Annotated in this window: 99 protein-coding genes, 3 tRNA genes and 1 pseudogene (2 of these 103 running past the window's edge); 37 read left to right on the top strand and 66 right to left on the bottom strand. The window is 68.4% G+C overall.

Annotated elements, in window-relative coordinates; translation table 11 throughout:
* Nucleotides 1-1,233 carry the 3' portion of a magnesium transporter gene (mgtE, locus tag V4U86_RS08550; protein ID WP_395310825.1) on the top strand. The gene continues 129 nt to the left of window position 1, outside the view, so 1,233 of the gene's 1,362 nt are visible here — the last part of the coding sequence; its start codon lies off the left edge, out of view; the stop codon is at nt 1,231-1,233.
* A gap of 24 nt (nt 1,234-1,257) precedes the next feature.
* On the opposite strand, the gene V4U86_RS08545 is transcribed toward mgtE, so the two are convergent.
* A complete protein-coding gene (locus tag V4U86_RS08545; RefSeq protein WP_395310824.1) occupies nt 1,258-1,878 on the bottom strand; it encodes a DsbA family protein in 621 nt (206 codons plus the stop codon).
* Between the two features lie 97 nt (nt 1,879-1,975).
* On the opposite strand from V4U86_RS08545, the gene pepN reads away from it, so the two are divergent.
* Together pepN and V4U86_RS08535 are read left to right on the top strand one after the other, a co-directional pair.
* Nucleotides 1,976-4,534 (top strand): aminopeptidase N, encoded by a 2,559-nt coding sequence (gene pepN, locus V4U86_RS08540; protein WP_395310823.1) that lies wholly within the window; start codon nt 1,976-1,978, stop codon nt 4,532-4,534.
* An 85-nt stretch (nt 4,535-4,619) separates the two neighbouring features.
* Nucleotides 4,620-4,970, top strand: coding sequence for an HNH endonuclease (locus V4U86_RS08535; RefSeq protein WP_395310822.1), 351 nt, complete (start codon nt 4,620-4,622; stop codon nt 4,968-4,970).
* A 54-nt stretch (nt 4,971-5,024) separates the two neighbouring features.
* Here the strand turns inward: V4U86_RS08535 and V4U86_RS08530 are convergent, their stop codons facing one another.
* The 3 genes from V4U86_RS08530 to V4U86_RS08520 form a co-directional block, all read right to left on the bottom strand.
* Nucleotides 5,025-5,501, bottom strand: coding sequence for a DUF5130 domain-containing protein (locus V4U86_RS08530; protein ID WP_395310821.1), 477 nt, complete (start codon nt 5,499-5,501; stop codon nt 5,025-5,027).
* The gene (locus tag V4U86_RS08525; RefSeq protein ID WP_395310820.1) at nt 5,488-5,718 is read right to left on the bottom strand and encodes an aa3-type cytochrome oxidase subunit CtaJ; all 231 of its coding nucleotides are present in this window, start codon (nt 5,716-5,718) and stop codon (nt 5,488-5,490) included. Before V4U86_RS08525 ends, V4U86_RS08530 begins: the two co-directional genes overlap by 14 nt.
* 92 nt (nt 5,719-5,810) lie before the next feature.
* Entirely contained in the window at nt 5,811-6,455 is a 645-nt protein-coding gene (locus V4U86_RS08520; protein WP_395310819.1) for an HNH endonuclease, read from the bottom strand.
* 141 nt (nt 6,456-6,596) lie between these two features.
* Between V4U86_RS08520 and V4U86_RS08515 the strand changes: the two genes are divergently transcribed.
* Both V4U86_RS08515 and V4U86_RS08510 read left to right on the top strand, forming a co-directional pair.
* Nucleotides 6,597-6,992, top strand: coding sequence for a globin (locus V4U86_RS08515; RefSeq protein WP_395310818.1), 396 nt, complete (start codon nt 6,597-6,599; stop codon nt 6,990-6,992).
* Nucleotides 6,992-8,506, top strand: coding sequence for a glycoside hydrolase family 13 protein (locus tag V4U86_RS08510; protein WP_395310817.1), 1,515 nt, complete (start codon nt 6,992-6,994; stop codon nt 8,504-8,506). Before V4U86_RS08515 ends, V4U86_RS08510 begins: the two co-directional genes overlap by 1 nt.
* Before the next feature lie 64 nt (nt 8,507-8,570).
* Here the strand turns inward: V4U86_RS08510 and V4U86_RS08505 are convergent, their stop codons facing one another.
* The 5 genes from V4U86_RS08505 to ssb all read right to left on the bottom strand — a co-directional run bounded on the left by V4U86_RS08505 (nt 8,571) and on the right by ssb (nt 16,765).
* Nucleotides 8,571-9,233 (bottom strand): hypothetical protein, encoded by a 663-nt coding sequence (locus V4U86_RS08505; protein ID WP_395310816.1) that lies wholly within the window; start codon nt 9,231-9,233, stop codon nt 8,571-8,573.
* A 28-nt stretch (nt 9,234-9,261) separates the two neighbouring features.
* Nucleotides 9,262-9,675 (bottom strand): acyl-CoA thioesterase, encoded by a 414-nt coding sequence (locus V4U86_RS08500; RefSeq protein ID WP_395310815.1) that lies wholly within the window; start codon nt 9,673-9,675, stop codon nt 9,262-9,264.
* Nucleotides 9,668-14,515 carry an NAD-glutamate dehydrogenase gene (locus V4U86_RS08495; protein ID WP_395310814.1) on the bottom strand — a complete coding sequence of 1,616 codons (4,848 nt, stop codon included), beginning with the start codon at nt 14,513-14,515 and terminating at the stop codon, nt 9,668-9,670. Before V4U86_RS08495 ends, V4U86_RS08500 begins: the two co-directional genes overlap by 8 nt.
* Nucleotides 14,516-14,566: 51 nt before the next feature.
* Nucleotides 14,567-16,240: an energy-dependent translational throttle protein EttA gene (gene ettA / locus V4U86_RS08490; protein ID WP_395310813.1), complete on the bottom strand. Its 1,674-nt coding sequence runs from the start codon at nt 16,238-16,240 to the stop codon at nt 14,567-14,569.
* Nucleotides 16,241-16,318: 78 nt separating this feature from the next.
* Entirely contained in the window at nt 16,319-16,765 is a 447-nt protein-coding gene (ssb, locus tag V4U86_RS08485; RefSeq protein WP_395310812.1) for a single-stranded DNA-binding protein, read from the bottom strand.
* A gap of 242 nt (nt 16,766-17,007) precedes the next feature.
* Here ssb and pknB point away from each other — a divergent pair, with 242 nt between their 5' ends.
* Entirely contained in the window at nt 17,008-18,852 is a 1,845-nt protein-coding gene (pknB, locus tag V4U86_RS08480) for a Stk1 family PASTA domain-containing Ser/Thr kinase (protein WP_395310811.1), read from the top strand.
* On the opposite strand, the gene V4U86_RS08475 is transcribed toward pknB, so the two are convergent.
* The 5 genes from V4U86_RS08475 to V4U86_RS08455 form a co-directional block, all read right to left on the bottom strand.
* Nucleotides 18,840-20,852: a cytochrome c oxidase assembly protein gene (locus V4U86_RS08475; RefSeq protein ID WP_395310810.1), complete on the bottom strand. Its 2,013-nt coding sequence runs from the start codon at nt 20,850-20,852 to the stop codon at nt 18,840-18,842. The two genes, pknB and V4U86_RS08475, sit on opposite strands and share 13 nt — an antisense overlap.
* A gap of 10 nt (nt 20,853-20,862) precedes the next feature.
* A complete protein-coding gene (locus V4U86_RS08470; RefSeq protein WP_395310809.1) occupies nt 20,863-23,220 on the bottom strand; it encodes a glycerol-3-phosphate 1-O-acyltransferase in 2,358 nt (785 codons plus the stop codon).
* Entirely contained in the window at nt 23,217-24,755 is a 1,539-nt protein-coding gene (locus tag V4U86_RS08465; RefSeq protein WP_395310808.1) for an HAD-IB family hydrolase, read from the bottom strand. Before V4U86_RS08465 ends, V4U86_RS08470 begins: the two co-directional genes overlap by 4 nt.
* On the bottom strand, nt 24,752-26,233 hold the full coding sequence (locus tag V4U86_RS08460; RefSeq protein ID WP_395310807.1) for a wax ester/triacylglycerol synthase family O-acyltransferase: 1,482 nt from the start codon (nt 26,231-26,233) through the stop codon (nt 24,752-24,754). Before V4U86_RS08460 ends, V4U86_RS08465 begins: the two co-directional genes overlap by 4 nt.
* 109 nt (nt 26,234-26,342) lie before the next feature.
* Complete coding sequence (locus V4U86_RS08455; protein WP_395310806.1) at nt 26,343-26,798, bottom strand: group I intron-associated PD-(D/E)XK endonuclease; 456 nt, start codon at nt 26,796-26,798, stop codon at nt 26,343-26,345.
* 99 nt (nt 26,799-26,897) lie between these two features.
* On the opposite strand from V4U86_RS08455, the gene V4U86_RS08450 reads away from it, so the two are divergent.
* A tRNA-Arg gene (locus V4U86_RS08450) sits at nt 26,898-26,973 on the top strand.
* Between the two features lie 74 nt (nt 26,974-27,047).
* Here the strand turns inward: V4U86_RS08450 and V4U86_RS08445 are convergent.
* From V4U86_RS08445 to V4U86_RS08435, 3 genes are read right to left on the bottom strand one after another with little or no spacing between them, the layout of a single operon-like run.
* On the bottom strand, nt 27,048-28,508 hold the full coding sequence (locus V4U86_RS08445) for an SDR family NAD(P)-dependent oxidoreductase (protein WP_395310805.1): 1,461 nt from the start codon (nt 28,506-28,508) through the stop codon (nt 27,048-27,050).
* A 46-nt stretch (nt 28,509-28,554) separates the two neighbouring features.
* On the bottom strand, nt 28,555-29,298 hold the full coding sequence (locus tag V4U86_RS08440) for an alpha/beta fold hydrolase (protein ID WP_395310804.1): 744 nt from the start codon (nt 29,296-29,298) through the stop codon (nt 28,555-28,557).
* Between the two features lie 23 nt (nt 29,299-29,321).
* Nucleotides 29,322-29,687: an STAS domain-containing protein gene (locus tag V4U86_RS08435; RefSeq protein ID WP_395310803.1), complete on the bottom strand. Its 366-nt coding sequence runs from the start codon at nt 29,685-29,687 to the stop codon at nt 29,322-29,324.
* 137 nt (nt 29,688-29,824) lie between these two features.
* On the opposite strand from V4U86_RS08435, the gene V4U86_RS08430 reads away from it, so the two are divergent.
* The 7 genes from V4U86_RS08430 to V4U86_RS08400 all read left to right on the top strand — a co-directional run bounded on the left by V4U86_RS08430 (nt 29,825) and on the right by V4U86_RS08400 (nt 39,094).
* On the top strand, nt 29,825-32,155 hold the full coding sequence (locus tag V4U86_RS08430) for a SpoIIE family protein phosphatase (RefSeq protein WP_395310802.1): 2,331 nt from the start codon (nt 29,825-29,827) through the stop codon (nt 32,153-32,155).
* 74 nt (nt 32,156-32,229) lie between these two features.
* Complete coding sequence (locus tag V4U86_RS08425; protein ID WP_395310801.1) at nt 32,230-33,438, top strand: hypothetical protein; 1,209 nt, start codon at nt 32,230-32,232, stop codon at nt 33,436-33,438.
* Between the two features lie 86 nt (nt 33,439-33,524).
* The gene (locus tag V4U86_RS08420; protein ID WP_395310800.1) at nt 33,525-35,048 is read left to right on the top strand and encodes an ABC transporter substrate-binding protein; all 1,524 of its coding nucleotides are present in this window, start codon (nt 33,525-33,527) and stop codon (nt 35,046-35,048) included.
* Nucleotides 35,045-35,995 carry an ABC transporter permease gene (locus V4U86_RS08415; RefSeq protein WP_395310799.1) on the top strand — a complete coding sequence of 317 codons (951 nt, stop codon included), beginning with the start codon at nt 35,045-35,047 and terminating at the stop codon, nt 35,993-35,995. The genes V4U86_RS08420 and V4U86_RS08415 overlap by 4 nt, the downstream gene beginning before the upstream one ends.
* Nucleotides 35,992-36,879 carry an ABC transporter permease gene (locus V4U86_RS08410; RefSeq protein ID WP_395310798.1) on the top strand — a complete coding sequence of 296 codons (888 nt, stop codon included), beginning with the start codon at nt 35,992-35,994 and terminating at the stop codon, nt 36,877-36,879. Before V4U86_RS08415 ends, V4U86_RS08410 begins: the two co-directional genes overlap by 4 nt.
* Nucleotides 36,876-38,483 carry a dipeptide ABC transporter ATP-binding protein gene (locus tag V4U86_RS08405; RefSeq protein ID WP_395310797.1) on the top strand — a complete coding sequence of 536 codons (1,608 nt, stop codon included), beginning with the start codon at nt 36,876-36,878 and terminating at the stop codon, nt 38,481-38,483. Before V4U86_RS08410 ends, V4U86_RS08405 begins: the two co-directional genes overlap by 4 nt.
* Nucleotides 38,480-39,094, top strand: a complete 615-nt coding sequence (locus V4U86_RS08400) for a class I SAM-dependent methyltransferase (RefSeq protein ID WP_395310796.1) — start codon at nt 38,480-38,482, stop codon at nt 39,092-39,094. The genes V4U86_RS08405 and V4U86_RS08400 overlap by 4 nt, the downstream gene beginning before the upstream one ends.
* On the opposite strand, the gene V4U86_RS08395 is transcribed toward V4U86_RS08400, so the two are convergent.
* From V4U86_RS08395 to V4U86_RS08375, 5 genes are all read right to left on the bottom strand, one after another.
* Nucleotides 39,071-39,637 carry a hypothetical protein gene (locus tag V4U86_RS08395; protein ID WP_395310795.1) on the bottom strand — a complete coding sequence of 189 codons (567 nt, stop codon included), beginning with the start codon at nt 39,635-39,637 and terminating at the stop codon, nt 39,071-39,073. The genes V4U86_RS08400 and V4U86_RS08395 overlap by 24 nt on opposite strands.
* Nucleotides 39,577-40,191, bottom strand: coding sequence for a hypothetical protein (locus V4U86_RS08390; protein WP_395310794.1), 615 nt, complete (start codon nt 40,189-40,191; stop codon nt 39,577-39,579). Before V4U86_RS08390 ends, V4U86_RS08395 begins: the two co-directional genes overlap by 61 nt.
* 6 nt (nt 40,192-40,197) lie before the next feature.
* Nucleotides 40,198-40,650 carry a hypothetical protein gene (locus tag V4U86_RS08385; protein ID WP_395310793.1) on the bottom strand — a complete coding sequence of 151 codons (453 nt, stop codon included), beginning with the start codon at nt 40,648-40,650 and terminating at the stop codon, nt 40,198-40,200.
* Between the two features lie 429 nt (nt 40,651-41,079).
* Nucleotides 41,080-41,505 (bottom strand): hypothetical protein, encoded by a 426-nt coding sequence (locus tag V4U86_RS08380; protein WP_395310792.1) that lies wholly within the window; start codon nt 41,503-41,505, stop codon nt 41,080-41,082.
* 120 nt (nt 41,506-41,625) lie between these two features.
* The gene (locus V4U86_RS08375; protein ID WP_395310791.1) at nt 41,626-42,123 is read right to left on the bottom strand and encodes a hypothetical protein; all 498 of its coding nucleotides are present in this window, start codon (nt 42,121-42,123) and stop codon (nt 41,626-41,628) included.
* 515 nt (nt 42,124-42,638) lie between these two features.
* On the opposite strand from V4U86_RS08375, the gene V4U86_RS08370 reads away from it, so the two are divergent.
* On the top strand, nt 42,639-43,391 hold the full coding sequence (locus V4U86_RS08370) for an enoyl-CoA hydratase (protein ID WP_395310790.1): 753 nt from the start codon (nt 42,639-42,641) through the stop codon (nt 43,389-43,391).
* On the opposite strand, the gene V4U86_RS08365 is transcribed toward V4U86_RS08370, so the two are convergent.
* From V4U86_RS08365 to V4U86_RS08330, 8 genes are all read right to left on the bottom strand, one after another.
* On the bottom strand, nt 43,388-44,581 hold the full coding sequence (locus V4U86_RS08365) for a dihydrolipoamide acetyltransferase family protein (protein ID WP_395310789.1): 1,194 nt from the start codon (nt 44,579-44,581) through the stop codon (nt 43,388-43,390). The genes V4U86_RS08370 and V4U86_RS08365 overlap by 4 nt on opposite strands.
* Nucleotides 44,578-45,612: an alpha-ketoacid dehydrogenase subunit beta gene (locus V4U86_RS08360; RefSeq protein WP_395310788.1), complete on the bottom strand. Its 1,035-nt coding sequence runs from the start codon at nt 45,610-45,612 to the stop codon at nt 44,578-44,580. Before V4U86_RS08360 ends, V4U86_RS08365 begins: the two co-directional genes overlap by 4 nt.
* Nucleotides 45,613-45,616: 4 nt before the next feature.
* The gene (gene pdhA / locus V4U86_RS08355; protein WP_395310787.1) at nt 45,617-46,687 is read right to left on the bottom strand and encodes a pyruvate dehydrogenase (acetyl-transferring) E1 component subunit alpha; all 1,071 of its coding nucleotides are present in this window, start codon (nt 46,685-46,687) and stop codon (nt 45,617-45,619) included.
* A 96-nt stretch (nt 46,688-46,783) separates the two neighbouring features.
* Nucleotides 46,784-47,596 carry an HpcH/HpaI aldolase/citrate lyase family protein gene (locus tag V4U86_RS08350; protein WP_395310786.1) on the bottom strand — a complete coding sequence of 271 codons (813 nt, stop codon included), beginning with the start codon at nt 47,594-47,596 and terminating at the stop codon, nt 46,784-46,786.
* Nucleotides 47,593-48,132, bottom strand: a complete 540-nt coding sequence (locus V4U86_RS08345; protein WP_395310785.1) for a MaoC family dehydratase — start codon at nt 48,130-48,132, stop codon at nt 47,593-47,595. Before V4U86_RS08345 ends, V4U86_RS08350 begins: the two co-directional genes overlap by 4 nt.
* A complete protein-coding gene (locus tag V4U86_RS08340) occupies nt 48,129-49,289 on the bottom strand; it encodes an acyl-CoA dehydrogenase family protein (protein ID WP_395310784.1) in 1,161 nt (386 codons plus the stop codon). The genes V4U86_RS08345 and V4U86_RS08340 overlap by 4 nt, the downstream gene beginning before the upstream one ends.
* Nucleotides 49,286-51,268, bottom strand: coding sequence for a biotin carboxylase N-terminal domain-containing protein (locus V4U86_RS08335; RefSeq protein ID WP_395310783.1), 1,983 nt, complete (start codon nt 51,266-51,268; stop codon nt 49,286-49,288). The genes V4U86_RS08340 and V4U86_RS08335 overlap by 4 nt, the downstream gene beginning before the upstream one ends.
* Before the next feature lie 103 nt (nt 51,269-51,371).
* The gene (locus V4U86_RS08330) at nt 51,372-52,910 is read right to left on the bottom strand and encodes a carboxyl transferase domain-containing protein (protein WP_395310782.1); all 1,539 of its coding nucleotides are present in this window, start codon (nt 52,908-52,910) and stop codon (nt 51,372-51,374) included.
* A 93-nt stretch (nt 52,911-53,003) separates the two neighbouring features.
* Between V4U86_RS08330 and V4U86_RS08325 the strand changes: the two genes are divergently transcribed.
* On the top strand, nt 53,004-53,591 hold the full coding sequence (locus V4U86_RS08325; protein WP_395310781.1) for an SACE_7040 family transcriptional regulator: 588 nt from the start codon (nt 53,004-53,006) through the stop codon (nt 53,589-53,591).
* A 79-nt stretch (nt 53,592-53,670) separates the two neighbouring features.
* Nucleotides 53,671-54,405, top strand: coding sequence for an MmpS family transport accessory protein (locus V4U86_RS08320; RefSeq protein ID WP_395310780.1), 735 nt, complete (start codon nt 53,671-53,673; stop codon nt 54,403-54,405).
* Here the strand turns inward: V4U86_RS08320 and V4U86_RS08315 are convergent.
* The gene (locus tag V4U86_RS08315; RefSeq protein WP_395310779.1) at nt 54,402-55,709 is read right to left on the bottom strand and encodes an MFS transporter; all 1,308 of its coding nucleotides are present in this window, start codon (nt 55,707-55,709) and stop codon (nt 54,402-54,404) included. The genes V4U86_RS08320 and V4U86_RS08315 overlap by 4 nt on opposite strands.
* A gap of 34 nt (nt 55,710-55,743) precedes the next feature.
* On the opposite strand from V4U86_RS08315, the gene cmrA reads away from it, so the two are divergent.
* Nucleotides 55,744-56,550 carry a mycolate reductase gene (cmrA, locus tag V4U86_RS08310; RefSeq protein ID WP_395310778.1) on the top strand — a complete coding sequence of 269 codons (807 nt, stop codon included), beginning with the start codon at nt 55,744-55,746 and terminating at the stop codon, nt 56,548-56,550.
* A gap of 77 nt (nt 56,551-56,627) precedes the next feature.
* On the opposite strand, the gene V4U86_RS08305 is transcribed toward cmrA, so the two are convergent.
* The gene (locus tag V4U86_RS08305) at nt 56,628-58,232 is read right to left on the bottom strand and encodes a helicase HerA-like domain-containing protein (protein WP_395310777.1); all 1,605 of its coding nucleotides are present in this window, start codon (nt 58,230-58,232) and stop codon (nt 56,628-56,630) included.
* A gap of 80 nt (nt 58,233-58,312) precedes the next feature.
* On the opposite strand from V4U86_RS08305, the gene orn reads away from it, so the two are divergent.
* Together orn and V4U86_RS08295 are read left to right on the top strand one after the other, a co-directional pair.
* Complete coding sequence (gene orn / locus V4U86_RS08300) at nt 58,313-58,942, top strand: oligoribonuclease (protein ID WP_395310776.1); 630 nt, start codon at nt 58,313-58,315, stop codon at nt 58,940-58,942.
* A 46-nt stretch (nt 58,943-58,988) separates the two neighbouring features.
* Nucleotides 58,989-59,061, top strand: a tRNA-His gene (locus V4U86_RS08295).
* A gap of 60 nt (nt 59,062-59,121) precedes the next feature.
* On the opposite strand, the gene V4U86_RS08290 is transcribed toward V4U86_RS08295, so the two are convergent.
* Entirely contained in the window at nt 59,122-59,295 is a 174-nt protein-coding gene (locus tag V4U86_RS08290) for a CsbD family protein (RefSeq protein ID WP_395310775.1), read from the bottom strand.
* Nucleotides 59,296-59,469: 174 nt separating this feature from the next.
* A complete protein-coding gene (locus tag V4U86_RS08285) occupies nt 59,470-60,240 on the bottom strand; it encodes an SDR family oxidoreductase (RefSeq protein WP_395310774.1) in 771 nt (256 codons plus the stop codon).
* A 131-nt stretch (nt 60,241-60,371) separates the two neighbouring features.
* Between V4U86_RS08285 and V4U86_RS08280 the strand changes: the two genes are divergently transcribed.
* The gene (locus V4U86_RS08280; protein ID WP_395310773.1) at nt 60,372-61,055 is read left to right on the top strand and encodes a DUF899 domain-containing protein; all 684 of its coding nucleotides are present in this window, start codon (nt 60,372-60,374) and stop codon (nt 61,053-61,055) included.
* Nucleotides 61,055-61,528, top strand: a complete 474-nt coding sequence (locus V4U86_RS08275) for an SRPBCC family protein (protein ID WP_395310772.1) — start codon at nt 61,055-61,057, stop codon at nt 61,526-61,528. Before V4U86_RS08280 ends, V4U86_RS08275 begins: the two co-directional genes overlap by 1 nt.
* A 6-nt stretch (nt 61,529-61,534) precedes the next feature.
* Here V4U86_RS08275 and V4U86_RS08270 read toward each other — a convergent pair whose 3' ends face one another.
* Nucleotides 61,535-62,698, bottom strand: a complete 1,164-nt coding sequence (locus tag V4U86_RS08270) for a L,D-transpeptidase (RefSeq protein WP_395311965.1) — start codon at nt 62,696-62,698, stop codon at nt 61,535-61,537.
* A 214-nt stretch (nt 62,699-62,912) separates the two neighbouring features.
* On the opposite strand from V4U86_RS08270, the gene V4U86_RS08265 reads away from it, so the two are divergent.
* Nucleotides 62,913-62,988 (top strand) — tRNA-Lys (locus V4U86_RS08265).
* Nucleotides 62,989-63,075: 87 nt separating this feature from the next.
* Here V4U86_RS08265 and V4U86_RS08260 read toward each other — a convergent pair.
* On the bottom strand, nt 63,076-63,825 hold the full coding sequence (locus V4U86_RS08260; RefSeq protein ID WP_395310771.1) for an IclR family transcriptional regulator: 750 nt from the start codon (nt 63,823-63,825) through the stop codon (nt 63,076-63,078).
* Between the two features lie 97 nt (nt 63,826-63,922).
* Between V4U86_RS08260 and V4U86_RS08255 the strand changes: the two genes are divergently transcribed.
* The 4 genes from V4U86_RS08255 to V4U86_RS08240 all read left to right on the top strand — a co-directional run bounded on the left by V4U86_RS08255 (nt 63,923) and on the right by V4U86_RS08240 (nt 67,706).
* On the top strand, nt 63,923-65,284 hold the full coding sequence (locus V4U86_RS08255) for an SLC13 family permease (protein WP_395310770.1): 1,362 nt from the start codon (nt 63,923-63,925) through the stop codon (nt 65,282-65,284).
* Nucleotides 65,281-66,696, top strand: coding sequence for an acyl-CoA synthetase (locus V4U86_RS08250; RefSeq protein WP_395310769.1), 1,416 nt, complete (start codon nt 65,281-65,283; stop codon nt 66,694-66,696). Before V4U86_RS08255 ends, V4U86_RS08250 begins: the two co-directional genes overlap by 4 nt.
* The gene (locus V4U86_RS08245; protein WP_395310768.1) at nt 66,693-67,076 is read left to right on the top strand and encodes a PaaI family thioesterase; all 384 of its coding nucleotides are present in this window, start codon (nt 66,693-66,695) and stop codon (nt 67,074-67,076) included. The genes V4U86_RS08250 and V4U86_RS08245 overlap by 4 nt, the downstream gene beginning before the upstream one ends.
* A 204-nt stretch (nt 67,077-67,280) precedes the next feature.
* Nucleotides 67,281-67,706: a hypothetical protein gene (locus V4U86_RS08240; RefSeq protein ID WP_395310767.1), complete on the top strand. Its 426-nt coding sequence runs from the start codon at nt 67,281-67,283 to the stop codon at nt 67,704-67,706.
* 466 nt (nt 67,707-68,172) lie between these two features.
* On the opposite strand, the gene V4U86_RS08235 is transcribed toward V4U86_RS08240, so the two are convergent.
* Entirely contained in the window at nt 68,173-68,400 is a 228-nt protein-coding gene (locus tag V4U86_RS08235) for a DUF3618 domain-containing protein (RefSeq protein ID WP_395310766.1), read from the bottom strand.
* A gap of 115 nt (nt 68,401-68,515) precedes the next feature.
* Between V4U86_RS08235 and bcp the strand changes: the two genes are divergently transcribed.
* Nucleotides 68,516-68,989, top strand: coding sequence for a thioredoxin-dependent thiol peroxidase (gene bcp / locus V4U86_RS08230; protein WP_395310765.1), 474 nt, complete (start codon nt 68,516-68,518; stop codon nt 68,987-68,989).
* On the opposite strand, the gene V4U86_RS08225 is transcribed toward bcp, so the two are convergent.
* The 5 genes and pseudogenes from V4U86_RS08225 to V4U86_RS08205 all read right to left on the bottom strand — a co-directional run bounded on the left by V4U86_RS08225 (nt 68,986) and on the right by V4U86_RS08205 (nt 81,809).
* Nucleotides 68,986-70,323, bottom strand: a complete 1,338-nt coding sequence (locus V4U86_RS08225) for a dipeptidase (protein WP_395310764.1) — start codon at nt 70,321-70,323, stop codon at nt 68,986-68,988. The two genes, bcp and V4U86_RS08225, sit on opposite strands and share 4 nt — an antisense overlap.
* Nucleotides 70,324-70,420: 97 nt before the next feature.
* Entirely contained in the window at nt 70,421-70,810 is a 390-nt protein-coding gene (locus tag V4U86_RS08220; protein ID WP_087025196.1) for a holo-ACP synthase AcpS, read from the bottom strand.
* 29 nt (nt 70,811-70,839) lie between these two features.
* On the bottom strand, nt 70,840-80,070 hold the full coding sequence (locus tag V4U86_RS08215) for a fatty acid synthase subunit beta domain-containing protein (RefSeq protein WP_395310763.1): 9,231 nt from the start codon (nt 80,068-80,070) through the stop codon (nt 70,840-70,842).
* 546 nt (nt 80,071-80,616) lie between these two features.
* Nucleotides 80,617-81,044 (bottom strand): annotated as a pseudogene (locus V4U86_RS08210) (glycoside hydrolase domain-containing protein); the annotation flags it as partial.
* 3 nt (nt 81,045-81,047) lie between these two features.
* Entirely contained in the window at nt 81,048-81,809 is a 762-nt protein-coding gene (locus V4U86_RS08205; RefSeq protein ID WP_395310762.1) for a MerR family transcriptional regulator, read from the bottom strand.
* Between the two features lie 230 nt (nt 81,810-82,039).
* On the opposite strand from V4U86_RS08205, the gene V4U86_RS08200 reads away from it, so the two are divergent.
* On the top strand, nt 82,040-83,311 hold the full coding sequence (locus V4U86_RS08200) for an MFS transporter (RefSeq protein ID WP_395311964.1): 1,272 nt from the start codon (nt 82,040-82,042) through the stop codon (nt 83,309-83,311).
* Here V4U86_RS08200 and V4U86_RS08195 read toward each other — a convergent pair.
* Nucleotides 83,308-84,492, bottom strand: a complete 1,185-nt coding sequence (locus V4U86_RS08195; protein ID WP_395311963.1) for a low temperature requirement protein A — start codon at nt 84,490-84,492, stop codon at nt 83,308-83,310. The two genes, V4U86_RS08200 and V4U86_RS08195, sit on opposite strands and share 4 nt — an antisense overlap.
* 130 nt (nt 84,493-84,622) lie before the next feature.
* On the opposite strand from V4U86_RS08195, the gene V4U86_RS08190 reads away from it, so the two are divergent.
* Nucleotides 84,623-85,342 carry an IspD/TarI family cytidylyltransferase gene (locus tag V4U86_RS08190; protein ID WP_395311962.1) on the top strand — a complete coding sequence of 240 codons (720 nt, stop codon included), beginning with the start codon at nt 84,623-84,625 and terminating at the stop codon, nt 85,340-85,342.
* Here the strand turns inward: V4U86_RS08190 and V4U86_RS08185 are convergent.
* From V4U86_RS08185 to V4U86_RS08155, 7 genes are read right to left on the bottom strand one after another with little or no spacing between them, the layout of a single operon-like run.
* On the bottom strand, nt 85,323-85,943 hold the full coding sequence (locus V4U86_RS08185; protein WP_395310761.1) for a 2-C-methyl-D-erythritol 4-phosphate cytidylyltransferase: 621 nt from the start codon (nt 85,941-85,943) through the stop codon (nt 85,323-85,325). The two genes, V4U86_RS08190 and V4U86_RS08185, sit on opposite strands and share 20 nt — an antisense overlap.
* 5 nt (nt 85,944-85,948) lie before the next feature.
* Nucleotides 85,949-86,956 (bottom strand): patatin-like phospholipase family protein, encoded by a 1,008-nt coding sequence (locus V4U86_RS08180; RefSeq protein WP_395310760.1) that lies wholly within the window; start codon nt 86,954-86,956, stop codon nt 85,949-85,951.
* Between the two features lie 12 nt (nt 86,957-86,968).
* Entirely contained in the window at nt 86,969-87,574 is a 606-nt protein-coding gene (locus V4U86_RS08175; RefSeq protein ID WP_395310759.1) for a twin-arginine translocation pathway signal, read from the bottom strand.
* Entirely contained in the window at nt 87,571-88,335 is a 765-nt protein-coding gene (locus V4U86_RS08170; protein WP_395310758.1) for a hypothetical protein, read from the bottom strand. The genes V4U86_RS08175 and V4U86_RS08170 overlap by 4 nt, the downstream gene beginning before the upstream one ends.
* 43 nt (nt 88,336-88,378) lie before the next feature.
* Complete coding sequence (locus V4U86_RS08165; protein ID WP_395311961.1) at nt 88,379-89,833, bottom strand: FadD3 family acyl-CoA ligase; 1,455 nt, start codon at nt 89,831-89,833, stop codon at nt 88,379-88,381.
* A gap of 32 nt (nt 89,834-89,865) precedes the next feature.
* A complete protein-coding gene (locus tag V4U86_RS08160; RefSeq protein WP_395310757.1) occupies nt 89,866-91,056 on the bottom strand; it encodes an amidohydrolase family protein in 1,191 nt (396 codons plus the stop codon).
* A gap of 35 nt (nt 91,057-91,091) precedes the next feature.
* A complete protein-coding gene (locus tag V4U86_RS08155) occupies nt 91,092-92,672 on the bottom strand; it encodes an AMP-binding protein (RefSeq protein WP_395311960.1) in 1,581 nt (526 codons plus the stop codon).
* A 92-nt stretch (nt 92,673-92,764) separates the two neighbouring features.
* On the opposite strand from V4U86_RS08155, the gene V4U86_RS08150 reads away from it, so the two are divergent.
* Nucleotides 92,765-93,481 carry an enoyl-CoA hydratase/isomerase family protein gene (locus tag V4U86_RS08150; RefSeq protein WP_395310756.1) on the top strand — a complete coding sequence of 239 codons (717 nt, stop codon included), beginning with the start codon at nt 92,765-92,767 and terminating at the stop codon, nt 93,479-93,481.
* 82 nt (nt 93,482-93,563) lie between these two features.
* Here V4U86_RS08150 and V4U86_RS08145 read toward each other — a convergent pair whose 3' ends face one another.
* Complete coding sequence (locus V4U86_RS08145; RefSeq protein ID WP_395310755.1) at nt 93,564-94,064, bottom strand: VOC family protein; 501 nt, start codon at nt 94,062-94,064, stop codon at nt 93,564-93,566.
* A gap of 69 nt (nt 94,065-94,133) precedes the next feature.
* Nucleotides 94,134-94,808, bottom strand: a complete 675-nt coding sequence (locus V4U86_RS08140) for a TetR/AcrR family transcriptional regulator (RefSeq protein ID WP_395310754.1) — start codon at nt 94,806-94,808, stop codon at nt 94,134-94,136.
* A 201-nt stretch (nt 94,809-95,009) separates the two neighbouring features.
* Between V4U86_RS08140 and V4U86_RS08135 the strand changes: the two genes are divergently transcribed.
* The 4 genes from V4U86_RS08135 to V4U86_RS08120 all read left to right on the top strand — a co-directional run bounded on the left by V4U86_RS08135 (nt 95,010) and on the right by V4U86_RS08120 (nt 98,423).
* Complete coding sequence (locus V4U86_RS08135) at nt 95,010-96,287, top strand: cytochrome P450 (RefSeq protein WP_395310753.1); 1,278 nt, start codon at nt 95,010-95,012, stop codon at nt 96,285-96,287.
* Between the two features lie 227 nt (nt 96,288-96,514).
* Nucleotides 96,515-96,892, top strand: coding sequence for a hypothetical protein (locus tag V4U86_RS08130; RefSeq protein WP_395311959.1), 378 nt, complete (start codon nt 96,515-96,517; stop codon nt 96,890-96,892).
* Between the two features lie 101 nt (nt 96,893-96,993).
* Nucleotides 96,994-97,857 carry a hypothetical protein gene (locus V4U86_RS08125; protein WP_395310752.1) on the top strand — a complete coding sequence of 288 codons (864 nt, stop codon included), beginning with the start codon at nt 96,994-96,996 and terminating at the stop codon, nt 97,855-97,857.
* A complete protein-coding gene (locus tag V4U86_RS08120; protein ID WP_395310751.1) occupies nt 97,854-98,423 on the top strand; it encodes a twin-arginine translocation pathway signal in 570 nt (189 codons plus the stop codon). The genes V4U86_RS08125 and V4U86_RS08120 overlap by 4 nt, the downstream gene beginning before the upstream one ends.
* Before the next feature lie 13 nt (nt 98,424-98,436).
* On the opposite strand, the gene V4U86_RS08115 is transcribed toward V4U86_RS08120, so the two are convergent.
* Nucleotides 98,437-98,883, bottom strand: a complete 447-nt coding sequence (locus tag V4U86_RS08115) for a hypothetical protein (protein WP_395310750.1) — start codon at nt 98,881-98,883, stop codon at nt 98,437-98,439.
* 32 nt (nt 98,884-98,915) lie between these two features.
* Nucleotides 98,916-99,356, bottom strand: coding sequence for a hypothetical protein (locus V4U86_RS08110; protein WP_395310749.1), 441 nt, complete (start codon nt 99,354-99,356; stop codon nt 98,916-98,918).
* A gap of 110 nt (nt 99,357-99,466) precedes the next feature.
* Here V4U86_RS08110 and V4U86_RS08105 point away from each other — a divergent pair, with 110 nt between their 5' ends.
* Nucleotides 99,467-99,979 (top strand): hypothetical protein, encoded by a 513-nt coding sequence (locus V4U86_RS08105; protein ID WP_395310748.1) that lies wholly within the window; start codon nt 99,467-99,469, stop codon nt 99,977-99,979.
* 101 nt (nt 99,980-100,080) lie between these two features.
* Here the strand turns inward: V4U86_RS08105 and V4U86_RS08100 are convergent, their stop codons facing one another.
* From V4U86_RS08100 to V4U86_RS08045, 12 genes are all read right to left on the bottom strand, one after another.
* The gene (locus tag V4U86_RS08100; protein ID WP_395310747.1) at nt 100,081-101,730 is read right to left on the bottom strand and encodes an MCE family protein; all 1,650 of its coding nucleotides are present in this window, start codon (nt 101,728-101,730) and stop codon (nt 100,081-100,083) included.
* Nucleotides 101,731-103,002, bottom strand: a complete 1,272-nt coding sequence (locus V4U86_RS08095) for an MCE family protein (RefSeq protein WP_395310746.1) — start codon at nt 103,000-103,002, stop codon at nt 101,731-101,733.
* Nucleotides 102,999-104,483 carry an MCE family protein gene (locus V4U86_RS08090; protein WP_395310745.1) on the bottom strand — a complete coding sequence of 495 codons (1,485 nt, stop codon included), beginning with the start codon at nt 104,481-104,483 and terminating at the stop codon, nt 102,999-103,001. The genes V4U86_RS08095 and V4U86_RS08090 overlap by 4 nt, the downstream gene beginning before the upstream one ends.
* Nucleotides 104,480-105,622, bottom strand: a complete 1,143-nt coding sequence (locus V4U86_RS08085; protein ID WP_395310744.1) for an MCE family protein — start codon at nt 105,620-105,622, stop codon at nt 104,480-104,482. The genes V4U86_RS08090 and V4U86_RS08085 overlap by 4 nt, the downstream gene beginning before the upstream one ends.
* A gap of 67 nt (nt 105,623-105,689) precedes the next feature.
* Nucleotides 105,690-106,718: an MCE family protein gene (locus V4U86_RS08080; RefSeq protein WP_395310743.1), complete on the bottom strand. Its 1,029-nt coding sequence runs from the start codon at nt 106,716-106,718 to the stop codon at nt 105,690-105,692.
* Nucleotides 106,715-107,911, bottom strand: a complete 1,197-nt coding sequence (locus V4U86_RS08075) for an MCE family protein (protein WP_395310742.1) — start codon at nt 107,909-107,911, stop codon at nt 106,715-106,717. Before V4U86_RS08075 ends, V4U86_RS08080 begins: the two co-directional genes overlap by 4 nt.
* A 12-nt stretch (nt 107,912-107,923) precedes the next feature.
* Nucleotides 107,924-108,781: an ABC transporter permease gene (locus V4U86_RS08070; RefSeq protein ID WP_395310741.1), complete on the bottom strand. Its 858-nt coding sequence runs from the start codon at nt 108,779-108,781 to the stop codon at nt 107,924-107,926.
* A gap of 5 nt (nt 108,782-108,786) precedes the next feature.
* Nucleotides 108,787-109,596: an MlaE family ABC transporter permease gene (locus tag V4U86_RS08065; RefSeq protein WP_395310740.1), complete on the bottom strand. Its 810-nt coding sequence runs from the start codon at nt 109,594-109,596 to the stop codon at nt 108,787-108,789.
* Nucleotides 109,586-110,755: a thiolase C-terminal domain-containing protein gene (locus V4U86_RS08060; RefSeq protein ID WP_395310739.1), complete on the bottom strand. Its 1,170-nt coding sequence runs from the start codon at nt 110,753-110,755 to the stop codon at nt 109,586-109,588. Before V4U86_RS08060 ends, V4U86_RS08065 begins: the two co-directional genes overlap by 11 nt.
* Nucleotides 110,756-110,849: 94 nt before the next feature.
* Nucleotides 110,850-112,025 (bottom strand): OB-fold domain-containing protein, encoded by a 1,176-nt coding sequence (locus V4U86_RS08055; protein ID WP_395310738.1) that lies wholly within the window; start codon nt 112,023-112,025, stop codon nt 110,850-110,852.
* Between the two features lie 28 nt (nt 112,026-112,053).
* Complete coding sequence (locus tag V4U86_RS08050; RefSeq protein ID WP_395310737.1) at nt 112,054-113,262, bottom strand: CaiB/BaiF CoA transferase family protein; 1,209 nt, start codon at nt 113,260-113,262, stop codon at nt 112,054-112,056.
* Nucleotides 113,263-113,323: 61 nt separating this feature from the next.
* Entirely contained in the window at nt 113,324-114,844 is a 1,521-nt protein-coding gene (locus tag V4U86_RS08045; RefSeq protein WP_395310736.1) for an aldehyde dehydrogenase family protein, read from the bottom strand.
* A 259-nt stretch (nt 114,845-115,103) separates the two neighbouring features.
* Here V4U86_RS08045 and V4U86_RS08040 point away from each other — a divergent pair, with 259 nt between their 5' ends.
* Nucleotides 115,104-115,343 carry the 5' portion of an SDR family NAD(P)-dependent oxidoreductase gene (locus tag V4U86_RS08040; RefSeq protein ID WP_395310735.1) on the top strand. 462 nt of this gene lie beyond the right edge of the window, so the window shows 240 of its 702 coding nt (coding positions 1-240); the start codon lies at nt 115,104-115,106; its stop codon lies off the right edge, out of view.

Raw genomic sequence — 115,343 nt, 5'->3', positions numbered from 1 at the left:
CGCGCGCTCGGCCCGCTGCTCGACCACCACGGTGCCACGGACCTGTTCGAGGCGGTCGACGACGAGCTGGCGGCGCGGGTATTGGCGGCGATGACCGCCGAGGATGCGGCCGCGCTGGTGGTGGTCCTCGACCTCGACCATGCCGCCGACATCCTGCGCGAGATCAAGGCCGGGCCCCGTGAGCGGCTGCTCGCTGCCCTGCCGCAGGACCGGGCCGAGGCGATGCGCGGGCTGTTGAGCTGGCCCGAGGATTCGGTGGCGGCGCACATGGTGCCCGAAGCGCTGACGGTGCGCCCGGACATGACCGTCGGTGACGCGGTCCGTGCGTTGCGCAACGACGCTGCCACTCTGCGCAGCGACTCCCGCAGCGGCGCTTACGTTTACGTGACCGACACCGAGCGCCGCCTGCTGGGTGTGGTGGCGTTCCGCGACCTGGTGCTGGCCGACCCGCAGGAGGCGGTCGCGGCGCTCACCAACAGCGATGTGCTGTCGGTGTCACCGCTGACCGACGCCGAAGAGGCCGCACAGGCGTTGATGGACTACAACCTCGTCGCGGTGCCGGTGGTGGACGCCGACAACCGGCTGCTGGGGATCCTGACCGAGAACACCGCCGGGGACATCACCGAGGAAGAGGTCACCGAGGATGCCGAGCGTCAGGGTGGCTCCGAACCCCTGGAGGTGCCCTATCTGCGGGCATCGCCGTGGCTGTTGTGGCGCAAGCGGGTCGGCTGGTTGCTGCTGCTGTTCATCGCCGAGGCCTACACCGGCACCGTGCTGCGTCACTTCGAGGAGGAGATGGAGGCCGTCGTCGCGCTGGCGTTCTTCATCCCGCTGCTGATCGGTACCGGCGGCAACACCGGCACCCAGATCACCACCACGCTGGTGCGCGCGATGGCCACCGGTCAGGTCCGGCTGCGGGACGTGCCCGCCGTGCTGGCCAAGGAGATGTCCACCGGCATGATGATCGCGGCCACCATGGCGCTGGCCGCGTTGATCCGAGCCTGGACGCTCGGGGTCGGCCCGGAGATCACCCTGACCGTCACCCTGACGGTGGCGGCCATCGTGCTGTGGTCGTCGTTCGTGGCGTCGATCCTGCCGCCGGTGCTCAAGAAGTGCCGGATCGACCCGGCCGTCGTGTCGGCGCCCATGATCGCGACCATCGTCGACGGCACCGGGCTGATCATCTACTTCATGATCGCCCACGCGACGCTGTCCCAGCTACAGGGGCTCTGACCGGCCGGCCCCCTTGATCCAGGGTCAGTCGAACTCGGGGCGCTCGGTGCGGCTGCGCTTGAGCTCCCAGAAGTGCGGGTAGGACGCGAACGTCACCGAGGCGTCCCACAGCTTGCCGGCCTCCTCACCGCGCGGGATGCGGGAGAGCACCGGGCCGAAGAACGCGACGCCGTTGACGTGGATGGTCGGGGTGCCGACGTCATCGCCGACGGCATCCATGCCGGCGTGATGGCTCTTGCGCAGCGCGTCGTCGTACTTGTCGGTGGCGGCGGCCTCGGCCAGCTCCGCGGGCAGACCGACCTGCTCCAGTGACTTCTTGATCACATCGTCGAAGTCCGTGTTGCCCTCGTTGTGGATCAGCGTGCCCATCGCGGTGTACAGCGGGGACAGGATCTCCTTGCCGTGGGCCTGCTCGGCGGCGATCGCCACCCGCACCGGGCCCCAGGCCGCCTTCATCTTTTCGGCGTACTCCTCGGGCAGGTCGCGGCCCTCGTTGAGCACGGCCAGGCTCATCACGTTGAAATCCACCTCGATATCGCGGACCTTCTCGACCTCGAGGATCCAGCGCGAGGTGATCCAGCACCACGGGCACAGCGGGTCGAACCAGAATCCCGCGACGTCTTTCTTGGTGTCCTCCGCAGCCATGACGAACAGTCCTCTCGATCAGGTGGAATGGGCCTCCACGACGGCACAACTCTCGTCACCGGGCATATGTTCCCCGCATGGGACTAGGTTGGTCGGCGTGGCTCTTCCCAATCTGACTCGCGACCAGGCCGCCGAGCGCGCCGTGCTGGTGACCGTCGACAACTACCGCATCGATCTGGACCTGACAACCGGCGACAAGACATTCCGGTCGGTGACGACCGTGACGTTCTCCGCGCTCGCCGGGGCGGACACCTACATCGACATCGCCGCCGACACCATCCGCAGCGCGACCCTCAACGGTCACGCGATCGATGTCTCCGGCTACGACGAATCCACCGGAATCGCCCTGTCCGGACTGGCCGCGCACAACGAACTCGTGGTCGACGCGGACTGCCTGTACTCCAACACCGGTGAGGGTCTGCACCGCTTCGTCGACCCGGTCGACAACGAGGTGTACCTGTACTCGCAGTTCGAGACCGCGGACGCCAAACGCATGTTCGCCTGTTTCGATCAGCCTGATCTGAAGGCGACCTTCGACGTCACCGTCAAGGCTCCGGAGCACTGGCAGGTGATCTCCAATGGGGCAACCGAGTCGGTGAACGACGGCACCCACACCTTCGTGACCACACCGAAGATGAGCACCTACCTGGTCGCGCTGATCGCCGGACCGTACGCCCGCTGGGACGACGTCTACACCGACGAGCACGGCGACATCCCGCTGGGCATCTTCTGCCGGGCCTCGCTGGCCGAATTCATGGACGCCGAGCGGCTGTTCACCGAGACCAAGCAGGGATTCGGCTTCTACCACCGCAACTTCGGCGAACCGTATGCGTTCGGCAAGTACGACCAGCTGTTCGTGCCGGAGTTCAACGCCGGCGCCATGGAGAACGCGGGCGCGGTGACATTCCTGGAGGATTACGTCTTCCGGTCCAAGGTCACCCGCTACAGCTACGAGCGGCGCGCCGAGACCGTACTGCACGAGATGGCGCACATGTGGTTCGGCGACCTGGTCACCATGCAGTGGTGGGATGACCTGTGGCTCAACGAATCCTTCGCGACCTTCGCGTCGGTGCTGTGCCAGGCCGAGGCCACCGAGTACAAGCAGGCCTGGACGACGTTCGCGAACGTGGAGAAGTCCTGGGCCTACCGCCAGGACCAGTTGCCGTCCACCCACCCGGTGGCCGCCGACATCCCGGACCTGCATGCGGTCGAGGTGAACTTCGACGGCATCACCTACGCCAAGGGCGCCAGCGTGCTCAAGCAGCTGGTGGCCTACGTGGGCCTGGAAGCGTTCCTGGCCGGTCTGCGCGACTACTTCCGCGACCACGCATTCGGCAACGCCACCTTCGGGGATCTGCTTGGTGCCCTGGAGAAGTCGTCCGGGCGTGACCTGTCCGGTTGGGGCCAGCAGTGGCTCAAGACCACCGGCCTGAACACCCTGCGCGCCGATTTCGACGTCGACGCCGACGGCAACTTCACCCGGTTCGCGGTGCAGCAGTCCGGCGCCGCGCCGGGTGCCGGCGAAACCCGGGTGCACCGACTCGCGGTGGGCATCTACGACGAGAACGAGTCCGGCAAGCTGGTGCGGGTGCGCCGCGAGGAACTCGACGTGGCCGGGCCCCGCACGGATGTTCCTGAGCTGGTGGGGGTTTCGCGCGGGCAGTTCGTGCTGGTCAACGATGACGACCTGACCTACTGCTCATCGCGGCTGGATGCCCAGTCCCTGCAGACGGTGCTGACCCGGATCGCCGACATCGCCGACCCGCTGCCCCGCACGCTGGCCTGGTCGGCGGCCTGGGAGATGACCCGGGAAGCCGAGATGCGGGCCCGCGACTTCGTCACCCTGGTCATCGGCGGCATCCACGGTGAGACCGAAGTCGGTGTGGCGCAGCGCCTGCTGCTGCAGGCCCAGACCGCGTTGAACTCCTACGCCGACCCCGCCTGGGCCGCCGAGATCGGCTGGCCGGCGTTCGGTGACGCGCTGCTGGACCGGGCCCGCGAGTCGGCGCCCGGGTCGGATCATCAGCTGGCGTTCGTCAACGCGCTGTGCACCTCGGTGCTCTCGCCCAACCACGTCGCGGTGCTCTCGACGCTGCTGGACAACGAACCCGCCGAGGTCAACCTGGCCGGGCTGGTGATCGACACCGATCTGCGCTGGCGGATCGTGACCGCGCTGGCCGCGGCCGGGGTGATCGACGCCGAAGGCAGCGAGCATCCGTTCATCGATGCCGAGGCCGAGCGGGACCCGACGGCCGCCGGTAAGCGCAACGCGGCCGCCGCGGCCGCGGCCCGGCCGCAGGTGACGGTCAAGAACGCGGCCTGGCAGCAGGTGATCGAGGACGACACCCTGGCCAACATCACCACCCGGGCCATCGTGGGTGGATTCAACCAGCCGGGCCAGGCCGCGGTGCTGGCCCGGTTCCGGGACCTGTACTTCGCCTCCATCCCGGGAGTGTGGGAGCGCCGGTCCAGTGAGGTTGCCCAGACCGTGGTGATCGGCCTGTACCCGTCGTGGGACATCAGCCAGGGCGGGCTGGATGCCGCGGACGCGTTCCTGTCCGGCCCGGACGTGCCGCCGGCCCTGCACCGTCTGGTGCTGGAGGGACGCGCCGGGGTGGAGCGCTCGCTGCGGGCCCGCGCCTTCGACGTCAGCTAGGTCCCCGGCGAGCGTGCGTGTCGGCGCCCCGACACGCCGTTTCGGGTGCGCCTTCGCGCACGCTCGCGGGCCATACGCTGTGCCGATGGCCGCCCCCAACAGTCGACGCGCCCGCGCGGCACGCAGGCGCACCCGGCGGGTCAAGGCCGTCGTCAACGACCTCACCGACGATCAGTGGGCCGCACTCAAACTCGCCTGGAACGGCTGTGCCTATTGCGGCGTCACCGACAAGCCCATGCAGCGCGACTGCGTCATGGCGATCTCCCGCGGCGGTCGGTACACCATCGACAACGTGGTGCCCGCCTGCGCGGCCTGCAACGCCAGCAAGTGCAACGACGAGGTCACCGGGTGGCTGCGTCGCAAGCGCCTCGACGAGCGGGCGTTCCTGGAGCGCTACATCGAGATCCGCAAGGCCATGACCGAGCTGAGTTCATAACGCAAGCGGCCCCGGTACCGAGGTGCGATACCGGGGCCGAAAGCTGTCAAACGGTCAGCGCGGGGAAACCGCCGCGGAGGTCACGTTCACGGCGCTCACCAGAGCGTCGATCAGGTTGCCGTCGCGCAGCGATCCGAGCGCGGCGGAGATGCCGAGCGGTGCTGCGGTCTCGATGCCGCGGCCCTTCACATCCTCGCCGTAGACGACCTCGATGGCCTTCTGGTTCGGCGACACCGCCAACAGCACGGCGTTGTTCGGGGTGGGCACCTTGGCCAGGATCTCGCGCGCGGTCGCCGCGGTGTCGGCACCGAGATCGCCGATGTACACCGCGAAGCGGGTCTTCGAGTAGCGCGAGCCGTACTTGAGCGCATCGTCGAGGGCGACCAGATCCTTGACCGAGAACGGGTAGTGCACCGACAGCTCGCCCGGCTCGGTGACTCCCGAGATCCGGCCGCTGCTGGTCAGCGCGTAACCGTACGGCAGCTCCAGGTCGGTAACGGTGGTCGCGACGGCATGGCTACCACTTGCCACTTGCCCCACCTCCCACCGTCACGTGATCGCCATGGCCGCCGTGGCCATGGTCCGCCGGTTCGTCCGCCGCCCACAGGATCGGGTCGTGCGTCCACTCGTCGGAAAGCTTGTATGGCTCAGGGTGCGGTCCCTTGTGGCGGTAGGCCAATGCGGCCAACACCAGAAACACGAGCAGCGGGACCCCACCCATCAGGGAATGGGAAAGTGCTGTGCTCACGAGGCAAACCGTATCGCAGCGCCGATCAGGCGGCTACCTCGCGGGCTCGGTTGCCGCCTGATCCCATACATGGTTCGCTCCGCAAGCGTCGATCACGCCGCGCCCTCACCCAGATATCTGACCCAGGACGGGTCCAGGTCCTTCACCGAGGACAGCAGTCGCCAGTGCTGTCCCTTGGGTGGCATGGGCGCCGATCGCAGCGACCACCCCAGCTCGGCGAGCAGACGATCGGCTTTGCGGTGGTTGCACGCCGAGCAGGCCGCCACACAGTTCTCCCAGGAGTGCTCCCCGCCCCGGCTGCGCGGCACCACATGGTCGACGGTGTCCGCCTTCTGCCCGCAGTACGCGCAGCGGAAGCGGTCACGGTGCATCAGTGCCGCGCGCGTCATCGGGATCCGGGCCCGATAGGGCACTCGGACGAAGGTGCGCAGCCGGATGACCGACGGCACCACGATGGAGCGGGTCGCGGAGTGGATGACCGGCCCGGACGGGTCGTCGTGCACCACGTCGGCCTTGCCGCACATCAGCATGATCACCGCGCGCCGCATCGGCAGCGCGGTCAGCGGTTCGTAGGTGGAGTTCAGCAGCAGCACCCGGCGCCGCCCCCACACGGACGCGTCGTGACCAGGCGTGGGCAGGACCTCGACGCTGTGCAGAGGGCGATTGGGCACATGGGATCCCGCGGGGCCGGGTATGTGTCCGGTCCGTCTGGTATGGCCTTTTTTGCTGTGCGCCATGGAGCCTCCGAGGAGACAGTCCACCACGGATCCCGGAGATGCGCACGATAATTCTTCGTGTGTTCGCAGGTCAGTCCGATGAACGCGAGGTGACCACACCGCCGTGACCGGCGCCGGCGACATATCGGCCACAATGGTGGCGTGACCCAGCCGCAACGCTCGTTCTACGACGAAGTCGGAGGACACGCCACGTTCGCCGCGATCGTGGCGCGGTTCTACGAATTGGTGCGCGAGGACGAGATCCTGCTGCCGCTGTATCCCGAGGACGACATCGACGGCGCCGAGCAGCGGCTGCGTCAGTTCCTGGAGCAGTACTGGGGCGGTCCCCGCACCTATTCCGACCAGCGCGGGCACCCGCGGCTGCGGATGCGGCACTCGCCGTTCCGGATCGGCTTCCTGGAGCGCGACGCCTGGCTGCGCTGCATGCACACCGCGGTGGCCTCGATCGACTCGCAGACCCTCGACGATGCGCACCGGGCGGCGCTGCTGGACTACCTGGAGATGGCCGCCGATTCGATGGTGAACTCGTCCTTCTGATGTCTCCGTGGTGGACGAGGGCCGTGTTCTACCAGGTGTACCCACGCTCGTTCGCCGACAGCAACGGTGACGGGGTCGGTGACCTGGACGGCATCACCGCCCGGCTGGACTACCTCGCCGACCTCGGGGTGCAGGCGCTGTGGCTCAACCCGGTGATGGTGTCCCCGATGGCCGACCACGGCTACGACGTCGCCGACCCCCGCGATGTGGATCCGCTCTTCGGCGACCTCGACGCGCTGGACCGGTTGATCGCCGCCGCGCACGCCCGGGGCATCAAGGTGACCATGGACCTGGTGCCCAACCACACCAGCTCGGCGCACCCGTGGTTCACCGAGGCGTTGGCCGATCCATCCCGGCGGGACCGCTACATCTTCCGCGACGGCGTCGGGGACCGCCCGCCCAACAACTGGCTGTCGGTGTTCGGCGGCCCCGCCTGGACCCGGGTGCCAGACGGGCAGTGGTACCTGCACCTGTTCGACAGCGCCCAGCCCGACCTCAACTGGGACAACCCCGAGGTCTTCGACGACATCGAGAAGACGCTGCGGTTCTGGCTGGACCGCGGCGTGGACGGATTCCGTATCGACGTAGCGCACGGCATGGCCAAGTCCCCCGACCTGCCCGACATGGTGCTCACCGACACCGGCCTGCTGCGCAGCCGTGCCGACGACCCGCGGTTCGACAACGACCACGTGCACGAGATCCACCGGTTCATCCGCCGGGTGCTCGACGACTATCCGGAGGCGGTCACCGTCGGCGAGATCTGGGTGCACGGCAACGAGCAGTTCGCCAAGTACCTGCGCTCCGACGAGCTTCATCTGGGGTTCAGCTTCCGCCTCCTGCAGGCCGAGTTCGACGCCGCGGCGATCCGGGCCGCCATCGACGACGGTCTGGCCGCCGCCGCTCTCGCCGGGGCCGCGCCGACCTGGACGCTGTCCAATCACGATGTGCCGCGGGAGGTCACCCGGTACGGCGGGGGCGCCCGCGGGGTGAGGCGGGCCCGCGCCATGGCGCTGGTGATGCTGGCGCTGCCGGGCTCGGTGTTCATCTACAACGGCTCCGAACTCGGGCTGCCCGACGCCGACCTGCCCGACGAGGTTCTCCAGGACCCGGTGTGGGAGCGCTCCGGGCGCACCGAGCGCGGCCGCGACGGCGCCCGGGTGCCGATGCCGTGGGGTGGGACCGAGCCACCGTTCGGGTTCTCGTCGACGCCGGAGACCTGGTTACCGATCCCTGCCGACTGGGCGCCGTTGACGGTGCAGCGTCAGCTCGGCGACCCGCAATCGGTGCTGGCGCTCTACCGGCGGGCCATCGGATTACGGTCCACCCGAACCGAATTCACCGGCTCTGCGATCGAGTGGATCGGCCCGACGACCTTCCGGCTGCCCGGCGGGTTGATCTGCGCGTTGAACGCCGGGACGAAACCGGTGCCATTGCCGGCCGGCGAACTGCTGTTGGCCAGCGGGCCGCTGGTCGATGGCTTGCTGGCCCCAGATGCAGCGGCCTGGCTGGTGTGAGTGTGACGTTTTTGCGGTCCGCGCGCCGATTTGAGCGCAGAAACGTCACTCTCGGGATGCCGGCTCAGCGCAGCACAAGCGCCGGGTCACCGAGCCGCCGGTACACCGTGCCGAACCGGGCATCGACGCGCAGCCACGCCGGATGCACCCGCACCCGCACGATCTCCTCCGAGGACAGCGCATCCGCGTTCTGCGGCAGGAAGCCCATGGCGGTCAGGGCGAATACGCAGCGCATCGGGATGCCGACGCTGGTCTCCCCCAAGCTGACCGCGAGCACCTCCTGATCCAGCAGGGACGCCGGCGGCCCGTGTGCACTGCTGTGCTCCTTGGCCAGGGCGGTGCCCCGCTCGACGAGCTCCAGGATCGCCCAGGCCGGCACATCGTCGAGATGGGTGAACCCGGTGTCCGGCGGCAGCACCCCGCGCCACGCCGAGTCCATCGCGAATCCCGGCTCGACGTAGCCGGATTCGTCCATCCCCGGCAGAGCGCGGGCGATGGCGTCGGCTCCGGCGGACAGATCCGCCGGGCGCAGCCGGCCGGCCACCACCCGGCTGGCCAGTACATCGAACCCGGTGGCGACCCAGGCGATCACCTGCCCGGCGCCGGGGCGCTCGCGGAACCGGATCACCGCGGCGTCGTCGAGGCGCAGCGCCCGGTCGACGAAGGTGGCCAGATCGTCACGATGGGCGGCATTGTCGAGCCAGAGGCCGCGTTCGGGTGCGCTCACCGGTGCTCTCTGCTCTTCGCGCAAGCGCTCATCGCCGGAACCGCTCCAGGTAAGCCCGGTGATGCGGCAACAGCCGCACCAGCTTCTGCTCGGAGATGTTGAAAGCCGCCAGCTGTGTCTCACCGATGACGGCGGGCCTGGAGTCCGGGTCGGCGTGCACCGAGCGCACCTCGTAACCCAGGTTGAAGTCCACCGCCCGCAGCCGGTTGACCCAGATGGTCACCTGCAGCGGCGAATCCATCAGCCGCAGTTGGCCTTTGTACTTCACGTTCACCTCGGCGATGAGAAGGCCGATGGTGTCGATGTCGTTGACGAACGGTTCGTGCAGGAAGGGCACCCGTGCCTCTTCCAGGATCGTGACCATGGTGGCGTGATTGACGTGCTGGTACATGTCGATATCCGACCAGCGCACCGGCACCGGTGTGGTGAAACGCTCAGCCACTTGTTCCCGTTCCTGTTGTTCGAGTCATACTGCGGATCTGCCGTGCCGCGACCGACAGTGTGGCCAGGTCGCGCTGGCCCTCGGTGTGGATCTCGTGGAGCGTGCGCTGGGCCCGATCGATGCGGGAACTGTTGGTCAGCTCCCACTCCTCGATCTTCTGCTCCCCGGTCTCCTCGGGCTCACCGACAGCCAGCACATCAAAACACAGCGCCCGCAACGACCCGTAGATGTCATCCCGGATCGCCAACCGGGCCAACGAATGCCAGCGGTCATCGCGCTCCAGCTGCGAGATCGCGGTGAGCAGTCCGTCGATGCCCAGGTGGTCCATCAGCGCGAAGTAGGCATCGGCCACCTCCACCGCGTCCCGGTCGACGATATCGGCGATGTCGATCACGTCGAGCAGGCTGTAGCGGTACAGCCCGGTGGCAATGGTGTAGGCCAGTTCCTCGGACACTCCCTGGGCCGCGAACTCACCGGACTCCTTGGCCACGATCGCCTTGTCGTCACCGCGCAACCACTGCGACATCTGCGGCGACAGCCGGTTGACCAGCGCACCGAACCGGTTGATCTCGGCGCCCACCGCCAGCGGCTGGGGCCGGTAGTTGATCAGCCAGCGCCCCGCGCGGTCGATGAGCCGGCGCAGGTCCAGCGTCATCCGGTCGGTCACCGCCACCGGAATCCCGGAGTTGCCTGCGTCTTTGATGGCCTGCCAGATCTCGCTCACCCCGAAGATCGCATCGGTGGCGACGTAGGCGCGCACCGCGTCGACCGGACCGACACCGGTGTCCTCGGTCATCCGGTAGGCGTAGGTGATGCCGCTGGTGTCGACCAGGTCGTTCACCAGCATGGTGGCCACGATCTCCCGACGCAGCTGGTGCGCGCGGATGTCGGGGCCGAACCGGTCGCGCAGTTCCTCCGGGAAGTACTGCGGCAGCCGGGCGGCGAACACCTCCTGATCCGGTAGGTCGGTACGCAGCAGCTCGTCCTTGAGCGCCAGCTTGACGTGCGCCATCAACGTCGCCAATTCCGGTGAACTGAGCCCGATCCCGGCCTCATGGCGGCGGCGGATCTCCTTCTCCGACGGCAGCGCCTCCAGCTCGCGGTTGAGCCCCCGCTCGGCGACGAACTCCCTGATCTGGCGGGCGTGCACCTGCAGCAGGCTGGCCGCGTTGGCCCGGCTGGTGCCCATCAGATCGTTCTGGTCGATGTTGTCGGCCAGCACCAGACGGCCGACCTCGTCGGTCATCGACATCAGCAGCTCGGTGCGTTCGTCGACATCGACCTTGCCCGCGGTCACCAGCGAGTCGATCAGGATCTTGATGTTGACCTCATGGTCCGAGCAGTCCACACCCGCCGAGTTGTCCAACGCGTCGGTGTTGATGCGGCCGCCGGCAAGGTCGAACTCGATCCGCCCGCGCTGCGTCACGCCCAGGTTGCCGCCCTCACCGATCACCTTGGCCCGCACCTGGTTTCCGTTGACGCGGATGGCATCGTTGGCGCGATCGCCGACGTCCGCGTCCGACTCGGTCTCGGCCTTGATGTAGGTGCCGATGCCGCCGTTCCAGAACAGGTCGACCGGGGCCAGCAGCACCGCCCTCATCAACTCGGGCGGTGTCATCTCCTCGACGCCCTCGGGCAGGCCCAGCGCGTGCCGCACCTGTCCGCTGATCGGGATCGACTTCTGCTGCCGGCTGTACACCCCGCCGCCCTCGCTGATCAGAGAGCGGTCGTAATCGGCCCAACTCGATCGTGGCAGCGCGAACATCCGTTCGCGTTCGGCCCAGGAGGTGGCCGCGTCCGGGTTGGGATCCAGGAAGATGTCGCGGTGGTCGAAGGCGGCGATCAGCCGAATGTGCTTGGACAGCAGCATGCCGTTGCCGAACACGTCACCGCTCATGTCGCCGACCCCGGCGACGGTGAAGTCCTCGGACTGGGTGTCCACCCCCATCTCCCGGAAGTGGCGCTTCACCGATTCCCAGGCGCCCCTGGCGGTGATCCCCATGGCCTTGTGGTCATAGCCGATCGACCCGCCCGAGGCGAACGCGTCACCGAGCCAGAAACCGTAGGATTTCGCGACGTCATTGGCGATGTCGGAGAAGGTGGCGGTGCCCTTGTCCGCGGCGACCACCAGGTAGGCGTCGTCCCCGTCACGGCGCACCACGCCCGCCGGCGTCACCACCGCCCCACTGGACTTGTCGACGTTGTCGGTTAGATCCAGCAGGCCGGAGATGAACAACCGGTAGCAGGCCACCCCTTCGGCCCGGGTGGCGTCCCGGTCAGCCGCGGCGTCGCCGGTGGGCAGCGGCGGGGACTTGACCACGAAGCCGCCCTTGGCGCCGACCGGCACGATGACGGCGTTCTTCACTGCCTGGGCCTTGACCAGACCCAGGATCTCGGTGCGGAAGTCCTCCCGGCGGTCGGACCAGCGCAACCCGCCCCGGGCGACGAACCCGAACCGCAGGTGCACACCCTCTACCCGGGGCGAGTACACAAAGATCTCGAATCGCGGCTTGGGCAAGGGAAGTTCGTCGATCAGCCCCGGGTTGAGCTTGAACGCGAGCACGTTCTGGGCGCGCGCGGAATCCGGATCCTCGACGAAGTAGTTGGTGCGCAGGGTGGCCTGGATCAAACTGGCGAACGCGCGCAGCACCCGATCGGTGTCCAGGCTGACCAGGGCGTCGATATCGGCGGCAACGGCAGCCGCGGCGGCTCCCGCGTCCCGGGTGGTGGCGTTGCCGTCGGAATCCAGCGCCGGGTCGAAGAGGGCCTCGAACAGTTCCACCAGCGACCGCGCGGTGCCGGCGTTGTCGTTGAGCACCGTCTCGACATGCGCCTGGCTGTACGGGAAACCGGCTTGGCGCAGGTATTTCGCGTACCCACGCAGGATCGTGACCTGCTGCCAGGTCAGCCCGGCCCGCAGCACCAGTTCGTTGAACCGGTCGATCTCGGCCCGGCCGTGCCAGATGGCGGTCACCGTATCGGCGAACCGGGTGGCCACGTCCTCCATGTCTGCGGCGGGCGTGCTCGGGATGGACTGGTGCGGCGAGACCTTGAACTGGTAGATCCACACCGGCAGCCCGTCGGGACGGGTGACGGTGAAGGGACGCTCCTCGAGCACCACCACACCCATGGACTGCAGCATCGGCAGCAGTTCCGACAGCGACGCCGACCGGCCGCCGAGGTACCAGGTGAGCAGATCCACCCGGTCCGACCCGCCGTCCCGGAAGACGAGTTTGACCGAATTGTCTTGCAGCTGTTCGATGATCGCGATGTCACCGATCGCGTCCTGCGGGGTGAACGCCTGCTTGTAGATCTCCGGGAATGCCGAGGAGTAGTAGTCGGCGTCGGCCGCGCTGAGCGTCTCGGCCTTCGCCGAGCCGATCAGCCGGTCGGCCCAGGTGCGGGCCGCCTCGGTCAGCAGATGCTGGATCCTGACCTCGTTGTCGGCCGAGGTGTCGATATCGGGACGCTGTGTGGTGTCCGGCATCTTGACGGTGAAATGCACCACTGCCCAAGGTGATTCGCTCACCCGGGCGGCGTACTCGATACTCACCCCGCCGAGTTCGCGCACCAGGATCTTCTGCATCTCCAGCCGGACCGCGGTGGTGTAGCGGTCACGCGGCAGGTACACCAGCGCGGACACGAAATGCCCCAACTGGTCGGCCCGCAGGAACAGCAGTGTGCGCCGTAGCGATCCGAGATCGACCACCGCCCTCGCCATTTCCAGCAGGTCCGGGGTGTGCAGGGCGAACAACTCGGAACGCGGGATGGTCTGGATGACATCGAGCATCAGCTGCGCCGGGTGGCTCGGGTCCGAATGCGACTGGGCCAGCGCCTCGTCCACCCGCCGCGAGATCAACGGGATCTCCAGGACATTCGCGTTCATCGCGGCCGCCGTGAACAACCCCACGAACCGGTGCTCGACGGCCTGGTTGGAGGCCGGCCCGGCCGGCTTTTCACGCACCACCACGATGTACGGGTACGCCCCGTAGCGCAGGAAGCTGGGCATGGTGGCCTGCGCCAGCACCAGCAGATCGTCGGCCTCGGTCAACTGCGGCAGCACATCGGTGCGCAGCTTGAGCACCCCCAGACGGCTGGACATGTCCACCGTCGCCTGCCCGTTGTGCACCGCACACCGCTGGTAGCCCATCAGCACGAAATGCCCGTCGCCGAGCCAGTGCAGCAGGGCCGCGACATCGCGCCGGTCCGGGCCCGGGAAGTGCCCCGCGTGATCGGAATCCAGCGCATTGGCCAGCCCGATCAGGGTGGCGTTGAGCGCCGCCGAATCTGCCGCGACCTGCCGGGCGTCAGCGAGCACCGACGGCAGCAGATCGGCCACCTCGGCCACCGCCGCCGAATCGGCGGTCGAGGACAGCCGGACGTGGATCCACATCTCGTCGATGCCGTCGGGGGCATCCGGATCACTGGCCGGTACCAGCGCCAGCAGTTCGCCGTCAGATCCCCGGCGCGCCCGCAGCACCGGGTTCATCACCCACGTGTACGCGACGCCGAAGCGGTGCAGCAGCACCGTCACCGAATCCATCAGCATTGCGCTGTAGTCGGTGACGACCTGGATCGCGGGCCCGAACCCACCGGGATCACCGGCCGGGTGCACCGCCACCAGGGTCTCCCCCGGCGCACGGCGGCGGCCCATCTTGGTGTGCGCCGCCAGCAGATCCGGTGTCACCTTGGTCGCCGCGCCACGTTCGATCGGCGCGGTGACCGCGGTGTCGGCGGCGGGCGCATCACCGTGCGGACCGTGGTGCGTCTCGACGTAGGCGCGGGCGAGTTCCGCGACCGCGTCCTGACTCAGCTGCAACTGCTCGGTGGTTCCGGACACAGGTGCAACTCTAGTGATCCGCGAGCGCCCTTCGTGGGCACTCCCACGTGATCAGTCGCGGGTCAGCTTGCGGTGGGTCACCCGGTGCGGGCGGGCCGCTTCGGCACCGAGGCGCGCGATCTTGTTCTCTTCGTAGGCACCGAAGTTGCCCTCGAACCAGAACCACTTGGCCTCGTGCTCACCGTCGCCCTCCCACGCCAGGATGTGCGTGCAGGTGCGGTCCAGGAACCAGCGGTCGTGAGAGATCACCACGGCACAACCGGGGAACTGTTCCAGCGCGTTCTCCAGTGAGGACAGCGTCTCGACGTCGAGGTCGTTGGTCGGCTCGTCGAGCAGGATCAGATTGCCGCCCTCTTTCAGGGTGAGCGCGAGGTTCAGTCGGTTGCGCTCACCGCCGGAGAGCACCCCGGCCGGCTTCTGCTGGTCCGGGCCCTTGAAGCCGAACGCGGACACGTAGGCGCGCGACGGGATCTCGTTCTGCCCGACCTCGATGTAGTCCAGGCCGTCGGAGACCACCTGCCACACCGTCTTCTTCGGGTCGATGCCGGACCGGCTCTGGTCGACGTAGCTCAGCTTGACCGTCTCGCCGACCTTGACGGTGCCGCTGTCGGGCTGCTCGAGACCGACGATGGTCTTGAACAGCGTCGTCTTACCGACACCGTTGGGTCCGATCACACCGACGATGCCGTTGCGCGGCAGCGTGAAGGACAGGTCCTTGATCAGGGTGCGGCCCTCGAAGCCCTTGTCGAGGTGTTCGACCTCGACCACGACGCTGCCCAGGCGTGGCGGCGTCGGGATCTGGATCTCTTCGAAGTCGAGCTTGCGGGTCTTCTCCGCCTCGGCCGCCATCTCCTCGTAGCGGTCCAGCCGGGCCTTGTTCTTGGCCTGGCGGGCCTTGGCGCCGGACCGGACCCAGGCCAGCTCTTCCTTCAGCCGCTTCTGCAGCTTCTGGTCCTTCTTGCCCTGCACCTCGAGGCGCTCGGCCTTCTTCTCCAGGTAGGTGGAGTAGTTGCCCTCGTACGGGTAGGCGCGGCCGCGGTCGAGCTCGAGGATCCACTCGGCGACGTTGTCCAGGAAGTACCGGTCGTGGGTGACGGCCAGGATGGCGCCCTTGTAGTCGGCCAGATGCTGTTCGAGCCACAGCACGCTCTCGGCGTCCAGGTGGTTGGTGGGCTCGTCGAGCAGCAGCAGGTCCGGCTTGGACAGCAGCAGCTTGCACAGGGCCACGCGGCGCTTCTCACCACCGGACAGGTGGGTGACGGGCTCATCGGGCGGCGGGCAGCGCAGCGCGTCCATCGCCTGCTCCAGCTGGGAGTCGATGTCCCAGGCGTCGGCGGCGTCCAGCTCTTCCTGCAGCTGGCCCATCTCCTCCATGAGCTCGTCGGTGTAGTCGGTGGCCATCAGTTCGGCGACCTCGTTGTACCGGTTGAGCTTCGCCTTGACGGCGACGCCCTCCTCGACGTTCTCCCGGACGGTCTTGGTCTCGTCGAGCTGCGGCTCCTGCATGAGGATGCCGACCGTCGCGCCCGGCTGGAGGAAGGCGTCGCCGTTGTTGGGCTGGTCGATGCCGGCCATGATCTTGAGGACGCTGGACTTACCGGCGCCGTTGGGACCGACCACACCGATCTTGGCGCCCGGCAGGAAGTTCAGCGTGACATCGTCCAGAATGACCTTGTCACCGTGCGCCTTGCGCACCTTCCGCATCGTGTAGATGAATTCGGCCATGCCGTCGTCTTGCCTCTCGTTGCACTGCGCGTCTCGTCGAAACTCGCAGCCCATCCTAGAGACAAGCGGGAATCCCCGTTACGCCGAGATCGGCAGCTCCGAATCCGGTGTGGCTTCCTGGTCGGGTTCGGTGTCCTGACCGCCGTCGGATTCGATCGGGTCGGGCACCCGCTGCGCCCGGTCCAGCTTGGCGCGCACCCGGTTCAGGTCGGGCCCGACGGACGTGGCGCGGACCTCGACGGTGGACCGGTGGTTGCCTTCCTTGTCGTCGTACTCGCTGGTGTAGATCTGCCCGACCACGATCACCGGGTCGCCCTTGAACAGCACCCCGGCCACCCCGTCGGCGACCTTTCCCCAGCAGTTGACGGTGAGGAAGAGCGAGCTGCCGGTCTCCCAGGTGCCCTCCGGGGTGCGTCGGCGGGAGTTGCTGACGACCCGGAACCGGACGAACTCCTGGTCGTTGATGCGGCGCAGTACCGGGTCGGTGACCACGGTGCCGACGATGGAGAACGGGGTTTCGAACATGGCAGTGCCTCTCAGTCGGTTTGTCGGGGCCGGCGGCGGGATCCGGTCGCCGGCCTGTGCACCCATTCACCCGCCGGGTGCCGACAAGACCGCACCGGCACAGCCCCGCGAGGTCCGCCCTGTGGATGAACCCGGCACTGTGGATGACGGCGCTCACAGGGGTCTCGCGCTCACTCCGTCGCGGGTTGCGCGATGATCGACGATGTGGCTTGTGACGGCAGCGGTGTGATCGGACGTGCGCGATGACCGCGCCGCAGCAGCTGACCGATCGCTACCAGCTGGGTGAGATCCTGGGGTTCGGCGGCATGTCGGAGGTGCACCGGGCACGCGATCTCCGGTTGCACCGGGATGTGGCGATCAAGATCCTGCGCGCCGACCTCGCCCGCGACCCGAACTTCTCACAGCGGTTCCGGCGGGAGGCCAAGCACACCGCGGCGCTGAATCACCCCTCGATCGTGGCGGTGTATGACACCGGGGAGGCCCAAACCCAGAACGGCAAGCTGCCGTTCCTGGTGATGGAGTATGTCGACGGGATCACCGTCGGGAAGCTGATCCAGCGCCAGGGCGCGCTGCCCCCGCAGCGGGCGCTGGCGGTGATCGCCGACGTGTGTACCGCCCTGGAGTTCAGCCACAGCCGGGGCATCGTGCACCGCGACATCAAACCGGCCAACATCATGATCACCCCGGCCGGCACCGTGAAGGTGATGGACTTCGGGATCGCGCGGGCCATGAATGCCACCACCGGGGACCGGCTCACCGCGACGTCCGCCGTGGTCGGCACCGCGCAGTACTTCTCCCCCGAACAGGCCCGCGGCCACGAGGTCGACGCCCGCACCGACGTGTACTCGCTGGGCTGCGTGCTCTACGAGATGCTCACCGGGCAGGCCCTGTTCACCGGCGACACCCCGCTGTCGGTGGCCTATCAGCACGTCCGCGAACAACCGGTACCGCCGTCCCAGCGCCGCTCTGGGCTGTCCCCCGACATCGACGCCGTGGTGCTCAAGGCGCTGGCGAAGAAGCCGGAGAAGCGCTACCAGAGCGCCGCCGAGATGCGGGCCGACCTGCTGCGGGTCAGCCGCGGCAATCCGCCGGCGGCGTCGGCGATGCCGGCCGCGGACACCGACGAGACCCCCGACGCCCACGGTCCGCGGACCCTGCAGATGCCGGTGCAAACGCCGCGCACCGGGTCGCGGCGCTGGCTGATCGCGGGGGCGGTTGCCGCGGTCGCCCTGCTGGTGTTCGCCGGCGTCTACCTGGTGGGTGCGATGAACCGGGTCCAGGTGCCCGACGTGCACGGGCTGGCCCAGCAGGACGCCGTCAGCCGCCTGCAGGAGCAGGGGCTGAGCCCCCAGCTGGAGACCCGACCGGACGGTTCGGTCGAGTCCGGGCGGGTGATCGGCACCGACCCGGCCGCCGGGGCGTCGGTCTCCGCGGGCAGCGACATCACCGTCGATGTGTCGACCGGTCCCGAACAACGCCGCATCCCGGACGTCTCCCGACTGTCCTACAGCGAGGCGGTGCGGACCCTGCGCGACGCCGGTTTCGAGAACGTCCGCCGGATGCCGCAGGCGTCCACGGCCGAGGAGCTGGACCGGGTGGTCGGGACCATGCCGGCCGCCCAACAGGACGCGGCGACCAGCAACGAGATCGTCATCCTGGTCGGTTCTGGACCGTCGGCGCGCCAGGTTCCCGACGTCACCGGGCAGAACGTCGAGCAGGCCACCCGGAATCTCGGCACCGCCGGCTTCACCACGATCCTGCAGGCGGACGCCGACAGCGTCCTGCCCGCCGGGCAGGTGGCCGGCACCGACCCGCCGGCCGGCGCTTCGGTGGCCTCGGACGCCCCGATCACGCTGAAGGTGTCCCGCGGGAACCAGATCACCATGCCCGACCTGCGCGGCCTGTTCTACGGGGATGCGCTGGCACAACTGCAGGCGCTCGGCTTCACCGGTCCGCTGCTCAAGGGTCCCGACATCCCGGAGGCCGTGGCGGGTCGGGACCAGCGGGCCCGGGTGGTGCAGCAGGACCCGGCCCCGCGCACCGGCGTCAACCGGGACGGCACCATCACGGTGAATTACGGCAGCTGATTCTTGCGGCTTTCGATCTCGGAGAGCTTCGCCAGCATGTTGTTGTAGGCGGCCAGTTCGGCGTCCTCATCGCGGTCCGCGGCCCGGTCCATCCGTTTGGCGGCGCGGTTGTCGCTGCGCCGCCACTGGATGAGCAGGGCCAACATCACCAGCACCAACGGCACCTCGCCGGTGGACCAGGCGATCCCGCCGCCGAGCTTCTGATCGGCGAGCAGGTCGGTCTGCCACGGCAGGCCCAGCGATCTGTAGAAGTCGCCCGCCAGCACCGTCTGCATGCCCATCAACACCACCCCGAAGAAGGCGTGCAACGGCAACGAACCGAACACCATCCCCAGCTTGGCCAGATGCGGGATCGGGCGCGGCGTCGGGTCGACGCCGATGACGACCCAGTAGAACAGGTAGCCGCTGAGCAGGAAGTGGATGTTCATGGCCAGGTGGGCGCCATGGCTGTCGGCGGCCGCGGTGAAGATTCCGCCGAAGTACAGGCCGTAGAAGCCGGCCACGAAGATCACCGTCGCGACGATCGGGTGGGTGAAGAACTTCGATACCCGGCTGTGCAGGGCGGCCAGCAGCCATTCCCGCAGACCCGGCGGGTTGTCCTTGCCGGCCGCGGGTAGCGCCCGCAACGCCAGTGTGACCGGCGCACCGAGCACCAGCAGCACCGGCACCAGCATCGACAGCAGCATGTGCGCGGCCATGTGCATGCTGAACATCGCCGGCATGTACCGGCCGAGCCCCGACGAGGTGGCGAACAGCAGCGCGGCGCACCCGAGCAGCCAGGCGACGATCCGGCCGGTGGGCCAGGCATCCCCGCGCCGGCGCAACCGCACCACCCCGGCGATGTAGACCGCGGCCAGCACGATCGCCGCCGTGCCGAAGATGAGATCGAAACGCCAGTCGAACAGCACCCGGGCCAGGGTGGGCGGGCCGGCCAGGTCGTAACCGATCGCGACGGCGGTGACCGACGGCAGCTCCACCGGCGGCGGTGGCGGGGTGCGGCCCAGGGCGACGGCGAGTCCGAAGGTCACCCCGAAGACCAGCGACTCGACCAGTGCCAGCCGGATCAGCGGCCGCCGGGCGGTCGGGTCGGCGGCCAGCGCGCGAACGCTCTGCCGGCGCTGCAGCCAGCCGAGGGCGCCGAGCACCACCAGTGCGGTGGCTTTCCCGATCAGCAGCCAGCCGTAGGTGTACTGGAACAACTCGGCGGGACGCACCCGGACCAGGGCATTGACGATGCCGGACAGCGCCATCGCCGCGAAGCACCACAGTGCCATCGCCGAGAACCGGCGGGCGGCGAGATCGACGTGGTCACCGCCGCGGACGGCGAGCGCCCACAGCGCGAGCAGTCCACCGGCCCACACCACGCCGGCGATCAGATGGATGAGCAGACTGTTGGTCGCCACGTCGTGGGCGCCGCCGGAGGACGAGTGCCCGGTCAGGGCCAGCGGCAGCAACGTCACCAGCGAGCCGACCAGCAGCACCGGCGTCCACGACCAGCGCAGCACCGGAATGCTGATCACCGTCACGATCGCGGCCAGCAGGGCGGTCCAGCGCCAGGTGCCCGCGGTCTCCACCATGCTGGCGACCGTCCAGACATCCATCGGGTTGAGCCGGCTGGTCAGGGGCGCACCGGTGATGTCGGACACGGTCAGCGGCACCAGCAGCGCGGCGCAGACCGCCCACACCCCGGAGGCCACGCTGCCGGTGCGCAACGCCCGGTAGCCGCCCACGTCGAGCACCCCGCTGCGCTGCGGTGGCACCAGGAACGCCGCCGTCAGGAACGACCCGACGGCGATGGCGGCGGCGATCTCACCGGCCGCCCGAACGAACGGCAAGCCATAGGTGGTGGCCGGGCCGGGATCGGGCAGCCCGGTCGCGGCCAGCGCATCCACGATGGACAGCGCACCGATGCCGGCAGCGACCGCTCCGGCCAGCAGTGCAATCACACTCAGGATCGGCCACACGGCGCTGGCGCGCTGCGTTGGCGCGACGGTCGTCATGCCCTCCAGCCTAAGTGGGGCGCTGTGCCGCCTTCGACCGGAGTGAGGCTTGCTCGCGCGCATAGAACTGTTTCCGTGCGGCGGCCTCCACGGTGGTCACGTCGGCGAGGATGCCGCGCATTTCGCTCAGGAAGGCGACGCGGCGCTCCGAGAGATCCGGTGCCCGCCGCAGCAGATCCTGGTCGGCGGCGACCTGCCGCGCCGTGGCGAACAGCAGCGCCGACACCGACTCCGCATTGCGCACCCGGGCCTGCGCCACGTGCTGGCGGCCGACCCCGAGCGCCCGCTTGGTCAGGTCGGGTTCGGAGATCTCCGGGGCGGCGTCCCGCAGCACATCGGCCACGATCTCGTAGGCCTCGAAGAACGGCCGCAGCATCGCCCCGCCGAGCAACGGGCGTTTGGTCTGCAGCACCGCGTCGATACCGTCGGGCCCGGAGGCGATCTTCTCCTCCCAGTCGCTGACCCAGGACATCTCCGCGGCGATGTTCTCCCGGAAGGTCGCCGAGTCGGCGAAGTAGAACTCGAACTTGAGCAGATCCCGCAGCCGCATGATCTGCGCCCAGAACGCGTCCAGCCAGTCCGACTCCGCGCGGGCCGCATGCACCAGGGCCAGCTCGATGAGTGAGGTCTCCAGGAAGGCGTAGATGATCGAGTTCCGGTAGAACGCCGCCTCGTGCTCGTCATCCGGCGCGATCCGCCAGACGGGTTCGCGCCCACCGTCGACCCGCGTCACCGGATGCCCACCCGACAGCGCGTCCACCGCGGCCCGCACCCCCTCCGGGGTGCGCAACCGGAGCACACTGTTGGTCATCGGAAGTTCTTTGCGTTCCAGGTAATCCAACGTGTCCTGCAGGGTGCGGTGCAGCTGCCCCTCGGTGAGCGCCACCCCGCGTGCGGTCAGCAACAGCGCCGAGACCAGGCCGGTGGCGTTGACCGGGGTGACCCGAACGATGCGCCACGCGACCTCGATGGCCATCCGCTGCATGGCCAGCCGCTTGGCGTCCGGGTCGGTGGCGATGGGGCCGCCCGGCTCGCCGAGATACTGGCGCATCGACACCGCCTCGGGAAAGCGGACGTAGATCTTGCCGTAGTTGCGCTCCCCCTGGGCCTTGACGAAGTTGTACAGCCACTTCGCGCTCTCGGGTGTCTTCTCCCCGCCGCGGGCGTACTCCGCGTACTCGACGGTCTCGTGCAACTGGTCGAAGCTGATCGAGACCGGTTGCAGCAGAATGTCTTCGCTGCGGCCGTCGAGGTAGGCGTCGGCGACGTAGGACAGCAGACCGAGTTTGGGCGGCAGCATCTTCCCGGTGCGCGAACGGGTTCCCTCGATCGACCAGTTCAGGTTGAACCGCTTCTCCACGATGTAGCCGACGTACTGGCGCAGCACGTACTTGTACAGCGGGTCGTCGAGCTTGCGGCGCAGGAAGATGACCCCGGAGTGCCGGAAGATCGGGCCCATGAAGCCGAAGGACAGGTTGATCCCGGCGAAGGTGTGCACCGGGGGCAGCCGGTTCTCCTGCATGGCCACCGGGACGATGACGCCGTCCAGGTAGGACCGGTGCGAGAACAGCAGCACCGCCGGGTGGGTCTCCAGGGCGTGCCGCAGTGATTCGATCTCGGTCTGGTCGTAGTCGATGTCGGGGTCGAATCCCCGGCTGAAGATGGCGCGCCCCAGAGTCGGGATGAGATCGACCGAGAAGCGGCTCCACCCGGTCGACAGTTCGTCGAGCATCTCGCCGGCCTTCTCCACGGTGGCGCCCGGGATCTTCTCCAGGCCCTCCCGGAACCGGGCCGAGGCCAGCATCTCCGGCTTGACCAGACGCGGCGATTTGTATTCCGGCCCGAGCAGCCGCAGCTCCACCCGCTCGATCGCGAGGATGGCCCGGCGAATGACGAAGTTGGCGAATTCCCGCGGGTTTTCGGCGATGGTGGTGTCGTTCCACTGCTGCCGGAGTTCGGAGACCTTGGCCGGCTCGCCGGCCACCACCCTGGCCCGCGACGGATCCTTGCGCAGGATGCGCCGCTGCAGCAGCTCCGGGGGCCGGTAGGTGTCGCGGCCCGAGATCAGCGAGACGATCTTGGACCGGGTGGGCAGACCGGCGGGGACCCAGAAGATCCGCACCGGCACCACGGACCGGTCCGGGTTGGCTTCCAGCAGTTGCACCAGGCGGGCCATCAGAGCCGGCGGCTGGTCCGCGGAATGCACCGGGAAGACCAGCACCTCGACCCGGGCCTCGGGTCGTTCGCGCCGCTGCTGGCGCAGCCAGTCGTCGAGCAGCTGCTGTTCGGCCGGGGAGACGACGGCGGCGAGCACCAGCGTGTCGCCCGTCGGGATGAAGCTGGTGAAATCCTCGACGGCCGGCTTCACGCCTGCTCCCCCTCGCCTTCGGACCGGGCCCGGAGCCGTTGGTACACAGCGGCGTCGGGCAAGGTGTCTTGCGGCCAGGACAGCAGGGTGTCCAGATAGAGCTGGCGGACTTCGGCGATGCGCTCGACCAGGTTCGCACTGGTCCAGTCGTCGGTGGGGATCGGCGGATACACGGCGACGTCGACCTTGCCGGCATTGAACGTGCTGGAGTCGCGGGCGGCCACCACCTCGGCGTTGCGGATGACGATCGGCACGATCGGGATGCCCGCGGCCATCGCGATCCGGAACGGGCCCTTCTTGAACGGGCCCACCTCGGTGGTGTCCAGCCGGGTGCCCTCGGGGGCGATAAGAATGGAAAGCCCCTTGCGGGCAAGCTCTTCCACCTTGCGCAGGCCCTCGACGGCGGCCTGGGTGTCGTCCCGGTCGATGAACGCCGCGTCCATCACCTTGCCGAGCGGACCCATCAGCGGGTTGCGCTCCAATTCCTTCTTGCCCACCCCGGTGAAGTCGGTGTTGACCAGTCGGCCGGCGATCATCGGGTCGGCCTGGTTGCGGTGGTTGAAGATGAACACCGCCGGCCGCTGTTTGGTCAGATTCTCCTCGCCGAGCACATTGAGCTCGATGCCGGTGGTCAGCATCAGCAGCTTGCTCCAGTTGGAGGTGAAGAAGTTGACGCCGACGCGTTTGTTGCGGGTCAGCAACCCCAGCCCGACCGCGCCGGCGGCCACCGTCGGGATGGTGGCCAGGCTGGCCAGGGTGCGCAGCTGGGACACCGGGCTGCTGCCGCTGCGGCTGCTGAACTTCAGGATGGGCCAGCCGCGCCTGGCGGCCACCGCGGCCATCTTCCCCGCCGGATTGGTGGGTCGAGGGTTGCCGACCAGGTACATCAGGGCGACGTCCTCGTCACCGTCGGCGTAAAAGTAGCTCCTGGACAGGTCAACCCCGTTGGCCGCCGAGAAGCGTTGCACGGCATCGGCTTTCCCGGGACCCCAGATGACCGGTTCCTCGACCTCGCCGGTGATCAGGCCGCTCTCGTCCACCTGGAAACGATTGCTCAAGATGTTGTCGATGCCGAGAAAGCGGGCAACGGGCTCAACTTGCACCGTCAACGCCGATGAGCTCAGCACCACGGTGTGCCCGCGGGCCTGGTGGGCCCGCACCATGGCCCGCATCTCCGGGTAGATCCGGTCACGCACGTGCTGGATGAACAGGCGTTCTCCGAGTTCGTCGAGATCGGTGATCGAGTTCCCGTGCAGCATCCGGGCGCCCTTGCCGATCAGGTCCTCGAACTCCGAACGTCCGAGTTGATGGTTGATGCCGGCCTGCACCATCCCGATGAACTGGGCGATGCTCATCTGGCCCCGCCGCAGTTGGTCGCGGGTCATCAGGACACCGGTGAAGCCGGCCACCAGGGTGCCGTCCAGGTCGAAGAACGCGCCGATCTCGGGTCCTTCCGGGCTGGCCTCGATCTCGGCCACGGTGCCCGGAAGGCGCATGATCTTCGAGCCGCCCGACTGTCCGTTCGCCGAACTCATTGCGCGCCACTCCTATTCGCTGCGGTGTTACCGGTTGCCGGTTCCGGGGCACTGAAGGAGGCCGCGACGGCCCGCCCCGCTCCGCCGAGGGCGAGCACCTCGTCGAAACCCTGCAGCAGGCTGCGCGTCCATAGGGCGTCGTCGGCGAACGCGGCCCGGTCATAACGGGTGGTGACGGTGATGTAGCCGCCTCGGGAGACCAGCACCGTCATCATCGCCACGCCGGGCAGCGGGCCGAGTCCGTAGTGCCGCAGCACCTGCGCCCCGGCGATGAAGGTGTCCCCGGGGAACACCGGGACATTGCTGGCCTGCACATCCGAGTTGACCACCGAGCCGGCCATCGATTCCAGCACGGCGTCGGGCAGGAAGCTGGCGATCGGCGCGATCGATCCGACCATGTCGATGGCGCGTTCCTCGCGCTTGCTGGTCATCTGGGAGCGGATCGCCCGGATCCGGCGTTCGGGGTCGGCGATGCCGACCGGTGCGGCGAGATTGACTCCGGCGAAACGGTTTCCACCCGCCGGGTCGTCGTCGGAGCGCAGGTTCACCGGGACCGCCATCGGCAGCGTGTCGATCGGCATGCCCTTGGCCTCGTGGTAGAGCCGCAACGCCCCGCACAGCCCGGCCAGGTAGGCGTCGTTGATGGAACCGCCGGCGGCCTTGGCGGCCGTGTGCAGGTCGGCGAACACGATGTCGATGGCCTCGCTGCGCGAACTCAAACTGCGCCGGCGCAGCAGCGGCGAATGATCGGCCACCGGCCGGGACACCCGGGTGGTGGACAGCGCGTAATCGACGACGCCACTGACCGCCGACGCCGGGTCGCGCACCACATTGGTGACCGCGTGCACGGCGCCACCGAGCAGGCCGAGGGCGGCGTTGGTGATCTTGAGCGGTAGCCGGTTGATGCCCAGTTTCATCAGGTCGTTGGAGGACAGATCCTGCGGAATCGGCAGCGGCGCAGGCTCACCGGCCTCCACGTCACGTTCCAGGTTGTAGATGTTGGCGAACATCTCGACGGTGCCGACCCCGTCGGCCACGGCGTGGCTCAGATGCAGGATGGTGGCGGCCCGGCCGTCGGCCAGGCCCTCCACGAGGGTGACGCTCCACAACGGCCGGGTGATGTCCATCGGCGACTGCAGCGCGATCTCAGCCAGATCGAGCACCTGACGCAGGGTGCCCGGTTCCGGGGCCCGGACCCGGCGCACATGGAAGTCCAGGTTGAAGTCGGGGTCGACGACCCAGCGCGGCGCGGCCGTCGGCAGCGTCGGCATCACCACCTTCTGGCGCAGCCGCAGCACTTTGCGCGAGGCCTGCTCGAACACGGCCCGGAAGCGTTCCCAATCGGGGGTGGTGTCAAGCAATTCGACGCCCATGATGCCGGACCGGGTACGGGGATTGGCCTCACCGCGGTGCAGCAGTGTGTCGACACCGTTCAGTTTCTGGGGCAGCCCCGCCGCGTCCAACGGCTGATTGCTCATCGCGCGAACTCTCCTCCTGCCTGGCGCTCCCCGGGCGGCCGCCATGCAGCGTCCACGCTAGTCGGCGGCGCCCTGCCGCGGCGCGGCTTTCGTAGCTGTCGTCACGCGTTCACGCCGAGGCGCGGTTCCCGTCGATCGGGTACGGGAGTTTGTCCGGCAGCTCACGGAAGGCCGAGGCCTGCAGGATCCGTTTCTGCTGACCGTTCCTGGTCGGTGTGATCCGGAGATTGACGGACACGCCGTGGTCGGTTGGCCGGATGTAATAGCACTCGTCGGTCTCCGGGCAGTAGATGCAGATGGCGTCGATGGCGTCCTTGTCGATGGGTGTGCTGTGGACGCCGTGCCGGTCGGTCCAGGTGGACCGGAGGTTGAGTTTGATGGTGCCGGTCCGGCCGGACCGGTACTTCACCTGGACGCGATGAAAGGTCCCACCCGCGTACGCGACAAGGTCGAACGGAGCATGCTCGGTCGCGGGGAACAGGACGTAGAAACCCTTGGCTACGAGATCGGCGAACGCTTTGGCGACGCCGAGGTCGCCCTTGTCCTTGGTGTGATGTCGAACCACTGATCGCTCTTTTCGTCGATTGCGGTGCGAGTAGCTTCACGTCCTGCGGATCTGTTTCTGCAAGGGAACGGTCTCGGTGTAAATTACGGATGTCCGCTTGCCCCCGTGGCGCAACGGATAGCGCAGCGGGTTTCTACCCCGTAGGTTGCAGGTTCGAATCCTGTCGGGGGTGCCATTTCTCGATCGTTTGGCGTGTGCTTCTCGTTCTTGACCGCACGCTAACGCACACCTCCGACAACCTGAGGTCCGTCACCACTCGCTGGGCCGGTAATCCTTCAGGAAGCAGCCGTAGACATCCTCGCCGGCCTCGCCGCGCACGATCGGGTCGTACACCCGCGCGGCCCCGTCGACCAGATCGAGCGGCGCGTGGAACCCCTCGTCGGCCAGCCGCAGCTTGGTCGGGTGCGGCCGCTCATCGGTGATCCACCCGGTGTCCACCGCGGTCATCAGGATGCCGTCCTGCTCCAGCATCTCCTTGGCGCTGGTGCGGGTGAGCATGTTGAGGGCGGCCTTGGCCATGTTGGTGTGCGGGTGGCCCGGCCCCTTGTACTTACGGCCGAACTGCCCCTCCATGGCCGATACGTTCACCACGTACTTGCGCCGGGCCGGGGCGGCGGCCATCGCCGGGCGGAGCCGGCTCACCAGGATGAACGGCGCGGTCTGGTTGCACAGCTGCACCTCCAGCAGCTCCATCGCGTCGACCTCGTGCACCCGCTGGGTCCAACTGTTGATCGAAGCGGTGTCGGGCAGTAGGCCACCCGCGTCGATGGCGGTGCCGGCAGCGATCCGCTCGGGTGAAGCGCTACGGGCCGTCAGAGCCAGCTCGGTCACCGGCGGGCTGGAGCGCAGCGACTCGGGGAATGACGGCGCGTGCGGCGTCTGGTGTTCGGCGAGGCTGCCCGCCAGCGCGGCCGGGTGCGCATCGCTGACCCGGTCGAAGCTGACCACATCCACCTGCGCGAGCTCCGGCGGCGGGGTGCGCTCGGCCTCGACCAGCGCGGAGTACGAACCCGGGGCCCGGCGCACCGTCTGGGCGGCATTGTTGATCAGGATGTCCAGCGGGCCGGCTGCGGCCACGGTGTCGGCCAGCGCTACCACCTGTGCCGGGTCCCGCAGGTCGATGCCGATGATCCGCAGCCGGTGCAACCAGTCCGCGCTGTCCGGCATGGCGGCGAAGCGCCGCACGGCGTCGTTCGGGAATCGCGTGGTGATGGTGGTGTGCGCCCCGTCGCGCAGCAGCCGCAGCGCGATGTACATGCCGATCTTGGCGCGCCCGCCGGTCAGCAGAGCGGTCCGGCCGGTGAGGTCGGTGCGGGCGTCGCGCTTGGCGTGGCTGAACGCCGCGCACTCCGGGCACAGCTGGTGGTAGAAGGCGTCCACCACGGTGTGGTGCTTCTTGCAGATGTAGCAGGCCCGGGACTTGAGCAGCGTGCCCGCGGTGGCCCCGGTGGCCGACGAGACCAGGGGCAACCCCGCCGTCTCGTCGTCGATGCGGCCGGGCGCACCGGTGGCGGTGGCGGCGATGACGGCCCGGTCGGCGGCCGCGACCGCGTCGCGTTTGGCGTGCCGGCGGGCCTTGCGGACCGCCTTGAAGATGCCGGCGGTGGCACGGCGCACGGCAACGGCGTCCGGGTGCTCCGGTGGCAACGATTCGACGTCGGCCAGCACCTGCAGACACGTGCTGAGCTTCTCGGGATCGATCGCGGTCACCGGGAAAGGGTACGGCGGGCAGGCCCCGGGGACCTATTCGGCAAAATCAGAGCCCAGCCCAGAACTGGCTGAGCACCTCCGCCGCGCGGCCGGGATCTTGGATCATCCACCAGTGCCCGAGACCGTCGAGAACCTCGGTGCGGGCGCCGGCCCGCTCGGCCGCGCGTCGACGCATCTCGTCGGTTCCGACGAAGGTGTCCTCGGTCGCCAGAATCGACAAACCCGGGCGTTCGGCGGCGGTCTCCAGCGCGGCACCCGCCTGCGCGATGGCCGGTTGGGCCGCCGACCGGTACAACCGCAGGATCGCGACGGCCATATCGTCGTTCTGCGCGGCGACCAGCGCCGGAGCGATGTCCGGGCCGACACCCATCCCGGCCAGGGTGGCGGCGCGCTCCTCCGGCGTTCCCGCCATCAGTGCAGCCACGCCCTCTTCCCCCGCTCCGGGCGTCTGCCAGATCTGCGCCAGGTCGTGCCAGACGTAGTCGGGATCGAAGACGCCGACGATGTCGCTGACCCAACTGCGGATCAGGTCGGGCCGGTGCATGGCGACGTTGACGACGTGACCGCCGCCCCAGTCGTGTCCGACCAGGTCGATGGGGCCGTCGAGTTCCTCCAGCTCCAGTTCCAGCCAATCCCGGTAGGCCAGATAGGTCGGGTCGAAACCCTCGGGCAGCGGTGTACCGAATCCCGGAGGGGACAGCGTGACGACGTCGGCACGCCCGAGCTCATCGATCAGTGGTCCCCAGATTGCGCTGGTTTCCGGATTGCCGTGGACGAAGACGACGGTCATTCAGTCATCGTGCCCGACGGTGGTCAACCCAGTTCGTCGAACGCGGCATCCAGGGTCGGGCGGATGGTCAGGAACGCCGCCAAACCCACCAACTCGAGCGGACGACGTGTGACCGGCCCGTCGGCGACCACGATCAGCGGAACGTCCTCGGGCAGCCGCTCGTGGGTTTCCACCAGCAGCGACATGCCGCACGAGGCGAACATGGAGGTTTCGGTCAGGTTCACGATCACCGCGGTCGGCTGCTTCTCCAGAGCCGTGGCGACAAGTCGTTCCAAGTCGGGAGTGGTGAGCATGTCCACGACACCGGAGCAGTTGATCACCACGGTGGTGTCGTGCCATTCCTGGGCAGACACCAGGGTCGATGGGCTGGATACGAACTGGTCAGACATTCGGAAACCTCGCGGAACCGTCGTTTCGGGGCGCTATGTCTCGCGGGCTGCGGCTCAACCGGACAAGCAAGAACGCTGATCTATGCCGTTGAGCCTACGTCAATTCGCCCGTGGGCGTGACCTGTCACGCCCACGGCATGGCAGTCTCGAGTGCGAAATCTGATTCCACGCTCACCAGACGCAGCGTCACACCCTGGGGGTATCCCATTTCGCGGCAAGACACCGACGGCACCGTCGACGGACTGGTTCCGGTCGGCACGCCCATCGATCTGGACAACTGTGCCCGCGAGCCGATCCACATCCCGGGCAGCATTCAGCCCCGGGGCGTGCTCGTCGTGGTCCAGGAGCCCGATTTTGGGATCCGCCAGATCAGCGCGAATGTCGCCGAGTTGCTGGGGCACGCGGTCGACGACGTCCTGGGCCGGCACCTTTCGGCTTTACTCGGACAGGCTGAGGCCGAGCGGATCGTGCAGGCCGCGTCCGCGTTCGGTGACCTTCGCCAACGCAACCCACTCGAGCTGGAACTGTCCGTCGACGGTCAGGTCCGCGCATTCGACGCCCTGCTGCACCGCGAACCCGGCGGGGTGCTGCTCGTGGAACTGGAGATCGCCTACGGCGAGCGGCCCTTCTCGTTCCCCAACACCTATCAGGCCGTGCGCAACTCGGTCGAGGAACTCAACCGCGCCGCGACCACGACCGAGTTGTACGACACCACCGCCCGCGCGGTCCGCGATCTCCTCGGGTTCGACCGGGTGATGGTGTACCGCTACGACCAGGACTACAACGGCGAGGTCGTCGCCGAATGCAAACGAGAGGACCTCAACTCCTTTCTGGGACTGCACTATCCGGCCAGTGACATCCCCGCCCAGGCCCGCGCCATGTACGAGAAGAAGTGGCTGCGTCTGATCTCCGATGTCGGTTACACCCCGACACCGTTGGTGCCGCCCACCGATCCGGCCACCGGGACACCACTGGATCTGACGCACGCCACCTTGCGCAGCGTCTCCCCCATCCACATCGAATACCTGCAGAACATGGGCGTGCGGGCGTCGATGTCGATCTCCCTGTTGCGGCACGGCCGGCTGTGGGGGCTGATCGCCTGCCATCACTACGCCGGGCCGCACCTGCCGCCCTACGGCGCCCGCGCGGCAGCCGAATTCCTCGGCTCGACACTGTCTTTGCGGCTCGTCGACCGCTTCGATGACGACCAGCTGCGGGAACGCCTGGCGGCACAGTCGATGCTCGCGCACATCACCGCCGCGACGCTGAATGACAGCGAACCGGTCGCCGCGGCTCTGCTCGGAACCCCGAGCGTGCTCGATCTGCTGCCCGCCGCCGGCGTCGCCGTCAACATCGGCGGCGAGTACCGCACCCAGGGAACGGTCCCCGCACCCGAAACCGTTGCCGCGGTAGCCACCTGGGCCCGCACCGCCGGGGAGGACACCGGCACGACCGAATGTCTGTCCCGCGAGTTGCCGGCCCTGGACCTGGATCCACAGGACACCGCCGGCGCGCTCGCGCTGAACCTGCCCGACGACCAGTACGTGATCTGGTTCCGGCAGGAGGCGCTGCGTTCGGTCGACTGGGGCGGCGATCCGCACAACAAGGCCATCGCGGTGCAGGAGGGCGACGAGATACGGCTCAGCCCGCGCAAGTCGTTCGACCGGTGGCGCGAAGTCGTCGACAAGTGTTGTGAACCTTGGGGACCGATCCAGATCGAGTCCGCCGAGATGCTGCGCGGGCATCTCGTCGAAGAGCTCTACCGGCGCACCCGAAGTGCGCTGCGGGTGGCCGACATCGTGCAGCGCAGCCTGCTGCCCGAGTCGATTCCCACCGTCCCGGGTTGGGACCTGTCCACCGACTACCGGCCGGCGGTGGGCGGCCGGGTGGGCGGTGACTGGTACGACGCGTTCGTGCTGCCGGACGGCCGGCTGACGGTGGTGCTCGGGGACGTCGCCGGTCACGGCCTGGCCGCGGCCGGCGCGATGGCGCAGCTGCGCAACGCGCTGCGGTCGCTGTTGTTCGCCGGCGCCACCCCCGCGGACGCGCTGAACCAACTCAACGCATTCAGTCGGCATCTGATGGCGCGGGCATTCGCCACCGTGGTCGCGGTGCGCATCGATCTGGACAGCGGGCGCACCGAGGCGGCGTCGGCCGGTCACCTGATGCCCTACCTGACCGGCGGGCGTGCCCCGGTGACGCCGGCCCCCATCCAGCTGTCGCCGCCCATCGGGGTCAAGGGCGGCAGCTACACCCACAGCGAGTTCGGCCTGGAGCACGGCCAAGGCCTGGTGATGTTTTCCGACGGACTCGTCGAACGGCGCAACGGCACCATCGACGGTGGGTTGGAGCGCCTCGCCCGGGTACTCGACCGCGCGGGTCAAGCTGGCGCGCAGCAGATCTCCGCGGCGCTGGAGCCCGAGGACACCGACGACGACGTCACCGTCATCGCGCTGCGCAGACAGTGACCCACCGCCCGGATCGAACCGGCCGGACCCGCATCTCGTGTCCCCCACACCACGTCTCGACACAGGGGTCCGACATGCACAGTTTCCTTCGCCCGCGTCTCGATCTCGCCGCCGCCGGACTGGCCGCCGTCACCGCCGCGGCGGTGTTGACGGCACCGCCGCCCGCCGTGGCACCGCCGCCGCCCACGATCACCGCCGATGTGCGGCTCGCCGCCACCTCGGTGCCGCCGGGCGGACTCATCGTCAGCTTCTGGCGCAACCAGGCCGTCTACTGCTCGCTCATCTGCCCCCTGCTCGCGCAGACCGGAGTGACCGCGGCGGCCACGACGCTGCAGGCGCCCGGCCGGTTCCTCACCGCGCTGTCCGCCGGCGACGTCCTCAAGGCCGTGGGCGCCGCGGTCGCATCGGTGACCGGCCCGACCCGAGCCGCGGCGCAACGCGCCATCGACGTCGATCAGGCCATCCCTGCGCAGCGCGCGCTGAACGCCTTCGAGGTCGGCGTCGTCGGACTGCTCGACGTGTTACCCGCCGCCCGCGGCGGGATACCGGCGGTGGTGTCCGCACTGGACCGGGCCCGCCGGGACACCTATGCGGCGCTGAATCTGCCGTTCGTCCCGAATCCGGAGCCGACGGTGCAGCCGCGCGGGGTGTTCCAGGTCGCGGTCATCGCCGCCATCGACGTGGTGGCGGCGGTCATCTTCCCGGCCTTCAATACAGTGCTGGCCGGGGTGTTCGCCGTTCCGGATGCGGTGGCGCAGGAGCTGGCCCGGACGGGCAACCCGGTCCGTGCGCTGCGCGCGGGAGCGAACACCGCCGCCGAGGTGGTGAACACGGCGGGCGGGGTGATCAAACACGCAGTGGTCGACGCCGTCGACGACATCCGGGCGGCGGCCGACCCTCGGCAACAGGTGCCCTCGCAGCCGCCGTCGCGCACCGAGCGGCGAACCCCGACAGCCGTGGCCCCGAGTGCGGCGGCAGACGACGAGGTTGTATCCCGCGGTGAGGAACAGATCCCGCCGACGCCGCGCCGGCACCGACAGCCCGACCCGCTGCGCGCGACCGGCTCGGAGCTGCGCCCGGCCGAACAGGGTGCGGTCCGCGCGGCCCATCCGGGACCGGTCGGCGAGGAGACCGACACCGAGACCCACGCCGACTCCGGCAACACCTCGGCGCACGACGATTCCGGCGACGCGCCCGAGCACGAGGCCGGCGACGCTCATCGCACCGACCGTGCGGGTCCGCGCATCACCCGGCACCACGACGGGCAGACCGCGCAACGCTGAGGTGTGAGCCCGGCAAGATCCGGGTACTGGTGCCCTCAGTGCGCCGACACCCACCCCGGGCCGGCGCGGGTCGAAAGTGACGGGATATGCGACTGGTTGCGGCCGCCCTCGCCGCCGTGATCGCCCTTGCCTGCGCAGCCTGCTCCCCCGGCCAGCGTGTCGACCTCGGCCAGGACGCCGGCAACCTGATCGCCGCGATAGCGGGCGAGCCCGACCAGTTGGATCCGCACAAGACCAGCGCGTACTTCTCGTTCGAGGTGTTGGAGAACGTTTTCGACACGCTGGTCGAACCCGACGCCGATCTCGTGATGCGCCCGGCGTTGGCAAGCTCGTGGGAGACCTCGCCGGATCAGTTGGTGTGGACGTTTCATCTGCGACCCGGGGTGACCTTCCACGATGGCAGCCCGCTGACCGCCGGCGACGTCGTCTACTCCTACCGCCGGATCATCGACGAAAAGCTGACCAACTCCGACAAGTTCAGCGCCGTCGCCGACGTCAGTCCCGTCGATGACCAGACGGTGCGGATCACCTTGACGCGCCCGACGCCCAATCTGCTGACGAATCTCGGCGGGTTCAAGGGCATGGCGATCGTGCAGCGCCGCAACGTCGAGGACGGGCAGATCGCCACCAACCCGATCGGCACCGGCCCGTTCGCGTTCGCCGGCCAGAAGAGCGGGGACTCGATCACACTGCGTGCCAACGACCGGTACTGGGGCGGTGCCCCGCAGATCCCCGGGGTGACGTTCCGGTTCATCAGTGAGTCCTCCACAGCCCTGTCGGCGTTGCAGGCCGGGGAGATCGACTGGACGGATGCAGTTCCCGCGCAGCGGGTCACCCAACTGCGCAATGACGATTCGCTGAGTCTGGCCGAAACACCCAGCAACGACTATTGGTATCTCGCACTGAACCTGGCCCGTGCGCCGTGGAACGACGTCCGGGTCCGTCAGGCCGTCTCCTTTGCGCTGGACCGGCCGTCGATCGTGCAGGCCACCAGTTACGGTACGGCGCAGGCGAATCAGCTCGCCATTCCGGAAGGAAACCCATGGTTCGTGCCGTATGACCGGTACAGCCGCGACCTCGATAAGGCCCGGGATCTGCTGCAGCAGGCCGAATCGGCACCCAGCACGCTGGACCTACTGGTCACCAGCGAGTACCCGCAGACGGTCACCGCTGCTCAGGTGATCGCCGACAACCTTGCGCCACTGGGTATCACCACGTCCATCCGCACCGTCGACTTCGCCACCTGGCTCGACGAACAGAACAGCGGGAACTTCGACATGCTGATGATGGGATGGCTGGGCAACATCGACCCGGACGACTTCTACTACGCCCAGCATCACACCGACGGCACCAGCAATGCGCAGAAGTTCTCCGATCCGCGGGTGGACCGACTGCTCGACGCCGGACGCACCGAAACCGACCAGCAGGCACGAAAGGACGACTACGCGCAGGCCGCCACGCTGATCGCCGACGAGGTCAGCTACATCTACCTGTACAACCCGGCGGTCATCCAGGCCTGGTCGCCGGAGTTGACCGGTTACGAGGCCCGCCGCGACAAGGCCATCCGCTTCCGGGACGCCGCACTGAACTCCGGTGGTGAGAGCCCGTGACGGTGCTGATCTTCCTGGCTCGGCGAATCGCCTATTCGCTGGTGGTCCTCGTCGGCGTCCTCGTCGTGGTGTTCGCGCTGGTGCATCTGGTGCCCGGTGACCCGGTGCGGATCGCGCTCGGAACCCGTTATACCCCGGAGGCTTACGAAGCGCTGCGCCAGGCCAGCGGGTTGGATCAGCCGCTGGTGAGCCAATTCGTGAACTATCTGGACCACGCCGCCACCGGGAACCTCGGCGTCAGCTTCCGCAACGGAGACCCGGTGACCGAGGTACTGCTGGAACGATTACCGGCGACGGTGTCGCTGGCCGCGGTAGGGATCGTGCTCGCCTTGGCGATCGCGCTGCCCGCCGGCATCTACGCCGCACTGCGCGAAGGCCGGGCCGCCGATGCGCTCGTCCGCATCACCAGCCAGTTCGGCTTCTCGGTACCGGACTTCTGGCTCGGCATCCTGCTGGTCTCGCTGTTCTCCACCGTGCTGGGTTGGTTACCGACCTCCGGTTACCGACCGTTGTTCGAGGATCCCGGCGGCTGGCTGCGGCATGTGATCCTGCCAGGGCTGACGGTGGGGCTCGTGGCGGCGGCGATCATGACGCGGTACGTGCGGTCGGCGGTCCTGGAGGTGACCGGCATGGGTTACGTGCGCACCGCCCGCTCGAAAGGCCTTGCGCCCCGGGTGGTCACGCTCCGGCACACCGTGCGCAATGCGCTGGTGCCGATCCTGACGATCGCGGGCATCCAGTTGGCGACCATCCTGAGCGGGGTCATCGTCGTCGAGGTGGTGTTCGCGTGGCCGGGTCTGGGCCGGCTGGTGTTCAACTCGGTGGCTGCCCGCGACTATCCGGTGATCCAGGGAGCGGTGCTGCTGATGGCGGTGCTGTTCCTGGTGGTCAATCTGCTGGTCGACGTCCTGTACGCGATCGTCGACCCGAGGATCCGGCTGTCATGACCGAACCGAGAACCGACGACGCGCAGCGGGTCCGGGCCTGGCGGTTGCTGGCCGGCAACCCGGTCACCGTCATCAGCGCCGTCATCCTGGTCGCCGTCGTGGTGATCGCGCTGACCGCATCGTGGATCGCGCCCTACGGCGTCAACGATGTGGATGTGCCGCAGGCACTGCGACCGCCGAGCGGCGCGCACTGGCTGGGCACCGACGAGCTCGGCCGCGACGTGCTGTCCCGGGTGCTGGTCGCCGTGCAGGCCTCCATGAAGGTGGCCGTGGTCAGCGTGGCCTTCGCCGCGGTCGTCGGGATCACGTTGGGGGTGCTGGCCGGGTACCGGGGCGGCTGGCTGGACACGGTCGTCATGCGGCTCGTCGACGTGATGTTCGCCTTCCCTGTGCTGCTGCTGGCGCTGGCCATCGTCGCCGTTCTCGGCCCCGGCCTCACGACGACAATTCTGGCGATCGGTGTCGTCTACACCCCGATCTTCGCGCGGGTGGCCCGCGCCAGCACGCTGTCGGTCCGGGTGGAGCCCTACGTGGCGGTGTCGCGGACGATGGGCACCGGTTCGGGATACATCCTGGCCCGGCACATCCTGCCCAACATCACCGGTCCGTTGATCGTGCAGACGTCGTTGTCGCTGGCGTTCGCCATCCTGTCCGAGGCGGCGCTGTCCTTTCTGGGGCTGGGTTTGCAGCCCCCGCAGCCGTCACTGGGCCGGATGATCTTCGACTCGCAGGGTTTCGTGACGCTGGCCTGGTGGATGGCGGTGTTCCCCGGGATTGCGATCTTCGTCATCGTGCTGGCGTTCAATCTGCTCGGCGACGGCTTGCGCGATGTGCTGGATCCCAAGCAGCGCAGCATGATCGAGGCCCGGAGGAAACGTTCGTGACGAACCCGGTGCTGGCCGTCGACGATCTGACCGTCCATATCGGGCGGCGCCGGATCGTGGGCGGGGTGTCGTTGACGGTCGAACCGGAACAGACGCTGGGCATCGTCGGCGAGTCCGGATCGGGAAAATCGATGACGGTACTGGCCGCCACCGGCCTGCTGGACGCCCCGGGCGCCGTGGCCGACGGTTCCAGCATCCTGGCCGGTGAGCAGCAGCTGATCGGGGCCTCGGCCCGAGAATTGCGGCGGGTGCACGGTGGCCGGATCGGGTTCGTCTTCCAGGATCCGGGGACGTCGCTGAACCCGTTGCTGACCATCGAAAGGCAGATCACCGAATCCCTGGAGACGCACCGGAATCAGACCCGTCGCCAGGCCCGGGTGCGCGCGTTGGAACTGCTGGAGGCGGTGGGGTTGCCCGAACCGCAGAACCGGATGAACAGTTATCCGCATCAGCTGTCCGGCGGCCAGCGTCAGCGGGTGATGATCGCCATCGCCCTGGCCTGCGATCCGGAGTTGTTGGTCGCCGATGAGCCCACCACCGCGCTGGACGTCACCACCCAGGCGCAGATCATCGAGTTGGTGCAGAACCTGCAGAAGGACTTCGGCACCGCGGTGGTGTGGATCAGTCACGACCTCGGCGTCATCGGCGAGGTGGCCGACACCGTCACGGTGCTGAGGGACGGCGCGGTGGTGGAACAGGCGGAAGTCGATGCCATCTTCACCGCACCCCGAGAGGGGTATACCCGTGAATTGCTCACTGCGCGGCCGGTATTGGATGGTGAGGGCCCCCCACCCGCGCCACCGGACGCCGAGCCGCTGCTGGAGGTGGTGGGGCTCGATGTCCGTTTCCCGGTGCGCACGCCGACGGGCCGGTCGGTGATACACGCGGTCAAGGATCTGTCGTTCTCGATTCGGCGAGGCGCCACGCTGGGGTTGGTCGGCGAATCGGGTTCGGGCAAATCGACGGTCGCGGCCGCCCTCACCGGTCTGGCGGTGCCCGATTCGGGTACCGCGACGCTGGACGGCACCGATGTGTTGACGGTGCGCGGTGCCGAGCAGAAGGCCGTCCGGCGGCGCATCAGCCTGGTGATGCAAGATCCTTTCGCCTCGTTGAATCCGCGTGCCCCGGTCGGGGTTTCCGTCGCTGAGCCGCTGATCGTGCACCGCTTGGTCCGCGCAAGGCCGGAGCGGGACGCCCGGGTCGGCGAGCTCCTCGACTCGGTGGGACTGTCGGCGTCCTTCGCGGGCCGCTACCCGCATGAGCTGTCCGGCGGGCAACGTCAGCGGGTCAGCATCGCGCGGGCGCTCGCCGTGCAGCCGGAGCTTCTGATCCTCGACGAGGCCACCGCGTCGGTGGATGTGTCGGTGCAGGCCAAGGTGCTGGACCTGCTGCTGGAGTTGCAACGCGAACTCGGGCTGACCTACCTGTTCATCGGCCACGATCTGGCGGTGATCGAACGCCTGAGCCACGATGTGCTGGTGTTGCGCGGCGGCGAGATGGTCGAATACCGGCCCGCCGCTGAACTTTTCGCCGCACCTGAGCACGAGTACACCCGCGCGTTGCTGGCGGCGGTACCACCGGACCGGTCCACGACGCGGTCATGACGGGTACGGATTCCGTCCCGGCCGAGTACTGGAATCACAACACGGCCTACCACCCGTGGGTGCTGAACCTGGCCCGGCGGCGGCGCGGTGATGTGCTGGACGTCGGGTGCGGTGACGGACTGCTCGCGCAGCGGTTGGTTCCCGTGTCCCGCTCGGTCACCGCGATCGACCCCGATCCGGCGGCGGTGGCCCGGGCCCGGCAGCGCCTCGACGGGCAGCCCTCGGTCTGGGTACAGGAAACCACGTACGACGCATTCGATCCGGGACCGCACCGGTTCGATCTGATCACCTTCGTCGCCACCCTGCATCACATGGAGTTGCGGCCGACGCTGACACGTGCGGCCGGCATGTTGGCCCCGGGCGGCACGCTCGCCGTGGTCGGCCTCAGCGCGAACAAGACTGTGCGCGACTGGTTCTGGTCGCTGATGTGTGTGCCGCTGGTACGCATCGCCGCACTGTGGCATCACGAGGTTCCCGATATCGGCGTGGTCGTCGCCGACCCGCGCGAAGGTCTCGATGACATTCGGCACGTGGCCGGCGACGTCCTGCCGGGAGCCACCCTCAGGCGTGCTCTCTACTACCGCTATCTACTGTCCTGCACGCTTGGGTGACTGGTCCCAGTCCTCGGTCCGGATGGCCGCGGTGGCGTCCGGCATGACGCTGCCGGTGCCCGGGGTGGACAACGACCAGCCCCCGACTCCCTCGCAGACCAGGTCGGTCGGCATGGTCACCGTCGTCGGCACCGGTACCGGCAGACCGCTCACGGCAGGCATATTGAGCTGCGGTGTGGGCAGGAATCCTGTCACACCGGTTCCGCTGGGCACCCCGAGGGAGGGCTGCGGAAGCATCTCGGCGAGGATGCCCGTCACACCGGCCAACGGCGCCATCACCATTCCGGGGATGCCTGTTGCCGCACCGGCCGCCGGGGCGATGACGCCCGGGATGCCGGCGAAGGCCGTGCCGCCTCCGGCGGTCGCGGCCGGGGCCGCAACTCCGACAGCTGCTGCGGGGGCTGCGGGGACAGCGGCCTGGACCGCGGCCACCGCTGGTGCGGTCACCGCCTGAACGGCCCCGAGTCCACCCGTGCTGGCCATCAGCGGTCCGACGACCGCGGCGTCGACACCGCCGGCCCCGGCGCCACCGGTGCTCGCCATGCCCGTGGCGCTCGCTGCGCCTGCGCCACCAGCGCCACCACCGGCCGCCCCGGCACCACCACCGGCTGCACCGCCGCCGCCGGCACCCGCACCACCTGCGGCTCCGCCGCCGGCACCCGCACCGCCACCGGCCGCGCCGGCACCGCCACCGCCACCACCTGCGCCACCAGCGCCACCACCGGCCGCCCCGGCACCGCCACCTGCACCTCCGGCGCCAGCTCCGCCGCCGGCTCCCGCGCCACCGCCACCTGCTCCACCGGCACCAGCGCCACCACCAGCCGCGCCGCCACCACCGGCCGCGCCGCCGCCTGCACCAGCGCCACCGGCCCCTGCTGCCGGGATTGCCACTGCGGCAGCGTCTTCGAGTGCTCCCGCAGCGGGTCCGCCCACTCCGGCCGCATCCGCCAACGGCAGTCCGCCGCCTGCGCCCGCGGCATCGGCAAGCGGAAGCCCGCCACCGGCACCCGAGCCCTGAGCGACGACCCCTTCGGCAGCCGCGAGACCCCCGGGCGCCGCACCGGCAGCGGCGTCGAGCACGGCTGCCTCCGGTCCACCCGCGTTCACTCCGGTGTTGGCCAGCATGGGTCCGATCGCCCCGGCATCGAGCAACGGAGCACCGACTGCCTCCGGTTCCACGACGGGAGCCGCACCGCCGAGCGGGGCACCACCGGCTGCCGGGGCACCGCCACCGACCGGAGCACCACCGCCCACGGGCGCACCGCCACCCACCGGAGCGCCACCGCCCACAGGCGCACCACCGGCCGCACCGCCACCTGCGGGTGCACCACCCGCGGCGCCTCCGCCCACGGGAGCTCCGCCGCCGGCTGCGCCACCGGCCGGCGCACCGCCGCCGATTGCACCGCCTTCACCACCGGCGCCACCTGCTCCGGCACCACCTGCACCACCTGCTCCGGCACCGCCTGCAGCACCACCGCCGGCAGCACCTGCTCCGCCCGCGCCGCCTCCGCCGGCAGCGCCACCGCCGCCGACTGCACCTGCAGCGGCTTCGCCACCGCCGACCGCCGCGGCCGGGGCCGCGGCCTGGACCACGGCCGCCCCGGGCGCGGCGGCTGCCGCACCCGCATCGGCGACGGCGGCCGCGGGCGCCCCGCCGACGACCGCGCCGGGCGCACCGCCCACCACAGCACCGGGCGCACCTCCCACCACGGCACCGGGTACGCCGGCCGCGCCGGGCACGCTGATCCCGGGGATGCTCACGTCGGGCATATCGATGTCTATGGGCACCGAAAGCTCGGCCGGCGGAGCAGCCACCTGAACCGGCGGTGCATGAATCTCGACCGGAGGCGCGGCCACTTCCACCGGGGGTGCAGCGACCTCAACCGGAGGCAACGCCACCTCCACGGGAGGAGCGGCCACCTCGACCGGAGGCAACGCCACCTCCACCGGAGGTGCGGCCACCTCTACCGGAGGTGCAGCCACCTCTACCGGAGGCAACGCCACCTCCACCGGAGGAGCGGCCACGGCAAGTTCCACCGGCGCCCCTGCGGCCCCGCCGCCTTCGATGACGCCGCCGACCGGGGCTGCACCGCCACCGACCGCACCACCACCGGCTCCACCGGTCGCACCGCCACCCGCGCCGCCTGCACCAGCACCGCCGCCCGCACCACCAGCGCCGCCGCCCGCACCACCGGCTCCACCAGCTCCACCGGCTCCACCAGCTCCACCGCCCGCGCCACCGGCTCCACCGCCAGCGCCTCCACCGGCACCTCCACCGGCAGCGCCTCCGCCGCCTCCGGCACCACCTCCGGCGCCTCCACCATCCCCGCCACCGACCGCGGCGACCGGGGCGCCAGCCTGACCGCCACCGATAGCGGGTGCGGCGGCCGCAGCGGGAGCTGCACCGGCACCGTCGACCACCGCGGCCGCCGGAACAGCGGCCTCAGCCGCCGGCGGAACGACCGCGGCGGCGTCCACGAGCGGACCGGCGGGCGGACCGGCCGCCCCGACATGCGCTGCTGCAGAATCGATTACGCCACCGCCGGGAGCGCCGGCACCCTCACCGCCGCCGGGGGCTCCCCCGCCGACTCCTTCGCCACCGCCGGGCGCGCCGCCACCGCCCACATGCGCGGCAGCATCGGCGATCGGAGCACCGGCGCCGGCACCGCCGGGAGCCGCTGCCGCCAAGTCGTCGATGACGCCGGCCGCCGGACCGCCGGTGCTCGCCACGCCCGCGGCGCTCGCCGCGCCCGCACCACCGGCACCACCACCAGCCGCGCCAGCACCGCCCGCACCACCGCCAGCAGCACCCGCACCACCACCAGCAGCACCCGCACCACCACCAGCAGCACCCGCACCACCTGCACCTCCGGCGCCACCACCAGCAGCTCCGGCACCACCCGCACCACCCGCACCACCACCAGCAGCACCGGCTCCACCTGCACCTCCGGCACCACCACCAGCAGCACCGGCTCCACCGGCACCACCACCAGCAGCACCGCCGCCCGCACCGCCGCCGCCAACCGCACCGGCCGCCGGGATAGCGCCGGCCGCGGTGGCCGGCGGGACGACGACGGGCGCCGCGCCGGCGCCGGTGAACGGCGCCGCAATGCCCTGAAGAGACTCGCCGATATCAGGCGGGGAGGCTGCCAGCTGCTGCACCATGCCCACACAGGGCACCCCGCCCGCGCTCGTTTGCAACGCCGGTTGCGCCTCAGCCACAGCACTCAACAACAGCGGCGGCGTGCACAGTGCCGCCGCCGCAAAGATGCTGACAGCCAGACGATTTGACTTACTCACCATGTCATCCCCAAGCGCTTTCATATTTGACGTTGCAGTCAGGGAGAAAGGTAAATGACATGAATGCAACTAACCCGCGCGACAAATTCGACGGTTATCGTTCCGATGCAAAGGAGATCCGGGGCTGTGACAGAACGCGGAGAAACCCCCAGGACAGCGGCTGACCATGAGTTCTCCGAGGGTTCGGACACCGCGTGTCGGACCTCCGCATCCAGACGCAAACCCCGCTCCGTAGCCTGAGGCCATGTCTGAGCTTGTTCTCGTCGACGTCGTCGACCGCGTCGCCACCGTCACCGTCAACGACCCGGACCGGCGCAACGCGGTCACCGCCGAGATCTCGGCCGGCCTCCGCGCCGCCATCGAGGCCGCCGAATCCGATACCGGCATCCACGCCGTCATCGTCACCGGCGCGGGTAAGGCCTTCTGTGCCGGCGCGGATCTGACCGCACTCGGGGAAGCCGCCGAGGACGGACTGCGCACCATCTACGACGGATTTCTGGCCGTGGCGAACTGCACGCTGCCCACCATCGCCGCGGTCAACGGTGCCGCGGTCGGCGCCGGCCTGAACCTCGCCCTGGCCGCCGACGTCCGGATCGCCGGACCCGCGGCACTGTTCGATCCGCGCTTCCAGAAGCTGGGGATCCATCCTGGAGGCGGCGCCACCTGGATGCTGCAACGCGGGGTCGGCCCCCAGGTGGCACGGGCCGCGCTGCTGTTCGGTAAACGCTTCGACGGCGACGAGGCAGTGCGCTACGGCCTGGCTCTGGAGGTGGCCGACGACCCCGTCGCCGCGGCCCGGCAGTTGGCCGCCGGCCCCGCATCCGCACCGCGGGACGTGGTGATCGCGACCAAGGCGTCGATGCGGGCCACCGCCAACCCCGGTTTCCTCGACAGCGAGCAGCACGCCATCGCCGTCGACGTGGAGATCACGCCCCAGGCACAGTCCATCCAGTCACCGGAGTTCCAGAGCCGACTCGCCGCGGCGAAGAAACGCTAAGCGTCCAGCAGCGCGAGTTCGGGCGTCTCGATCAACTCCTGCAGTTCCCGCAGGAACGCGGCCACCTGCGCGCCATCGGCGATGCGATGGTCGAAAGCACAGGTCAGCGACATCGTCGGCCGGGCTACCACCGCATCGTCGACCACCACCGCGCGCGGTTTCAGCGACCCCATCCCGAGGATCGCGGCCTCCGGATAGTTGATCACCGGCACCCCCTCGTCCAGGCCGAGTGCGCCGAAGTTCGACACCGTGAACGTCGATCCGGACAGCTCCGTCGGGCGCAGTGTGCCGTTGCGCGCGCCCTCGATCAACCGGGTCACCTCGACGGCCAACTCCCGGGTGGGGCGGGTCTGCGCATCGGTCACCACCGGCACCAGCAGCCCCCGCTTGGTGGCCACCCCGATGCCGAGATGGATGGACGGGTGCCGGTGCAGACGCGGGCCGTCCGGGGTGTCCACCCAGGTCGAGTTCATCAGCGGGTGATGCCTGAGCGCCAGGGTCAGCAACCGCAACGTCAGCGCGAACGGGGTCACCTCGAACCGCGCCGCCAGCTTCAGCAGCACCGTACCGTCGACCACGACGGTGGCATGCGCATCCGGAATTTTGCTGCGCGACAACGTCATCCGCTTGGCCATCTCGACCTGCACGCCGTTGGGCGCCACCAGGTCCGGCATGTCGAACGCCGACGACTCGGCAGGCGCCGCAGAGGCCGCCAGCACGTCGTCGCGGGTGACGACACCGTTGCGGCCGGTGGGAGCGACCGCGTTCAGGTCTACCCCGGTTTCGCGGGCGAGTTTGCGGGTGGACGGTTTGGCCCGGGCGCGCCGAGACCCGTCCAACCGGTCGTCGGCGCCGTAACCGACCAGCACGGCACCGGATGCTCCCCCTTCGGCAGGCTCGCCCTCGTCAACCGGCTCGTCCACGGCGCGGGGCGCGACACCCTCCCCGACGATGCGGACCAGCACCGCACCGACCGGCAGTGTCTGGTCCACGTCGCCGCCGAGCTCGAAGATCCGGCCGGCGTACGGGCTGGGGATCTCCACCTCGGCCTTGTTGGTCTCCAATGTGCACAGCACCTGGTTCAGCTCGACGACATCGCCCACAGCCACCGACCATCCGGTGATGGTGGCCTCCTCCAATCCCTCACCGAGATCCGGGACGCGGAAGTCGAGCAGCTGCGAATCGGTCATTGCGCCAACGCTTTCTCGACGGAGTCCAGTAGTCGGTCCACTCCCGGCAGCCAGAGCTTCTCCAGTCGGGCCGGCGGATACGGGGTGTCGAAACCGGTGGCACGCAGCACCGGTGCCTCCAGGTCGTAGAAGAGCTCCTCGGAGATCCGGGCCGCCAGTTCGGCGCCGAACCCGAGTGTCCGCGCACCCTCGTGCATCACCACACACCGTCCGGTGCGCTGCACGGACGCCGCGACGGTTTCGAAGTCCAGCGGGTTCAGTGACCGCAGGTCGATGACTTCCAGGTCCCAGCCGTGCTGTTCGGCGGCCAGCTCCGCCGCGCTCAGCGCGGTGTCGACCAGCCCACCGTAGGTGATCACACTGCAATCGGATCCGTTGCGCGCCACTGATGCCCGCCCGAACGGCAGCGGCGCGGTCTCGGTGTCGACGGCGTCGCGCGTCCAGTAGCGACGTTTGGGTTCCAGATAGACGACCGGGTCACGACAGGTGATGGACTGCCGCAGCAGCCAGTACGCGTCCCACGGGCTGGACGGCGTCACGACCTTCAGCCCCGCGGTGTGCAGCCAGTAGCTCTCGGTGGACTCCGAGTGGTGCTCGATCGCCCCGATGCCACCGAAGGACGGGATCCGCACCGTCACCGGCATGTCGATGTCACCGTGGGTGCGCATCCGGTACTTGGCCAGCTGACTGACCATCTGGTCGAAGGCGGGCGCCGCGAACCCGTCGAATTGGATCTCGGGCACCGGGACGAATCCCCGTATCGCCATGCCGATCGAAATGCCGATGATGGCCGATTCGGCCAGCGGGGTGTCGAAACACCGCTGCGGACCGAAGGTTTCGGCCAGACCGTCGGTCACCCGGAACACACCGCCGAGTGCGGCGACGTCCTCGCCGAACACCAGCACCCGGTCGTCGTCTGCCATCGCGTCGTGCAGGGCCCGGGTGATGGCCTGGGCCATCGTCAGCCGGGTGGGGCGCGGTTCGGTTGCGTCGTCACCGCTCTTCGCGGACCGCTCGATGATCTGCGTCATGGCCTCAGTCCTTCCCCAGCTCGACGAGCAATTGGTCACGCTGGCGGGCCAACTCGGGGGTGATCTCGGCATAGACGGAGTCGAAGACGTCGGCGATGTCCATATCCGGTGCGCCGACCACGGCGTCGCGTAGCTCGGCGCGCAACCGGGTGGCGCGGCCGGCGACCCGTTCGGCCAGTCGTTCGGTCAGCACCCCCACCGAATCCAGGTACGTGGTGTACCGGTCGATCGGGTCCCGTGCGGCCCACTGCTCGACATCCTGGGCCGTCCGGTAGCGAGTGGGGTCGTCGGAGGTGGTGTGCGGTGCCATCCGGTAGGTCATCGCCTCGATGTAGGTAGGCCCGCCGCCCTCGCGGGCCCGCTGCACCGCGCGTTCCATCACCGTGAAGCAGGCCAGCACGTCGTTGCCGTCGACCCGGACCGCGGGCATGCCGTACCCCGCGGCACGGTGCGCCAGTGACTCGGCCGCGTACTGGTGGGCGGCCGGTACCGAGATCGCCCACTGGTTGTTCTGCACCACGAATACGCACGGTGCGCGGAACACCGCGGCCACATTCAGTGCCTCGTGCGCGTCTCCCTCGGAGGAGGCGCCGTCGCCCATATAGGCCACCGTCACCGAGTCCTCGTCCAGACGTTGGGCGGCCATGGCGGCACCGACGGCGTGCAGGCCGTTTGCCCCGATCTGGATGCAGAACGGGGCACAGCACTTCTCGGTGAATGACAGCCCGCCGTGCCAGGTGCCGCGCCACACCGCACTCATCTGCGCGGGCGTGATGCCGCGGGTCAGGAACGCGCCGAGCTCGCGATACGCCGGGAACAGCCAGTCGGTCTTGCGCAGGCAGGCGGCGGTACCGACCTGGGCGGCTTCCTGACCACGGCAGGACGCGTAGAGCGCGAGCTCGCCCTGCCGTTGCAGATTGACGAACTCGGTGTCGAGTTCACGGGTGAGCACCATCTGCTCATAGAGCCAGCTCAGTGTTTCCGGCGGCAGATCACGACGGTAACGGCTGTCATCGCTCGGCGTCCCGTCCGGCTGGACGAGCTGCACCACATCGCCTACCGACCCACCGTCCATACCGCCTCCTTCAGATGGCGACATGTTAGGCCGCCCGTCCACAGGTTGCTGGGTACTGCGGCAATCGGCGCGATCCCCCTTGGTCAGGGGTGCCGGCTAGCTACCGGGGTGTGGTGCCAGCGCGACGATCCGCTCCGCCCGTCGCAATACCGGGGCATCCACCATTATGCCCTCGAAAGCCCACGCACCCTGTTGATCGCCGGCGGCGGCCAGGATGTGTCGGGCCCACTCGACCTGCTCCGCGGTGGGCCGGTAACCCTCGCGGATCACCGACACCTGGCTCGGGTGCAGTGCGACCTTGACGTCGAAGCCGACCGCGACGGCGTCATCGGTCTCCCGGCGCAGCCCGTCGAGATTCTTGATGTCGATGTACACCGAGTCCAGCGCCAGCTTGCCGTACGCCTTGGCGGCCAGCAGCGACTGTGAGCGCACGTGCGTGGCGACATCGCGGTAGGTGTCGTCGGGGAACCGGTTGGCGGTGCCGCCCATGAACCCGAACAGGTCCTCGGCACCCCACATGACACCGAGCGCGTTGGCGGCCGCCGCGGTCTCGGTCACCTTCAGCGCGCCGAGCGGCGTCTCGACGAGCAGGATCACCTGCAGCGGCGCCAGCGCGGTGATCTGCTCGGCGGCCTCGCATTTGGGCAGCATGACGGTGGTGTACCCGGTGCGCGCCAGCGCTTCCAGGTCGAGGCGCTGGTCCTCGGTGTCGTGGGCGTTGATGCGGACGACCGTGCGGGTCGGGTCCAGCGGGGTGTTGACCACGGCTTCCCGCGCGGCGGGTTTGTCGCCCGCACCGTCCTCCAGGTCGAGGATGACGACGTCCGCTGCCGCAGCGGCCTTTTCGAACCGCTCCGGGCGGTCGGCCGGGCAGAAGATCCAGGCCGGTCCGGGGCTGGCGAGCGTCACTGGTCCTCCTGCGGTTTCTTGCGCACCATCGTCTTGCGGGATGCCGTGGCCACGATGTCGCCGTGCTGGTTACGGCCGGTGTGGGCGAAGGTGACGATGCCCTCCCCGGGACGGCTCTTGGATTCCCGTTTGTCGATGACCTCGGACTCCGCGTACAGCGTGTCGCCGTGGAAGAGCGGCTTGGGGAAGGCGATGTCGGAGAAGCCGAGGTTGCCGACGATGGTGCCCTGGGTCAACTGGGCCACCGACAGTCCGACCAGGGTGGACAACGTGAACATCGAGTTCACCAGGCGTGCGTTGAACGGCGGCAACGCATCGGCGAATGCGGCGTCCAGGTGCAGCGCCTGGGTGTTCATGGTCAGCGTGGTGAACAGCACGTTGTCGGCTTCGGTGATGGTGCGGCCGGGCCGGTGCCGGTAGACGACGCCGGGCTCGAACTCCTCGAACCACAGCCCACGCTGTTCGACGATTTTCTTCCCGCCGTCCCGCCCGGCCTTCTTCTCGCCGTCCCGCCCGGCCTTTTGCTCTGCGCTCACAGGCCCAGCTCCCGCCCGATCAGCATCAGCTGCACTTCGGTTGTCCCTTCGCCGATTTCGAGGATCTTGGAGTCCCGGTAGTGCCGGGCCACCGAGTACTCGTTCATGAAGCCGTAACCACCGAAGATCTGGGTGGCGTCGCGGGAGTTGTCCATGGCGGCCTCGCTGGCCACCATCTTGGCCACCGAGGCGGCCTTCTTGAACGGCTTGCCCGCCAGCAGCAGGGCGGCGGCGTCGTAGTAGGCGGTGCGCGCGACGTGCGCGCGGGCCTCCATCCGGGCGATCTTGAAGGCGATGGCCTGGTAGGTGCCGATCTTGGCGCCGAACGCCTCGCGCTCCTTGGCGTACTTGACGCACTCGTCCACGCAGCCCTGCGCGGCGCCGACCGACAGCGCGGCGATTGCGATCCGGCCCTCGTCAAGGATGCGCAGGAAATTCGCGTAGCCGCGGCCCCGCTCGCCGAGCAGGTTCTCCCGGGGCACCCGGACATCGTCGAAGCTCAGCGGGTGGGTGTCCGAGGCGTTCCAGCCGACCTTGCTGTAGGCGGGCTCGGCGGTGAACCCGGGGGTGGGCACCGGCACCAGGATGGAGGAGATCTCCTTCTTCCCGTTGCTTTCCCCGGTCACCGCGGTCACGGTGACCAGTTTGGTGATGTCGGTGCCGGAGTTGGTGATGAACTGCTTGGAACCGTTGATGACCCAGTCCGAGCCATCCTCCTTGGCGGTGGTCCGGGTGGCGCCGGCGTCGCTGCCACCGCCGGCCTCGGTCAGGCCGAAGGCGCCGAGGGCCTTGCCGCTGGCCAACAGCGGCAGCCACTCCTGCTTCTGCGCGTCGTTGCCGAACCGGTAGATCGGCATGGCGCCCAGCGAGACACCGGCTTCCAGGGTGATGGCGACGCTCTGGTCGACCTTGCCCAGTTCCTCCAGCGCGAGGCAGAGCGCGAAGTAGTCGCCACCCATGCCGCCGTACTCCTCGGGGAACGGCAGACCGAACAGGCCCATGTCGGCCATCCCGGACACCACTTCGTAGGGGAAGCTGTGTTCCTCATCGTGTTTGGCGGACACCGGCGCGACGACGTTCTGCGCGAAGTCGCGGACGGTCTTGGCCAGTTGTGCGTAGTCGTCGGGTAGTGACCCGGTCGACAAGAAGTCAGTCATGACTCGGTCTCCTTGGTTGCAGCAATGATTCGGGCCAGCGGCTGGCCCACCTTGACCTGGTCGCCGACGGCGACGAGAAGTTCGACCACGCCGGCGACCGGCGCGGACAGTGCATGTTCCATCTTCATGGCCTCGACGGTGACGACGACGGTGCCGGCGCTCACCTCGGTCCCGGCCTCGACGCCGACGGCGACGACGGCTCCCGGCATCGGGCTGAGAAGTTCGGCGTCCCCGGCGTGTTCGTCATCGGGACGGACCGGTGCCTCACGCACCTCGTGCACGGCGATGGCGCGTTCGGGCCCGGCCAGCCAGACGTGGCTGGTCTCGGCGGCGACGACGTACTCGACGCGGGTTCCGTCGACGGTCATAGCCAGCGTGCGGTCCCGGCGTGCGGCGCTGATCCGGTAGCTGTCACCGTGTTCGACCTCGGCCACCGCGGCGTCGGGGGTGCCGGTGATGCGCACATGGTCGGTCCGCTCCCCCGCGCCCAGGCGCAGCACCGTGGGTGCGTGCGCACCGGTGCGCCAGCCCGTGGGTACCGACCACAGGTTGGTATCGGCGTGCGCCCAGGTGTCCAGCCAGCGGTAGGCCGCGGCGGCGATCAGTTCCTGGTCGGTGGCTTGTGGCGCAACGTAATCGGGTGTGCGCCGGTCCAGCAGCCCGGTGTCGAGCCGGCCCGCGGCCACATCGGGATCGGCGAGCAGGAAGCGCAGGAAGTCGATGTTGGTGGTGACGCCGAGCACGGCGGTGTGCGCCAGCGCCCGGTCCAGGCCCTGCAACGCCTCGTCGCGGTGGGCGCCGTGCACGATCACCTTGGCCAGCATCGGGTCGTAGTCACTGCCCACCACGGTGCCCGGGTAGATGCCCGAATCGTTTCGGGCCCGCGAACTTTCGACGACGTCGAGCACGGTGCCGCCGGTGGGCAGGAACCCGTTGCCGGGATCCTCGGAGTAGACGCGGGCCTCGATGGCGTGCCCGGTCAAGGTGATGTCCTCCTGGGCGATGCCCAGTTCGGCGCCGGCGGCGATGCGGATCTGCTGTTCGACCAGGTCCACACCGGTGACCATTTCGGTGACCGGGTGCTCGACCTGCAGGCGGGTGTTCATCTCCATGAAGAAAAATTCGTCGGGTGCATCGGCGGAGACGATGAACTCGACGGTCCCGGCGCCGGTGTAGTCGACGCTGCGTGCCGTGTTGCAGGCGGCCTCACCGATGCGTGCCCGGGTCGCCGCGTCGAGCAGCGGCGAGGGCGCCTCCTCGATGACCTTCTGGTGCCGGCGCTGCAGGCTGCATTCGCGTTCACCGAGATGGATGACGTTGCCGTGCCCGTCGGCGAGCACCTGCACCTCGATGTGGCGGGGCCGCAACACGAATCGCTCCAGGAACAGTGTGTCGTCACCGAAGGCCGAGGCCGCCTCCCGGCGGGCCGAGACGAGGGCGGCCGGAAGTTCGGCGGCCTCGTGCACCACCCGCATGCCCTTCCCGCCGCCACCGGCGGACGGTTTGACCAGCACCGGGAACCCGACGTCGGGGGCCCCGGCGATCAGGTCTTCGTCGGTGAGGCCGGGGCGCGAGATACCGGGTACCACCGGCACATCGAACTCCGACACCGCGGCCTTGGCCGCGATCTTGTCGCCCATGGTCTTGATCGCGTTCTCCGGCGGGCCGATGAAGACGATGCCCGCGGCGTCCAGAGCGGAGGCGAATTCGGCGTTCTCGGCGAGGAATCCGTATCCGGGGTGCACCGCCTGGGCCCCGGTGCGTTGCGCTGCGGACACGATCGCGGCGATGTCGAGGTAGCTCTGCCGGGCTGCGGCCGGACCGATGCGCACCGCGGTGTCCGCCTCGGCGACATGGCGGGCGCCCGCGTCGGCGTCGCTGTACACCGCGACCGAGCGGATGCCCAGGGCGCGCAGGGTGCGGATCACGCGGACCGCGATCTCGCCGCGGTTGGCGACCAGGACAGTGTGGAACATCATGAGCGGAGGTCCTTCCTGAGCATCGCAGCGAGTACCGCAGCGCAGCGAGGAACGCAGCGAGGAGCGGAGGGGCGGACCGGAGCGGGAAAGTCGGACATCTCGCTCACATCCGGAAGACGCCGTAGGACACCGGCTCCAACGGAGCCTGTGCGACAACTGACAGGGCAAGCCCCAGAACGGTTCTGGTATCGGCGGGGTCGATGACGCCGTCGTCCCACAGCCGTGCGGTGGAGTAGTACGGGTTGCCCTGGTGTTCGTACTGCTCGCGGATCGGGGCCTTGAACGCCTCTTCCTGCTCGGCCGTCATGTCCCCACGCACGGTGGCCAGCACCGAGGCCGCCTGCTCGCCGCCCATCACCGAGATGCGGGCGTTGGGCCACATCCACAGGAACCGCGGCGAGTACGCCCGCCCGCACATCGAGTAGTTGCCCGCACCGTAGGAGCCGCCGATCACCACCGTCAGCTTGGGCACCCGCGCGCAGGCGACCGCGGTGACCATCTTGGCGCCGTGTTTGGCGATGCCGCCGGCCTCGTAGTCGCGCCCGACCATGAATCCGGCGATGTTCTGCAGGAACACCAGCGGGGTGTTGCGCTTGTCGCACAGTTCGATGAAATGCGCGCCCTTGACCGCGGATTCGCCGAACAGCACACCGTTGTTGGCGATGATGCCGACCGGGTGGCCGTGGATGCGGGCGAACCCGGTCACCAGCGTGGTGCCGTATTCGGCCTTGAACTCCTGGAATTCGCCGCCGTCGACAACCCGGTTGATGACCTCGTGGACGTCGTAGGGCACCCGCGAGTCGACCGGCACCACGTCGTAGAGCTCGGCCTGATCGGCGATCGGCTCGACAGTCGGCCGCACCTCCCACGGCGGGTCCAGGCGCGGGCCGAAGGTGTTGACGATGTTGCGCACGATGCGCAGTGCGTCGCGATCGTCATGCGCGAGATGGTCGGTGACACCGGAGGTCTTGGAGTGCAGGTCGCCGCCGCCGAGCTCCTCGGCGGTCACCACCTCGCCGGTCGCGGCCTTCACCAGCGGAGGGCCGCCGAGGAAGATGGTGCCCTGGTTGCGCACGATGACGGCCTCGTCGCTCATCGCCGGCACGTAGGCGCCACCCGCGGTGCAGGAGCCCAGCACCGCCGCGATCTGCGGAATGCCCTGCGCGCTCATGGTCGCCTGGTTGTAGAAGATCCGGCCGAAGTGCTCACGGTCGGGGAAGACCTCGTCCTGGCGCGGCAGGAAGGCGCCGCCGGAGTCCACCAGATAGATGCAGGGCAGCCGGTTCTGCAGCGCGATCTCCTGCGCGCGCAGGTGCTTCTTCACCGTGATCGGGTAGTAGGTGCCGCCTTTGACGGTGGCGTCGTTGGCCACGATCATGCATTCGCGCCCGGACACCCGCCCGATGCCGGCAATCATGCCCGCGCCCGGGCAGTCGTCGTCGTACATGCCGTCGGCGGCCAGCGGCGCCACATCCAGGAACGGGCTGCCCGGATCGAGCAACCCGTCCACCCGATCCCGCGGCAGCAGCTTGCCGCGTCCGACGTGGCGTTCTCGCGCCTTCTCCGGACCGCCCAGCGCCACCGCATCGAGCTTGGCGCGTAGTTCGGTCACCAGGGCGACGTGTGCGTCGCGATGTGTCATCGCTGGAACCCGTTTCCATTTGAGTTAATGACGACTAACTCGTACGATGTTAATCGTCACTAACTCAAATGTCTACGCCGAAACGGGGCGAGGATGACCGAGACTCCGCGCAGCAAGGCCAAATCCGATCGCAGGACACAGCTCATCGGCGCGGCCGAAAGGCTGGTCGCCGAGCACGGCTACCTGGCCGTTCGCCTGGAGGACATCGGTGCGGCGGCCGGTGTCAGCGGCCCCGCGATCTACCGGCACTTCCCCAACAAGGAAGCCCTGCTGGTGGAACTGCTGGTCGGCATCAGCACCCGCCTGCTGGCCGGGGCCCGCGAGGTGGTCGCCGCCGCCCCCGATGCCGCAGCCGCCCTCGACGGGTTGATCGACTTCCATCTCGACTTCGCGCTCGGCGAATCGAATCTCATTCGCATCCAGGACCGCGACCTGGCGCACCTGCCGCCGGCGGCCAAGCGTCAGGTCCGCAAGTCGCAGCGGCAGTACGTCGAGATCTGGGTCGATGTGCTCCGTCAGATCGATCCCCGGCTCGACGAAGCCGATGCCCGGCTCAAGGCGCAGGCCATCTTCGGGCTGCTCAACTCCACCCCGCACAGCGTCAAAATGCCCAGCACAGACCACGCTTCACGCACCATCCTGCGGGCGATGACGGTGGCTGCGCTGGCCGCCGCGCACTGAGTCGCACCCCGGCGACCCGACCGGTGACTGACCACCCCGCACAGATCGCGCGGGTACCGTGTGTGCTCATGAGGTGGGCATGACCGAATCGCCACGTAGGGACGAGCCGACGCAGCGAATCGACGGCGGCCGGTACGGGTACACCGATCCCGCCTATGCGGGTCAGAACCCGTACGGTCCACGCCCCACCGAGCCGCTGCCGGCGTACCCGGCCTACGGGTACGAACAGACCGGTCAATACGGTGCGGGCCCCTACGGTTCGCCGCCGCCACCACCCGCCCCGCCGGAGCCGCCGGGCACGCCGCGCTGGCTGTGGATCGTCGCCGGGGTTGCCGTGGTCACCGTCATCGGTCTGGTCATCGCGCTGGTCATCGTCAACAGCTCACAGCAGCAGACCGTCGTCGCGCCGGTGCCCACGATCTCGGAGAAACCGACCGAGCCCACGGTGCCGACCACGACGCGCCGCCCGACCACCACCACGACCCCGCGCCCGGTCGTCCCGCCGACCACCAGCGGATCGGCGCCGACCACCTCGGCCGCCCCCGGCGTGACCGAAACGGTCACCTATGACGTGACCGGTGAGGGCCGGGCCATCAACGTCACCTACGTCGACGACGGCGGCATCCTGCAGACCGAGTTCAACGTGCTGCTGCCGTGGAGCAAGACGGTGGCGCTGACCCAGCCGGCCAAGCAGTCGGCCAGCGTCAGCATCATCAACGTCGGGCGTCAGGTGAGCTGCTCGATCACGATCAGCGGCGCGAAGGTGCGCGAGCGCACCGGCTCCGGCCTGACCATCTGCAGCTCGATCGGTTAGACCGCCGCGCGGACGGGGCGCGGGGTGCGGACCCCGAGCATCAGGATCAGACCGATCCCGAGCACCAGGCACAGCCCGCCCATCCCGGCCCGGTCGGTGCCGAAGATCCCGATGAACAACGCGAACAGCCACGGCGCCAGCGGCGCGGCGGCCCGCCCGGTCGTGGTGTACAGACCGAAGGCGACACCCTCTTTGCCCTCGGTCGAGATGCGCAGCATCTGGGTGCGCGCCGCGGACAGGGTGGGCCCGATGAACAGGCACAGCAGCAGCCCGCAGATCCAGAACGCCAGCGGCCCCGACAGCGTCATCAACGTCAGCCCCACCGCGATCATCAGCGTCAGTGCGGTGACGATCACCGGTTTGGCGCCGAACCGGTCGTCGAGTAGGCCACCGGCCACCGCGCCGGCGGCCGCGACCAGGCATGCGCACACCCCGAACAGCAGCACACTGGCCGGCGAGATGCCGTACACGCTGACCCCCAGCACCGCGCCGAAGGTGAAGACGCCGGTAAGTCCGTCCCGGAAGATCGCACTGGCCACCAGGTAGTAGACGACGTTGCGGTCGCGGTGCCATTCGCTTTTCACCTCGCCCCACAGCTTCCGGTACGAGGCGAAGAAGCCGACCGGCCGGTGCGCCGGGTCGGGCGGCGGGGCCGGCGCGGTGATCAGCAGCGGCAGCGTGAACGCCACGAACCAGGCCGCCGTCAGCAGCATTGCCGCACGCACGTTCTGCCCGTCGTCGGTGGGCAGGCCCAGCAGACCGCCGTCGCCCGCCATGAAACCCACATAGACGATCAGCAGCAGGCCGACGCTGCCGCCGTAGCCGACCGCCAGGCCCGCCCCGGAGACCCGACCCGAGGTCGCGGGCGTGGACAGCTGGCTGAGCATGGCGTTGTAGGGCACGGTGGCCAGGTCGTTGCAGGCCGCGGTGAACGCCAGCAGCGCCAGCCCGGCCCACAGATAGGTGTAGTCGGTCTTGATGAAGCTCATGCTGACCACCAGCAGGACCACCGCACCGGCCAGCAGGACGAGCGCGCGGCGCCGGCGGTGCGGGGCGTCCACCCAGATCCCGGTCACCGGGGCCAGCAGCGCGACGATCAACCCGGCGGCGGTCAGCGCCCAGCCCAGCCAGTTCGACGGCGTCATCTCCCCCGGCAGCCCGGCGCCGACCGCATCGGTCAGATAGACGGAGAAGACGAAGGTGACCACGATGGCGTTCACCGCGGTGGCACCGCAGTCGTAGAGAACCCACGATCGGACCTGTGACCGCCGGGCCTTTTCGGGCGCCGACCCGGGGCTGTTCATGGCCGTCACCCTATAAGTCCTTACGATTTCTCCCATGCCCGTACCCGCGCCCCATCCCGATGCCCGCGCCGTCGTCACCGGTGCCTCCCAAGGAATCGGTGAGGCTCTTGCCCTGGACCTGGCCGCCCGCGGCCACCATCTGATCATCACCGCGCGCCGCGAGGAGGTGCTCACCGAGCTCGCGGCGCGGATCACCGCGCAGCACGGTGTCACCGTCGAGGTGCGGGCGGTGGACCTGGCCGACCCGGGTGCCCGTGACGTGTTCTGCGAGGAGCTGGCCGGACGCAACATCTCCATCCTGTGCGCCAACGCCGGCACGGCGACCTTCGGCCCGCTGGCCAAGCTCGACCCGGCCGGCGAGAAGGCCCAGGTTCAGCTCAATGCCATTGCGGTGCACGACCTCTGCCTGGCCGTGCTGCCCGGCATGCTGGAGCGCCGGGCGGGCGGCATCCTGATCTCCGGGTCCGCGGCGGGCAACTCACCGATCCCGAACAACGCCACCTACGCGGCGACCAAGGCGTTCGCGAACACCTTCAGCGAATCGCTGCGCGGCGAGGTCAAGAGCGCCGGGGTCCACGTGACCCTGCTGGCGCCCGGGCCGGTGCGCACCGAACTGCCCGATCCGTCCGAGCAGTCGCTGGTGGAGCGGCTGATCCCGGATTTCCTGTGGATCGACACCGAGTACACCGCCAGGTTGTCGCTGGACGCGCTGGAGCAGAACAAGATGCGCATCGTGCCGGGGCTGACCTCGAAGGCGATGTCGGTGGCCAGCGGCTACGCGCCGCGCGCGATCGTCACCCCGATCGTCGGCGCGGTCTACAAGAAGCTCGGCGGCGACTAGGTAGCCGCGCGCCGTTTTCTGCACCAGGGTCGCGGATCGCGTGTGCGGGCGACCCTCACGCAGAAAACGGCGGGGCGTCAGCGGCGGCGACGCCGGCCGGTGCCGAAGATGCTGCGGGTGATCTCGCGGCCGATCACGGTGCCCGCCGAGCGCATGGCGCTCTTGAAGGCCGGGCTGGCGACCATCTTGTCCAGCAGGCTCGGTTCGGCGGTGTCGCGGGCCTTGATGGTGCCGCCGGCCTCCGCTGATCCCACGGGACTGGTGGGCAGCGGCGGCGGCAGGTCCGGCGTCGTCTGGGCCGGGGCCGGCTCGGGTTCCGGCGGGGCGAGCCGGGCGTTGAGCCGCTCGTAGGCGGATTCACGGTCGATCGTCTGCCCGTAGGTGACCTGCAGCGGGCTCGCCGCAGCGGCGGCCTTGATCGCATCCGGACCGATGGTGTCCATCAGCGAGCGCGGCGCCCGCATCCGGGTCCACGCCACCGGCGTCGGGGCGCCCTTCTCGGACAGCACGGTGACGACGGCCTCGCCGATGCCGAGAGACGTCAGCGACTTCTCCAGGTCATAGACCTCGGTCTTCGGATAGGTGCGCACCGTCTTGCGCAGCGCTTTCTGATCATCGGGGGTGAACGCGCGCAGTGCGTGCTGGACCCGGGCGCCCAGCTGGCTGAGCACGTCGTTGGGCACATCGGTGGGCAGCTGGGTACAGAAGAAGACGCCGACGCCCTTGGACCGGATCAGCTTGACGGTCTGCTCGACCTGCTCCAGGAATGCCTTGGATGCATCGTTGAACAGCAGGTGCGCTTCGTCGAAGAAGAACACCAGCTTCGGCTTGTCGAGGTCGCCTTCCTCGGGAAGCGTGGTGAACAGGTCGGCCAGCACCCACATCAGGAAGGTCGAGAACATCACCGGGCGCGCGGCCTGGGCGCCCAGCTCCAGCAGCGTGATGATGCCGCGGCCCTGCGGGTCCAGCCGGATCAGGTCCTTGGGCTCCAGCTCGGGCTCGCCGAAGAAGGTGTCCGCGCCCTCGGCCTCCAGGTTGATCAGCGCGCGCAGGATGACCCCGGCGGTCGTCGTCGATACCGCCCCGAGGGCCTTGAGTTCGGGCTTGCCCTCATCGCTGGTGAGGTACTGGATGACCGCGCGCAGATCCTTGAGATCCAGCAGCGACAGCCCCTTCTGGTCGGCGAAGTGGAAGATCAACCCCAGCGTCGATTCTTGGGTGGCGTTGAGCCCCAACACTTTCGACAGCAGGATCGGCCCGAAGCTGGTGATGCTGGCACGCACCGGCACGCCGATGCCCTCGGTACCCAGCGACAGGAACTCCACCGGGTAGGCGGTGCCGGCCCAGGCGTCGCCGGTGTCGGCGGCACGCTGCGCGGTCCGGTCACTGTTCTCCCCCGGCCGCGACAACCCGGACAGATCACCCTTGACGTCGGCCATCAGCACCGGCACCCCGGCGGCCGAGAGCTGCTCGGCCATCACCTGCAGCGACTTGGTCTTGCCGGTGCCGGTCGCACCGGCGACGAGGCCGTGCCGGTTGACCATGGCCAACGGAATCCGCACCTGCGCACCCGGATCGACCACCCCGTCGACGACCACGGTTCCCAACTCCAGGGCCTGCCCTTCAACGGCGTAACCTGCGGCGATCTGCTGGGCCGGGGTCGCGGTCGATTCTGCGGTCATGCGCCAGACATTACTGAATACGCAACATCAGGACAGGTGCAGGCAGCGATTTACCGGCGGTGGGAATACTGTGGATCTTCGTGCGTGAAGAACTCGTGTGGATCGACTGTGAGATGACCGGGCTCGATCTGAAGTCCGACAAGCTCATCGAGATTGCGGCCTTGGTGACCGATGCCGACCTCAATGTCCTCGGTGAAGGTATCGACGTGGTGATCCACGCCGACCAATCCGACCTGTCCGGCATGGTCGACGTGGTCGCCAAGATGCATGCCAAGTCCGGCCTGGACAAGGAGGTGCTGGCCTCCTCGATCGACCTCGCGACCGCCGAGACGATGGTGCTCGACTACATCCGCAGCCACGTCAAAGCCCCCAAAACCGCGCCGCTGTGCGGCAATTCGATCGCCACCGACCGTGGGTTCATCGCCCGCGACATGCCCACCCTGGACGACTTCCTGCACTACCGGATGATCGACGTGAGCTCCATCAAGGAACTGTGCCGGCGCTGGTACCCGCGGATCTACTTCGGGCAGCCGGAGAAGGGCCTCGCGCACCGCGCGCTGGCCGACATCCACGAGTCGATCCAGGAATTGCGGTACTACCGCCAAACCGCCTTCGTGCCCGCCCCCGGGCCGTCGACCAGCGAAATTGCCGCCGTGGCGGCCGAGCTGGGACCGGCCGGCAGCGCGCCGAAAGAGACCGATTCGGCTTAACGGCCCTCGACCGGTTAAGATCGTCAGCGCCGCTCAGGCGGCAATGGTGGCTGTAGTTCAGTTGGTAGAGCACCAGGTTGTGATCCTGGCTGTCGCGGGTTCGAGTCCCGTCAGCCACCCGCGCAGGTGGGAGGGCCTTTGGCCCTCCCACCGTTTGCGTTTCTAGGGGCGTTGGCGACTCATTTCTTGAAGGCGTCCTTCACCTTCTCGCCGGCGTCCTTGAGGTTGGACTTCGCCTGGTCGCCCTTGCCCTCGGCTTCGGTATCCCGGTCGCCGGTGACCTTTCCGGCCGCTTCCTTCGCCTTTCCTCCCAGGTCCTGCATCTTGTTCTTCGCCTTGTCCATGCCGCTCATGTGCGCACTCCTGTTCCGGCGGGAACCGATCCGGACGGACCAGCTCTGCGCTAGGGGTACCTCTCGAGCGGGTCACCAAACCCACAGCCTGCCAACGGCTCCAAGGAAACAAGATCTCGGCTACGCCGATCGGACCCGGTTGGTTCCCCTGCTACCCCGCGGCCGCGGTCGACCTCAGGACGCGGGGGCCGCTGCGCGCCGGATCCGCGGGGCCAGCTGGACCACCTCGGGCACCACGGTCGGGTTCAGGTACGCCGCGCCGACCAGTGAAACCAGGGTGTTGGCAACGTCGTTGAGCGCCGACATCTGCTCGGGCAGCTGCCCGTGCGCCACCCACGACTTGAACAGCAGCGAGAGCAGGTCGCGGTCGGCGCCGCGCAGGATCTCGGTGTCCTCGGTGGGACCGATGCCCACCCGCACGATCGCCAGGTCCGGGTGCTCGCTGCGCCAGGAATGCAGGATCTCGTTGAGCGCGGCCTTGCTGGCGTTGTAGGCGGCCACCCCGGCGCGCGGCCGGCCCACATCGTGGCTGGAGGTGATCAGCACGACGCCGTCCTGCGACAGGTGCGGCTGCACGGCGCGCAGCACCCCGTGCGCACCCAGGGTGTTGACGTTGAAGGCGTGGATCCAGGTGGCGATGTCGGTGTCCTCGATGTGCGCCATCGGGGCCACCGTGCTGGTGAACACGACAGCGTCGAAACCACCGAGGGTCTCGGCTGCCTCCCCCACCACCCGGGTGATGGCGGAAGGGTCCTCGACGTCGAGTTCGAAGGCCCAGCCGCCGATCTTCTCGGCCAACTCCGTCAGCAGCTGGGTGCGCCGCGCCGCCACCGCGACCTTGGCGCCGCGCTCGGCGGCCTGGACGGCGACCGCGTGCCCGATACCGGAGGACGCACCGACGACGAGCACTCGCAACCCGGCGATGTCAGAACCTTCACCACTCATCGTGTGTACGACTCCCTTTCCTTCGCCCCACGGTGTTAGGACACCCTTTGTTCGGGGACAGTACCGCGCGCGATGAGTTCTGGTCGCACAGTGGGTCTACACAGACACGAACTGCCGTAAAGGAGACCCCAATGGCTACAGCCAAACCACCGGTCGTCGACGCGGACACCTGGCGGGCCGCGCTGGCGGGCCTGCGGCGCCGCGAGAAGGCCGCCACCCGCGAGCTCGACGCGATCGCGGCCCAGCGCCGCCGGCTGCCGATGGTGCAGCTGCCCGAGTACACCCTGATCGGCGCGGAGGGGCCGGTGCGGCTGGCCGACGTCTTTCAGGGGCGCTCGCAGCTGATCACCTACAACCACATGTGGTCCGACCGTGCGGAGTGGCAGTGTGGCGGCTGCACCGGGTTCACCTCGCAATTCACCCGGCTGGACTTCCTCGACAACTACGACGCACGGTTCGTCATCGTCACCAACGGGCCGATCGAGGAAGCGCTGGCCTACCGCGCCAAGGTCGGCAACAAGATGGATTGGTACTCGTCCTCGGAGAGCAGTTTCGGCGCCGACGTCGACGCCGGACCGGGTGAGGGTTTCGCGGTGAACGTGTTCCTGCGGGACGGTGACACCGTGTACCGCACCTGGCACAGCAACGGCCGCGGCACCGAGCAGCTCAGCCACTCCTTCGCGCTGATGGACGTGCTGCCCTACGGCCGGCAGGAGGAATGGCAGGACAGTCCGCCGGGATGGCCGTCGCGGCCCACCTACTCCGGCTGGCTGGACAGCCCCGACATCGCCCGACTCTACGGAAAGGACGCCTGATGACTTCTACCGAAGAGCGCTACGTCATCACCCGCACCATCCCTGCGAGCCCCAGCACGGTGTTCGGCATCCTCACCGACCCGGCACGCCACCAGGACACCGAACCCAGCGACTGGGTGCGCGACGCGGTGGATCCCCAGCCCATTACCGGCGCCGGGCAGATGTTCGTGCTCAACATGTTCCTGGAGTTCGCGGGCGGTCACTACGTGATGCACAACCTGGTCACCGAATTCGAGCGCGACCGCACCATCGCCTGGCTGCCGGGTCAGCTCGACGAATCCGGCACGCATCAGCCCGGCGGGTGGTCGTGGCGCTACGACCTGACGCCCAACGGCGACGGCACCGATGTGACGATCACCTACGACTGGACCGGCACGCCGCAGAGTTTCCGCGACCAGATCGGCGGCATGCCGCCATTCCCGCCGGCCTACATCGAGGATTCTCTTGCCGCACTGGAGAATGCGGTCACCTAGGCCCGGTCAGGCGCTGGCGTTTCCGGCCTTCCACTGCGGCCACGGGATGTTCCAGTCGCCCAGACCGTCGGTGCCGGGCAGCACCGACCCGACGGTGCCGACCACCTCCACGATGTCGCCGCGCTTGGTGTTCTCGTAAAACCACTCGGCGTTGGAGGTGCTCACGTTGAGGCAGCCGTGGCTGACGTTGCTGTAGCCCTGGCTGCCCACCGACCACGGCGCGCCGTGCACATAGATGCCGCTGTAGGACATCTGCGTGGCGAAGTCCACCTCGGTGCGATATCCGTTGGGAGAGTTCACCGGAACGCCGTAGGTCGAGGAGTCCATCACCAGTTCGGCGAACCGCTCACCGATGATGTAGACGCCGTTGTTGGTCGGCGAGCTGTTCTTGCCCATCGAGATCGGCATCGTCTTGATGACCTCCCCGTTGCGGCGGACGGTCAGCGTTTTGGTGGCGTCGTCGGCGACCGCGATCACCTCGTCCCCGATGGTGAAGTCGGTGCCGGCGTTGTCCTGCCCGAACAGTCCGTCACCGAGTTCGACACCGTAGGTGTTGACCTCGACGCTGACCTTGGTGCCGGGCTTCCAGTATTCGGCCGGGCGCCAGCGGACCTCGCGGTTGTTGAGCCAGTAGAAGGCGCCTTCCACCTTGGGTGTGGTGGTGACCTTGATGGCCTGCTCGGCGGCGGCCCGGTCGGTGATGCTCTCATCGAAGCGGACCGCGATCGGCTGCCCCACGCCGACGACGGAGCCCTCCGACGGCATCAGGTAGGGCATGGTCAGGTTCTCGGGCGAGTGCGTCTCGAAGGTCGCCTTGGTGACCGCCTCCCCGCCCAGACCCGAGGAACGGGCGTTCAGCGTGTAGCTGGCGTTGTAGTCCAGCGGGTCGGTGGTCGACCAGCTCAGTCCGTCCGGGCTGAGTTCACCGGCGACCGGTTCGCCATCCTCGTCGACCAGGCTGACGGCGCCGAGGACGCCGCCTTCGGTGCTGACCCGGACCGGCTCCTCGACGGTGACGCCGACGGCGCCGTTGGTGACCGACGCGGTGAGCTTGGGCACCAGCAGGTCGCCGTACGGTGTGCCCTTGTCGGCGATGGTCTTGGGTTGGTCGGGTGCTTGATGGCCGCTGCATGCCCCGACTGCCAGCGCTGTGCTCAATGCCACTGCCATCACGATCGGCCATGTCTTGCGGCGACCCACACCAACCACCGGCGAGACCTGAACCATTTGTTTTGCTCCACTTTTGCCCCAAGAACCGCGGATCGCGGTTGTTTGGCAATAGTCTAAGGGAACGTCCGACATCTGGCCCTCTGCACGAACCGGGGACCCCGTTTGTCATGCGGATTTCATCTTGAAGCGTCGGTGCTGTTATTGTTTCCAGCGCGCGCCGTTAGCTCAGTTGGTAGAGCAGCTGACTCTTAATCAGCGGGTCCGGGGTTCGAAACCCTGACGGCGCACCACACGAAAGCCCCGCTCCGGCGGGGCTTTCGGCATTTCCGACCCATGCGGTGGCCGGCGACAGCAGGATCGAGGTGAGGCACCGACGGTCAGCGTTCGCCGCGCAGGGCCATGCTGATTCGTGCCGCGGCGTCACGGACCTGCGCCCCCAATTCATCGAACCGGTCCGCGGTGATCCGGCTGCTGGGCCCCGACACCGACAGCGCCGCCACCGGACCGGACCTGCTCTCGATGGGTGCACCGAGCGAACTGATCCCATGGGACAGCCCGCCCACGTTCACCGAGTAGCCGCGGTCGCGAATCTCGTTCACCACCGCCCTGATTCGGTCCGGATCGGTGATGGTGTCCGGGGTCTGGGCCGGCAGCGGGCCGGCCAGGTAGCCGTCGAGATACTCGGTGCTGCAGGCGGACAGGTAGGCCAGCCCGGTGGCCGAGGCGTGCAGCGCTATCCGCTCGCCCAGGGGCAGGAATGCGCGCAGCCGGTGTGAGGTGTCGAGGCGCTCCACCAGCACCAGCGAGTCGCCGTCGGCGGCGGCGAGGTGGATCGTCTCGGTGGTCCCCAATTGCAGCTCGTTCATCACCGGCAGGGCGAGGTCACGCAGGCTCTCCCCGCCACCGGCGCGCCCGACGATGGCGACCACCCGGTAGGTGAGCTGCCAGCGTGTCGGGGTCGTCTCGGTGGGCCGCAGCCACCCGACCTCCTGCAGCGTCAGCAGGATCCGTTGCACCGTGCTCTTGGGCAGGCCGACGGTTCTGGCCAACTCGGACAGACCGACCGGCTGCGACTCGGCCACCGCCTCCAGCACCCGGAACGCGGACACCACGCTTTCTGTGGCCAAGGTTGCCCCTCTTCGCGGTTGTGAGTTAGGTTACAGGCCGTCGGTCTATCAGATGAACCGTCGGTCCATTTGATGGACCGAATATAGAGGAGGTGACATGACGGCGCAACTGATCGCACTCGGAATCTTCATCGCGGTGTTCGCGATCGCCGCGATGCGCAACGTCAACATCGGCATCGTGATGTTCCCGGTCGCGTGCGTCGTCGGGCTGTGGTTGGCGGGGCTGAGTCTGAACGAGGTCATCGCCGGGTTCCCGCTCAGCATCCTGGTGCTGCTGGTCGGCGTGACCTACTTCTTCGGTATCGCCCACAGCAACGGCACCATCGACTGGCTCATCCGGGCCTCGTTGGCGAAGGTCGGAAACCGGGATGCCCTGTTCCCGGCGGTGTTCTTCGCCCTCACCGCGATCATCTCCGCGATGGGCGCCCCGCTCGGCGGTCTGGTGATGGCGCCGATGGGGATGAGCATTGCGCACAAGCGCGGCATCGACCCCATGCTGATGGCACTGGCCATGGGCGCCGGCCTGAGCGCCGGTGCGTTCGCGCCGACCAGCCTGTTCGGCATCATCACCTGGGGCACCGCCAACGAGGCCGGCATCGAACTCAGCCCGCTGCTGCTCTTCGGCGTCGCGGTGATCCTCAACCTGGTTCTGCTGGCCGTCGCCTACGTCCTGTTCGGCCGGCGCAAGAAGTTCGACGTCGAGGCCCCCGCGTTCAGCCAGGCGATGGTGGCCCACGGGGCGACGCTGCGCCAGTACGGGGGCTCGACGCTGGACATCGACGACAGCGTCGGCGGCAGCGGCGACGGTCCGGACGACGAACTCGCCTCCCCCGGCCGGCCCACCGGCATGCAGGTGCTGACCCTGCTGATGATGCTGACTCTGGTCGCCGCCGTCATCGTCCTGTCGCTGCTCGGGATGACGCCGGATATCGGTGTGCTCGGCTACGGTCTCGGCGCGGTCGCCGCGCTGCTCGATGCGTCCTCGGGCAAGAAGGCGATGAGCCGGATCGACTGGGGTTCGGTCCTTCTCGTGGGCGGCATCATCACCTATGTCGGCGTGCTCACCGAGATGGGTGTGGTCGACCTGCTCGGCGAGGGAGCCGTGCATCTGGGTTCTCCACTGGTTGCCGCCATCCTGCTGTGCGCCGCCGCCGCGTTGATCTCGGCCTTCGCATCCACCACCGGCATGCTGGCCGCCCTTGTCCCGCTAGCACTTCCGCTGATCGCCGATGGCGGCATTCCCGGCTGGGCGTTGATCTGCGCGATCGGCGTGTGCGCGTCCATCGTCGACGTGTCACCGTTCTCGACCGTCGGCGCCACCTACGTCGCCACCACCGTCGACGAGGAGGCCCGGCCGCGCATGACCAAGTTGCTCACCCGCTGGGGTCTGTCGATGGTGGTGGTGGGCCCGGTCGCCCTCACCCTGGTGCTGATTCTGCCCGGAATGGCGTTCTCATGACCCGCACCTTGCTGCACGCCCTGCTCGACACCGCGACTGCCGACGACGCGCGCGCCGTGACGATCGACGGACAGACCCTGTCCCGCAGGGATCTCCGCGAACTCTCCTCCGGTTTCAGCGCCGAACTGCACCGACTCGGCATGGGTCAGGTGGTGGCCGTCAACGCCGAGCCCACGCTGACCACCGTCATCGCCGTCGTGGGCGCTCTGCTGGCCGGCGTACCGGTCGTCCCGGTGCCCCCGGACGCCGGCCACGCCGAGGTGGCCCACATCGTCGCGGACTCCAGGGCCACCGTGTGGGTGGGCGCCCGCCGCGAAGGTGTCGACCTTCCCGTCGCAGTCCCCGAGGACTGCGGACGCAGCGCGGAACCTCCCGGACCGGTTGCACCACAACAGGTTGCGATGATCCTGTACACCTCCGGCACCACCGGCGCACCCAAGGGTGTGCTGCTCAGCCGGCAGGGCATCGCGGCCGGGCTGGATGCGCTGGCCGATGCTTGGCAGTGGACCGCGGAAGACACCGTGGCACACGGCCTGCCGCTGTTTCACACGCACGGACTGATCCTCGGCGTGCTCGGATCGCTGCACATCGGATCGCGTCTGGTGCACACCGGCAAACCCACTCCCGAACGCTACGCCGCGGCCGGGGCCACCATGTACTTCGGCGTGCCGACGGTGTGGACCCGTGTCACCCGGGACGAGCAGGCAGCGGCCGCGTTGGCCTCCGCACGCTTGCTGGTGAGTGGCAGTGCGCCACTTCCGGTTCCGGTCTTCGATCGGCTGGCCGAACTCACCGGCCATGCCCCCATCGAGCGCTACGGCATGACCGAGACGATGATCACCCTGAGCACCCGGGCCGACGGCGAACGGCGCCCCGGCTGGGTCGGGCAACCGGTGACCGGTGCCCAGACCCGGATCCAGACCGAGGACGGTACGCCCGTTCCCCATGACGGGGAGTCCATCGGCCGCCTGCAGGTGCGCGGACCGATGCTGTTCGACGGCTATCTGAATCTGCCCGAGGTCACCGCATCGTGTTGGACCGAGGACGGGTGGTTCGTCACCGGTGATCTCGCGGCGATCGATGCCGACGGCTTCCACCGCATCGTGGGCCGGGAGTCGGTGGATCTGATCAAGTCCGGGGGTTACCGGATCGGTGCCGGTGAGATCGAGACGTCCCTGTTGGCCCGTCCCGAGGTCGCCGAGGTCGCGGTGGTCGGCGCCCCCGACGACGACCTCGGCCAGCGGATCGTGGCCTTCGTGGTCACCGACTCGGCCCACGACGGCCTGGCCGACAGTCTCATCACCCACGTCGCCGAGGACCTGTCCTGGCACAAACGCCCACGCGAAATCCGCTTCGTCCCCGCCCTGCCGCGCAACGCCATGGGCAAGGTCCAGAAGAAAGCCCTGATGTGAACGCCCTTCCAGGAACCGACAGGTACGCCGAGCACCTCGGTATCGCCGTGCAGAACTTCGGCAACGGTGCGGCCACCGCAACCCTGCGGATCGCCCCCGAGCACCTCAACCCGCACGGCACCGCGCACGGAGCGCTGATGCTCAGCGTCGTCGGCGCCGCCCTGGCCGCCGCGGCCAACAACGAGACCCACAGCGGCGTGGTCAGTTCCATCCACATCGACTATCTGGCGCCCGCCCACGAGGGAGACGAACTGGTGGCGGTCGCCTCGGTCGGGGAACGGTTGGCGCGCGAGGACATCTTCGTGGTGCGGCTCACCAAGGCGGGCGATGCCACCGCGGTGGCCCGTGCATCCGGGCGGGCAACACGCCGGACCCGGTGACGGCCCGGGGCAGAAATCCCGAAGACCTGCACCACGACCCACAGTGTGGAATGATCTTGAATCGGCAAATGGATTGCCACACTTGAATTTTCAATCGCGTTAATTGCATCTCGCTTTTCCGATACTCGTCAAAGATCGTCGAACACGAGGGGTTTCAGGACAGCCAGCCGGCAGGTGGGTGTCCCGATCGGGAGAGGACGTGCGATGACGCGGTACCGGAGCCCCCGGTCGCGGCCGGCACTGTGCTGCGCGCTGCTGGCCGCCTCGGTCCTCACCGGTTGCGGCATCCACGTGGAATCGATCGCCCAGACCCCACTGTTCGTCGTCGCCCCGCACACGCCCGCCGCATCGCCCGCCTCCGAGTCGTCGGCGTTGACACCGTGCGTTCCGGGCGCCGGACGCCCACACGCCGCGGCGGTCGTCAGCGACCTCCTGCTCGGCAAGGACCGCTATGCGACCGACTGCACCCGGCAAGCGCGCCCCGTCGTCCAGCCGGCGCCACTGGGGGTGCCGGCGCGGACCGCACCGGTGACCCCGCCGGCCACCGGCATGGTCTCCGACGAGTTGGTCGGCGCTGTCCTCACCGGCGCGAGCGAGTACTGGTACCAGCCGGTCATCGGGCCCGTTTAGATCCGATCACCGGTCCTGGCGACAAACGATCCCGCGCGCGGGAAGCCGGGATCTCGTTGCAGCTAACGCACCCGCAAATTGCTGTGCCGACCAGGCCCGCTTCCGATCACGCCGCATCGAAATGTGCCGGAAGTGAAGTCCATTACCCCGGTTGGCCGCTGATTTCGTAGCTACAGGCATCTAAACAGCAGGTAGAGGCATGAGAAGATGTTGACCCGCAAAGTTCGGTACGTGCTAAGGTTTAGTTAGCTGCAAACCGGGTACACCAGGCTGCAATGCAGCACCCGGGACGAAACGAGGTATTAGCTGATGCCAGACCGAGGCGCATACGACTCGCCGGCCGCCGGCCATGATGGCGGTGCGTCGAACACGGTCTCCGTCGTCAGTTGCAGCCGTCTCGGCCGCACCGCCAACCCGCCCAGCTTCTCACTGACCGGTTGGCTGCGCCCTCGCCGGCGGCGCGGCGTCAGCGGCGCTTGATCCGGCGGATCACCAGCACCACGACCACGGTGCCCACCCCGGCCAGCGAGATCAGGACCGGCGGCTTGGTCACAAACGCGATCACCTTGGCCTTGGCGTCCTCCGCCAGCCGCTGAGGGTTCGCCCGCTCGGCCAGCACGTCGACCGTCGCGGCCAGCTGGTCACGAGCCTGGTCGATGTCCCGCTTGATCATCTCAGGATCCCGGTCAGCCACTGTGGCCCTCCATCTGCGCCGTCATGTCACACCTGCTGTCACAACCTTGCCGTTTACCCTAGAGCAGCCGGAGCCGACCCCGCTGCACCGGCCGACCAGAAAGGTGTAACGACGCATGGCACAGACCCCGCGGCTGGCAGTCGGCGACAAGGCACCCGCCTTCAGCCTCCCCGATGCAGACGGCAACACCGTCAAGTTGTCCGACTTCAAAGGCCGCAAGGTGATCGTGTACTTCTACCCCGCCGCGTCCACCCCGGGCTGCACCAAACAGGCGTGCGACTTCCGCGACAGCCTGAGCGAACTCAACGAGGCCGGCCTCGACGTCATCGGGATCTCCCCCGACAAGCCGGAAAAGCTGGCCAAGTTCCGCGACGCCGAGGGGCTGACCTTCCCGCTGTTGTCCGACCCGGAGAAGAAGGTGCTCACCGCCTGGGGCGCGTTCGGCGAGAAGACCATGTACGGCAAGACCGTGCAGGGCGTCATCCGCTCGACGTTCCTGATCGACGAAAAGGGCAACGTCGAGGTCGCGCAGTACAACGTCAAGGCCACCGGGCATGTGGCCAAGCTGCGCCGCGACCTGAGCGTCTAACTCACGCCCCGGCCCAGAGCCTCCAGGAACAGTGCCTCCGACGTCGCGGCGCGCTCCAGCACCCCCAGGTGCAGGCTCTCGTTGATGCTGTGCGCCTGGGTGCCCGGATCCTCCACGCCGGTGACGAGGATCTCGGCCTCCGGGAACGCCGCGGCGAACTCGGCGATGAACGGGATCGACCCACCCATCCCCATGTCGATCGGCTCACGCCCCCAGGCGATCTGGAAGGCCTGCCGGGCCGCGTCGTACACCGGGCCGCTGGCGTCGATCGCGTACGGCTGACCGACATCCCCGGGTGTCACCGTGACCTGTGCGCCCCAGGGCGCATGCTCCTGCAGGTGCCGGGTCAGCGCCTCCAGATGCGCCCGCGCGTCACCGCCCGGGGCCACCCGCATGCTCACCTTCGCCCGGGCCCTGGGCACCAGGGTGTTGGATGCCTTGTCAATCGGGGTGGTGTCGATGCCGATGACCGTGATGGCCGGGCGCGCCCACATCCGTTGCACCACCGGACCCGAACCGATCTGCTGCACGCCGTCGAGCAGACCGGCGTCGGCCCGCACCCGCTGTTCACTGAACTCCACCTCTGCGGCCGACGCCTCGTGCAACCCCTGCACCGCCACATTGCCGTCGTCGTCGTGCAGGCTGGCCAGCAGCCGGACCAGCACGCTCAGCGCGTCGGGCACCACCCCGCCCCACAGTCCCGAGTGCAGACCGTGGTCCAACGTCGCCACCTCCACCACACAGTCGGCCAGCCCGCGCAGCGACACCGTCAGCGCCGGGATGTCCGTGCTCCAGTTGTCGGAGTCGGCGATGATGATCACGTCGGCGGCCAGCAGATCCCGGTGCTCGTTCAGCAGCGCCGACAGTGACGGCGATCCGGACTCCTCCTCGCCCTCGACGAAGACGGTGACGCCCACCGGCGGGTTCGGGCCCAGCGCCCGGAACGCGGCCAGATGCGTTGCGATACCAGCCTTGTCGTCGGCGGTCCCGCGACCGTAGAGCCGCCCGTCCCGTTCGGTCGGCTCGAACGGCGCCGAATGCCACTGGCTGCGGTCCCCTTCGGGCTGCACATCGTGGTGGGCGTACAGCAGCACCGTCGGCGCCCCCTCGGGCGCCGGGTGCCGGGCGATCACCGCGGGTGCACCGCCGGCTTCGACGGTGCGGACATCCCCGAAACCGGCCTGGCGCAACAACTTCGCCGTCAGCTCGGCACTGCGGTACACCTCGGGCCGGCGGGCCGGGTCGGCCCACACCGATTCGATCCGCACGAGCTCTTCGAGATCGGCTCGCACCGACGGCAGCAGGTCACGGACGCGGGCGGCTATTTCGCTCATAACCCAAGGCTAGTTACCCGCGAGCGTGCGTGAACTCCGACCCGCAAGCGGCGTGTCTGCCAACAGACACGCCCGCTCACGGGATAGGGGTAAAAGGTCAGGCTTCGAGGACGGCGACCGCGGCGGCGGTGTCGGCCTCATGAGTCAGTGACAGGTGGATCGTCACATCCTTGAGATGCTCGGCGATCGCCCCGGAGAGCCGCACCTTCGGCCGGCCCCACATGTCGGTGATGACCTCGATGTCGCGGTGGATACCCTCCGGCAGCATCGGCTTCTTGGAGAAGCGCGACCCCGACCAGGCCTTGATCACCGCTTCCTTGGCCGCCCACCGCGCCGCGAGGTGGCGCGCCGCCGACGAACTCTTGTCCGCGGCGTCGCGCCTCTCCCCCGGCGTGAAGGTCTCGGCGAAAACGGTGCCAGGCTGGTCGACCTGCTCGGCGAAATCCGGAATCGACACCAGGTCGATCCCCACTCCAACGATGCCCATCCCGGAGACGTTATCCGACTCTGTTCCCGTCACTTCGAGTAGTGCTCGTCAGCACCCAGGCGGGCGTCGGGGTTGAGCAGCATGGCCGCTTCCTGACGCTTCTCCGGGGTGTCGTGGCCGAACCGGCGGTCGGCCGGCTTCTCGTAGAGCGCCGGACCACCGGCGATCGCCGAGGCCAGACGCCGCTGGCCTTCCAGCACACGGGCGTTCGCCCGCGCCTGGTAGTCGGCCCGCTGATCGGCCGGCAGTGCCGCGATCAGCGCCTGCGGATGCACCAACGCCACCAGACCCGACACGTGGCCGAACCCGAGGCTGGTCACCAGACCGGCCTTGAGCGGGAACTTCTCCCCCAGGTGCAGGGACTCGCGCACCCAGACGAAGTGCTGCGCGTTCGACAGCTCGTCGTCGACGCAGTCCAGGCTGCGGTTCGGCGGGATGACGCCGTCGCGCAGGATCTGGCACAGGCCCATCATCTGGAAGGCCGCGGCACCACCCTTGGCGTGACCGGTGAGGCTCTTCTGGCTGACCACGAACAGCGGCGCACCCTTCGAGCGTCCCATCGAGGCCGCCAGCCGCTCGTGCAGCTCGGTCTCGTTGGGATCGTTGGCCAGCGTCGAGGTGTCGTGCTTGGAGATCACCGCGATGTCGTCGGCGGTGACGCCGAGCTTGGCCAGCGAGCGGGCCAGGCGCGACTCGCGCCCACCGCGGCCGGCACCCAGGGCACCCAGGCCCGGAGCCGGGATCGAGGTGTGCACACCGTCGCCGAAGGACGAGGCGTAGGCCACCACGGCCAGCACCGGCAGACCCATCTGCACCGCGAGGTCACCGCGGGTCAGCAGAATCGTTCCGCCGCCCTGGGATTCGACGAACCCGAGCCGGCGACGATCGTTGGCGCGGGAGAACTTCGAATCGCTGATCCCCTTGGCACGCATCGCCTCGGTGTCGGCGGTGGCCGACATGTCGCCGAAGCCGGTGATGGCTTCCAGCGTCAGGTCGTCGTAACCACCGGCGACCACGAAGTCCGCCTTGCCCAGCTGGATCTTGTCGACGCCCTCCTCGACCGACACCGCCGCCGTGGCGCACGCCGCGACCGGGTGGATCATCGAGCCGTAGCTGCCGATGTAGGACTGCACGACGTGGCCGGCGAAGACGTTCGGCAGCACCTCCTGCAGGATGTCGTTCGGCTTGCTCCGGCCCAGCAGGTTGCCGTGGTACATGGTCTGCATCGACGTCATACCGCCCATGCCGGTGCCCTGCGTGCTGGCCACCAGGCTGGGGTGCACCCAGCGCATCAGCTCGGTCGGGCTGAAGCCCGCCGACAGGAACGCGTCCACGGTCGTGACCAGGTTCCACAGCGCCACCCGGTCGATCGAGCTGGCCATGTCCGGCGTGACGCCGTAGACCTGCGGGTCGAAACCGGTCGGGATCTGCGCGCCGACGGTGCGCGACAGCTTCACCTTGCGCGGCACCCGGATCTCGGTGCCGGCCTTGCGGGTGACCTGCCAGTCCGCGCTGTCGGGCACCGGGGCGATGACGGTGTGCTCCGGGTCGTACTTCACGAACTCGCGGGCGTCGGCCTCGGACGACACCATGAAGGTGAAGTCCTTGTCCAGGAACACCGAAACCAGCAGCGGTGCAGCGTGATCGGGATCGATCGCGCCGTCGTCCACCCACTCGCGGATGCCGACCTTGGCGACCACGGCGTCGTGGTAGCGCTCGACCAGTTCGGACTCGTCGACCAGTTCACCGGTCTCCGCGTCGTACCAACCCGGCTTGGGGTCGTCCTCCCACTTGACCATTCCGGTCGTCCACGCCAGCTCCAGGACGCCGGCGGCCGACAGCTCGCCGGACACCTCCATCTCGAAGCGGGTACGCGAGGAACCGTACGGGCCGAGCTCGGCGCCACCGACGATCACCACCATGTCCGCGGGGTCGATGTCGAGGTCGTCCCAGGCCGGCGGCGGTGCCGCGGCGTATCCGCGCGGCGGCGAGGGCAGCGCCCGGATGGTGCCGGACTCCTCATCCTCGGACTCATCGTCGGCGGCGGCCGCCGACATGTCCTCGCGGGCCTTGGCGGCCAGCTCGGCCATGTCGATCTCGATCTCACCGAGACCACCGGTGTAGTCGACCTGGATCGGCGCCCGCGCTGCGGCAACCTTGGACTCGATGTTGCACAGCGACAACAGCATCGAGGCCATCTCGGCAGTGGTGTAGGTGGTCAGACCGGCCTCTTCGACGGCGCCGACGATGGCGTCGTTGTGGCCCATCAGACCGGTGCCCTTGGTCCAGCCGATCAGCGCGTGCGCCAGCGAAACACGCTGGCTCCACGACGATTCGGCCTTCCAACGGGAGACCACCGCATCCAGAGCGGCCTTGGCCTCACCGTAGGCGCCGTCACCGCCGAACATGCCCCGGTTGGGCGAGCCCGGCAGCACCACGTGCAGGCGCGAGGCGATGTCACGCTCGGCGCCCAGGTGCGACAGCCCGGCGATGAGCCGCTGCACCGCCCACAGCAGCACCTTCATCTCCATCTCGGCGCGGGCACCCGCATCCGACAGGTCCCCGGCCACCCGCGGTGCGGCGAACGGGAACAGCAGCGTCGGGTTCTGGGCGTCCTTGAGGTGGATCGCCTTGGGGCCCAGGTTCTCGGTCTGCTCGTTGCCGACCCACTCGACGAGTGCGTCGATGTCCGAGTAGGAGGCCATGTTGGCCGGCACCACCCACAGCGTGGCGTTGAAGCGGGCGTGGTCGCGGTAGAGCGTCCGGTAGAACGCCAGCCGGTCATCGTCGAGCCGGGAGGTGGTGGCGATCACGGTCGCGCCGCCCTCCAGCAGCTGGGCCACCACCGAAGCGGCGATCGAGCCCTTGGACGCGCCGGTCACCACGGCGACCTCGTTGGCGTAGCCACCCTTGCCCGGGTTCTCCGCACCGGCAGCGGCGCGGCCGTACAGCGCGGCGTGCACGTTACGTCCGGCCGCCAGGGCCTTGCCCTGCCACCAGGTGGCCTGGGTACCGACCACGTCGCCGGCACCCTCGAAGCTCTGCGACAGCCGCTCCCAGTCGGCGTCGATCTCGCTCTCGTCGAGCAGCCAGATCCGCGCCAGATCCTCACGGGCGCTTGCCCACCGGTCGTCGAAGACGACGGCCTTGCGGGCGTCGAACACCGGCGCCACCAGACGCGGCCAGTCCGAACCGAGTTCGGCGGTGACCAGGTCGATCAGCTCGGCGTCGCTGACGCTTTCGGGCGCGCTGACCGGGTTGTCCAGTCCGAGCTGGCCCAGGATGGTGCGGGCCGTGTTGGCCAGCACACCGTTGGGGCCGGTGACCTTCTCGGCGAACTCGCCCAGGGCTGCGGAGTCCACCACACCGCCGCCGGCCGCACCGGAGGACGGCAGGCTGACCGCGATGCCCTTGCGGGCGGCGACCGCGGCGACGGCACCGTCGATGACCTTGTCGACCGAGGCCGCGTCGGCGAGCGCCCCGTCGTGCAGGCCGCCCAGGTTGCCACCGCGGACGCTGGAGCCCTCACGGGTTCCCAGCGCGACCTCGGCGGTCACGTGCTTGGCCCAGCCCGGACCCAGTTCCCATGTCTTGGAGACACGTTCGGCGATGTAGGCCGGACGCTTACCGGACGGCCCGAACACGGTACGCAGCTGATCGTTGATCGAGTCGGACAGCACCGGGCCGAACGGCTTGTAGGTGCGGGCCAGCTTGGTCACCTGCGCCTTGAGCCCGGACAGGTCGGCCTCGGCGGCACCGTCGATGGCGCCGAGGTTGAGCTCGGAGCCCAGGTCCACCAGCATCTGGTTGCGTCGCGAGGACGCGCCGTCGGTGATGGATTCGATGGAGTCCAGCGGCTCGATCTGATCGATGCGCATCTTCGACGCCAGCGCGATGAGCACCAGAGTGGCATCCGATGCGTCGAACCCGATGTCGTCGGGACGCGGTCCACCCGAGGGCGCGGCAGCCGGAGCCGGTGCCGCGGGTGCGGCCTCGACCGCCGCCGGAGCGGCCTCGGCGGCCGGTGCCTCGGCGACCTCTTCGGCCTCGGGTTCCGGGTCGGTGTCGGTGGCGAACAGCACTGCGGCGTCACGCTCGGCGTTGAGCACCTCGGTGGTGTTGTGCGAGTACTCGGGCAGCTTCAGCGTGTTGGTCGCCAGGCCCGCCACCGTCGGAGCGGTCTTCACACCGATCTCGACGAACCGCTCGACACCGAGACCGCCGGCGGCCTCCTCGATGAACAGCAGGTCCTGGGTCTCGATCCAGCGCACCGGGCTGGCGAACTGCCAGGCCAGCAACTCGATCACGACCTTGCGCATCAGCTCACGCGGACGCTCGTTGCGCCACGTGTCGTAGTCGGCGAGCACCTCGTCGAGCGGCTCGGCCGGCACCAGATCGCGGATCTCCTGGATGAAGTCGCGATCCAGCGTGAACGGCCGGGGCACCAGGTTCGGGATGTACTTGCCGATCAGCAGTTCGGGGTCGGCGTCGGTCGGCATGACCCGCTCCAGGCTGCGCCGGAAGTCGGCGACGCCGACGCGGAGCACCTCGGAGTGGAACGGCACGTCGATCCCGGGCACCAGGATGAACGACCGCTTGCCGCCGCTGATCTCGCGGCGACGCTCGATCTCCTCCTCCAGGGCCTCCAGGCCGCGGACGGTACCGGCGATGGCGTACTGCGAGCCACGCAGGTTGAAGTTCACGATCTGCAGGAATTCCCCGGTGCGCTCGGCGATCTCGGCGACGAACGCGGTGACGTCGTCATCGTCGAGGTCGATCTGCGACGGCCGGATCGCGGCCAACCGGTAGTTGGAGCGGCCCTTCTCGTCACGCGGCACGATGTCGTGCATCTTGGAGCCGCGGTGGAAGACCACCTCGAGCAGCGCGGGCAGCTCGTAGACGCCGGAAACACAAGCCAGCGCGGTGTATTCACCGACGGAGTGGCCGCAGGCGATGGCGCCCTCGACGAAGGCACCCTGCTCCCGCATCTCGGCGACCTGGGCAGCGGCCACCGTCGCCATGGCGACCTGGGTGAACTGCGTCAGGTACAGCACGCCCTCGGGGTGGTGGTAGTGCACACCGGAGGCGATCAGGCTGGTCGGGTTGTCCTTGACCACGTGCAGCACCGAGAAGCCCAGGGTGTCGCGGGTGAACTTGTCGGCGGTGTCCCACACCTTGCGGGCGGCCTTGGACCGGGCGCGGACCTCCATGCCCATGCCCTTGTGCTGGATGCCCTGGCCGGGGAAGGCGTACACCGTCTTCGGGGCGGCCAGCTGCGCGGAGGCCGCCATCACCAGATCGCCGGCGACCTTCGCGGTGACCTCGATGATTTCGGCGCCGCGGTCGATGCCGACCCGGTCCACCCGGAACTCGATCTCGTCACCGGGCAGCACCATGCCCAGGAAGCGCGAGGTCCAGCCGACCAGCCGGGCCGGCGGGGTGGCACGGCCGTCGGTGGCGGTGACCACGTGCTGGGCCGCGGCCGACAGCCACATGCCGTGCACGATCGGGCCGTTGAGCCCGGCCAGCAGCGCGGCAGCGCGATCGGTGTGGATCGGGTTGTGGTCGCCGGACACCACGGCGAATGCGCTCATATCGGTGGGCGCGGTCATGGTGACGTCCCGACGACGGCGACGCGGGGTGTCGGTGGCGTTGTCGGTCATGGCGCCGCCGGCTCGCACCGGGTCCTCCAGCTCGACGGCACCGGTGCGTCCGCGGATGGCGAAGCGCTCCTCCAGACGCGCCAATTCGGTGCCCGCGGCGTCGCTGATGACCACGCTGACCGGCACGACGCGGCCGACCTCGGTGTCGGTGGCCTCGGAAGCCGTTGCGGTGACCGTCAATTCGGCGACCGAATCGGGCATCGGGGCGAGCAGGTGGGCGGCATGGTCCAGGTGCACCAGGCTCAGCAGGCCTTCGATGACGGGGAATCCGGCATCGGTGACGGCGGAGCCGATGGTGGCGAACACCGCTGGCCAGCACTTGCCGACCAGCGCGTCGGGCACCAGGGTCAGGCCCGGCGCCAGCGGGGCGCCGAAGGTGGCGGTGACGCCGGTGTGATCGGCGACCTCCTCCGGGTCCCAGCCGACGGTGACGGTCGCGGTGTTGTCGACCACGGCCGGCAGCGAATCCACGCCGTCCACACCGGCGGCGATGGCCAGCACCGCGCGCATGGCCGCGGCCGCATCCTCGGTGGTGACGACGGGCATACCACCGTTGACGGTGGCCGCCGGCAGCGTCAGCTTGATCTCGATCCAGATGTCGGAGAGCGGAACGCTCAGCGTGACACCCTCATCGGTGAGTTCCAGCCGCGAACCGGTGGACGGGTGCACCGCGGAACGGTTTTCGTTGACCTGCCATTCACTGGGCGCGCCGATGCGGTGCACCGGGTTGATCGCGGTGCGGCCGGCCCACAGCACGTCGGGCGAATCCAGCACCACCGCAATGGGTCCGGTGACGGCGGCGTTGGCCTGGCGGCGCGAAACCACCGGAACCGGAGACACACCGGTGGCGATGACCTCGTCGATGGCCGCCTGCTCGAAGCGGTCCAGCAGCTCACCGACGGGCTCGTCGACCCGGGTGATACCGGCGACCGCGGCGGTGCCGGGGATGATGCAGACCTGATCGGCGGTGTAGCGGGCGTCGTGCGCCTGCCACAGCGAGTCACTGCGCCACCAGCGGCGCACGTCCTTGTCGATGACGGGGACGAAGTTGACCGGCTTGCCCGGGGTCTTGCACAGGGTGACGAAGAACGGCACATCGGCCGGGTGCAGCTTGATGTTCTCCGCGTCCGGGTAGCGGTTGAGCAGGATGTCCACGGCGGCGGCCGGATGCTCCAGCAGCGCCTCGCCCTCCGGGGTGGCCGGGAACAAGGTGTCGATCGGGCCGGAGTCGCTGGGGTGCAGGCGGGCCTCGGCGCGCTTGAGCATCTCCTCGAAGCGGTCCCGCCAGGTGACGTCCAGCCACGGGGAGTCGGCGGCCTTGGTGTCGGCGGTCGAATCGCCGTCACCGATCGCCAGCTCGACGTAACGGTCCAGCCACTGCAGGTAGGTCATGTCGGCCACGTCGCCGAAGTACGGCTTGGCGGTGTCGGCCATCGCGGCGATGATCTCGTCGCGGCGCTCGGCGACGGCGTCGGCGTCACCGGCGACCTCGTCGAGCAGACGGCCGCAACGCGAGGCGGTGTTGTCGATCTCGTGGATGTCGGCACCGAGCTGGCTGCGCCCGGACGCCATACCGCCCTGGGCCTTTCCGGCCCCGACCCAGACGTCGGTGCCCTTGGTGTCCACCAGCAGCTGCTTGACCGCGGGCGAGGTGGTGGCCTCCAGGGTGGCCATCGCCGCGGTGCCGACCAGGATGCCGTCGACCGGCATGAGCGGGAAGCCGTACTGCTCGGACCAGCGTCCGGCCAGGTACTCGGCCGCCCGTTCCGGGGTGCCGATGCCGCCACCGACGCAGATGGTGATGTTGGACAGCTTGCGCAGATCGGCGTAGGTGCTCAGGAGCAGATCGTCGAGATCTTCCCAGGAGTGGTGCCCACCGGCGCGGCCACCCTCGATGTGGGCGATGATCTCCTTGTCCGGGACCTCCGCCGCGATCTTGATGACCGCCTTGATCTGGTCCACGGTGCCCGGCTTGAACACGACGTGGGCGATGCCGATCTCGTTGAGTTCCTCGATCAGGGCGACGGCCTCGTCCAGTTCCGGGATACCGGCGGTGACGACGACACCGTCGATGGGCGCACCGGACTGGCGGGCCTTCTGCACCAGACGCTTGCCGCCCAGCTGCAGCTTCCACAGGTAGGGATCCAGGAACAGCGAGTTGAACTGGATGGCGCGACCCGGCTCCAGCAGCTGGGTCAGCTCGGCGACGCGGTCATCGAAGATCTGCTCGGTGACCTGGCCACCGCCGGCCAGCTCGGCCCAGTGCCCCGCGTTGGCGGCGGCCGCGACGATCTTGGCGTCCACGGTGGTCGGCGTCATGCCGGCCAGCAGGATCGGCGAGCGGCCGGTGAGGCGGGTGAACTTGGTGGACAGCTTCACCGAGCCATCCGGCAGGGTCACCGCGGAGGGTGCGTAGCTGGCCCAGGCGGCCGGCACCTCGGGCACCGCGCCGACGGTGAACAGGCTGCGCTGGCCCGCGCGGGTGGCGGCCGGCACGATGCCGATCCCCAGGCCGCGGATGACCGGCGCGGTGAGGCGGGTGACGGTGTCGGACGGGCCGAGGTCGATGATCCAGCGGGCGCCCGCGGTGTGCAGTGCCTCGACGTCGGCGACCCAGTCGATGGGGTTGACGAAGATGGACTCGGTCATGGCGTGCGCCAGCTCGGTGTCGATACCGCACTGGGCGGCCCAGCGGTCGACGAGCGCGACACCGTCGGCCAGCCGCGGCGTGTGGAAGCCCACCTCGACCTGAACCGGGTTGAACACCGGTGAGAACACCGCGCCGCCGCGCAGCTTGTTCTTGCGCTCGGCCTCTTCCTTCTCGGTGATCTTGGAGCAGTACAGCTCGAACCGGCCGAGCTGTTCGGGGGTGCCGGTGATGACCACCGAGCGGCGGCCGTTGCGGATGGACAGCACCGGCGGCAGCACGGTGCGCACATCGGTGGAGAACTCTTCGAGCAGTTCGGCGATCCGGTCGGGATCGACGTTGGTGACCGACACCATCGGCGTCTTGTCCCCGCGGCCGACCATGCCGCGTCGCCGCGAGACCAGCGAGCCGGCCGCGCCGATCAGCTGGAGCAGGGCGAGCAGCTCGGCGTCACGGGTGCCCTTGGCCTTCAGCGACTCGACGCCCAGGATGCCCTGTGAGTGGCCGGCCATGGCGACCGGCGGGGTGCCCATCAGATCGAGGCCCTGGCGCGTCAGCGCGCGGATGGCGGCCATCTGGGTGAGCAGGATGCCGGGGCCGGAGATCGCGGCGGTGGTCAGCTGCTGGGTGTCGGGCAGCGGCTCCTCGGCGGCCAGCGCGCGCACCCACTGCAGCGGCTCGAAGCCGATCGGGCGCACGACGACCAGTTCACGGGCCACCGGCTCCAGCAGCAGCGCGGCCTCACCGACCAGCTCGCTGAGCTCGGACTCGATACCGGCCGAGCTGACCAGCTCTTCCAGGCTCTCCAACCAGGCGCCGCCCTGGCCACCGAATGCGACCGCGTAGGGCTCGCCGGCATTCAGGAGATCGACGAGCGCATGCGCGCCCGACAACGAACCCTCGTTCAGGCTGTTCTTGGCTGTCACCCTGTCGTGTTCGTTGATCGTCACGTTGTGTATCTCCCTCGGTGCAGTCTTCTTCACGCAATGTCGCTGGTCGTGCGGGTGCGCCGCGTCTTCGCGGCGAGGATGCGATCGGGTTTCCGGGCTTTCTTCGGGACCCGTCGTCCTGTAGTCCGTGGTGATTCGGCGTTGAATCTCCGTTGGGCCGGTTTACGTCCAGGCGATCCGGGCAATCACGTGCCGGATGCGGCCAGAGGACGGCCCAACCCCACTAAGAGTGTCATAAGAGCAGGGGCCTTTTTTCGGCCTGAAATGGTTACTGGCGAGTTCTACGCCCGGGTAACCACGGCTTGGGTAACGGGCGCCGCCGCGGCGCCCAAACCTCTGCGTGACAAACGTCCTGCTGGCAGGTGGTTACGGCCGAGTAGCTATAACTTCCCAGATCAGCGGGATGCCGTTATCAAATCGTTATCTAAGAATTTGGTGGTGTTCGACACTGTCGGCGGCCTTCCGAGAGGCAGTTGACAACAGACAACTCCGGCAAATGTGTCCACTCGGCGGTGGCGCGCCCCGAAAATTGTTTGCTGGAAATTATTACTGATCGGTAAGTCTCCATCCCATTAGGCCGAAGCCGGGCCGGAGAATGTGGTTGACGCCCACCCCCGATGCCTCCGACTTTGCGTTGGTCGATATCGACGCGGCGAAGGTGCGCGGCCGGGTGCGCCGCCCGGCCCGCGCAGCCCCGGTTGTACTGCCAGGAGTAGGCCCGAGCCCGTCCTGCAGAGCCCATTCGATGGTTTTCGCGTTCGCGTAGATGCCGGTGCGCTGCGGGCCGAGCACCGAATTCCCAGCCCCGCAGGAACGGCGCCAACTACGTCTTGTACTGCTCGTAGCCGGGTCGTCGTCGATGGAGGCGTACACGGGTGCGCCGATCGGAACGCCCGGTTCGTGTGCAGTTGCCAGCCGGGCTTGGCGTGCGACTCACCGGCCCGCTGCCCACCGTGCCGGTCCGCGAGCACCCCGGGTCACGGCGGCGGGTCGGGCCACGCACCGCCGGCCATCAGCCCGGCATTGAAATCGGAAACCGCGGTGACCAGGCGGGTGCGCAGGGCACGCTTCAGCCGGTCGGTGACGACCGCGTGCCCGAACTCGGCGCAGTCGGCGATCCACCGGCCCATGTCGTCGATGTTCTCCGGCGTCGGAACCAGCGAGCCGTACCGGGCGACCGCCTCGGCCTCCACCGCCGAGATGACACTGTCGGCGAGCGCCTCGACCCCGTCTCGGCCGGCATCCACCAGGGCCAGCACCACCCGGGCGTAGACCAGCGGATCCGGCGAGCGCGCCAGCACCCGTCCGACCACGGGGTTGGTGAACAGCAGGGCGGATCCCGATCGGTGCGCGACGCCCAGGGATATCAGCCGGGCACCCTCGGGTCCGTTGGGGTCGATCTCGACGCGGACACCGGCCGTGGAGGTCACCGATGCCGCGTCCCGGTCCGGTTCGGCACCGGGCCGCAGGATTTCGCGCTGCAGCCCCAGCAGTTCGGCGACGCTGCCGCCGGCGCGGACGGTCTCGAAGAACTCGGCGATGTGGGCCGAGGTGAAGCCGCGGCCCAGCAGCTCGTTGATCGTGCGCAGCTGGGCCAGGTGGTAGTCGTCGTAAATTGCCGAGCGGCCCTGTCGGCGCGGCGGGTCGAGCAGGCCACGCTCCCGGTACGCGCGGATGTTGCGGGTGCTCACGCCGGAGATCTCCGCCAGCCTGTCGAGTCGGTACTCGTTCACCGGCATGTGGGCCCCGCACCGGTACACCCGCCCCATGCGCCCATAGCACCCACTGTAGCGCGGGGAGACACCGGAAGAGCGAACTCGAAGATAGTACCGTTACTGCATATATGTAGAATCTGGCAACGTCGGTGAGGGATCTCACCGGTAACTCGCTGGCGATTCATCCCATCAATTTGGAACGATTGAGTCTGCTCGTCACCCGAATCCCACCGCCGAACGAAGCCGAGGTCCGTGTGCGTCCCTGGATCATCTGGGCCACCGGCGTCCTCGCATACATCGTCGCGGTCCTGAACCGGACCACCCTCGGGGTCTCCGGGCTCGAGGCCGGAGACCGCTTCCACGCGGGTCCCGGCATGCTCTCGATGTTCGTGGTGTTGCAGATCATCGTCTACGCCGGCGCCCAGGTCCCGGCGGGAGTGCTCCTCGACCGCTACGGCTCGAAGGTGCTGGTCATCTGCGGCGCCGCACTGATGGCTGCCGGGCAACTCGCGATCGCCGTCAGCGAATCGTTGCCCACCGCATTGGCCGCCCGCGCCGTCGTCGGTCTCGGTGACGCTTTCACCTTCATCTCCGTGCTGCGACTCGTCCCGCACTGGTTCCCGGCCCGCCAGATCCCACTACTGACCCAGCTCACCGGGATCAGTGGGCAGCTCGGCCAGGTCTTGTCGGCGGTGCCGTTCCTGGCGCTGCTCGGGGTGACCGGCTGGACGCCGGCGTACCTGTCGGTGGCCGCGTTCAGCGTGCTGGTGGCGGTGCTGGCCGCGGTGATCGTCCAGAACACACCGGACGGCCGGCTGGATACGACCCAGACCCTGAACGTGCGCGACACCCTCAGCAGTGTCCGCACCGTCTGGATGCGCCCGGGTACCCGGCTCGGGTTCTTCACCCACATGGGCACCCAGTTCTCGGTGACGGCGTTCGCGCTGATGTGGGGTGTGCCCTACGTGACCACGGCCCAGGGCCAGAGCCGCGGGGTGGCGGGCATGTTGCTGACCATCTCGGTGGTGACCGCCATCGTCGCCGGCGTCGTGCTGGGCATCCTGACCGGGCGCTACCCGCACCGCCGCTCGCGGTTCGTGCTCGCCATCATCGGCAGTAACGCCGCGGCGTGGACGGTGGTGCTCGCGCTGCCCGGTCCGGCCCCGCTCTGGCTGCTGATCGCCCTGATCGTCGTCATCTCCGTCGGTGGTCCGGGATCGATGGTCGGATTCGACTTCGCCCGCACGTTCAACCCGGGCGCCACCCTGGGCACCGCGCAGGGCATGGTCAACATGGGCGGCTTCCTGGTCGCACTGATGCTGATGCAGGGTATGGGCTGGATCCTCGACGCCACGGGTGGCTACTCGTTCGACTCGTTCCGGCTGGCCTGGACACTGCAGTACCTGATCTGGGCACTGGCCGTGGTCGGCATCCTGGTCACCCGGCGCAAGGCCCGGCGTCTGATGCAGGCCGAGCAAGAACGCTCCCTGCTGGAGACCTTCGATCCGCACCCGGCCGGAAGCTAGCCCGCCGCCCGCCGGTGCCCGGCCAGTTCACCGCCGATGACCGCGACCGCGGGCGCCGCGGTGACGACCAGCAGACAGATTGCCGTCGAGACGCCCGCCCGGGCCATCAGCACGGCCCCGGTCAGCACTGCCGCCGACAGCGCGGCCAGGCCCAGATGCAGCGGCCGGACGCGGCGGATCAACAGCGCGGTCAGCAGGTAGGTGGTCCCGATGAACACGCCGACCGGGATCACCACGGACAGGACGGTGCCCACCGAGCCGAGTTCGGAGTGCTCTTCCAGGTAGTAGGCGGCCAGGTGCAGCCCGGCCCCGGTGCCCACGATGGCACCGAACAACAGGATCGCCAGGTAACCGAAGCGGAACGACGTCTCGCGATGGGCGTGCAGCAGCTCCCCCGTCGGCACCATGAAGAACAGCCACCACATCCCGAAGGTCAGCCCGGTGCCGGCCAGCGCAACCAGGATGGCGTCGGCGGTCCAGCCCTGGTCGTGCACCACCGCCGACAGGGTGGCGACGGTACCCACCACCCCCTCACCGAGCGCGATGATCGCCATCAGGCCGTACCGCTCGGCGATGTGGTGCGCGTGCCACGGTGTCCCACCGGCCCACCGCTCCGCGATCAGCGGACCGAGCATCTCGGCGCCGACCAGCCCCACCACCAGCAGCAACGTCACCGGCAGCGAGGTGTGCGCGAATATGAGTGCGATCCAACCCAACTGGGTGACCAGGATCGCGCAGGCATACGTCAGGCACGCTCGGCGCCGGGGCGGGTCCTGCCGGGCCGCCCGTAGCCACTGCCCCACCATCGCCACCCGCATGACCACGTAGCCGGCCACGATCACCGCGTTGTCGACGTGCCCGCCGTGCTCCAGCGAGGCGTACATGTCCGGAAGTCCGAGCGCCAGGATCAGCACGCCGACCATCTGGAGCATGGTCGTCAGGCGGTAGATCCAGTCGTCGGTGTCGTAGGCGGATGCGAACCAGGTGAAGTTGATCCAGGCCCAGCAGACGGCGAAGACCGCGAATCCGAACCCGGCCAACCCGACCAGCAGATGGCCGGCGGCCATCGCATGGGCGAACTCCGAGGCGGCGACCCCGAATGCGATCACGAAGGTGAGGTCGAACAGCAGCTCCAACGGGCTGGAGACACGGTGCGGCTCATGCGGATCCCGGCCGGACATCACCCGCAGCCGGTGCGATGAGCCGGGCACCTCGGGCGGTGTGGCTGCGGTGCTCACCTGGGCATCCCCTTCCACCGGCGCCGCACGGGCCGGTCCCGATCAGACAGGCTAGCGTGGGCGGATGCCCACCATGGCGAGCTCACCGACCGCGGTCGGGGTCGTGCTGGCGGCCGGTATCGGGTCGCGGGTCGGCGCCGACGGCAACAAGGCCTACCTGAAACTGGCGGGCCGCTCGATGCTGTCCTGGTCGGTCCGGGCGGTGGCCGACACCGCCGAAATCGGCCGGGTCATCCTGGTTTACCGGCGCGGTGAGCGGGAGGTGGCGGCGCGCGCGCTGGCCGAAGACCTGCCCGGCAGGGCCGTGGAACTCGTCGAAGGTGGTGACAGCCGGCACGAGTCGGAGTTCAACATGCTGGCCCACATCGCCCCCGATATCGAATCCGGCGCCGTCGACGTCGTGCTCATCCATGACGCGGCCCGCCCGTTGGCCGGGCCGGACATGATGCGCGCGGCGCTCACCGCGGCCCGCGAACACGGTGGGGCGGTGCCCGCGGTGACGGCGACCGGTCTGGCTCGGCCACTGCCCGCCGGCGGGTTCGAACCGCTGACCGAGCGGGTGGTACGCGTGCAGACTCCGCAGGCCTTCCGCGCCGGACCACTGCTCGCGGCCTATCGGAAGGCCGACGTCACCGGGTTCGACGGCACCGACACCTCAGCGTGTGTGCAGCATTTCACCGATGTCGACGTGCGGGTGTTCCCTGGCGCGGCAACCAATCTCAAGGTCACCTATCCGCCGGACATCCGGCTCGCCGAGCATCTGTTGGCCGCGCTCAGCGCCGGCACGCAGTGATCGCCTCCAACAGTGCGGCGTCACCCGGCAGGTCCACAGCGATGGCATCGGCGTCACCGGCCACGGTGACCAGGTCGGCGGCGCCGAGCACCGTGTGCAGGTCGGCCAGCCGGGGCACGGCCACCCCGTACGGGTACTGAGCGGTCCGTAGCTCCGAGCGGTCCACCGTGGCCACGATCGTTCCTTGTGCGTCAACACTTTTGACGGTGTCGGTGACCGGTAGCACCGGGACCACCAGTTCGGCCCCCTCGCGCAATGCCGCCGCCACACGCTGCACCAACCCGTCCGGTACCACCGGATGCCGGTGGTCGGCGACCAGTGCGTGCGTCACGGCTTCCGATTGCAGATGCGGCCTCGCGGCCACCAGACAGTCTGTGGTGCTGGGTGATTCACCGGCGGCGATGACCCGCACCGGCAGCTCTCCCAGGCTGGCGGAAAGCTGTTCGGTCAACCGGTTGTCGGCGGCCACCAGAACCTCCCCCACGGCCGCCAGGGCACGCACGATCCGCAGCAGCACCGGGTCGCCGTCGACCGGGATGAACACCGACGCGGGCTGCTTGGCCACCGCGGCGGGCAACGGCAGGATCGCTGAGAGTTTCACCGCGGTCAGGGTAGCTGGCGCGCAGGCCGGAAGCGTTGTAGGTAGGAGTTCCAGTCCCAGTCCGCCAGAAACCCGCTTGCCGCGGCGTAGCCGGCTGCGTACAGCGCCTGAACCTCGGCGTCGCTGATGTCGAAGTCGAGGTAGCCGACCTCGGTGGAATCGACCCGCACGGTCCGCGCCTTCACCCACGGCTGGTTCAGGTAGGCCTGATCGCGGCCCACCAGCACGGTCGTGATGACGTCGTCGAGCATCCGCGGTGTCCCGAACCGCCGCAACGGACCCCAGTTCGGCAGCAGGTGGTCGGTGTCGTTGGGCAGGTTGGGCAGCACCGTGACCCCGAAGCTGGGCCATCGCGGTGCACCGCCGTCGGCGCGGTCCAGCGAGTCGATCGGGAAGTTGGACAGCAGGCCGCCGTCGACCAGGGTCGAGGTGCGCCCGGCCGAATCGGTCAGGTTCGACGGCCGGAAGTAGAACGGGATCGACATCGAAGCCCGGACCGCGGCAGCGACCGGCTGGTCGTCCGGGTCCAGCCCGTAGACCCGGCGGTAATCCCAGGGCAGTCGCACCAGCTGGCCGGTGGTGATGTCGGCGACGGTGACCACCAGCCGGTAGCGCCGGTCGGCCGGTAGTTCGTCGTCGTCGATCGCCAGGTCGCCGAAGGTGCGCACCCCGAGGTCGGCCAGTTGTGCGCGCACCCAGTCGTGAGCGTAGTCGCCCTTGTAGATTCCGCGGCCGTGGGCGAGCGCCAGCGGCTGCCCGACGAACGGGATCCGCCCGAGCAGCGTGGCGTCCCGGAACTTCCGGTAGTTCAGTTGCAGCGCAATATCTTTGAACTCCGCACCGGTCAGTTGCGCGTCGGCCGCGGCGACGATCGCCCCGACGATGGATCCCGCGGACGTCCCGGATACCCGCTGCGCCCGGTAGCCGGCGTCCATCAGTGCCACGACGGCGCCGACCAGGCCCACCCCTTTGACACCGCCACCGGAGAGCACCAGATCGGCCGGGCCGGACATCGGTGTGTCCTTCTACACCGGGTCGAACGCGGAGATCCGCCAGTTGCCGTCGACCTTGGACAGCCCCACCTTGACGCTGCTGGTGGAGAACGAACCGTCCGGGTTCTCCTTGCTGACGGTGTTCTGGTTGAGGAAGACCAGCACCACGGCCCGGTCCGGATGCAGTTCGGAGACCGCGGCGTTGACGACCGCCGCCTGCGTCTGGACCGCGTTCTTCTGCGCGGCCGGCGCCACGATCTGCTCGGTGAACTGGTTGTAGTAGTTCAGGAAGTCCCCGGTCAGTTGCGCCCGGGCGTTGGCGAAGTCCGCCTCCAGGGAATCCGGCGAGTAGGACAGCAGCGCCACCGTCCCGTCGGAGGCGGCCTTGACCGCGGCTTCCGCGGCCGCCGGACCGGTCTGCTGGTCGGGCCGGTACTGGTTGACGTAGAGCCAGGCGGTGAGTCCGCCGGTCACCGCGAGAGCCAGCACCAGCACGATGGCTGCCCAGAATCGGGCGGCGCCGCGCAGCAGCGTGCGCACCGGCCCGCCCGGCGCCGGCCGGTCCGGCGCTGCGGCGGCACCGGAGTCGATTTCGGTGTCGATCGGGGCGTCGACCTCGGTGTCGTTGTCCACGGTCACGGCGCGAACTCCACTTTCGCCATCTTGATCTGATCGCCCTCCCGGGCCATGCTCACGATCAGCCGCCAGGTGCGCGGATCGTCCTTGGCGCCTTGTTCATTGGTGATCGTCGAGAATGCCGACACCAGCACGTCGGCGGTGTTCTCGGTCATCGACTTGACCGCGGTGGCGGTGACGGTCGCCTCGGTGATGACCTTCGAGGATTCGGCCACCTTGGCGAAATCCTGATGCTCCTTCTCGAAGTCCTTGCGGAACTCGCCGGTCGAGTTGTCCAGGATCCGCTGCACGTCCTGTTCGGCACTGTTGAAGTTCAGCGACATCAACGACACCACGCCTTGGCGGGCGGCCGCCGAGAACTCGGCGCCCAGATCACGTTGGTGCTCGGCCTGCTGGTGGGTGACCATGATCCAGGCGCTGGTGCTGGCCAGCGCAGCCACCCCGATGACGGCCAGCGCGGCCGCGACATAGGTGAGGATCGCCCGCGTCCGGCCGCGCGTGCTGACCGGTTCGTCGTCGAACTCGTCCTCGGCGTCGGCGTCGGCATCGGCATCTGCGTCGGTGAGGACGTCCTCGTGGTGCTCGTCGCCCTCGCTCGCCTCGGCCTCCCGGCGCAGCCGGAGCACCTTGGCGCGCGCGGCGGCCGCGGCGGCCGCCGCCTCCGCCTCGGCGGCCAGCGCTTCGGCCTCCTCGGCGGTCAGCTCGAGGCCGTCTGCCTGGTCAGGCGGGGAAACCGAAGTCGCCCCACGCCTATCGGTGGGCATCATGTCCTCCTGCACTGCGAATACTGTGTGTACGGCGCACCGCTCAGCTGGTCAGGTGCAGCAGGCGATCCTTCATCACCTTGCCCGTCGCGTTGAGCGGTAGCTCGTCGAGGAACTCGACATACCGTGGCACCTTATAACCGGCCATCCGGTCCCGGCTCCAGGCGATGAGTTCCTGCTCGCTGATATCGCCGCCGTCGCTTTCCCCCGTCGTTTCGCTCGCCCGAGGGCGCAGCACCACGAAGGCCTTGCCGACCTGGCCCAGCCGCTCGTCCGGGACGCCGATGACGGCCGCCTGCCGGACCGCGGGATGTTCCAGCAGGAAACCCTCGATCTCGGCTGGGTAGGCGTTGAACCCGCCAACGATGAACATGTCCTTCTTGCGGCCGACGATCTTGAGCCGGCCCCCGTCGTCGAAGGTGCCCAGATCACCGGTGTGCAGCCAGCCCTCGGGGTCGACCGCTTCGGCGGTGGCGGCAGGGTCGTCGAGGTAGCCCTGCATCACGGTATAGCCGCGCACCAACACCTCACCGTCGGAGGCGATGCGTACCTCGACCCCGTCGCATGGCTTGCCCGCCGTGGTGGCGATGTCGGTGAACGAATCGCCGGGGCGCGACAGGGTGACGGTGCCCGCCTCGGTCAGGCCGTAGCCGGTCGCCAGCGTCTGGAAGGGCAACTCCTCGTGCACCCGGCGGATGAGTTCCACCGGGATGTCCGCCGCGCCGGTGACCCCGGCGCGCAGGGTCGCAAGCCGGTGCTTGTCCGGGACCGCCAGCAGCGAGTGGTACAGCGTCGGCGCCCCCGGCAGCATGGTGATCCGCTCGGTCTCGATGAGGTCGACGACCGCGGGCACGTCGAACACCGGCACCGGCAGGATGGTGGCACCCCGGATGAGCGATGAGATGCACCCGGCCTTGTATCCGAACGTGTGGAAGAACGGGTTGACGATCAGGTAGCGGTCGCCCTCCCGAAGGTCGGCCAGATCGCACCATTCGGTGTAGAGGCGCAGCGTCTGTTCGTGATTCATCATCACGCCCTTGGCCCGGCCGGTGGTGCCGGAGGTGTAGATGATGTCGGCGATATCGGTGCCCCGTAGGTCCGGCGCCTCGTACGGCCGCCCGTTCTCCAGGAAGTCCGAGGTGATCTCGATCGCCGGGACACCGGTGGGCACGCTGAAATCCTGCCCCAGGAAACCATTTTGAACCAGGACGGCCTTCGCGCCGCTGCGGGTGATGATGTCGGCGGCTTCCTCGGGTTTGAACCGGGTGTTCACCGGGACGACCACTCCCCCGGCGGTGACCACGCCGAAGGCGGCGATCAGCCAGGCCGCCGAATTGGGCGCCCAGATCGCGACGCGGTCCCCTTTAGCGATACCGAAGTCGGCGAAAGCTCCGGCGGCACAACGGACCCGGTGAGCCAGTTCGATATAGCTGAGGCGCAGTGGACCGTCGACGACCGCTTCGGCATCTCCGAAGCGGTCGCCGACGCTCAAGACCATCTCGGGGATGGTCTCCCACTGCTTCTGGTACGTCACGTAGTGATGAGCCGGCCCAGGTTGCCGCCCATGATCTTGGCCTGGTCCTCGAGAGCGAGATGCTCGAGCGCGGTGATGTAGTGGGTCGGCTCGGCCAGGCCCTCCGGGTGCGGCCAGTCCGAACCGTAGAGCACCTGGTCCACACCGATCAGGTTGATCAGGTCGTCGATGCCCTCTTCGTAGAACGGGCTGACGTAGATGCGGTTCTTGATCTCTTCCATCGGATTGCCCAGGAACGCCTCGGGGGCCTTCTTGTACACCTCCGCCATCGAGTCCAGCAGCGGGAACATCCACTTGGAGCCGGCCTCGACGATGCCGACCTTGAGCTTCGGGTGCCGGAACAGCGCACCGTGGATGACCCACGAGGCCACCGCGTCCTGGATCGGCCGCCATTCGTTGAGGATCGACATGGCGTTGGTCTGGAACGGCAGCATCTCCTGCGCCGCGCCGTCCCACTCGGAGGTGTACCGCGAGTAGCCACTGTCCGAGGAATGCATGCCGACGAACACGTCGTGGTGCACCACGCGCTCCCAGAACGGATCGAACTCGGGCAGCGCGAAGGACCGCGGGCCGCGGAAGCCCGGCACCGGGGCGGGGCGGATCAGGATGGCCCGCGCGCCGCGCTTGACGGCCCACTCCAGCTCCTCGATCGCCTTCTCGACGATGGGCAGGGTGATCACCGGTGTGGTGAAGATGCGGCCCTTGTGGTTGAAGCCCCACACCTCGTGCAGCCACTCGTTGAGGGCGTGGACGATGACGTGGATGGCGACCGGGTCGTCCGACAGCCGCTCCTCGATGAGGCTGGCCAGCGTCGGGAACATCAGGCTGCGGTCGACGCCGAGTTCGTCCATCACCTTGATGCGCGGCTCGGGCTCGAAGAAGGCCGGGATGGCCTTCATCGGCTCACCGAACAGCTCGCGCTTGCTCTTGCCGTCGGGGTTACCGAACTTGAAGTACTCCTCCCAGGCGCCGGGCTTGGCGACCACGGAGAAGGTGGGGTTCGGGATGTAGTTGGAGATCTGGCCCTTGAGCGCAATCTTGGTGCGGCCGTTGACCTCCACGTACTGGACGATGTCCTTGTACTCCTTGGGGAGGTACTTGGTCATCGCCTCCGGCGGCTCGTAGAGATGGTTGTCCGCATCGAACAGCGGAAACGGAACGTCGACCCGATGCGACAGTTGACCCATGAGATGCTCCTTTTCGGTTCTTGAGAATCATATTCTCATGTTGTGTTTGCCGCAACGCCCTCAGGTACGGCGGCTGCTGCGGCGATCTCCTGGCGGACCCGGAACTTCTGCACCTTGCCGCTGGCGGTCCGCGGAAAGTCCTGCCCTTCGGGCACCGCGATCAGCTCCTCGGGCCACTTCTGCCGAGCCACCCCGGCCCGTTCGAAGTGCGCCCGCACCTGCTCCGGGCTGGGCATCGGCATGCCGGGCCGGATCCGCAGCACCGCGGCGACGTGCTCGCCGAGGCGGGCGTCCGGCGCCGCGACCACGACGGCCTCCAAGACGTCCGGCAAGGTCAGCAGCACCTCCTCGACCTCCAGGGCGCTGATGTTCTCGCCGCCGCGGATGATCAGGTCGGCGGTGCGGTCGGTGATGGTGAGATACCCGTCCTCGTCGAGCACGCCGATGTCGCCGGTGCGGTACCAGCCCTCGTCGTCGAAGGACGCGGCGGTCAACGCAGCGTCGGTGTAGCCGAGGCACAGATCCGGTCCGCGGCTGTAGATCTCACCGTCGGGGCCCAGCCGGATCTCCACCCCGGGCCGGGCATTGCCGTCGGTGTAGAGACGTTTGTCCTCCGGCGCGTCCGGCCCCGATCCGGTGATGGAGGGATGCTCGGTGCTGCCGTAGGCGCGGAACACGAACAGGCCCAGATCGGCCAGGCGCCGGGTGACGGCCGCCGGCACCGTCGACCCGCCGAGGCCCACCGTGGAGAAGCGGGCCAGATGGGTCTCGTTGAAGCCCGGGTGGTCCATCAGGCTGGTGACGAAATACGGGGGGCCACCACCGATGGAGAGGCCGTCGCGTTCGATGAGTTCGAGCACCCGCCCCGGGTCCCAGACATCACACAGGTCGACGGGGGCGCCTTCGAGGACCGGGATCAGGAAGGCGCCGACCATGCCGATGAAGTGGCCGACCGGGGTGGCGGTGAGCTGGCGCCCGCGGCCCGGCGGATAGTTGGCCAGCAGCTGGCGGGTCTCGCAGTTGAGGGTCTGGTGACTGTGGATCACCCCCTTGGGCTCGCGGGTGGTGCCCGAGGTGAAGGCGATCAGCGCCGGCCCGCCCGGGTCGGTGTCCACCGTCCCGGTCATCGGCTCGTCGGCCAGCAGGTCCTCGAAACTCGCCTCCCCGACGAGTCCGACGATCGGCACCTCGGCGCACAGATCCGGCTGGAAGGTCATCCGGCCGAACTGGGCGGTGCTGATGAACGCCTTCGGCCGGGCGGTGGCGATGATGTGGCCGAGCTCCTTGCGCCCGTAGAAATGCACGATCGGCACGGTGACCGCACCGAGGAACGCCGACGCCCAGAATGCGACGGCGGCCTCCATCCAGTTCGGCAGCTGCAACGCCACCACGTCCCCGGGCCCGACGCCGCGGTCACGCAGGCCGGCGGCCAGGCGCCGGGCCTGCAGTTCGACGTCGGCGAACGTTCCCGCGAAGGGCCGGACCGCGGAATGGACGACAAAGCCGGTGTCCGGGGCGGCCTTCAGCCCGTCGGCCAGCAACTGGCCGAGTGTCTCCGATGTCCACCACCCTTGCTCGACATACCGTTTACTGAGCTCAGCAGGGATATTTCGGATGGAAATGACAGCACCTCCGCAACGCCGGGCAGATGCTGGTGATGCTATTCTCACCTGCCGAGAATGCCAATACCGCAATTGGAGAACGTTTGATGGTCGACCTGGAACTGGACGGCGAACTGGCGGTCATCACCATTGACCGCCCGCATGCCCGCAATGCCATCTCGCTGGACACGATGGATGAGCTCGGGAAGGCCCTGGACGGCGCGGCGGGTGCGCGCGCCCTCGTCATCACCGGCGGCGGTGACAAGGCGTTCGTCTCGGGCGGCGACCTCAAGGAACTGGCCGCCTTGCGCACCGAACTGGAGGCCTCCGAGATGGCGTGGCGGATGCGCACCATCTGCGACCGCATCGCCGGGTTTCCCGGCCCGGTCGTCGCCGCGCTCAACGGCCACGCCCTGGGCGGCGGAGCCGAGGTGGCGGTGTCCGCCGACATCCGTATCGCCGCCGACGACATCAAGATCGGCTTCAACCAGGTATCGCTGGCGATCATGCCCGCCTGGGGCGGAGCCGAACGCCTCGGCGCGCTGGTCGGGCGCAGTCAGGCGCTGCTGCTGGCCGGAACCGGACGCATCCTCGGCGCCCCCGAGGCGCACCGGCTCGGCCTGATCGACGAGGTGGTAGCGCGGGCCGACTTCGCCGAGCACTGGCGCGCGACGGCTCAGCTGCTGGCCCGCACGCCGGGTACGGCCATCAAGCGCGTCATCAACGGAACCACCACCACCGACGCCGTCGCCGCATTCGCCGGGCTGTGGGTATCCGACGAGCACTGGGTGGCCGCCGACAAAGTGATGAACAAGGGCAGGTAGCCGGCCGCTCAGATACCGCCGAGGGTGCATCGTCTGCGGGACAATCGCCGAATCACCGCAGACGATTCACTTTCGGCGGACCTCAGCCGAGTTCACGGATCGGATCGCTGCCGTCCCAGTTCTCGGCGGCCCGGCGCACGAATGCCGCCATGCCGGCCGACGCCTCGGTGAGCTCCATGATCTCGATGATCGCGGCCGGCCGCGGGGGACCGGTGGTGCCGGCACCGCCGAGTTCCACGTAGCTGAACCGCACCCCGTCGTCGGCGCCGCCCGACCAGACCACCGGCCAGCCGGCGGCGGCCACGCGCGCCATGGTCGCGTCGAAATCGTCTGTCCAGTAGGCGAGTTGATGGAAACCTTCACCGGCCGAATCCAGGAACTCGGTGAAGATGCTCGCCGCGGCGTCGGTCTGCTGGATGATCTCGACCTGCAACTCGCCGCTGTTGGCCAGCGCCAGCGACAAGGTCACCTCGCAGGGCTCACCGCGGTAGGTGACCCGTTGCGCCAGGCCGCGCATGACGAACCAGGGGCCGACGCCGAGTTTGAGCCAGTGCGCCACCGCGGCGTCGAGATCGCGAACCACATAACCGATTTGACGGACCGGGCCGGGGAGTACGGTTTCATGCTGCACAACCGTGACGGTATAGCCCGATCAGGATCGGTTGCCGGTTCCGCCGGAATCTCGTGCCGGGGCCGCCGCGAAACCGCTGCCCACCAGATCGCCGAAGATCTCCTCCACGGGCAGCGCCTCGCCTTCCAGCTCGCGCAGCCAATGCTCGACGAACTCCAGCGTTTCCGCGTGCCCGGCCGACATGCCCAGCGCCTGCTCCATCACCAGCACCCAGGACACGCTGGTACCGATCACCGACCAGACCACCGGGGGCACATCGCCGGGGTCGACGCCGTACCGGTCCAGCGCCGCCGCCATGGCCGCCCGCTGATCCTCGCGGAACCGCTCGGCGTAGTAGCTGATCTGCGCGCGCAGTTCCTTGCGGTGGTTGGCCAGCCCCATGAACTCCATGGTCAGTCGGGTGGCCGCCGGGTCGGTGCTGAACAGCCACAGCGCCCGCAGCGGCTGAGCCGATTTGAGCGCCGCCTCCTGCACCACCAGTCCCTGTTCGGCGCGCCGTTGGAACACCGCCAGGAACAACTCGTCCATGTTCCGGAAGTAGTAATGCACCAGCTGCGGTTTGAGACCGGCCCGCTCGGCAACCCGCCGCGACGTCACCGCGGCGTACCCCTCGTCGAGCATCAGCGCCTCGGCGGCGTCGAGCAGGACGCCACGGTTCTTGGCGTCCGGCGCCCCGATTCTGCGCGCTGTGGACATCTCCCCCACCCTTTGCTGACATCTGCGTCCGCTGCCGCGACGGATCGTATCGGCCGACCGCGTGTGACCTTGACCACGACTCTATCCACATGCTAAGCAGGTGCACAGCACTTTTCATGTCACAGCTCGGCCGGAGATGCGATTTCGCCGGCAGGACAGCGCCGACACCCTTCCACCCCACAGCCCGGGAGATCTACTCACATGAGCGAATACGCGACGCTGGACTTCCTCACCGACCAGTCGCTGGTGCCCAATCCGTACCCGTACTTCGATTATCTCCGCGAGCAGAATCCGGTGTTGCAGGTTCCGCCGTGGGGCTGTTACGCCGTCACCGGCTACGAGGAAGCGGTCGCGGTCTACAAGAACACCGACGCCTTCTCCAATGCGGTCGCGCTCGGCGGCCCGTTCCCGCCCCTGCCGTTCACCCCGGAAGGTGACGACATCTCCGAGCAACTGGAAGCGCACCGGCACCTGCTGCCGATGTTCGAGCACATGGTCACCATGGACCCGCCGGATCACACCAAGGCCCGCTCTCTGCTGAATCGGCTCCTGACGCCGCGCAGGCTCAAGGAGAACGAGGATTTCATGTGGAAGCTGGCCGACGTCCAGCTCGACGAGTTCCTGGACAACGGTCAGTGCGAGTTCCTGGCCGAGTACGCCAAGCCGTTCTCGCTGTTGGTCATCGCCGACCTGCTCGGTGTGCCCGAGGAGGACCACAAGCAGTTCCGCACCAAGCTCGGCGCCGACCGGCCCGGCGCCCGGGTGGGTTCACTCGAGCAGGAGGTCGTCGACGAGAATCCGCTGCAGTTCCTGGACGACAAGTTCATCGCCTACCTGGAGGATCGCCGCGCGAATCCGCGCGAGGACGTGCTGACCTCGCTGGCGACCGCGCTCTACCCCGACGATTCGGTGCCTCCGGTCATCGAGGTGGTGCGCTCGGCCACCTTCCTGTTCGCCGCCGGACAGGAGACCACCACCAAGCTGCTCAGCGCCGCCATGCGGGTGCTGGCCGAGAATCCCGAGGTGCAGCAGAAGCTACGCGACGATCGCAGTCTCATCCCGACCTTCATCGAGGAGTCGCTGCGTCTGGAGAGCCCGGTGAAATGCGACTTCCGCTTGGCCCGCAAGACAACCGAGGTCGCCGGCGTGAAGATCCCGGCCGGCAGCCCGGTGATGGTGCTGCCCGGTGCGGTCAACCGCGACCCGAGCCGCTTCGACAATCCGCACGAGTTGCGGCTGGACCGCAAGAACGTGCGCGAGCACATGGCCTTCGGCCGCGGTGTGCACTCCTGCCCGGGCGGGCCGCTCGCGCGGGTCGAGGGACGGGTGTCCATCGAGCGCATCCTGGATCGCATGGGCGACATCACCGTCGACGCCGACAAGCACGGCCCGGTCGGTGACCAGAACTTCAACTACGAGCCGACGTTCGTACTGCGCGGGTTGACCGACCTGCACATCAAGTTCACACCGCTCGGCTGACCCAGCCCCCTCGGGACTTCGGCGCGTCCTCCGTCCAGCTCGACGGACGGGGACGCGCCGAAGCTGTTTCCCACAATGAGAATGCCGTTCTTCATTTTCGCGAGGACGAGAAGCGCGTTTCGGCTCTCCGGGGCACACCCGCGTTCTATAGTCAGCCGAGGATGCCGAGCCGTGGAGGAAGTCTTGTGAAGTTCGTCGTGGTGCACGCCGCGGTCGCCGCGGCCGTCATGAGCTTGGCCGGCGCGATCCCGGCCGCCGCCGAAGAGCCGGTCCTGCACCACGTCAAGTACACGGTCGGCGCCAGCCAGCCGACGCGGGCGCAGATCTATTACCGCGACGTGCAGCCACCCAATTGGGCCGACTACAGCCACAATCCGTACGTCTTCAGCCCCAAAGCCGAGGCCGAGCTGGGCCCCGGCCAACCGTGGGTGCTGGAAGCCACCCTGGCCGACCCGCAGTCCTGGGCGATGGTCGTGGCGTCCGTACCCGAGCACGCCCCGGCGCTCGCCGACCCCGGTTTCGTCTGCGAACTCCGGGTGGACGACGTCGTGGTCGCCACCGACTCGGGTCTCAAGGGTGCGCTCTGCTCATTGCGCACCTGGTGACGCCGCAGACACCGTCCACTGGCCGGCCACCCGGCCGATCCGGCCCGCCGGCTCCGGTACCGTGAAACCGATTGCTGCATGCGGAAAAGACAGGAGGTCGGATGCGGTTCCGCAAGTCTGACCCGGCGAAGGACCCCGCCAAGACCGACGCGACCGCCGAGGCGGCGGGTACCGAGACCGCGACAGATGCCGCAGCCGCGCTGACGCTCGCGGAGGCAGAAGCGGCGGCCGCCGAGGCCACCGCGGCAGCCGCCCGGGCCCGGGCCGACGAGATCCGGTCGCGCAAACAGGGCGCCGCCCCCGCGGACACCACAGACGAAACCACCGAATCTGAATCCGAAGTCGGATCCGACGGTGACCCCGACGTCGTGGTCGAGGAAACCGAGAGCGCGTCGACGACCGAGGCGGATGCCGCCGAGGAGTTTCAAGCCACCGAAGACTACGAGACTGCCGAGCCCGTCCCGCCGCAGCGCAGGCTCGGGCCCGCACTGCGTTGGGCGGCAGCCGCACTCGTCGTCCTGCTGACCGGTGCCCTGATCACCGTCAGCGTGCTGATGGTGATGCAGCACCGCAGCGTGCAGGACAAGCAGCGTCAGGCCGCCGAATACGCCGCTGCCGCCAAGCAGAGCGTGGTGACGCTGATGTCCCTGGATTTCACCAGCGTCGACGAGGATGTCCAACGCATCCTCGACAACTCGACCGGGAACTTCCGGAAGGAATTCGAAGCCCAGGCAAAGGATTTCGCCACCGTGGCCAAGGAATCGAAGGTGGTGACCGAGGCAACCGCCACCGCCGCGGCGGTCGAATCGATGACCGACAACGACGCCGTGGTCCTCGTCACCGCCACATCGACCGTCAGCAATACTGCCGGGGCCAAACAAGAGCCGCGGAACTGGCGGCTCGCGGTGAGCCTCAACCGAGACGGCGACCAGATCAAGATGTCGAAGGTGGAGTTCGCCCCGTGACCACTGATGAACCCGTGACCACCGAGGACACGGCGGCCGTGGCCGAGACTTCTGCAGCCGCGGCCCCTGCCCGTTCGCGGCTGCAGAAGTGGCTGGCACCGGTGCTTCTCGTGGTGCTGCTGGCGGCCTCGGCCGGTGTGGCCGGCTGGTTGTACTTCACCGACTATCGCAGCGACCAGCAGATCGACGACACCGCGCGGCAGGCGGTGCTGACCGCGGCCGCCGACGGCGCCGTCGCGTTGCTCTCGTACTCACCGGCCACCCTGGACGCCGACTTCGCCAATGCCAAGTCCCGGATGACCGGCGACTTTCTGGACTACTACACCCAATTCACCGACGAGATCGTCGCGCCCGCAGCCAAAGAGAAGCAGGTACAGACCTCTGCGGCGGTGACACGTAAGGCGATCGTCGACATCGAACCGGGCACCGCCGAGGTGCTCGTTTTCATCAACCAGTCGACCACCAGCCGGGACAATCCCGACGGCAGCTTCACCGCGAGCGCGGTCAAAGTGGTGCTGGAGAAGCAGGACGGCGCCTGGCTGATCTCCGCTTTTGATCCTGTCTAGCTTTTGATCCCGTCTAGAACCGGACCAGCGAGAACGTCCAGACGTTCATTCCGGGCGGGCCGTTGAAGCAGCCCACGTCGAACCTGGACTCCACGGTGCCGAACAGGCTCACATCGTCCCATCGGTAGGTGTCCTTGGTCGGCATCACGTGCCCGAGACAGCGCAGCCCGTCCGGGACATCGGCGGTGAAGGACCACTGCCCGTCGACCAGCCGCGCCTCCCCACCGTAGTAGGCGCCGAACTTCGGCCGCGGGACCGCCCGTACCAATCGGCAGTCATCGGTCGGGGTGTCGTACTGGTCGTAATCCTCGCAGGGATACGTCGCCCAGACCCAGGACGCGTCTGTCCACCGGTTGCTCCACACCTCATAGTTGCCGAGCAGCATGGCGTCGGCCTGCGGTGCCAGCACCGTCGCGGTCGCTACGGCGACCGGGGCCATGGCGGCAGCGAGAATCTTCATCATGCTCCTCGTGAGGTTCGATATCCGGCAGATCAGCGCGGGATGGGATCAGAGGCCGAGACATCGCCCCGTTCCCAACGGGTTCCGCCGTTCTTCGCGATGCACGTCAAGAACAGCCCGTCCGGCGACTGGGCCATCTCGCCGTCATAGCCGGAACAGGTGGCACCCTCGGCCTTGATGCCGTGCATCTCGGTGGCCCGGAACCAGCGGGGCGCGTAGCGCCGCGGTGAACCGCAGAACACCAGCCGCCCCCAGGACGTCACGCCGAAGGCGTAGTAGGTGGTGTTGTTGCAGTACGAACCCAGCACGATGTTCGGTGCGATGCCAGGTGTGCACGACGGATCGTTGCAGTCGAACAGCATCGGCGGCTCGGCGGGCACCGGCTCCACCGGCGGCTCCGCGGCGGCGATCGGTGCCCAAATCATCGGTGCCACAGCGACAGCCGCGGCCACCACACCCATCATCACACGCATACCGTCCACCTTCCCACATCGGGGTAACAAAGTTCTCCTATTCTGCAAGGGTTGTTCTTCTCCGGCACTAGGCTGGACGCGAGACACCCTGAACAGCGTGAGGAGTCGTCATGCATGCATTCGGTCCCGCGGTCGGCGCGGCCACCGTCCTGTTGGGCGCAGCCCTGGCAACCGGTGCCGCGCCGGCCGCCCACGCCGACCCGGATTTCGCCCTGAACGGCACCTATCGGGTCATCTCCAACGGAGATTGGGCCAAGACCAACGAGGTCCGGATGAACGAGGCGGTCGTCGTGTCGACGTGGACCTTCTCGACGAGCTGCACCGATGTCCAGACCTGCGACGGAACGGTCACCAGCGACAAGGGCTGGACGGTCCCGGCCAAGTACCGGATCAACCGCTGGATCGTCGAAGTGGAACATCCGGGCTGGCTGCCCTGCCCCGACGGCACCAGGGCACCCGGATTCCAGCGCTTCCAGTTCTTCGGCACCAGCCCCAACGGTCATGTCGACACCGCCAACGTGCAGACCCTCAAGGGGTTCGACCGCACCGAGGGCCCCGGCGGCGCCTGCGGCCGCAACACGCCCACCGCAATCGAGATGCCAGTCCGGCTGGACAAGATGTAATCGCTGCACCGCAACGGTTCTCGTAGCACCCACCCCGAAGATCCCCGGCCCGGCGGCCGGGGATCTTCTGTTCTGATGACCCACCCGGTGATGGCGGGCCATCAGGTCGGCATCAGTTCCTGCCATGACTTCGGTGCCCCGCCGGCGATCAGGTTGGTCTGCTGTTCGTAACGACCGTCGGGTGTCATGTACTTGCCCGTGTTCGGGTCGTAGGGGACCACCGCCACCGACGGACCGTCCCCGGCCGAGTTCGCGCTGGGCGCCACCGGAAGTGCCCCGGTCGCGGGCGCCGGCGTCACCGGCGGCACCGGCACACCGTTGACTGAATTGCCCGGTGGGGGCGGCGGGATGTACGCCGTCGGTGGGGAGGAAACCGGCGCCGGTGGTGGTGGCGGCGCGGCCGGTGCACCCGGAGGAGTCCCGGACGGCACCGCCCCCGGCGGCAACGGCGTGCCCTGAACCGGTGCATGGATCTGACCCTCGAAGGAGACCCGGTCATCCGGCGGGATGCCCTGAGCGACCAGGTTTGGATCGAAGGGCATCGGTCCGGTCAGGTGCTGGCGCATCGCGAGCGGAACGAACCCTCTTGGGTCGTTGCACAATTCGACCGTCGGCGCGCGCTTGCCCGGATGTTCCATGCAGGGGATGTTGCGCGCGCCGCGCACCGAGATCGGCGAATCGTGCGGCAGCTTGCAGTACAGGTTGTTCGGAGTGTCCACGGTGGTGGTGTCGGCCGGCGATCGCCATTGGGACGGCGGCAGGAAGCCGACCAGGCACGGGTTGGGGTCGCCGACGGTCAGGGTGAAGTCACCCATCGGCAGACCCGTCGGGTTGTTCTTCGGCAGACCGAAGGACTGCTGTGCCGCAATGTAGTTGGGCAACAGAACGAACAGCTGCTCCAGTGCCGGGTTGTAGGTCAGCAGGATCTGGCTCACCGTGGTCAGGTTCGCCAACAACACCGGCAGTGTCGGCTTGATGTCGGTCAGCAGTCCGGACACCTCTTCGGCGAAGCCGGGACCGCGCTGCAGCAGCGTGCGGACCTGCGGATCGTTGCGGACCACCTGCTCGGTGATACCTGCCAGGCTGCGCGACCAGGTCCGGATCGCATCGGTGGTCTGCACCTGGGTATCCAACAGCGGCACACTGTTATCGATGAGCGAACTCATCTCATTGGACACGCTGTCGGCGTCGCGGGTCAGCTTGCCCGCCGAATCGACGAGTGACTGGAAGTCGTAACCCGCACCGTTGAACGCCTGGTAGGTCTCGTCCAGCAGTGCGTTGAGCCGGTCCTTGGGAATCGACTGCACCAACGCGCTCATCTGGTCGAGCATCGGCCCGACCTCCTGCGGGATCGTGGTGTTCTCCGCCGAGATCACCGTCCCGTCCTGCAGATACGGTTCGGAGTCGGTGTTCGGTCGCAGATCCACATACTGCTCACCCACGGCGGACACGCTGAGCACCTGCGCCCGCAGATCCGCCGGGATCTTGGGCGACCGGTCCAGCGACAGCGTCGCGCGGGCCCCGGTGTCGGTCAACTCCACGGCGGTCACCCGGCCGATCTGCACACCGTTGTAGGTCACGTTGGAGAACCGGTACAACCCACCGGTGGCCGGCATGTCGAGACTGACCGTGAGCCTGCCGATCCCGAGCAGGGTGGGCAGCTGCATGTACCCGAACACCATCACCGCTACACCGACGATGGACGCCACGGTGAAGATGATCAGCTGCGTTCTGACGAAGCGAGTCAGCATCTATCCACCACTTCCCTGTGCGGGCGCGTACGGCCCGGCGAAGATGGGTGCCGCGGGCACCGGGGGTGACGACTGCGGGGCCAGCGGTGGCGGGGCCACCGGCAGGACCGGACCGCTGACCGGCGGCGGCGCGCCCTCGGGTGCCGGTGCGACGGCAGGCGGCGGCGCGATCGGCGCGGAGAGCGGGCTGTAGGAGTAGTTCAGGTACCACGGATCACCTGGCGCCGGAATGAGCGTCGCGTTCTCGTCACCCCACCGGGTACCGAGCAACAGGGTGCGCTTGATCCGCGGATAGGTCAGGTCGAAGACCGCGAACAGGTTCAGGAAGTCACCCTTGACGGCGCGTTCGATCGCATTGGGCCCGTATGGGAATGCCGATGCGTAGGCCAGGCCGCCGTTGATGTCGGGGCCGATGTCGGCCAGCGCCTTCAGCGCGGGTTCCAGGTTGGACAGGTCGCGCACCAGTTCCTTACCCGCATCGTTAACCAGACCGGTTGCGGTGTCACTGAATTCGCCGAGCCGCTGCAGTGCGGTGGTGAAGCGCGGCCTGCTGTCGATGAGCACGTCCAGGGCCGGTGGGATGTCCTTGAGCGCGCGGTCGATCTTGTCGTTCTGCGATGCGAATGTGCCGGCGACGGTGTTCAGCTGCTTAATGGACGCCACGATATTGCTGCGCTGGGTGTCCAGTGTCCCGACGAACTTGTCCAACCGGACGAGCAGATCACGGATCTCGGACTCCCGCCCCGACATGGCGGTGCTGAAGTTGTGGATGATGTCACCGATCTGCCCGAGGCCGCCGCCGTTGACCATGGTGGACAGCGAGGACAGCGTCTGCTCGGTGGACGGATACGTCGACGAATCACTCAGCGGGATGGTGGCCCCGGTCTGCAGCTGGCCCGACGGGGACTCCCCCACCGGTGCATTCAATGCCAGGTGCATCGACCCGAGCAGGCTGGTCTGCCCGACGGTGGCCACCGCGTTGCCGGGCACCACGACACCCGGGTTGATGTTCACCTTGACCTTCGCGTGCCACCCGTCGACGGTCATGTCACCGACGCTGCCGACGACTGCGTCGTCGATCATCACCGGTGAATTCGATTCCAGTGTCCCGACGTTGGCGACCTCGACGGTGAACTGCTGGGCGTCGCGGGTGTTGCCCTGCACGCCTGGCAACGGCAGTGAGTTCACCCCGTGGAAGGCGCACCCGCTCAGGACGAACCCGGCGGCCGTCCCGACCACCAGAGCGCGCCCGGCGGATCCGACACTGATCATGACGGCGGATTCCCTTCGGCCGGAAGCAGTGGAGCATCAGGTGCCGGCGCAGGCGCCGGTCCCGGGGGCGGGGGCGGGGGCGGGGGCGGGGGCGGGCCACCGTAGCCCGGCAACAGCAGGCCGTCGAAGGTGGTCGGACTCGGTTGTGGCGCACCGGGAAGCAACGGGGCATGCGGCGTAGCCGGCAGTCCGTTGGGGGTGTAGGCACCGCGACCCGGAGGCTGCGGAGCGTTCCACCCGGGCGGTGGCGGCACGTCGCCCGCGCCGGTGTAAGCGGAAACCGCCGGTGCCGGCTCGGGATCGCGGGGAATGCCACCGCCGTTGGGCGCCAACCGCATATCGGAGTAGATCAGCTTGTCCGGGCTGGCCGACTTGGTCAGGTACGGGTTCATCGGGAACGGCATGCCGTTGAAGTTCAACAGCCGCAGCGCAGGCCCGAAGTACTGATCGCACAGCTTCGCGGTCTCCGGAGCGGTGACGTTCTCGACGGCGCCGACCATGCCGCAGACGGCCTGGACGGGGTTACTGAAGTTGGCGAAGGCGATGGACCCTACCGGGGTACCGCTGGACACGTTGTACATGTTCAGCGTGTTCGCGATGGCGGTAGGGGTGACGTGCAGGATGTTCTCGATCGCCAGCCGGCTGTCCACCAGGTTCTGCATCACATTGTTGAGCCGCACCACCTGCTCGGAGGTCTCCTTGCGGGTGCCCGCCACGAACCTCTGCACCTCGTCGATGGCGAAGGACAGATCGTTGAGCATGGCGTCCAGACTCGACCGGCTGTCGTTCACCACGCTGGTCAGCGTCGCCAGCCGGTTCTCGAACATGACGATCTGCTCGCTGCTGCCGCGGATGGCGTCGACGAACACGTGCAGGTTCTTGATGATGTCGACGATGTCGCCGCTGCCGTCGGCCATCACCCGCGCCACGCCGGACAGCTGGGCCAGCGTCTCCCGCAGCTTCGCGCCGTTGCCGTCCATGGCGTTGGCCGCGCTGTCGATGAACCTGGACACCGAGGTGCCGTCGACACCACTGCGCGGCCCCAACTCCGTTGCCAGCCGCTCCAATTGGGTCTTGACCTGATCCCATTCCACCGGCACCGCGGTGCGCTCTGCTGGGATTACCGCACCGTCGGCCATGGCGTCCGAGTCACCGTCGCGAAACGGCGGCGTCAGCTGGACGAAGCGGGCGGCCACCAGGTTGGGGGCCACGATGATCGCCTTGGCATTCGCCGGGACCGACACGTCCGGGTCGACCTGCAGGGTCAGCTTGGTCTGCCGACCCTTGGGCTCGATGGACCGGATGGTGCCGACCTTCACCCCGGACACCCGCACCTCGTCACCCGGATAGATCGCGGTGGCGGTCGGGAAGTACGCCGTGATCGTGGTCGGTTTGAAGAACAACTGGCGCACCAGGAATCCGGCACCGATCAGCACGGCGACCACGACGCCGATGACGAGCAGTCGTTTACGTGTGCTCATCGCGGTGCATCTCCTGGCAGCGGCGGGATGACGGGCGGCGGGAACGACCGCGGCGGCAGATCACCGGGCTGCGGAATGCCGTTGACGGGGAACGGAAGTTCCGACCGCGGGCCGGCATTGTCCGGTGGTTGCCCGGCGTTGACGCCGCGCCGGAAGCCGAACGCGTAATCGAGGAAGGGCTGCAACAGCTGCCCGAACACGATATTCGGGATGAAGGCGCTGTAGTAGAACCCGTTCGACACGGTCTCACCCTGGGTGAGTTCGTACTTCGCCAGGCCGGGCAGGGCCTTGGCGATGTTGTCGCGATTCTTCTCCAGCACCGCCGACACCGAGTTCAACCGGTCCAGAGCGGGTTTGAGTTGGGCCTCGTTGTCGGCGACCACACCGGAGAGAACCTTGGATACCTGGGAGGTGTTGGCCAGCAGGTCGACGATCGCCTGCCGACGATCGTTGAGCACCCCGACGAGGTCGTTGGCATTCAGGATCAGGGTGTTGACCTGTTCGCTGCGCTTGGACAGCACCCCGGTGACATCACCGGCGCTGCGCAACAGATCGCTGAGGCTCTCATTGCGGTTGTTCAACGATTTGGACAGTCTGCTCAATCCGTCGAAGGTCGGGCCGAGTTGCGGCGCAATCTGATCGATGGTCTGCGACAGCGTGTCCAGGGACTGGTTCAGCGACTCGGTATCGGTCCCGGCGGTGTTGGTGGTCAGTTCACCGACGGCGTCGGTCAGCGAGTACGGGGACGAGGTGCGCGACAGCGGAATCTCGTCCAGTCCGCGCATCCTGCCGCTTCCCTCAGGCTGCAATGCCAGCACCCGCTCACCGAGCAGGGTGCCGGTCCGGATATGGGCCTGGGTCTCCGAGCCCAGCCCGTACTTGCCGGCCAGGGTGAACGTCACCAGCGCATCACCGTTGTCCAGCTTGATGTCCGACACCGAACCGACCTTGATGCCGGACAATGTGACGTCGTTACCGGTGCTCAATCCGCCGGCCTCGGCGAACCGGGCCTGGTAGCGCACCGAGGTCGCCCACTCGCTGAGACGTTCGGGCTGCAGGCCGACGGCGATGATCAGCACCATCAGGACGACACCGATCACACCCGATCGGATCAGATGGCCACCGCGATACTTCAGCATCGGGCGTCACACCACCTTTCTGAATCCCCGACCAAGTCCCCTATCCGGTCCGCCACGTGCATCGTCCTTATCCGCTGTCCGAGCATCGGCCCTCTTCCTGCCTGATCCACGGGAACACCACGGTGCGGCCCTGCAGATCGCTTGCGCGGACGGAGACGCCGCAGATGTAGTACTGGATGAACCCGCCGTACGCACCGAGGCGAATGGCCTTGCGGTAGTTCTCCGGCGCCTTCTGCAGCGAGACGTCGAGGCTGTCCTTCCCCGCGTCGATGTTGGTGGCCAGCCGATTGATCTCGGCGATGGTGCCCGCCAGCGGCTTCCGCGCATTGCCCAGGAAATCGGCCAGCGACGCCGTGCCGTTGTCGAGTGCGGTGATCGCGGTGCCGATCGGATCCTCGTCCTCGTGCAGACCGCTCACCAACTGCTGGATCCGGTCCACGGCGCCGGAGAATCGGTCGCCGTCCTTGGCCAATGTGTCCAGCACCGTGCGCAGTTCGTCGATCAACGACTCCACCACCTGGCTGTTGTCGGCCAGCTCGGTGCTGAACGACGAGGTCTTGGACAACAGCGATTCGATGGTTCCGCCCTGACCCTGCATGATCTGGATCAGGGAGGCGGTCAGCGCGTTGACATCCTGCGGGTTCAGCCCCTGGATCACCGGCTTGAGACCGCCGAGCAGCAGGTCCAGATCCAGTGCGGGGGCGGTACGTTCGACCGGGATCTGAGCGCCGGCCGGCTGCACATGGGTGGAGCCCGGGCCGTCCAGCAATTCCAGGTAGCGATCGCCGACGAGGTTCAGATAGCGCACGGCTGCCTTGGTGCCAGAGGTCAGCGCGACCGTGCGGTCGGCGTCGAACTTCACCAGCACATTCCCGTCGGACTGCAGCGACACATCCTCGACGGTCCCGACCCGGATGCCTGCAACACGCACGCTGTCACCGGCTTTCAACCGGGACGCATCCTTGAACACCGCCGAGTAGTCGGAGGTCGACCCGGTGCGGACCTCGGAGAAGACCGCGAACAGCGCGCCTGTCAGCAGCACCATCACCACCGCGAAAGTGCCGAACTTGAGCAGAGTTCCGCGTGATCCCGTCATCCCGGCATCCCTACCTGTGCGCTGTTGCGTGGCGGACCGCCCAACGGGCCGAACAGCATCTGCTTGAGGCCGTCCGAGTTGAGCAGGATGCCCTGGTTTCCGTACTGGTATCCGTTGGCACCGGTGTCGGCGACCATGGCCGGCACCCGGTACTCCGGCGGCACATCGGGCAGCCCGAATTCCTTGCAGTAGGAGCGCTGGGCCTTGGCTGCCACCTTCGGCAGGTCATTGGGGTAGCGGTAGCGCTCCATGCCCAGGGTCAGGCTGGCCGAGATGATGATGCCCGGGACGTCGAACGGCGGTGACTTGGAGAACGGCACCAGGCCGCCGATACCGCATCCGATGCCCTCGTGGTACTTGGCCAGCAACTCCGAGGTGGGCAGCAGGATATGGGTGAGGTCGCGCAGTGCCTGCCGGTTGCCGCCCAGCACCTCGTTGCCGACATCGGCCAATCCGATTGCGCTGATGAGGAAGGCGTCCAGGTTTTCCTGTTCCTCCACGATGCTGTTGCCCAGCGTGGTGGCGTTGTCGATGGAGTCCACCAGATCCTGTGCGCCATCGGCGTAGGCGCTGAGTACCGGGGGCATCTGCTGGGTCAGTGTCGCCATGTTGTCCAGGCTGGGCTCGATCTTGGCCAGGAAGTTGTTGAAATCTGTCAGGGTGCGGCCGAACTGCTCACCGCGACCGTTGAACGCAGCGGCCATCGCGCCGAGGGTCTCGTTCACCTTCAGCGGGTCGATCGAGTCCAAGAGCTGGGTGAGCTGCTGGAAGACGGTGTTGATCTCGACGGTGACGTGGTCGCCCTGCAGGACGTCGCCGGCGCGCACCGGCTCACCGGAGGGATCGGCAGGGTTCTGCAGCTGGACGAACTTGGCGCCGAACACGGTCGAGGAGGCGATGTCGACCTGGACGTTGGACGGAATCCGCTTGAGCTGCGCGGGATCCATGGCCAGATGCAGCACGGCCATGCCGTCGGGCCGGGACTCGATCGAGGACACCGTGCCCACCTGCACGCCGCGCATCTTCACCTTGGCGTCGGGGTTCATCACCAGTCCGGCACGCTGCGAGACGACGGTCAGCGGCACGGTCTCGGTGAAGCTGCCCCGGAACAGCCCGACGGAGAGCCCGACGATCAGCCCGATCACCACCACCGTGCCCAGACCTGCCAGGACACGCCCGTTTGTTTGCGTCATCGACTGTTGCCCCTAGCCCGACAGGTTGAAGTTGCCGTTGGAGCCGTAGATCGCCAGCGACACCAACAGAGTCACCGACACCACCACGACCAGAGAGGTCCGCACCGCGTTACCGACCGCCACGCCCACTCCAGAAGGTCCGCCGGTGGCGAAGAACCCGAAGTAGGTGTGGATGAACAGCACCGCCAGCGCCATCAGGATTGCCTGCAGGAAGGACCACAGCAGGTCGATCGGATTGAGGAAGGTGTTGAAGTAGTGCGAGTACAGGCCGCCGGACTGACCGAACAGCACCGTGGTGGTGAACTCACTGGCCAAGAAGGACAGCACCACCGCGATCGAATACAGCGGGGTGATGGCGATCATGCCGGCCACGATCCGGGTGGACACCAGGTACTCGACCGGCCGGATGGCCATGGCCTCCAGTGCGTCGATCTCCTCGTTGATCCGCATCGCGCCCAGCTGCGCGGTCACCCCGGCGCCGAAGGTGGCGGCCAATCCGATGCCGGCGATCACCGGGGCGGCGATACGGACGTTGATGAATGCCGACAGGAAGCCGGTCAGCGCCTCGATGCCGATGTTGCCGAGGCTCGAATACCCCTGCACGGCAAGGGTGCCGCCGGTGGCCAGGGTGAGGAAGCCGACGATCACCAACGTGCCGCCGATCATCGCCAACGCGCCGGCGCCCATCGAGATCTCGGCGATCAGCCGGATGACCTCACGCCGGTAGTGCATCGCTGCCAGCGGGATGCCCTTCACCGCGCGGATATAGAACAGGGTGTGATCACCCAGGGATGCCAGGGTCAGCACCGGGCGCTTGAAGGTGCGCGCCAACCGCGGATAGGTCGATTTGAGGACTGCGGCGTTACCCATGCCGGTCAGCCGTCCGTCATCTGGATGCCGATGGCGGTGACCACCACATTGACCACGAACAGCGCCATGAACGCGTACACCACCGTTTCGTTGACCGCATTGCCCACCGCTTTTGCACCCCCACCGCTGATCGTCAGCCCCCGATAGCAGGCGATCAGCCCGGCGATCAGCCCGAACAGGCCGGCCTTCACACAGGAGATGATCACCTCCGGTAGTCCGGTCAGCAGGGTGATCCCGGCGGCGAAGGCGCCCGGATTGACGTCCTGGACGAACACCGAGAAGAAGTAGCCGCCCAGGATGCCGATGATGACCACCAGGCTGTTGAGCAACAGCGCGACCAAACCCGCGGCCAGCATGCGTGGGGTCACCAGCCGCTGCACCGGGTTGATCCCCAGCACCTCCATCGCGTCGATCTCTTCACGGATGGTCCGCGATCCGAGGTCGGCACACATGGCCGTCGCCCCGGCGCCGGCCACGATCAGCACCGTCACCATCGGGCCGACCTGGGTGACGGCGCCGAAGGCCGCGCCGGCACCGGACAGGTCGGCTGCGCCGAGCTCACGCAGCAGGATGTTCAGCGTGAAGGACACCAGCACGGTGAACGGGATCGCCACCAGCAGTGTCGGTCCCAGCGACACCCGCGCCACGAACCAGGCCTGCTCGAGGAACTCGCGCCAGAAGAACGGGCGTTGGAACAGATACTTCACCGCATCCGCGCTCATCGCGAACAGGCCGCCGACGGCCTGCATCGGACCTGATGCGTTGCGTGCTATCGAGATACCGGGCGTCCACCGGTCCGGACCCTTACCTGCCATGCCTACCGGGTCCTTCCAGGATCGTGACTGCTGCTACTGCTGTCGGTCCGCCAACGTTGTGCGCCAAAGCGACTCGGGCCCCATCTACTTGATTGGACGCCTCGCCGCGCAGCTGTGCGAACAGCTCAACGCACTGTGCCACACCAGTGGCACCCGGCGGATGCCCTTTGGCCTTCAAACCTCCACTGGGGTTCACCGGCAGTGCCCCACCGACACTGGTGACTTCGGCCTCGGCGAGTTTGTAACCCTCGAAACGGTCCGCGAAGCCGAGGTCCTCATAGCTGATGAGCTCGATGCCGGTGAAGAAATCGTGTACTTCGGCGACGTCGACGTCGGCCGGGGTCATACCCGCCATCGTGAACGCCTGTTTGGCCGCCCGCACGGTGGCCGGGAAGGTGGTCAGGTCCGCCTTGTGTTGGTGCATCACCGAATCCAGCCCCAGTCCGACACCGCGGATCCACACCGGACGGTCGGTGAACCGTTGCACCACGTCCTCGGCGGCGATCACCAGCGCAGCGGCCCCGTCGCTCTGCGGTGCGCAGTCGTAAACATGGAACGGAGTGACCACCACGGGCGCCTGCAGCGCCTGTTCCACGGTGATCTCAAACCGCAAGCGGGCCTTCGGATTGCTGACACCGTGCCGGTGGTTCTTCACCGCGATCATCGCCATGTGCTCCCGGGTTGCCGGCGACTCGTGCAGATACCGGCGCACATGCAACGCGAAACCCGCGGGCGCCACCAGGCCGAGCGGATAGTCCCAGGCCTTGTCGCGGGCCATCCCCTCCCACTCCCAGAGCATGTCCGCGGAGGTGGTGTCGCGGAGTTTGTCCGCCCCCATCACCAGGGCAACGTCGAAGGCGCCCGAGGCGACCGCGAACAACGCATTGCGCACGGCGTCGTTACCGGTGGCGCACGAGTTCTCCACCCGGGTCACCGGGATGTCGGGCAGGCCCAACGTATCGGCGAGGATGCCGGCCGGGAAGCCGTCGGCGGTGCCCATCGACCCGTACCAGGCGGCCTGCAGGTCGAACTTGTCGAATCCCTTGTCGATGCTGCGGACGCAGTCGGCGAAAGCCAGTGGAAGCAGGTCCTTGAGGCCGAGCGCGAAATGTTCCCCGAAGGTGGTCATCCCGGCGCCGACGATGGCGACGTTTCTCATGACCTCCCCCCGACAATGGGAAGGATCATACCGAACGGGTTACGGTAACCGTGGCGATATTTGCGGGATCTGCACATGCGGGCTCGGCGGGCGCTCACGCGGCGGCCTCATCCGGGGCGAAGGCATACCCGTAGTCCGGGACGCCGGAGCGCACCGCCACCCGGCGCAGGGCCAGTCGGCCGCGGTCGCCGATGTCCACCATCCCGGCCGCCACGCCGGTCACCTTCACCAGCGCCCGCACGCCGACCCCGTCGAGTTCGACGATCACCAGCGAGTAGGGGGTGCGCAGCCCGGGCACCGGCACATGCACCGTCACCTCGGTGTAGACGGTGCCGGTACGCGGCAGCGGGACCAGCGCGTAGTCGGTGGCCAGGGCGCCGTCCCGGGCGACCCGGAACCGGGGCGGGAAATCGAGTTCACCGCTGCCGGGAAAGGTGCCCGCCTCCCAGCGCACCTTCGCCTCGAAGGCGCGCTCATAGGCGGCCAGCGAGATCGGGATGTCGGCGCCCTTCACATAGGTGTAGGCGGGCGCCGGTCGTGCCTCGGGTTCCCGGCGATGGGTCTGGGCCCGGCCGCCGCTGACCATGACACCGGACAGGATGGCCTGTTCGACCGCGACCAGCGGCCCGGTCTTACCCGTCTCGACCATGCCGGCCAGCGCGAAGATGCTGGCGCTGGCGCCGATGGTGGGCAGCACCGGCGGGTCGGGCAGGCACAGGTCGACGGCCCGCGCGTGGTCCACCCCGGCCACCGCGGTCGGCGTGTCCATCCAGGCGGCTTCCAGCGAGGCGATCAACCCCCGCTCGTGCAGCAGCCGGGGATCGCCGTAGTCCTGGACACCGCCGCCCTCGGTCCGGGTGCGCACCGGCAGACTGCGCGCCACCCGCGCGGCGGTCCGCACCTGCAGCCCGTGTTCGGCGGTCACCAGCGCCGCGGCTCCGGCCGGGTCGAGATCCACCCCGATGATGAGGGTTCGGGGACGGGCCGAGGTCAGCGCGTCCGCGGTGGCCGGTGCGCCACCGAGCCGCTCGTCGACCTCCAGCTCGGGGTCCAGGCCGAGCCCGGCCAGCAGGACCGCGGCGTTGCTGCTCTCCACCAGCGGCAGGTTGCGGCTCACGAGCACCACCCGCTCGACGGCGGCACCGGAATCCAGCGCCGCACGCCCGGCCTCGACGGCCAGGGTGATGGCATCCTCGTCATCACCGGGCACCCGGTGCGCGGGGGTGCCCCAGCACGGCAGGTAGGTACCGATCGACGACACGTAGGGCATGGGCTGTGTGGGGACCTCTCGGAATCTGTTAGGTGACCGCACCTGCGGTTTTGAGTTCGATGATGCGGTCCCAGTCCAGGCCGAGCTCAAGCAGGATCTCGTCGGTCTGCTCGGCGAAGCCGGGAGCGCCCCCGGTGCTCGGCGCGGTCACGTCGAACTGCACCGGATTGGCCACCAACTCCAGTTCCCCGGCCTGCACGATGTATTCGTTGGACCGGATCTGGGCGTCCTTGGCGGCCTGCAGGGTGTCCTGCACCGGGGCCCACGGGCCGGCCAGCGTCGCGAACCGCTCACTCCACTCCGGCAGCGTGCGCTTGCGCATCGCCTCGGACAGGATGTCGTTGGCGGCCGCGGTGTTCTCCGCGATCGACTCGGCGGTGGCGAACCGCGGATCGTCGATCAGGTCCTCGAGGTCCATGTGCCGGCAGACGTCGGCCCAGAACTTCGTCGGTTGCATCATGACGAAGGAGATGTACCGGTCGTCGGCGGTCGGATACAGCCCGACGAGCGGATTGAACGGCGAGCCTTGGGTTCCCGGCGGGAAGGCCTCCATCCGCTCCTGCAGGTGGTTGGTCAGGGCGACAGTGTGGCCGAGCGCCCAGAGGCCGCTGCCCAGCAGCGAGACGTCGACCACCGATGGCTCGCCGGTGCGTTCGCGCTTGAGCAGCGCCGCGGCGATACCGCCGGCCAGGTTGGTACCGGAGATCGTGTCGCCGTAGGCGGGTCCGGGCGGGCCGACCATACCGGGCGTATCCGGCGGGGTGATGGTGCGCGCGGTACCCGCCCGGCACCAGAACGCGGTCATGTCGTAGCCGCCCTTGACCGCCTCCTCGCCGCGCGGGCCCAGTGCGCTGCCCCGGGCGTAGATGACGGACGGGTTCACCGCACGGATGTCCTCGACATCGATGCCGAACTTCTCCCGGTGCCCGGGCAGGAAGCTGGTCAGGAACACGTCGGCGCGTTTGGCCAACTCAAGCAGCAGCTCTTTGCCCTCGGGCACCGACATGTCCAGCCCGATGCTGCGCTTACCGCGGTTGGCGTGCTCGATGTTCGGGTTGGGGTCACCCTCCACCCGCAGCAGACCGGTCTGGCGCAGCCCGCGCTGCGGGTCGCCGGTGACCGCGTGCTCGACCTTGACGACGTCGGCTCCCCATTCGGCGAGCACCGCACCGGCCGACGGCACGAAGCCGTACATGGCGACCTCGAGGACCCGGATTCCGTCCAGCGGCTTACTCACTCGGTCACCTCGCAGGCTCGGGTCCCGAATGACGGTCCATGATTCGCTCCGCAAGCGTCGCTCATTTCGCCGCTCCGTCGGTCACCGGCACCGCGAAGGTCTTGCTCTCCAGGAATTCCTCCAGGCCGGCCACCCCCATCTCGCGGCCGATACCGGACTGCTTGTAGCCGCCGAACGGACTATCCGGGCTGAAGTAGTTGCCGCCGTTGATGGAGAAGGTGCCGGTGCGGATGCGACGGGCGACGCCCAGGGCGCGCTCCTCGCTGCCGAAGACCGCACCGGACAGTCCGTAGATGGAGTTGTTCGCGATGCGCACCGCGTCGTCGTCATCGTCGTAGGCGATCACCGCGAGGACCGGTCCGAACACCTCTTCCTGCGCGATCTCACTGTCGGGGTCGACGTCGGTGAGCAGGGTCGGGGTATAGAAGTAGCCGGGTCCCTTCTTCTCGCCACCGGTCACCAATGTGGCTCCCGCCGCGACCGCCCTTTTGACCATGCCGTCGACCTTGTCGCGTTGCTTCTCGCTGATCAGCGGGCCCATGTAGGTGCCCGGATCGGTCGGGTCGCCGTACCGCACGTGCCCGAAGTTCGTCTTGACCAGCTCGACGATCTCGTCGTGGTGCTTGCGCGGCACCAGCAGCCGGGAGGTCAGCGCGCAGCCCTGCCCGGCATGGGTGACCATGCTGAACGCGGAAAACAGTGCGGCGGTACCGAAGTCGGCGTCGTCCAGCACGATCGCGGCGGACTTGCCGCCCAGTTCCAGGAACACCTTCTTCAAGGTCGCGCTGGCGGCGGCCATGATCGCCCGGCCGGTCGGGGTGGACCCGGTGAAGGTCACCATGTCGACATCCGGATCGGTGGTGAGCACCGCGCCGACCTGTGGGTCGGCTCCGCTGAGGACGTTGACGACGCCGGCCGGGATGTCGGTGTGCTCGGCGATCAGCTCGCCGAGGGCGAGGGTGATCAGCGGGGTGTCCGGCGCCGCCTTGAGCACCACGGTGCAGCCGGCGGCCAGCGCGGGCGCCAGCTTGGCCAGCGCCAATTGGTTCGGGTAGTTGTAGGCGATGATGGCCGCGACGACGCCGCCGGCCTCCTTCTCCACCCAGCGGTGATGTTGCATCCCGCGGCTCTCGATGTTCCCGAGGTCCTCGGTGAACGGGTAGTCACGCAGCAGATTGAGGTAGTACTCGACGATCGCGATCGGCTGGTCGAGTTGCGCACCCAGGTTCAGCGCCGCGGTGGCGCCGACCTCGGCGGTGGTCAGCGCGGCGAGGTCGTCGCGGTTGGCGACGAGCGCGGCGTGGAACTGCTCGAGGCAACGGATCCGCAGCGCGACATCGGTGGCCCAGCCCGAACTGTCGAATGCGCGCCGCGCGGCGGCGACGGCCGCTTCCGCGTCGGCGATCGAGGCGTCCGGCGCGTGGCCGAGGACCTCACCGGTTGCGGGGTTCACGGTGGCGAATGTGCGTGCGGCGTCGACGAGTTTCCCGTCGATGAGCATGCGCCGATCAGCCTTCGCGTGTGCTGTTTCGCGGACCGGATCGCTGCCGTTGGTGGCGGCGATCGTGGGGGTCTCCGACATCAGGCTCCTCACTGTGATGGAAATTTCATTCTCATCACCGGCGAATCTTACATCCGGCTGATGAGAACGCAAGAACGCCTAGATGCGCTAGTCGTATGGCTCGATCAGGGAAGGCGGCCAAACTTTTGTTCCTGGCCGAAGCTTCCGATACCTTGCGGCGGCGAGGTGTCCGAGAGTACGGTTCTCATAATCGGAAGGGCGATTCTTGAGATCGCGGCCACACTCCGGATCGTCCACTTCAGCTCATTGGAGGCTTTACATGAAGAACGCTGTCGTCACAGGCGGCGGGTCGGGCATCGGTCGTGCGATCGCGGACCGGTTGCGTGCGGACGGTTACAACGTGGCCACCATCGACCTCAACCCGTCGGACACCCCGAACGCGTTCATCGCGAACGTCACCGATCGGGCCGCCGTCGACGAGGCACTCAACGGGATCCGTAGCCAGCTCGGCCCGGTCTCCATCCTGGTGAACGCGGCCGGGCTGGACAGCTTCCGCAAG

This window comes from Mycobacterium sp. AMU20-3851 (genome assembly GCF_043974665.1).
In the GTDB taxonomy this organism is placed as follows: domain Bacteria; phylum Actinomycetota; class Actinomycetes; order Mycobacteriales; family Mycobacteriaceae; genus Mycobacterium.
Note: the sequence above shows the minus strand (reverse complement) of the source record. Positions and strands in the feature narration are given on the sequence as shown.

What these genes read in the sequence shown, in the direction of transcription:
- V4U86_RS08075 (WP_395310742.1), bottom strand. Translation starts at nt 107,911, where the DNA reads ATGACGCAAACAAACGGGCGTGTCCTGGCAGGTCTGGGCACGGTGGTG.
- V4U86_RS08520 (WP_395310819.1), bottom strand. Translation starts at nt 6,455, where the DNA reads ATGGCGCACAGCAAAAAAGGCCATACCAGACGGACCGGACACATACCC.
- V4U86_RS08150 (WP_395310756.1), top strand. Translation starts at nt 92,765, where the DNA reads ATGGTCGACCTGGAACTGGACGGCGAACTGGCGGTCATCACCATTGAC.
- V4U86_RS08110 (WP_395310749.1), bottom strand. Translation starts at nt 99,356, where the DNA reads ATGCGTGTGATGATGGGTGTGGTGGCCGCGGCTGTCGCTGTGGCACCG.
- V4U86_RS08400 (WP_395310796.1), top strand. Translation starts at nt 38,480, where the DNA reads ATGACGGGTACGGATTCCGTCCCGGCCGAGTACTGGAATCACAACACG.
- pdhA (WP_395310787.1), bottom strand. Translation starts at nt 46,687, where the DNA reads ATGGACGGTGGGTCGGTAGGCGATGTGGTGCAGCTCGTCCAGCCGGAC.
- ettA (WP_395310813.1), bottom strand. Translation starts at nt 16,240, where the DNA reads ATGGCCGAATTCATCTACACGATGCGGAAGGTGCGCAAGGCGCACGGT.
- V4U86_RS08100 (WP_395310747.1), bottom strand. Translation starts at nt 101,730, where the DNA reads ATGCTGACTCGCTTCGTCAGAACGCAGCTGATCATCTTCACCGTGGCG.
- V4U86_RS08170 (WP_395310758.1), bottom strand. Translation starts at nt 88,335, where the DNA reads ATGCCCACCGATAGGCGTGGGGCGACTTCGGTTTCCCCGCCTGACCAG.
- V4U86_RS08135 (WP_395310753.1), top strand. Translation starts at nt 95,010, where the DNA reads ATGAGCGAATACGCGACGCTGGACTTCCTCACCGACCAGTCGCTGGTG.
- V4U86_RS08365 (WP_395310789.1), bottom strand. Translation starts at nt 44,581, where the DNA reads ATGACCGATTCGCAGCTGCTCGACTTCCGCGTCCCGGATCTCGGTGAG.
- V4U86_RS08190 (WP_395311962.1), top strand. Translation starts at nt 84,623, where the DNA reads ATGGCGAGCTCACCGACCGCGGTCGGGGTCGTGCTGGCGGCCGGTATC.
- V4U86_RS08255 (WP_395310770.1), top strand. Translation starts at nt 63,923, where the DNA reads ATGACGGCGCAACTGATCGCACTCGGAATCTTCATCGCGGTGTTCGCG.
- V4U86_RS08195 (WP_395311963.1), bottom strand. Translation starts at nt 84,492, where the DNA reads ATGTCCGGCCGGGATCCGCATGAGCCGCACCGTGTCTCCAGCCCGTTG.
- V4U86_RS08205 (WP_395310762.1), bottom strand. Translation starts at nt 81,809, where the DNA reads ATGCCGGTGAACGAGTACCGACTCGACAGGCTGGCGGAGATCTCCGGC.
- V4U86_RS08330 (WP_395310782.1), bottom strand. Translation starts at nt 52,910, where the DNA reads ATGACACATCGCGACGCACACGTCGCCCTGGTGACCGAACTACGCGCC.
- V4U86_RS08220 (WP_087025196.1), bottom strand. Translation starts at nt 70,810, where the DNA reads ATGGGCATCGTTGGAGTGGGGATCGACCTGGTGTCGATTCCGGATTTC.
- V4U86_RS08335 (WP_395310783.1), bottom strand. Translation starts at nt 51,268, where the DNA reads ATGATGTTCCACACTGTCCTGGTCGCCAACCGCGGCGAGATCGCGGTC.
- V4U86_RS08535 (WP_395310822.1), top strand. Translation starts at nt 4,620, where the DNA reads ATGGCCGCCCCCAACAGTCGACGCGCCCGCGCGGCACGCAGGCGCACC.
- V4U86_RS08160 (WP_395310757.1), bottom strand. Translation starts at nt 91,056, where the DNA reads ATGGGTCAACTGTCGCATCGGGTCGACGTTCCGTTTCCGCTGTTCGAT.
- V4U86_RS08105 (WP_395310748.1), top strand. Translation starts at nt 99,467, where the DNA reads ATGCATGCATTCGGTCCCGCGGTCGGCGCGGCCACCGTCCTGTTGGGC.
- V4U86_RS08410 (WP_395310798.1), top strand. Translation starts at nt 35,992, where the DNA reads ATGACCGAACCGAGAACCGACGACGCGCAGCGGGTCCGGGCCTGGCGG.
- V4U86_RS08290 (WP_395310775.1), bottom strand. Translation starts at nt 59,295, where the DNA reads ATGAGCGGCATGGACAAGGCGAAGAACAAGATGCAGGACCTGGGAGGA.
- V4U86_RS08090 (WP_395310745.1), bottom strand. Translation starts at nt 104,483, where the DNA reads ATGAGCACACGTAAACGACTGCTCGTCATCGGCGTCGTGGTCGCCGTG.
- V4U86_RS08325 (WP_395310781.1), top strand. Translation starts at nt 53,004, where the DNA reads ATGACCGAGACTCCGCGCAGCAAGGCCAAATCCGATCGCAGGACACAG.
- V4U86_RS08060 (WP_395310739.1), bottom strand. Translation starts at nt 110,755, where the DNA reads ATGAGAAACGTCGCCATCGTCGGCGCCGGGATGACCACCTTCGGGGAA.
- V4U86_RS08370 (WP_395310790.1), top strand. Translation starts at nt 42,639, where the DNA reads ATGTCTGAGCTTGTTCTCGTCGACGTCGTCGACCGCGTCGCCACCGTC.
- V4U86_RS08180 (WP_395310760.1), bottom strand. Translation starts at nt 86,956, where the DNA reads ATGTCCGGCCCGGCCGATCTGGTGCTCTCCGGTGGCGGTGTCAAAGGG.
- V4U86_RS08545 (WP_395310824.1), bottom strand. Translation starts at nt 1,878, where the DNA reads ATGGCTGCGGAGGACACCAAGAAAGACGTCGCGGGATTCTGGTTCGAC.
- V4U86_RS08080 (WP_395310743.1), bottom strand. Translation starts at nt 106,718, where the DNA reads ATGACGGGATCACGCGGAACTCTGCTCAAGTTCGGCACTTTCGCGGTG.
- V4U86_RS08430 (WP_395310802.1), top strand. Translation starts at nt 29,825, where the DNA reads ATGGCAGTCTCGAGTGCGAAATCTGATTCCACGCTCACCAGACGCAGC.
- V4U86_RS08130 (WP_395311959.1), top strand. Translation starts at nt 96,515, where the DNA reads ATGAGCTTGGCCGGCGCGATCCCGGCCGCCGCCGAAGAGCCGGTCCTG.
- ssb (WP_395310812.1), bottom strand. Translation starts at nt 16,765, where the DNA reads ATGTTCGAAACCCCGTTCTCCATCGTCGGCACCGTGGTCACCGACCCG.
- V4U86_RS08095 (WP_395310746.1), bottom strand. Translation starts at nt 103,002, where the DNA reads ATGATCAGTGTCGGATCCGCCGGGCGCGCTCTGGTGGTCGGGACGGCC.
- V4U86_RS08250 (WP_395310769.1), top strand. Translation starts at nt 65,281, where the DNA reads ATGACCCGCACCTTGCTGCACGCCCTGCTCGACACCGCGACTGCCGAC.
- V4U86_RS08395 (WP_395310795.1), bottom strand. Translation starts at nt 39,637, where the DNA reads ATGGCGAGCACCGGTGGCGCCGGGGCCGGCGGTGTCGACGCCGCGGTC.
- V4U86_RS08360 (WP_395310788.1), bottom strand. Translation starts at nt 45,612, where the DNA reads ATGACGCAGATCATCGAGCGGTCCGCGAAGAGCGGTGACGACGCAACC.
- V4U86_RS08280 (WP_395310773.1), top strand. Translation starts at nt 60,372, where the DNA reads ATGGCTACAGCCAAACCACCGGTCGTCGACGCGGACACCTGGCGGGCC.
- V4U86_RS08115 (WP_395310750.1), bottom strand. Translation starts at nt 98,883, where the DNA reads ATGAAGATTCTCGCTGCCGCCATGGCCCCGGTCGCCGTAGCGACCGCG.
- V4U86_RS08140 (WP_395310754.1), bottom strand. Translation starts at nt 94,808, where the DNA reads ATGTCCACAGCGCGCAGAATCGGGGCGCCGGACGCCAAGAACCGTGGC.
- V4U86_RS08240 (WP_395310767.1), top strand. Translation starts at nt 67,281, where the DNA reads ATGACGCGGTACCGGAGCCCCCGGTCGCGGCCGGCACTGTGCTGCGCG.
- bcp (WP_395310765.1), top strand. Translation starts at nt 68,516, where the DNA reads ATGGCACAGACCCCGCGGCTGGCAGTCGGCGACAAGGCACCCGCCTTC.
- V4U86_RS08070 (WP_395310741.1), bottom strand. Translation starts at nt 108,781, where the DNA reads ATGGGTAACGCCGCAGTCCTCAAATCGACCTATCCGCGGTTGGCGCGC.
- V4U86_RS08435 (WP_395310803.1), bottom strand. Translation starts at nt 29,687, where the DNA reads ATGTCTGACCAGTTCGTATCCAGCCCATCGACCCTGGTGTCTGCCCAG.
- V4U86_RS08315 (WP_395310779.1), bottom strand. Translation starts at nt 55,709, where the DNA reads ATGAACAGCCCCGGGTCGGCGCCCGAAAAGGCCCGGCGGTCACAGGTC.
- V4U86_RS08125 (WP_395310752.1), top strand. Translation starts at nt 96,994, where the DNA reads ATGCGGTTCCGCAAGTCTGACCCGGCGAAGGACCCCGCCAAGACCGAC.
- V4U86_RS08225 (WP_395310764.1), bottom strand. Translation starts at nt 70,323, where the DNA reads ATGAGCGAAATAGCCGCCCGCGTCCGTGACCTGCTGCCGTCGGTGCGA.
- V4U86_RS08420 (WP_395310800.1), top strand. Translation starts at nt 33,525, where the DNA reads ATGCGACTGGTTGCGGCCGCCCTCGCCGCCGTGATCGCCCTTGCCTGC.
- V4U86_RS08065 (WP_395310740.1), bottom strand. Translation starts at nt 109,596, where the DNA reads ATGGCAGGTAAGGGTCCGGACCGGTGGACGCCCGGTATCTCGATAGCA.
- V4U86_RS08270 (WP_395311965.1), bottom strand. Translation starts at nt 62,698, where the DNA reads ATGGCAGTGGCATTGAGCACAGCGCTGGCAGTCGGGGCATGCAGCGGC.
- V4U86_RS08085 (WP_395310744.1), bottom strand. Translation starts at nt 105,622, where the DNA reads ATGCTGAAGTATCGCGGTGGCCATCTGATCCGATCGGGTGTGATCGGT.
- V4U86_RS08285 (WP_395310774.1), bottom strand. Translation starts at nt 60,240, where the DNA reads ATGAGTGGTGAAGGTTCTGACATCGCCGGGTTGCGAGTGCTCGTCGTC.
- V4U86_RS08320 (WP_395310780.1), top strand. Translation starts at nt 53,671, where the DNA reads ATGACCGAATCGCCACGTAGGGACGAGCCGACGCAGCGAATCGACGGC.
- V4U86_RS08425 (WP_395310801.1), top strand. Translation starts at nt 32,230, where the DNA reads ATGCACAGTTTCCTTCGCCCGCGTCTCGATCTCGCCGCCGCCGGACTG.
- V4U86_RS08460 (WP_395310807.1), bottom strand. Translation starts at nt 26,233, where the DNA reads ATGAGCAATCAGCCGTTGGACGCGGCGGGGCTGCCCCAGAAACTGAAC.
- V4U86_RS08275 (WP_395310772.1), top strand. Translation starts at nt 61,055, where the DNA reads ATGACTTCTACCGAAGAGCGCTACGTCATCACCCGCACCATCCCTGCG.
- cmrA (WP_395310778.1), top strand. Translation starts at nt 55,744, where the DNA reads ATGCCCGTACCCGCGCCCCATCCCGATGCCCGCGCCGTCGTCACCGGT.
- V4U86_RS08475 (WP_395310810.1), bottom strand. Translation starts at nt 20,852, where the DNA reads ATGACGACCGTCGCGCCAACGCAGCGCGCCAGCGCCGTGTGGCCGATC.
- V4U86_RS08165 (WP_395311961.1), bottom strand. Translation starts at nt 89,833, where the DNA reads ATGGTCTTGAGCGTCGGCGACCGCTTCGGAGATGCCGAAGCGGTCGTC.
- V4U86_RS08510 (WP_395310817.1), top strand. Translation starts at nt 6,992, where the DNA reads ATGTCTCCGTGGTGGACGAGGGCCGTGTTCTACCAGGTGTACCCACGC.
- V4U86_RS08340 (WP_395310784.1), bottom strand. Translation starts at nt 49,289, where the DNA reads ATGACTGACTTCTTGTCGACCGGGTCACTACCCGACGACTACGCACAA.
- V4U86_RS08440 (WP_395310804.1), bottom strand. Translation starts at nt 29,298, where the DNA reads ATGACCGTCGTCTTCGTCCACGGCAATCCGGAAACCAGCGCAATCTGG.
- V4U86_RS08305 (WP_395310777.1), bottom strand. Translation starts at nt 58,232, where the DNA reads ATGACCGCAGAATCGACCGCGACCCCGGCCCAGCAGATCGCCGCAGGT.
- V4U86_RS08045 (WP_395310736.1), bottom strand. Translation starts at nt 114,844, where the DNA reads ATGTCGGAGACCCCCACGATCGCCGCCACCAACGGCAGCGATCCGGTC.
- V4U86_RS08465 (WP_395310808.1), bottom strand. Translation starts at nt 24,755, where the DNA reads ATGAGTTCGGCGAACGGACAGTCGGGCGGCTCGAAGATCATGCGCCTT.
- V4U86_RS08055 (WP_395310738.1), bottom strand. Translation starts at nt 112,025, where the DNA reads ATGCCCTACGTGTCGTCGATCGGTACCTACCTGCCGTGCTGGGGCACC.
- pknB (WP_395310811.1), top strand. Translation starts at nt 17,008, where the DNA reads ATGACCGCGCCGCAGCAGCTGACCGATCGCTACCAGCTGGGTGAGATC.